The sequence below is a fragment of the Hymenobacter rubripertinctus genome (assembly GCF_003583925.1).
Lineage (GTDB): Bacteria > Bacteroidota > Bacteroidia > Cytophagales > Hymenobacteraceae > Hymenobacter > Hymenobacter rubripertinctus.
On sequence record NZ_QYCN01000020.1, the window covers coordinates 1 to 93,122 of the forward strand.

Sequence of the window (93,122 nt, forward strand, 5' to 3'; positions counted from 1 at the left end):
ACTCCTCACTCCTCACTCCTCACTCCTCACTCCTCACTCCTCACTCCTCACTCCTCACTCCTCACTCCTCAACTTTTTCCCTCACAGCAGCCGGAAGCCCAGGCGGTGGTGCTCGGTGGGGCCGTGCTCCCGGATGGCGGCGCGGTGGCGGGCAGTAGGGTAGCCCGCGTTCTGCTCCCAGCCGTAGGGCGGATACTGCGCGGCCAGCGCCCGCATCCGGTCGTCGCGGAAGGTTTTGGCCAGCACCGAGGCCGCCGCGATACTGCGGTAGAGGCCGTCGCCGCCGATAATGCAGGTGTGGGGCAGCGTGGGGTGGGCCTTGAACCGGTTGCCATCGACGAGCAGGTGGGTAGGCTGGGGCCGTAGCTGGGCCACCGCCCGGTGCATGGCCAGGTAGCTGGCCTGGGCGATGTTGAGGGCCGTGATTTCCTGGGTGGAGGCCTCGCCCACGGCCCAGGCCACGGCCTCCCGGCAGATGGCTTCGCGCACCAGCTCACGGCGGCGGGCCGTCATCTGCTTGGAATCGTTGAGAAACTGGGGCGCGAAATCGGGGGGCAGCATAACGGCGGCGGCGAAAACCGGGCCGGCCAGGCAGCCCCGGCCGGCTTCATCGAGGCCCGCTTCCAGGGGTTGGCCGGTATGAGTGACGAGTAGCATGGGGAGTTCGGCGTTGGGTAGTCGGGGGAAGTAGCGGGCCGCAAAGCTGGCACAAAAAAGCCCGTTGCCTAACGCGGGTACGCTCGGGCAACAGGCTTTGCAGGTATGGGGGGGGCGGCAAACATGCGGCCCGACTCAGGCAGTTATTGGTGGGTGCCGGCGTTGGAGCCTTCGCGGCCGGGGTTCTGCTCGCCCCGGCGGGCACCCTGACTGTCGCGGGGGCCTTCGTCGATGTTGGCTTCTTCGGCTTCGGTGGTGTATACGTTGGTCGTGGGTCCCAGACCGCCGTTTTTCTTGGCCAGTTCCGCTTCGGCTTCGGCGTGCTTCAGATTGAATAATGGGTCGCCTTCCTGGGGCGGGATGGACTGGTTTTTCGATTGGTTAGCCATAGCGTACGGAGCGCCAGCCGGAATGTGAACGACTGGTCAGGCTATGGTACGGGCACGTTTCCCCGGGGGTTGGCCCGATGCGCTTACAGGATTTGGGCGGGCCACTGCCGGGGCCTGGCGGGCAGCGGGTTAGCGGCGGCGCGGGCCTCCGCCACCGTGGCGGGCAAAATAAAAAGGCCGCTGCCAGGGGCAGCGGCCTTTTCCTTCGCATTGGCTGGCAAAATATCATTCATCCACCCTACTCCTTTTGCCAGGAACCAACACTACGCGGGAAGCGCCTTCCTTTCCATAAACCCTACCCGCGCTGAATAATTAGTAAGTCAAAAGTATACGGTGGCGGGGTGGCGTTTGGATTTATTGGACCAATGCCCGGCCCGACCCGGTCAATGGAGCCTTCCGCCCGGCGAGAGAAAGTGCGGGGGCCGCCAACCCGGGTTCCCGCCGTACCTTCGCCCCGTTCTTCGCTCCGCTTCACTTGCTGCTTATGGCTTCTTCCGCCCCCGACTTCGACCCGAACCACAACCCCTGGCAGACCCGGGGCTCGGCAACGGTGTACCAGAACCCCTGGATCCGGGTGCGGGAGGATCAGATCATCAACCCCGCCGGCAACCCGGGCATCTACGGGGTGGTGTCGATGAAAAACAAGGCCCTGGGCATTGTGCCCGTGGATGCCCAGGGCAACACCTGGCTGGTGGGCCAGTACCGCTACCCGCTCAGCGAGTACAGCTGGGAAATTCCGATGGGCGGCGGCCCCGTGGCGCTCGACGTGCTCGAATCGGCCCGGCGGGAGCTGCGCGAGGAAACCGGCCTGCACGCCGCCCGCTGGACCAACATCATGCGCCTGCACACCTCCAACTCCGTGACCGACGAGGAAGGCTTCGTGTTTCTGGCCCAGGACCTGGAGCAGGGCGATACGGAGCCGGAGGAAACCGAGGACCTGCGCCTCTGGAAGCTGCCCCTCGCCGAGGCCGTGCAGCTGGTGATGGATAACCGCATTACCGATGCCATCAGCGTGGCCGGTTTGCTTAAGGCGGCCCGGCTGCTGGGCGTGTAGGCCCGGCCCGGTGGGGGCAGGCCCGGAACAGCCGGGCAGTTCCAGCCTTCATCTGTTCTTTAGCAACGGACGCCGAAGTTGCGGCCCTTCTCCTGGAAATTATTTTTCCTGATCCGCGTTTCGCCCCCTCACCCGATACCTTATGGCGCGTCTGTTTCGATATATCGGTCACCGGCTCTACACCACCTGGGCCACGTTCTGGTTTGTGCTGCCCTTCGTGCTGACGTATCCGGTGCAGTGGGCGCTGAGCAAGTGGCCGGCCGGGCATCGGTACCTGCACGCGCTCAACCGGGGCTGGTCGCACTTCTTTATCCTGATGTGGGGGATGCCGGTGGAAACCATCGGGCGCGCAAACGTGCTGCCCGCCGGCCGGCCCGCCGTGTACGTGGCCAACCACAGTTCCCTGATTGATATTCCGCTCCTGTTCCGCACCCTGCCGGGCTGGCTGAATGTGCTGGGCAAAAGCTCCCTGGCCAAAGTTCCGCTCTGGGGGCCGATTTTCGGGCGCGCCTACCTCACCGTCGACCGCAACAGCGCCGTGAGCCGGGGCCGGGCGCTGGTACTGGCCCGCCGGGTGCTGGCGGAAGGCCGGGCAGTCATCATCTTCCCCGAGGGCCAGATTTCCCGCCAGGCCGGCCGCGAGTTGGAGGAGTTCAAGGATGGCGCATTCCAGCTCGCCATTGCGGCCGGCGTACCCATCGTGCCCATCACAATGCCCCTCAACCACCGCTTCCTGCCCGATGTGGGTGGCCTGCGCGTGCGCTACTCCCCGCTGGCCATCATCGTGCACGCCCCCATTGCCACCACCGGCCTCACCGCCGCCGATGCGCCCGCCCTGCGCCGGCAGGCCCAGGCCACCATTGCCAGCGCCCTGCGCCCCGAAGCCGGCGGCCTGCCCGAAGCCAGCACCTGGCGGGCCACGCCCCCCAGCCCACCGGAGCCAGCCCCGCACCCGGCCAGCCGGCAGAAAAGCCCGGCCTAGTAGCCGTCGGCGGCCGTTTTCAATATGTTGGCCCGGTGTCGGGACGCAAAAATGCGTCTCTGCATCGGGCCAATAGCGTCTGCTGCTTTCTTATGGGCAGCTACCAACCGTTTGCCCAACCAGGTAACGGCCGTTACGCGGTAGCCCCAGCGGGGCGGCACGACTCGCTCACCCGTCGGTGTCGCCCCGCTGGAGCTACCGCCTAACAGCAGCAGGTAGGCAGGCAACCACTTTTTTCTGAACTTGCCTACCTGACAGGTAGGCAGGCAACCACTTTTTTCTGAACTTGCCTACCTGATAGGTAGGCAGACTACCACGTTTTTCTGAGCCTGCCTACCTGGTGCTCGTGGCCTTTGGCCTGGGCGGGCCAGCTCCCCGGGGCGGATGCTTCGGCACCGTGCGACGGGGCAGAATGCCCGTACGGGGGCGCATGGCCGCAGACGGGTGGTGGGCGGAAAGTAAAAAGGCGGCACCCGACGCCGAACGCCGTATCTTGCGGCTCTTTCACCCGTATTTTCTTTCTATCCGTGAGCACCGACCTGGCTACCCTGCGCGGCCTGGCCCATCTGGCCCGCCTCGAATTCGACGACACCAAAGAGCAGCAGATGCTCGGCGACCTGAACAAAATCCTCGACTGGGTAGACCAGCTCCGCCAGCTCGACACGACCGACGTGGAGCCGCTCGTGCACCTGTCGCAGGAAATCAACGTGCTGCGCCCCGATGAGGCCCGCAACAGCGTGAGCCACCAGGCCGGCCTAAGCAACGCCCCGCGCAAGGATTCCGACTATTTCCGCGTACCCAAAGTCCTCGACTAACGCTTGACGCCCCTTCCTTCCACCTCCGTTGTTGGGGCCGGTGCGGCCCCTGTGCCGGGCCGGGCCGGCCGTTGGTCGGTGCCGCTGCTGGTGCTGGCCGTGTGCGCGGCCCTGGCCATAGGGCTGGCGGGCTGGCACTTTTTTACGGCTGAAGACGCGGTGCTGCCCCTGCACCCGGTGGTCCAGCTCACGCCCGTGCCCACCACCGTGGCCCGCGTGATGGTGGGTCTGGCCCAACTGCCGGTGCAGGCCAACAGCTACCTCATCACCCAGACCTACGACGTGGCCGGCCCCTTCCTGCGGCCGGGCGCGGCCCTGGGCCTGGTGCTGCTGCTGGGCGTGGCGTTGGCCTACTTTCTGGCCGCTATTACCAGCCTTCCCCGGCTGGTTTTCGTGGCCGGTATGGCCCTGGTGATTTTCCTGCTGATGTCGCTGAACGCGGATTTGCTGGCGGTATTCGCGGTGGGCAAGCGGTATTTTCTGCTCCTGGCCCTGGGGGCGCTGGGCGGCCCGGCCTACTATTTCCACGCCTTCCGGCCGGAAACCTCTTTCCCGACTCGACTGGCCACGTTTGCGGTCCTGGTGGCAGTTCTGGGCGGGGTGCTGTTTCTGAAAAACCCCAACCCGGCCGACCTCACGGCCCTGCACCTGAGCGCCTTTTTCACGGTGGGCGGGGCGGTGGCCTTCGGGCTGCTGGTGCTGTGGGTGTGCTTTGAGAACGTGCACGGTTTGCTCTGGCTGAACACCCAGGCCGAAACGCCCGCCGGCCGCTACGGCCTGCTGCCCTTGCTGCTGGCCGGCGGCCTCTACCTGGGGGCGCTGCTGCTCTACTACCTCAACCAGAGCGAGCTGGTGCTGGTGCCCGGCCTCTACCTCGACCCCTACCTGCTGCTGGTGCCGGCCGTGGCAGTGGGCTGGCTGGGCCTGGAGCGCCGGGCCGCCACGTTCGGCGAGTGGGTGCCGCTGCCGGCCGCCCGCCTGCTGTTTCTGGTGCTGGTGCTGCTGGCCGCCGCCGTGCTGGGCTACGCCCTGGCCACCGCTAACGACCCGCTCCTGCAAGCCGGCCGCGACTTCACGGCCCTGGCCTTTTTGTGCGGGGGCACGGCGTTTCTGCTCTACGTACTGCTGAACTTCGGGCCGCTGCTGCGCCAGAAGAAGGCCGTGTACCGGGTGGTGTTCCAGCCCCGCCGCCTGCCGTTCTACGCCCTGTACGCCCTCACGCTGGTGGCCCTGGTGGCCGTCACGATGCGCAACAATTTTTTCCTCATTGATCAGGTGCAGGCGGCCTCGTTCAACAACCTGGGCGACCTCTCACGCCTCGAAAGCGAGCTGCTGCCCGACGACCTGTCCCGGGCGTTGCTGGCCGAGCGCTACTACGCCGAAAGCGACGCCCTCGACCAGCACAACCACAAGGCCAGCCTGGGCCGGGCCGCCCTCTACCGCTTCCGCCTCCAGCGCCAGAACGAAATCAACATCCTGCGCCGGGCCCTCGACCGCCGCCCTTCGCCCCGGATTTCGTTGCGGCTGGCGGCCCTCTACAACGAGCCCAAGGACTTCTTCGACCACCTGGACGTGCTGCGCGCGGGCCTGCGGGCCAACCCGGCCAATGCGGCCCTCAACGCCGATCTGGCCCAGCTCTACTCCCGCTCCGCCCTGCGCGACTCGGTGGCCTTCTACCGCGACCGGGCCCGGGCCGCCAACCCCGACGACGCCACGCTGCCCGCCAACGAGCTGGCCTACCGCATCAGGCAGCAGCAGTGGAACGAGGCCCGGGCGCTGGTAACGAGCACCGGCCCCGCTGCGTCGGCAGCTTTCCGCAGCAATGCCCTGCTGCTGGCCCAGCTCACCGGTCAGCCCGCCCCCGCCACCGCCCTGCCCGACTCCACCGCCGCCCTCACCAGCATCCGCTTCGCGCTGCTCTACCACGACGGCCTGAACCGCGCCGTGCGGGGCGACACCGCGCTGCTGCCGCTGCTGCCCGCGTTGGCCGCCCAGCCCGCCAACGCGCCTTACCTCGATCAGCTGAGGTTTCTGCGGGCCTTCACCCAGCACTACGGGGGCCGGCCGGTAGCCGCCCAGACGACCATCCTGCCCCTGGCCACCGGTTCCGGCCCGGCCACGGCCTACTACCAGCAGCTCCAGGGCCTCTGGCTGCTCGACCAGCACCTGCCCGCCCCGGCCGCCCTGCGCCTCCAGGAAGCCCGCGAAAACGGCTCCGCCCCGGCCGCCCTGCCTGAAGCCTACGCCCTGGCCCTCACCAACCAGCCCGACTCCGCCCGCCAGGTGGCCCGCCGCGCTCCCGCTTCGCCGGCCGGCCGCCTGCTGCTGGCGGCGCTGGCTCCTGATCTGCGCACGAGCTACGGCCAGGCTCCCGACTCGGTGCGGGTGCAGTACCTGGTGCTGCGCGGCGACGAATTGCCCACTGCGGCCCTGCTGCCCGCCGCCGCCGGCGTGGCCGACCCCGCGTTGCGGGCGGTGGCCCTGCGGGCTCAGCTGCCCCGGGTCCTGGAAGCCGGCCAGTTGGCGGCCGTACGTCAGGCCCTGGCTTCGGCGCCGAAACCAGCCGACGCTACGGCTTCGCCCTGGAACGTGCTGCGGGGGGAGCTGTACGTGCGCGGCCGGCAGTGGCCGGAGCTGCGCCAGTTGGTGCAGCAGGGCACTTTCCGGGGCTTCCATGCGTTCCAGCGCCTCTACTTCCGCGCTGCGCTGGCCGAAGCCGACAAGCAGCCCGAGCAGGCGGCCCGCCTGTATGCCGAGCTGGTGCGGGAAGCGCCCTTCGGGGAGAACGGCCTGGTAGCCGCCGCCGCCTTCCACACCCGCCGCCAGGATTTTGCGGCCGCCTACAACGTACTGCTGCGCGGCATCGACTACAACCCGCAGTCGGTGCCCCTGCTCAGGGCCTACGTGCTGGCGGCCGTGCCGGTGGGCCTCACGGAGTACGCCGAGTCGCCGCTTTACCGCCTGGGCACGTTGCTTTCCCCCGCGGATTATGGTACCTTTCGTACAGAGTATGCGGCCCGCCGCGCGGCCCACGCCGCCGCCGCCGCCCCCTGGAACTAACCCTGGACCCTTCGGTTATGCTGCCTCCCGTTATCGAAACCACTGATATTTCCAAGGTCTACCGCATGGGAGCCGAGGAAATTCACGCCCTGCAATCGGTGACCATCACCATTCAGCGCGGCGAGTACGTTGCCTTCATGGGGCCGTCCGGCTCGGGCAAATCGACGCTCATGAACATCGTGGGCTGCCTCGATACGCCCTCCGGCGGCCAGTACATCCTCAACGGCAAGGACGTCAGCAACATGAGCGACAACCAGCTGGCCGACGTGCGCAACCGCGAAATCGGGTTCGTTTTCCAGTCGTTCAACCTGCTGCCCCGCGCCACCTCCCTCGACAATGTGGCCCTGCCCCTCATCTACGCCGGTTACGGCAAGAGTGAGCGCCACGATATGGCCCGCGAGGCCCTGCGCAGCGTGGGGCTGGCCGACCGGGCCCTGCACCGGCCCAACGAGCTTAGCGGTGGCCAGCGCCAACGCGTGGCCATTGCCCGCGCCCTGGTCAACAACCCCAGCATCATCCTGGCCGACGAACCGACCGGCGCCCTCGACACCCGCACCAGCCACGAGATTATGGAGCTGTTCGAGGCCCTCTACGCCCGTGGCAACACCATTATTATGGTGACTCACGAGGAGGATATTGCCCTCCACGCCCACCGCATCGTGCGCCTGCGCGACGGACTGGTGGAGTCGGACGAGGTAAACCACAACACCCCGGCCAGTCAGCTCGCCAACCATTAGGCCCCGCCGCCCAACATTTCCGGGGGGTTGGAGGTACTAGGTTTCTATTCCACCTTTTTTCGCCTTCCCCGCTTGAAAATCTATACCAAAACCGGCGACCAGGGCCTGACCTCGCTCATCGGCGGCACCCGCGTGCCCAAATCCAGCCTCCGCATCGACTGCTACGGCACCGTGGACGAGCTCAACTCCTACATCGGTCTGCTGCGCGACCAGCCCGTGAATGCCGGGCGCCGCGCTTTGCTCAAGGAAATCCAGGACCGGCTGTTCACCATCGGCGCTTCCCTGGCTTCCGACCCGGAGAAGTCGAAGATGAAGATTCCGGACCTGCACGCCGAGGACGTGGCGTTGCTGGAGCAGGAAATGGACCGCATGAACGAGACGCTGCCCGAGCTGCGCGTGTTCGTGCTGCCCGGCGGCCATCAGTCTGTGTCGTTTGCCCACCTGGCCCGCTGCGTGTGCCGCCGCACCGAGCGCCTCGTCATTCATTTGCGCGAGGATTCCTTCGTGGCCGATCTGGTGGTGATGTACCTCAACCGGCTGTCGGATTATCTGTTCGTGCTCAGCCGCCAGATGGCCTACGAGCTGGACGCGGAAGAGGTGAAATGGGAGCCCCGGATGTAAGCCAGGCCCCTGCTCAACCTAACGAGTGTTCGGAAGAAATTCTGCATCTTTAGGTTTCCGTCCTTTTCCCACCCTCCCCCGCCCACCGGGCAGGTCGTTGCCAGTTGGTGGCAAGGTTTTCCCGGTAATTTTTCACCCCGCCCCACCCTTTTTCTATGCTTGACACCCTGACTATCCCGACGCAGCGCACCACCAACTCCCGCCTGCCCGGGGTGGATTTCGCTAGCTTGGACTTCGGCAAAACGTTTTCCGACCACATGCTGGTGGTGGATTACCACGACGGCGAGTGGCAGGAGCCCCAGATTCTGCCCTACGGCCCGATGACCGTGAGCCCCGCCAACTCGGCCATTCACTACGGCCAGTCGATTTTCGAGGGCATGAAGGCCTATAAGAACAAGGCCGGCGAGGTATCCGTTTTCCGCCCGCTGGATAACTTCCACCGCCTCAACGCTTCGGCCGAGCGCATGTGCATGCCCGCCCTGCCGGAGGAAATATTTATGCAGGGCCTCTTGCAGCTCGTGCGCCTGGACACGGGCTGGGTGCCGGATTTTGCGGGCAGCGCCCTCTACATTCGCCCCTTCATGTTTGCCACCGACGCCATGCTGGGCGTGCGCCCTTCGGAATCGTACCGCTTCATGATTATCACCTGCCCGGTGGGCCTGTACTACCCTAAGCCGCTGCGCGTGCGCTTCGAGGAGCGCTACGTGCGCTCGGCCGAGGGCGGGGCCGGTTTTGCCAAGAACGCCGGTAACTACGGCGCGGCCATGTACCCCACCAAGCTGGGTCAGCAGGAAGGCTACAACCAGCTCATCTGGACCGATGCCTCGGAGCATAAGTACGTGGAGGAGTCGGGCACGATGAACGCCGTTTTCATCATCGATGGCCGCCTCGTAACGCCCGCCCTGAGCACCTCCATCCTCGACGGCATCACCCGCCGCAGCGTTCTCCAACTGGCCCGCGACTGGGGTATGGACGTGGAGGAGCGGAAAGTGTCAGCCCTGGAAATTCTCGACGCCCAGGCCAACGGAACCCTCCAGGAAGCCTTCGGTGTGGGCACGGCCGCTACCATTGCCTCCATTGCCGTCATCGGCTACCAGGGCGAAGACTATACCCTGCCCGTGCCCCCGACTGATGCTTTCTCGCGCCGTGCGGCGGCAGCCCTCACGGCCATCCGCAGCGGCGAAGCCCCCGATACCCACGGCTGGATGGTGCGCGTGTAACGCCTTCCTCGTGCGCGTAACTGCCCGGCAGATGAGTCGGAGCCCGTGGCTTCGCTTCGTTTGCCGGGTATTTTTTTGCCACCTTTGACCTTTCTCGTTCCCGGCCCCCCGGAGTTATCCGGATGGCGGAACGTCATTTTTCATTCACACTTTTTTTCCATGACCTACGACCAGGTGAAGGAGTTGAAGGGCCGCGCTGAGGCCCTGAGGAGGTATCTTTGACTACGATACCCGCAAAGAACAGGTAGAAGAAATTGAGGCCCAGACCACCGCGCCCGGCTTCTGGGACGACTCGAAACAGGCCGAAGCCACCATGCGCGAGCTAAAGGGCATCAAGGTCTGGACCGACGACTACGAGGGCGTATCCAAGCAGGTCGACGACGTGGAGGTGCTCTACGAGTTTCACCGCGAAGGCGACGTGCCCGAGGAGGAGATGCAGCGCGAATTCAAAGTCGCCGAGCAGTCGGTGGAGCGCCTGGAATTCAAGCGCATGCTCTCCGACGAGGAGGACCAGCTTTCCGCCGTCATCGACATCAACCCCGGGGCCGGTGGTACCGAAAGCCAGGACTGGGCCGAGATGCTCATGCGCATGTACATCATGTGGGGCGAGAAGCAGGGCTTCACCGTGCGCCAGCTCAGCTACCAGCCCGGGGAAGGGGCCGGCATCAAATCTGCCTCCCTGGAAATCGACGGCCAGTTTGCCTACGGCTACCTGAAAAGCGAAATCGGGGTGCACCGGCTGGTGCGCATGTCACCCTTCGACAGCAGCGGCCGGCGGCATACCTCCTTCGCCTCCGTGTTTGCCTACCCGGTGATTGATGACACCATCAACATTGAAATCAACCCGGCCGACATCAGCTGGGACACGTTCCGGGCGGGTGGGGCCGGCGGCCAGAACGTGAACAAGGTGGAAACGGCCGTCCGCCTGACCCACGCCCCGTCCGGCATCATCATCGCCGTCCAGATTGAGCGCAGCCAGCTCATGAACAAGGAACACGCGCTACGCATGCTCAAGTCCCGTCTCTACCAGATCGAGATGGACAAGCGCAACGCCGCCCGCGACGTGGTGGAAGCCGGCAAGAAGCGCATCGACTTCGGCTCCCAGATCCGCAACTACGTGCTCCACCCCTACAAGCTCATCAAGGACCTGCGCACCGGCATTGAGCGCACCGACGTGCAGAACGTGCTGGACGGAGACCTGGAGGAGTATATCAAGGGGTATCTGATGCAGAGCTAGTGTTAGCTTATAGCCACAAAAAAAGCCCTCCGCATCTGCGGAGGGCTTTTTTTGTGGGCTTGTAATACAGCTTACGGATTAGCTACGTCCCACTGAACTTCAGCAAAAGGAAGCGGCATTTGCTCCAAAATACTCGTCTTTTTGCCATCGGAAGTCGTTTCCGGGGTGATGTCACCCAAACGGTTCAGACGACGCAAATCAACCCAGCGCTGGCCTTCATAGAAGAGCGAGTAGCGGCGATGATAGAGAATCTCGTTCAGCAACTTTGCATCCGAATCAGCAACGGTAACGGGAGCTACTTTGTAGAAGTTCGCCAGTACGTTGATGGCAGCTACGGCATCGGCTTTTTTACCGGTATTGAGGTAGGCCTCGGCCGCAATCAGGATGAGCTCCTCGTTCTTGATAACCGGAATCGGAGCAGTGTTGTTGGCGTAGAGCGCTGGCTCATACTCCGAGCTCAAGCCCGTAGTGGAACGCAGGTCGCGCTTGCGCACTTTGCTGATCCGGGTATCGCCGGGGCGGATATCGGTTACGAAAGAAGGATGTGCTACCACGACCGTAGAACCTTTGCTGTTCACTACCTGGAACAGGGAGTTGAACACATCTGGACTCGCTCCGCCGTAGTTGAACGACGGACCAGCCGTAGGCGCAGCCGTTAAGCTGAAGAAGCTGGCCTGTACTGCCGTCAGTGCTTCTGCATAGCTATTGGAGCGAATTGCCGTGCGAGCTGCCAACGCCCGGTTGAACTGCAACATGGTGGCCGGCGTCTTGAAATTGGTGAAGCCGGATGGTACCGGAAACGGCAGCGTAGCCCCCGCATTGGCAAACTGGCTGGCACCCAGGTCCAGCTTTGCCTTGATAGCAGCTAGTACTTCCGGATACGGCTTGATTTTGCCCGGCTTCAAAGGATCAGTCACGTCAATCCGCAAACCATTCTTGTATTGCAGATCCGACAGAATCAGCATAGCGTACGCTTCAGCCGTATTGGCGAAGCCCAGGTAGCCATTACGCTGCTCGTCGGAAATCTGCGGGCTCTTAGCAGCTGCATCCGCCAGGGTACGGGCCGTGCGGCGGGCAGAGGAGTACGAACCGAAATAACCACTCAGGTAGTTGGCATTGTCGATGGGCTGAATGCCCAGCAACTCCGTCACGTAACGGTTGTCCGAGGTCGACAACACATAAATTTCCCGGCCAATTACGCCCGGCACCTGGTAAGCCAGCAGAATACCCTGTCCGGTACCGCTACCATTGGTACGGATGTCGGAAAAAGTACCCGTGGCCAGAAAGTCCAGCTGCGATTTGGTTGGGTTATCCAGGAAGGAGGTGCGGTCCGGAAAGTTGGGGTCCGTCACATCGTCCAGTTCAAAGAAACTGCACGACCCTAAGGACAGCACCATACCACCCAGGCACAATGCTTTGGTTAAATTTTTATACATCTGCTTCAGCGAAGTTAAGAGAGGAAGGAATGACCAGGGTTGGCTTAAAAATCGACGGCCAAGTGGAAGAACATGCGCCGGGAGCTAGGGAAAGCGGCCAGGTCAATGTTTCCTCCTACCGGGCGGCTACCGAAAGTAGAAACTTCCGGATCATAGCCTCCTTTATAAGGTGTGATCAGCAGTAAGTTGTTCCCGGAAACCCCGATTTTTACGCGCTCTACTGCTCGGCCCAAAGTGCCGCCCAACGCTTCCTTCTTGAAGGTGTAGTACAAGGAAACCTCCCGCAGCTTCATGTAGCTGGCATCCTGAATAAACCCTTCAGTACCCTGATTGTAGCGACGCTCCCCCAGGGTGGTTACTGTACCGTCGGCGGCAGTCTCTGGGGCATTGCTGTAATCCTTGGTCGTACCCCCTTCGTCGTAGAGCAGTTGGGTCAGCGTGCTGTTGTAACCGCCCTCTTTCACGTGAATCAGGAAAGAGAAGTCGATGTTCTTCAGAATGGTGAAGTTGTTAGCAAACGTCATCTGGTATTTCGGCTGCGACTCCTCGTAAGGGGTCAGCTCGCCGTTGACCAGCGGGGCACCGAACCAGCGGGTCGGCGACTCGTTGAGCTTGAGCTGATTCCGCCCGAAGGAGTTCCCGAAGCCTGGACCTACGATCTGCGTTCCAACGTCCAGCTTGGTTACCTCCGTACGGTTGAACCAGAACTGCGTACGGTTGGTATAGCGGAAGTTGGGCTGATCAACCGCCGTTACTGCCAGGCCCAGTTCGATGCCCTTATTGACCATGTCGCCAATCGGGAAACCAGTTACACTGGTAGCGCCAGTGGAGGGTGCCAGTGGGAAAGTCAGGATAAGACCCTTTACGTTTTTGCGGTAAGCGGTAGCCTCCAGCGTCAGACGATTTTCCAGGAAGCCCAGGTCAATGCCGCCTTCCAGCTCGGTAGCCCGTTCCGGAGCCACTTTATCATAACCGATGAGCGTGGAATTCCGCAGGCCTAAGCGGTTGTCGACGCTAACGCTCAACAGGCGGCTGAAATAGTCGCCGAAACCTGCTGGTCCGCCGGTTTCCCCGTACGCAGCCCGAATCTTGAACTGGCTGATCGGGTCAACCGTCCAGAAATCGAAGTTGGCGATGTTTACGGCCAACGAGGCTTTCGGGAAGTAGTAGAGCTTGTTTTCTTCCGAATTCAAAGTACTCTTATCCGCCCGGATACCTACCGTGGCAACCACTTTGTCATCAAAGTTAGCTTCCTGCTGGAAGTAAGCGCCCACGTCGGTATTGCGCGTGAAAGACTGACCCAGGGTCTGGATTTTAGCCAGCGCCGGGTTGCGCGTGCCGGGAATCAGACCTTCCCCTTGGGTGTAGGAGCCGTCAAAGTTCTGCGTCAAGCGCACGAAACCACCCTGCGACGTGAGGCCTATTTTACCAATCTGATGATTCAATACCAGAATGGTATTCAGGTTGGTGTTGAGCTGCCGGTTTTTGGAATACCGGGAAGCACCCGGGTTAGCATTGGCCCGCTGAGACTGCAAGTCATCCGGCAGATATAGTTCCTGCTCCGTCAGGGTGTAATCGACACCCCCCTGCACGTTGAGCCGCAACGAAGTGCGGTCGTTACGCAGGAAGTAATAGTTGAGCGTTCCGGTCTGGATGAAGCGGTTGGTTTTCTCGTCGTTTACCGCCCGGTCGCGGATGGCCAGCGGGTTTTCGCCGCCGTACTCGTTGTCCGGATACACGCCGTTCACCGGGAATAGGTTGGCGTAGCTCGGCAAGTAGGGCAACGCGTAGCTTACCGAAGCGTCGTTGTTGGCGTTGTTGGTAAAGCCCCGCTGGTTCGACGCGTTGGTGTAGTTGGTTTGCGTGCCGATTTCCAGGTTCTTGGTAATGTCGGCGTTCAGGTTGGCCCGGATAGAACTGCGGCGGAAGCCCAGATTCTTCACGATGCTGCCTTCGTCGGCATTCGAGCCCGAGATGTAGTAGCGAATTTTATCACTACCGCCCGAAACGTTGAGGTTGGTATTGCTCAGGAAACCGACGTTGCCGAAAATCTCGTCTTCGTAGTCGTAGATCTGCCCGGCGGCCTGCGCGGCATTCAGACGCGCTATTTCACCGGCTACGGTACCCGTACCACGGAGGCGGCCGAAGTTACGGATTTTGCTCTCAGTCCAGTCTTCCTGGCCCAACCGGCGCAGAATGGTGGCAACGCCAACATCCTGACGGAAGCCAACCTGAGTGCGGCCGGATTTGCCACGCTTGGTGGTAATGATGATTACGCCGTTGTTGGCCCGCGTACCATAAATAGCGGCGGCCGACGACCCTTTCAGAACTTCGATCGACTCGATGTCGTCCGGGTTGATGTCCGACATCCGGTTGGTGGAACCGTCCTGGCGGTTGCCACCGGCGGCGGTGAAGGCGTTGGAGCCCCGACCCGAATCGTAGGAGGAGTTGTTGGCGTACACTCCATCAATGATGTAGAGGGGTTCCGTGCTGTTGGAAATTGAGGACGGCCCGCGCAGCTGCACCGACAGACCACCACCCGGCGCACCACTGTTCTGGGTGATAACGGCCCCGGACAGCTTGCCATACATGGCCTGGTCCACGGTAGCGGCCCGCGTGTTGCCAACCAGCTCCTTAGCCGAAATAGAGGCAACGTTGTTGGCCAGGTTGGAGCGCTTCACGTTGGAAGCCAGACCACTTACCACCACCTCGCCTAACTGCTTGGAGTCGGTAACCAGCCCGATGTCAATGGAGGAGGAAGTTCCGATAGGACGCTCTATCGGAAGAAATCCAATAGAAGAAAATGTTAGCGTACTGGCGGAGGCCGGTGCGCTAAGCGTGTACGAGCCATCGGAGTTGGTTGACACCCCGATGGTCGTACCCTTCACAAGTACCGTTACCCCCGGCAGTCCCTGACCGGTTTCCCGATCAGTTACCCGGCCGGAGATTTGCCGATCTTGTGCGGCCGCCTGCTGCAACAGGGCGGGCGCGACCAGAGCCGCAGTTAATAAAATTTTCCGCATGTGAGTGAAAAAGTGTTTAGTGAGATTAAACTGGCTTCCAAGGTAAGATTTGTTGTTGGAATTGAAAAAAATCAAACGCTGATCCTACTTGCTGCTAAAAGTAGTCAACTATGGTAACATTTATTGAAAGTCCTGCAAAGAAGCGTCAACTGAACTGTATTCAGGCTGATCTTCCTGAAAAAGAAACATTATTGACTGCCAAAAATCCAAAATTATGCCGCTTTCAGTAACTACAGCCCTCCAACAGTCCGTCGGCTAGGGTCCGGTCATTGCTCAGGCGCGGCACCTTATTCTGCCCACCCAGCTTGCCGTGGCGTTTCATATAATGCCGGAAAGCGCCAGCGGGCAACGGGGTGAGCCGCAACGGAACCAGGATATTACCTGCCAGCAGGTCATTGTAGTAGGTATTGCGCTGCCGCAAACCCGCGTCGAGGGTGGCCGCAAAAGCGGCGGTGTCGTGGGGCGGGCGGGCGAATTCGACGAGCCACTCGTGGCGGGAGGCCACGGCGGGGTCGTCGCTGATCAGGGGAGCGACGGTGAACTCGACTACCTCCACTTCCGGGTGCTGGCGCATAGCGTCGCGCAGAGCCTGCTCCACTTCCTCCCCGATGACATGCTCGCCGAAAGCGGACAGAAAATGCTTGATGCGGCCCGATACCACCACCCGAAACGGATACCGGCTCACGAACCGGACCGTATCGCCGAGACTGTAGCCCCAGAGCCCGGCGTTGCTGGTGAGCACCAGCGCGTACTGCCGGTCCAGTTCTACCTCGGCCAGGGTCAGGCGGGGCGGGTTGGGCTCAAAAAACCGCTCCGCCGGGACAAATTCGTAGAAAATACCGGCGTTCAGCAGCAGCAGCAGACCGGGGTTGCCAGGCTCATCCTGGAAGGCCAGGAAGCCCTCGGAGGCCGGAAACAGCTCCACGCTGTCAACGGGACGGCCAATGGTGTCGAAGAGTTTTTTGCGGTAAGGCTCGAAATTCACCCCGCCGTACACGAACAGGTCGAACTGCGGAAACACCTCCCCTACCGGCCGGCCGGTGCGGGCCACAATCCGGTCGAAGTACATCTGCACCCAGGGCGGAATCCCCGAAATGAGCGTCATCGGGGCCGGCAGCGTTTCGTCCACGATGCGGTCGAGCTTGGTTTCCCAGTCCTCGATGCAGTTGGTTTCGTGGCCCGGCAACTGGTTGCGGCGCAGATAGGCCGGGACGTGGTGGTTGACGATGCCCGAGAGCCGGCCCACGGGCAGGCCATTGACCCGCTCCAGTTCCGGGGAGCCCGAGAGAAACATCATCTTCCCGTCGAGAAAACGGCTTTTCCCGGTGCGGTGTACGTAGTGGAGCAGCGCGTCGCGGGCTCCGTTGAGGTGGTTGGGAATACTCGCCTGGGTGAGCGGAATGTACTTGGCCCCGGAGGTAGTGCCGCTGGTTTTGGCCAGATACAGCGGTCGGCCCGGCCAGAGCACCTCCGCCTCGCCGGCTTTCACGCGCTCGAAATAGGGCTTTAAGGCCTCATAGTCGCGGATGGGGACGCGGACGGCCAGGTCCTGGGCGGTGCGGGCGGAGGCCAGGTCGTGGTCGTGGCCGAAGGCGGTGCGGGCGCCCTGGGCCAGCAAGTCGCGCAGCACCCGCTGCTGGGTACCGATGGGGTCCTGCTGCCAGCGGCGGTACTGCTGCGCCACGTAAGCGGCCAGGGGTCGGGACAGGGAGGATTTCAGGCCCATCGGCAGTAGCTGAACTAGTAAAGAGTCTAATATGGGGTAGCATCCGGCAGCTTGCTGCTCTGGCAACGACTGGCGCGGGAATCAGGGACAATGAAGCTCTCTTCTCATCTTTCTGTACGCTTCTGCCGTACCCTGTTCGGTAAACTTACCATTTCCTCTCATACTCAAAACAATTCCTTATGACGCATCAACGAGGCAACGCTGTTTGGAACGGCGACATTAAAGGCAGCGGCGAACTTTCGACCCAGAGCGGTACGGTGCAGGCGCCCTATTCGGTTGGGGCCCGCTTTGAAGGCGAGAAGGGCACGAACCCGGAAGAACTCATCGGGGCAGCCCACGCCGGCTGTTTCACCATGTTCCTGACCGGTAACCTGACCAAGGCTGGCAAGCAGGTCCAGCAGATCCGGACCGAATCGAAGGTGACGCTCGACACGTCGGGCGACGTGCCGAAAGTCGTTAAAATCAGCCTCAGCACCGAGGGCGAGGTGGCAGGCCTCTCGCAGGAGGAGTTTCAGCAGCAGGCCGAGTATGCCAAGGAAAACTGCCCCATGTCGGTGCTGTTGAAAGGCGTGCCCGAAATGGAGCTGGCCTCGGCCAAGCTCAAGTAAACGACCGTAGCCGGCGCGGCGGGTGGGCAGTAGCCGGTCCGCCGCGCCGTTTTTTTGCCCGCGGGCATTTCACTTTTTCAAGGAATTACCACATGGCTTATCAACGGGGCAATGCCCTTTGGCACGGCGATATTGCGGCGGGCAGCGGCGAAGTATGGTCGCAGAGCGGGGCCGTGCGGGCCGTTTACGCCGCCGGGGCGCTGGTGGAGGGCCGCAAGGGCACCAACCCCGAGGAGCTGCTGGCCACGGCCCACGCCAGCTGCTTCACCATTTTTCTGGCCCGGCTGCTGAGCCTGGCCGGCACCCCCGCCCAGCGCATCCAGACCGAGTCGAAGGCCGTGGTCGATACGTCGGGCGACGTACCGAAAGTGGTGGGCATCCAGCTGAGCACTGAAGCCGAAGTGGCCGGCCTGACGCCGGAGGAGTTCCGGCAGTACGCCGAAACGGCTAAGGAAAACTGCCCTATCTCGCAGCTGCTCAAGGACAGCCTTGGGCTGCAACTGGTAGCGGCGCGGTTGCAGCAGCAACATAATTCCGGCAACTAAAAACAACTCCTTACTTTTACGCTCTCCCTCGGTTCTTTTTTGCTTTTATGCACCCAGCTTCTACCCGCATTCGTCTCCGGCCCGCCAACACGCAACGCATTCCTTTCTGGGGGCAGATTTTTCTGGGCCTGATGTGGGTGGCCTACACCATTTCGCTTATCGTAACGGGCGCAGGTGCCAGCGACATGCACTTTCTGCACTACGTGTTCCTGGTGTTCAGCCTCGTGTACCTGGGCTACGTGCTGGTGCATAACTCGCCCATTTTCGGCACCCAGAGCTACCTGGAGTTCACCCCCGGCTACATCGTGCACAAAGACGGGCTGTTTCGGGCCAAGCAGGCTTTTCCGGCCGAGGGCATCACCTCGCTCGAACTCGCAGCGCAGCAGCTGCGCGTGCAGCTCCAGGACGGCAATACCCACGCCATGAGCCTGCGCCAGGTGCGCGGCGTCAAGCGCCGCCGCCTCATGCGCGAGCAGGTGCGCGCCTTCGCCACCAAGCACAACATCGCCCTGCGCGACGCCCAGGCGTAAGTTTTTTTCTTGAGCTGTTAGCTGAAAAAACGAATAAGGCCCCGTACTTAACCGAGTACGGGGCCTGGTTTTGTGCGAGGCAAATAGGTTTTCTGAACTTCAGCTAACAGCTGAGTAGAATTACCTGCCGGCGAACTTCTTGCGCAGCTCCACGATGGTGTTGCGGAACGATTTATCCGAATCAATCAGGTCGGAAACCGTCTGGACGGAGTGGATGACCGTGCTGTGGTCGCGGCCGCCGAAGTGGTGCCCAATGCTTTTAAGCGAATGGCTGGTGTGCTCCTTGGCGAAGTACATGGCTACCTGCCGGGCCGTTACGACTTCCTTCTTGCGGGTTTTGGCCTTGAGCAGGTCCAGCGGCACGCTGAAATATTCGGCGCAGGTTTTCTGGATGAAGTCGATGTTCACCTCCGCCTCCACCTCCTCGATAATGTGGCGCAGGGCCTGCTTGGCCATTTCCAGGTCGATTTCGCGGCGGTTGAGGCTGCTTTGGGCCACCAGCGAAATCAGCACGCCTTCCAGCTCCCGCACGTTGGTGTTCACCGAGTGGGCCAGGTACTCCACCACCTGGGGCGGAATATCAATGCCGTCCTGCTGCATCTTGTTCTGGATGATGGCCATCCGCGTCTCAAAGTCGGGGCTCTGCAAATCGGCCGTCAGGCCCCACTTGAAGCGGGAGAGCAGCCGGTCTTCGAGGCCCACCAAATCGCGCGGGGGGCGGTCGGAGGTCATCACGATCTGCTTGCCGGCCTGGTGCAGGTGGTTGAAGATGTGGAAGAACATCTCCTGGGTTTTGTCTTTGCCCGAGAGAAACTGCACGTCGTCGAGAATCAGGATATCAACCAGCAGGTAGAAGTTGGCAAAGTCCTGGACCTGGTTGGAGCGCAGGCTCTCGATGAACTGGTTGGTGAACTTCTCGGCCGACACGTAGAGCACGAACTTATCGGTGTTGGTGGCCTTGATGTGGTTGCCGATGGCCTGCACCAGGTGGGTTTTGCCCAGGCCCACGCCCCCGTAAATCATGAGTGGGTTGAAGCTGGTGGTGCCGGGCTTGTTGGCTACGGCCAACCCAGCCGAGCGCGAAAGGCGGTTGCAGTCGCCCTCGATGTAGTTTTCGAAGGTATAAGTGGTATTGAGCTGGGACTTAAGGTAGTCGCGCTCAATGGTTTTGCTGGCTTCGAAGGGGTTGCGCAGGGTGGCCGGGGTGGGGGCGGGCATTACGGCGGCGGCGGCCACGTTGCGGGCCGAGGCCGTCTGGGCGCTGTACTCCATGGCCCGGGCGGCGGGCGTAGCCGAAGCCGCCGGGCCGGCCGCCCGGCGGGCCGTGGGCAGGTTGAGCGTGCGGGGCTTCTGCTGGGCGTTGCCCTGGTCCACCACAATGCTGTACTCCAGGCGGCCATCAGGACCCAGCTCCTGGTTGATGGCCCGCTTGAGTTCCTCCACGTAGTGCTCTTCGAGAAACTCGTAGAAATACGTGCTCGGCACCTGAATCAGGAGCACATTGTTGTGCAGCTGCACCGGCACGATGGGTTGAAACCACGTGCGGAAGCTCTGCTCACCAATCGTTGATTTGATGACGCGAAGACAGTTGGCCCAGACGGTTTGGCAATCCTTCAGCATCAATCAAATAAGGCAAAAACAATATGGGGGCAGGTGAGGCAGCTAACAGGACAGCAAAGGGCCGGAGCCGGGGCTTTTTTTTGGAGGGAGACAAAAATGTGGAAAACTAAGGAGACAAAAAATCCCCCCGGTGCTTGTATTTCACCCGGTTTTACCACGTCCCTCCTCTGGCGTGGCGGTTAGGCCGCCGTAATGGGGAGCACGGCCGTAGCGGCCACCGTAGGCCGGCGGTGGCCCCGCTCGAAGGAATAATCGAGGCGGCCGAGGTTGATGCCCGACCAGCCCACCTGGTTGATGAGCGTGGCCTGGCCGTTGGGGCTGGCTACGGAATCGGGCGCTTCCAGGAACGTATGGGTGTGGCCGCCTAGTATAAGGTCGATGCCGCTGACCTGGGCGGCCAGCTTACGGTCGTCGATTTTGGCGCTTTCGTACTTGTAGCCCAGGTGGGAGAGGCAAATGACCAGGTCGCACTTTTCGGCTCCGCGCAGCTTGGCTACCATAGCGTTGGCGGCGGCCACGGGGTCGAGGTACTTGGTGGCCCCGAAGTTCTTGTCGGCCACCAGCCCGGCCATTTCAATGCCCAGCCCGAACACGCCGACGCGGATGCCCTGCTTTTCGAACACCTTATATGGCTGAAATTTACCGGCCAGCAAGGTATCCGTGAAGTCGTAGTTGGCAATCAGGAAGGGGAAGGTGGCGTGGGGCAGCTGCTTTTGCAGGCCTTCCAGGCCGTTGTCGAAATCGTGGTTGCCGAGGGTGCTGGCGTCGTAGGCCATCTGGCTCATCAGCTTGTACTCCAGCTCGCCCTGGAAGAAGTTGAAGTAGGGCGTGCCCTGCCAGATGTCGCCGGAGTCGAGCAGCAGCACGTTGGATTCCTGCCGGCGCACCTGCTCGATGAGGGCCGCGCGCCGGGCCATGCCGCCCATGCCCGCCCACTGGGCCGCATTTTCGGGGAAGGGCTCGATGCGGGAGTGCATGTCGTTGGTGTGCAGGATAGTCAGGCGCACGGGTTTGCTATCGGCGGCCGCGGCCGGCACGGCCCCCGCGCCCAACACCCCCAACGAGGCCACACCCAGGCCGGTATACTTCAGAAATTCGCGCCGATTGATCACAGATGGGGCAGATTTAGGAGATGACACTGACGCAGGCATCAGGCCACGGATAAGAAAAGAGGAAAAAGCAGCGGGGCCGACGAGGCTCCGGTTCGCACCCGGCAACCACATGCCTTTTTCCGGCTGAGTAGCTGGTAGCTGGCCGATGAAGAGGCGGCTGACGACTGAATCAGTGAAACAACGCTGATTCAGTCGTCAGCCGTAGTTTATTTCACCCGGCCCTCTACGCGGGCCTCAATGGGTTTGCCCTGCCGGGTCTGGTCCTTGATGTAGTCGGCAATGGCGTTGCGCAGCAGCACGCCCGTGCCCCGGGGCGGGAGGGCCTTGAAGAACACCATGCCGTCGCCGCCCCCGGCCAGGTAGTCGGAAATGGCAATGGGATAGGTCTGGGCCGGGTTGAAGGGCTGCCCCCCGATCAGGATGTTCTGGGGCTTGGCATCGGGTCCGATGGTGTAGGTAGCCCCCGAAACGGCCATTTTGAGGCGGGCGGAATAGGCAAACAGCTGCTCTACCACGTTGCCGGGGGCATCCAGCACCACCAGCTCGTTCTCGAAGGGCATCAGCTCGAACACGGAGCCCAGCGTAACTGTTCCGGCCGGAATCGGGGCGCGCAGCCCCCCATTCGACATCACGCCCAAGGCCACCGGCTGGCCCAACTCGGCGCTGGCCCGCACCCGCTGGATGTCGCCCACAAAATTGGCCAGCGGCGACTCGCCGGAGTTCTTGGTGATGGCCACCGGCGCGGTGCCCAGTACGGCCGTCATCTGCTCCACCACCCGCTGGCGGTAGGGCGCGATGGTTGCTACCGCCTGCGCGTTATCGGCCAGGACGGCGCTTACGGGTTGGGCCGTAACGGGGGCCAGTTGCGCTTTGGCCTGGTAAGCCCCGCGCTGGCAGGCCGGGGCCAGGGCCACGGTAGCCAGCAGGCCCAGGGCCGGTACCCAGGAACGAAATAGGTGCATCAGATCAGCAGATTTTGGGAAAGCAGAGGCCAAAGATACGGCGGCGCGGCCGGAGTTGGAACCGTATGCTGGCTATTCAGGCCTCCTGAGTAGAAGACGCCAAAGCGGTAGTCGGGCAAATAAAACGCCCTTACACAGTGAGAACGCACATCCCGTCACCGGTAACCCAGGTCAATAACCAACGCTCTTGGAGAGTAAGCGGCAGTGAAAACCGACCCGGAAGCCGCTGTATGCAAGCGATCCTGCGTGCGCCTCACCGTATGGAGCATTTGTTAACGCTCCTTACGCAAGCCGTAGCCCAGCGTAACACCCCAACGGTTCATTCCGGCCTGCACACCCTCTGAATCAATAAAGCCCGTGCTCCAGTCATATCGCAGGGCTACGCTGACCGGGTGCATGCCAATTACCTGCTTACTGAAGCCAATACCCGCCTGGACGCCGCTATCCAATTTCCGAAGATTTGCTTCGGGAATCAGCCGGCGCTCGAGGTAGCCACTGTAAAACGGATAACGCAGCATACCCTCGTGCGACAAGGCTACATTGGCCACGTACCCGACCTGGCTGAATAGCTGCCATTTATCCAGAGGAAGCGTGTAGCGTAGGAGCAAAGGAATGCGCAAATAATCGATTGTCACCTGGATTTCCTGGTTGGGGGTAGCGGCCGTACTGTAGGTGCCACCGTACTGTTCATGGGAATAGTAGGCTTCGAGACGCGCGGAAATCGTGGGTGAGCGACTGGAAGTCAGGGCAATGCCCATCCCCCAGGTAGGTGTTATCTTGCGAAACGTGGCTCCGGCGTAAATCACGTCGCCCGAAAACGCTACTTCCCCGCGCTGTATTCCGGCAAGTGCTTCAAGCTGTAGTTGAAGCTGCGTTTGCCGAACCACCCGCTGCGGAAGCTGCCCCATACACCTGGTGTTGTAGGTACTGATAAGATCAAGCAGCGCTTTTTCTCTGAATGGTGTGGTCGTAATCTGGGGTTGCAGGTGCAGACATTCCTGAAAAGCAGTTGCCAACACTTGCTGATATTCCCGCCCTTCCACGTAGATGTCGACGCCGTCCTGCTGACGCGTCTGCCGGGTATTGGCAAGTTGTTCCAACTTACCAGCCGGTGTTAAGAGATAATACTTTTCCACTCCTTTGCGCGTCACAACCCGGTAGAGAGAGGCCGGCCCACGTACCAGCCGCTCGAGAAAGTACCGGGAAGTCGGCGGCGTGTCTTCTCCGGCAAGTTCAAATGCCTCCCAATCCTGTCGCCCCACTACACCATATGCTTTAATGTCGGCGGGGGTATACACGCTAGCCTGATGCCCGGCCGACCGGAGCTCCACCTGACGGCTATTCAGGTCTTGGCCGCGCAGGTTTATATCACCACGCAATGTGTCGCCGGTAGCCATAACAATATAACCGGGTCGGAAATTGGTTTGCGCTTCAACTGCGCTGGCACTACCTAACAGCAGTGGAAGGAGTAATTTCTTCAGCATCATTCTGCACAAGCAACAAAGAGGGTAACAGGAAATACGTCGGTGGCTGGGTAACTGAACCGGGCAAAGGTACGGCTCAGACCTTCTGCCCGCCAAAAACCGCTTTTCACCCCCGAACCAGTATCTTTAGCCCCGGCCTCCGGGCCGGCTGTTTCCCTACCCCACCCCGCTGCTTTATGGCTGATTCGCCGCAACCCGTGCCCGTTTCCTTTGCTGAGTTCCCCGCCGTTACCACCGCCCAATGGCAGCAGCGCCTGGCCCGCGACCTAAAAGGCCAGGACCCGGCCACGCTCAGCTGGCAGACACCCGACGGCTTTCCGGTAGCGCCCTTCTACCACCAGGAAGCCCTCCAGGAGCTGGGCGGGCTCCCGGCTCCGCAGGTGCGGGCGGGCGCCACCTGGCGCAACGTGCCCACCTACGCGGTGGCCGCCCTCGACCGGGGCCACGCGGCCATCGACCGGGCGGCGGCCGCCCTGGGCCTGGGGGCCGAGGGCGCGCACTTCGTGCTGGCCCACGCCGATGGCTTCGATGTGGAGTACCTGAGCCGGCAGATTCCGCTGGCCGAAACGTACGTGGGCTACTCGGTGCGCGGCGGTGGGGCGGCCCTGGTGGCGCGGCTGGCCGGAGCCGGGGTGGCGCTCAAAGGATTTCTGGTATCCGACCCCCTTACCCGCCACGCTCCGGATCTGGCCGCCCAGCAGCAGGAGCTGCGGGCCATGGTGGCGGCCGGCCGGGCCTGGCCCGAATTCCGTGCGCTGGGCCTCGATGTGGCCTACTACGGCAACCGGGGGGCAACGGCCACCCAGCAGCTGGCCTATGCGCTGAGCACGGCCGCCGCCTACCTGAGCGCGCTGCCCACCGACGAGCTGCCGCTGGCCGACGTAGCGGCGGCCCTGCACCTGCACGTGGCAGTGGCCCCAAACTACTTCTTCGAGATGGCCAAGCTGCGGGCGCTGCGCCGGCTCTGGGCCACCCTGCTCCACGCCTACGAGCTGCCGGCCGGGGTGGCCCAGCGGCTGACCATCTTCGCCAGCACCGCCACCTGGAGCCAGACCACCCTCGACCCGCACACCAACCTGCTGCGCGTGACGACCGAGGCCATGAGCGCCGTGCTGGGCGGCGCCGACGCCGTGAGCGTGGGCACCTTCGACAGCCTGTTTCACGCCCCCAACGAGTTTGCTGAACGCCTGGCCCGCAACCTGCCCATTCTGCTGCGCGAAGAAGCCTACCTGGGCCGCGTGCAGGACCCGGCCGCCGGCTCCTTCTACCTCGAAACGCTCACCGATACGCTGGCCCGGGAGGCCTGGGCGCTGTTTCAGCAGCTGGAAGCGGCCGGCGGACTGCCCGCCGCCACCGGCCTGATCCTGGAGCAGCTGCACTCGGCCGCGCAGGTGCAGTTCCGGCGCATCGCCAGCGGCGAGCAGGTGGTCGTGGGCACCAACCGCTACCAGAACACCCACGAACAGTTCGACTACAACCCCAAGCGCCTCCTGCGCAGCCAGGGCTTCGACAGCACCCGGGCCGCTTATCCTACCGAAGTGCTGCGCCTGGCTACGGCCCTGCACTTCGAGCGCCGCGAAAAAAAGAAGAAGCGCGCGGCCCTGGTCCTCTTAGGCGCGCATACCAACCAGCTCATCCTCGACTCGTTCCTGCTGACGTTGCCGGCCCTGGAAAGACCCGAGCTGCGCCAGTCCCACCCCGAAGGAACGCTTTCGGTCTTGTTTTCCTCGTTCGAGCAGGCCACGCTCATGTACGCCACGCCCGAGCAGTTCGGGCGGGTGGCCCGCGCCATCAGCCAGGTCCCGATTGACGAGCCCAACTTCCTGCCCCCCGCCCTGCTCACCGCCGATCTGGCCACCATGCAGGAAGCCATCCATATTTTCGGACTAAAAGAATTTTCCGTGGAAGGCTACAGCACCGAGGACGTACTGGCCCGGTTGCAGGGGAAGGGAATTAAAAATTAAAAGTGAAACATTAAAAATCCCCTAATCCACCCTTTCACTTTGGCGAATTGAGAAGCCGAATGAGGAAGTGTCCCGCCGCTCAGTACAGCCCCGTACGCCCGCTTGGCTCTCTCATTTTTAATTCTTAATTCTCAATTTTTAATTAAAAAAATGCGCCCCGACTTCTCCCAGATAGCCTACGACGCCGCCCAGCTGCCCGCGCCGGCCGCTGCTCCCACTTCCGATACCACCACCACGCCCGAGGGCATCACGCTCAAGCCGTTCTACACGGCCGCCGATGTGCAGCACCTGAGCCACCTGGGCTTCGGGGCGGGCATCGCGCCTTATCTGCGCGGGCCGTACAGCTCGATGTATGTGCAGAAACCCTGGACGGTGCGCCAGTACGCGGGTTTTAGCACGGCCGAGGAAAGCAACGCCTTCTACCGCCGCAACCTGGCCGGCGGGCAAAAGGGCCTGAGCGTGGCCTTCGATTTGGCCACCCACCGGGGCTACGACTCCGACCACCCCCGGGTGGAGGGCGACGTGGGCAAGGCCGGCGTGGCCATCGATTCGGTGGAGGATATGAAGCTGCTGTTCGATGAGATTCCGCTCGACCAGATGTCGGTGAGCATGACCATGAACGGGGCCGTGCTGCCCATTATGGCCTTTTACATTGTGGCGGCCGAGGAGCAGGGCGTGGGGCCGGAGAAGCTGGCGGGCACCATTCAGAACGATATTCTGAAGGAGTTCATGGTGCGCAACACCTACATCTACCCGCCGCTGCCGAGCATGCGCATCATTGCCGATATTTTCGAATACACGGCCGCCCACATGCCCAAGTTCAACTCCATCAGCATCTCGGGCTACCACATGCAGGAGGCCGGTGCCACCGCCGACCTGGAGCTGGCCTACACGCTGGCCGACGGCCTGGAGTACGTGCGGGCCGGCCTAGCGGCGGGGCTCAAGATTGATGATTTCGCGCCCCGGCTGTCTTTTTTCTGGGCCATTGGCATGAACCACTTCATGGAAATAGCCAAGCTCCGGGCCGGCCGCCTGCTGTGGGCCAAGCTCATTCAGCAGTTCAACCCGCAGAACCCGAAAAGCCTGGCCCTGCGCACCCACTGCCAGACCTCGGGCTACTCGCTCACCGAGCAGGACCCGTTCAATAACGTGGCCCGCACGGCCGTGGAGGCCATGGCGGCCGTGCTCGGCGGCACCCAGAGCCTGCACACCAACGCCCTCGACGAAGCCATTGCCCTGCCCACCGACTTCTCGGCCCGCATTGCCCGCAATACCCAGCTGTATTTGCAGCACGAAACCGACGTAACCCGCGTGGTGGACCCCTGGGGCGGCTCCTACTACGTGGAAACCCTCACCCACGAACTGGCCGACAAGGCCTGGGCCCTGATGGCCGAAGTGGAGGAGCTGGGCGGCATGGCCAAGGCCATCGAAACCGGCCTACCCAAAATGCGCATCGAGGAAGCCGCCGCCCGCAAACAGGCCCGCATCGACTCGAACAAGGAAATTGTGGTGGGCGTGAACCGCTACCGCCCCTCCGAGGAGCAGCCAATCGACGTGCTCGACATCGACAACGCGGCCGTCCGCGAGTCGCAGATTGCCCGCTTGCAGCATACCAAAGCCAACCGCGACGAAACCGCCGTGCAGGCGGCGCTAACGGCCCTCACGGATGCGGCCCGTGACGAGAACGGCAACCTGCTGGCCTTGGCCGTGGATGCGGCCCGCTTGCGCGCCACGCTGGGCGAGATTTCGGATGCTTTGGAGAAGGTGTACGGCCGCCACCAGGCTACCATCCGGGCTATTTCGGGCGTTTATTCGCAGGAGATGAGCTACGACGAGCAGTTTGCCAAGGCCCGCGAGGCGGCCGATGCCTTTGCCGTGCGCGAAGGCCGCCGCCCCCGCATGATGGTGGCCAAAATGGGCCAGGACGGCCACGACCGGGGCTCCAAAATCATTGCCACCTCCTTCGCCGACGTGGGGTTCGACGTGGACATTGCGCCCCTGTTCCAGACCCCCGACGAGGTGGCCCGCCAAGCGGCCGAAAACGACGTGCACGTAGTAGGCGTGAGCAGCCTGGCCGCCGGCCACAAAACCCTGATTCCTCAGCTGCTCGCGGAGCTCAAGCAACTCGACCGCGCCGATATCCTCGTTATTGCCGGCGGCGTCATCCCGGCCCAGGACTACCAGTTTCTCTTCGATGCCGGTGTGGCCGGCGTGTACGGCCCCGGCACCGTCATTGCCGTAGCGGCGCAGGAGATTTTGGGGAAGTTGGGGGAGTAGATTCCTTCTGTTAAATCACATATCATTATGGACCCAATTAACGCTGGCTTAGCTATTGCCACAACAGGCACAGCTTTATTAGGAGCAAAAGCAGCTTCCCCAATTATCATCGCTCTCTTAGATAAATTATCGGAAGCCTCAGGTATCATATTCAAACCTTGGCAAATTCGCCGTAATGCTCTCGCCGAAGCTGATGCCGCAACTATAAAAGCTGCCGCTGATATTAGAATCGGTTTAATGAAAAGCAATTTTGATCAAAATGCGCAAGAGCTTATTTTAAGAGCTGAAGCAACGCGTATGATACAAGCTATGCGCGAACAGCAAAACATTGATACTATTGTCTATAATGCTTTAGAAAATATAAACGAGAAGGCACCTATAGATGAGATAGACGCGGATTGGGTAAATAATTTTTTCGATAAAGCCAGGCTTTTTTCTAACGAAGATATACAGAACCTTTGGTCGCAGATTTTAGCAGGCGAGATTAATAGGCCAAGTACATTCTCTCGCAGAACTATTAACACTTTATCGGACCTCGATAAAGAAGATGCAGAATTATTCAGAAATCTTTGTTCATTTACAGTTAAAGACGAAGAAGGAGAAAATATAGCCATAATTCTTAATGTAAACGGCGATATATATAAAGAACAAAAAATAAATTATACGGCTATTTCTCATTTAGATAGCATAGGCTTGATAAACCTTGAACACGGAAGAGGTGTTGCTATTCCATTCAATGAAAACAAACGCAAATTCACATATTTTGAAAATGAAATAAATATTTCATTGCGTGATGATAGTGAAAACAAACGAATTAATTTAAATATAGGATTTGTAGTTTTGACCAAAGTTGGACAAGAGTTATCTAAGATATCTCAACCTGTTGAGAATATTAATTTTATAGATTATTTAGCAAACAATTGGAGTGACATGATATTTAATGCAAGCAAAAAGGACTTGCCGCAATAATTATTATAAAAACCATGCTCATCCCCACCCACGACCAACTCGACGCCGACATTGACTACTTCGCTACCGACCCCAACGGCCACATCCTGCACTTAGCTTCGGGCGGCGGGGTGCTGCCGGGCTCGGTAGCCGCCTCGCATACCGATTTGCTGGCGCTGCACCAGCATTTCCTGACGCGGCCGGAAACCGGGGCGGCGCAGCTGGCGGAAGGCGTCGATACGGCCGAAGCATCCGGCGCGGCCCGCTACGTGCCCCTATTGACGGCCAGTTATCTGTCGTTCACCATTCCGGCGACACCAAAACACCTGCGCCAGCAATACCTGACTTACTGTTCGGGGGCATCAAGCGGTAAGCGATAGGTAGGCATCAAGTGTATATGTATTAGCTAATAGCTCCCTCAATGGCCGCATACAGGGCCTTTTCGGCGTTGCCGCGTGTATATGTAGTGCATATGTATTAGCACATCTGCCGAGCCAACTGTAACTTGAGCCGTTGCTGCTCCAACCGCGAAGATATCCTCGTTATTGCCGGCGGCGTCATCCCGGCCCAGGACTACCAGTTTCTCTTCGATGCCGGCGTGGCCGGCGTGTACGGCCCCGGCACCGTGATTGCCATTGCCGCCCAGGAGATTCTGACGAAGCTGGAGGAATCGTAATATCTTTCATTATGACTGAACGCCTCATCATCCGCAACTTTGCCGGGCTCGATAATATTGATATCGAGCTTGGGCGAATCAATATTTTCATCGGCCCGCAGGCTAGTGGAAAGAGCGTGTGCGTGAAGTGTCTGTATTTCTTTAAAGGCTGCATTAATAGTTTGCTTCGCCAAGCTATCCAGCCGCAGTTTGTAGTTGAAGACCTAGCAACCCTCTTCGCGGCAGGGTTTAGGGTCATGTTCGAGCCCACGGCTTTTCAGTCAGACTCCCTGTTACGCTATTCGAATGGCGACAATTTTATTCAGTTGTCGGGTAATGCCGCGCAGCTGAATGTCACCTATTCTCATTTCTATGCGGACCTTTTCAGCAGAGCAAAACAGGCAGTAGCGTCGCGCCCGAACTCCTCCCCTGAGGAGGCGGCTTTTGCCGACACCGCCTTATACATGCGGTTCAAACAGTCGGCCGCCCAAACGCTGGGGCTTTTTGGGACCAGTACGCTGCTTTTCGTGCCGGCTAGCCGGGCGGCTTATACTGTTGTCGACGAGCCCCGTTTGGATACTCCTTTCTCATCAGATCATTTCATCAACTATTTCCGCCCCTTCTATAATGCGTTTCGGCGCAACGAACCTACGACTGGCCAGGAGCTGGGCAATTCGTTAATAAACAAGCTTACCAACGACGTGTTAGGGGCCGAATTCAGACGGGAGGAGGAAGAGGAGTTTCTTGTGCAGGCTCGCGGAAACAGAACGCCTCTCCACATTACCTCATCCGGCCAACAGGAGGTCTTGCCGGTAGTTCTTACCCTCCGTTACCTGTCCCTAGCGGCCCGCCGCGAACCAGAGGTTGCTATTATAGAAGAGCCCGAGGCCCACTTGCACCCTACAGCCCAAAATGCCTTAGCTCAACTAATGGCGGCTGTCTACAATACGCGGAAGGCACCCCTACAATTATTCCTCACTACGCACACACCCTATCTGTTAACGGCTTTCAATAATCTGATTTATGCAGGCCAATTGGCTCAGTCTCTTCCTGAAGGCTCCCCCAATCTGGCTCAATTAGAGGCGACTGTACCTGCTGCGTTGCGGTTACAGATCGGGGATTTTCGAGTATACGCCTTGGAAAATGGGCAAGCTTCTCTACTGATCGACAACGAATTAGGATTGCTCAGAGCTGACACGCTTGATAAAGTATCTGATATAACGGCTGAGCAATTCGGGGACCTTATGGCGCTAGACCCTTCTACTTACGCAGAATGAATATTCCGCCAATCACTCCTGTTAAGCACCCCATTATCTCCGTCAAAACACCCCGCGCAACCAGCACCTTCACTCTGCTCAATCCGCGACGTTTGGCCGTAACCGTATTGGAGCCGGAACAGTTTTTTCCGATTGGGGAGTTGAATTGCGACTTTGTTTTTCAGGCTCCCGAAGCGCCGGCTGAAATTTACGTGGAACTGAAAGGCAGCAACTTCCCGCACGCCCTCGACCAACTGGCTCATACCATGCGGTTGTTAAAATCGTCTTTACGCCCGAAGCATTGCTTCGTAGTGATTCGTCGCTCACCAAGCATGGATGCCAAAATGCAACGGCTTCTGTTGGACTTTGGTCGGCGGAACAACTGTACTATCCGGACCAAAACGCAACACTGCGAGCATTACATTTAAGATATGTGCATCTCCGACATCGACCAAGAAATTTCTGATATTGATTGGTTTGCTGCCGACAAGGATGGGCGCATTCTGCATTTGGCTTCGGCTGGGGGAGTATTGCCGGAATCAGTAGCGGCTTCGCAACAGAATCTGCTTTTGTTGCATCAGTACTTCCTGGAACTTCCAGAGGCAGGAACAGCTATTATGGCCATTGAACCTAAATCTGGAATCAGGTATGACAGCTTCCTGCGCTACGCAAGGCGGGGCTTATACTCCTTCGACAAGGTCGATCTACATAACCGCTTGGATTCGCGCTACCAGCTGGTGGCCCGCCCGGCGGTGCCGCTGCTGCTAACCGAACTGCCCCCGGAGCTGGCGCAGCTGCTGCACCGCACCCAACTGCCCGGCTCGGTAGCGAACCTCGCCGGCCTCCAGGTGGCGGATATTACCTGAGGACTGGGCTACGGCCGTCCGGTACACGCCAACGCCCCGCCTCCCGGCAAACCGGAGGGCGGGGCGTTGGGCGTTTCGGGAGGAGCGGGTTGGGGCTACTCGGGCAGTACCGTCAGGGCGTGGTCGTTGCCTTTTTGGCGGGCCAGGTCGCGGGCCGATTGGCCTTTGTTGTCGCGCAGGGTCGCGTCGGCCCCGGCGGCGAGGAGCAGATCCAGGAACTCGTGGCGGCCGAACAGCACGGCGAACATGAGGGCCGTGCTGCCCTCGCCGTTGCGGGCGTTGAGCGCGGCCCCGTGGTCGAGCAGCAGCTGGGCCATGCCGGTATGGCCCTTGAACGCGACGCCCATCAGCACGGTATTGCCGCCGCCAACGGGCTGGTTGGGGTTGGCCCCGCCGGCGAGCAGGGCGCGGGTGGCGTCGAGGTGGGCATCGTAGGTGGCCAGCACGAGGGGCGTGAAGCCGCGGCCGTCGGGGGCGTTGGCATCGGCCCCTTCGGCCAGCAGGCGTTCAATGGCAGGCACATCGCCGGAGCGGGCGGCGGTAATTAACTGGTCGTGGAGGGCCGTGGCAGACATAAGCGGGTTGGACTGATTGAGGGCGGCCGGTTGAAAGCAACGTGCCGCCGGAAAGCGCGAAGGGACACCGTATCGGATTATTCCTTACGGACTACCCAGGCCCCTCATACGGCTGAAGTGCGCCAGGGATTCCGGCCCGGTGCCGTCGGCAAGGTACGCTCCTATGCCCCGGCCAACCCTGCCCCGGCTGGCACCAGCGCCCACCAGCGCCCGGCGGCGGACTCAGCCAGCACAACCAGCAGCCAGAGTAGCCTGACGTGCCGGTAAAGCGGCCCGCAGAGCAAGCCCCGAAAGAGCGATTCTCAAGTCGGGGTACCCTATCCGTTCTGGCGTTGCGCCGCCTGATGCGCCGCCTGATGCGCGGCAGGAAAAGAAGCAAGGGAGCCGGATAACGAGACGTAGACCCCAACCCGGGAACCACTCCAGTTAGCCCGACGTAGGGGTGGGGCTCCGCAACCCGGGGTATCCAGGAAAAAAAACCGATGAACTCCCCCAATCGCCGGTTGAGCTGCCGGCGGGCACGCCCTCCCCCCCCTTCCGCCCGCCCCTCCCTGCCACCACCTGCCAGGGGCTCAGCATCTGGGAGAGTATCGGCGAAAAAAACGTGCTAACCCCACACGTCTGGAGAGTAGCGGCGAAAAAATAGTGGTAACCCCACACATCTGGAGAGTAGCGGCGAAAAAATAGTGCTGACCCCACCAGAATTTTCCGGGCGTGGCCCACTGCTTGGCAGCCGGCACGCGTGCGGCTTTCGGGCTCAGTTGGGCCAGTACCCACCCGGGCGCGCGCGGCGGCCGACCGCCCCAGCAGCACTTGGCGTGTTTGCGTTGCGGGGCCAGCCCGTTTCATCCGGGCGTTGGGCTTCAGGCGACGGCTAGTTGGCCTACTCTTACTACTCCTACGCCATAGCCCGCACCAGCACCCGGCGCAGCGGGGGCCACTGGGCGGCCCGGAACGCACCTTCGACCAGCCAGGGGGCGCGGGCCAGCAGGCGCATGAGGCGGTAGCGGCGGGCCAGGTCGCGGCCCAGGCGGCGCTGCACGGCGGCGGCGTAGGGCGCGAGGGACTCGGGGCCGAAGGTGTTGGCGGCGCAGCAGCGGGCGGCGTGCTCGGCGGCCAGCAGCCCACTGATAACGGCCGTATCGATGCCGTGGCCCTGCAAGGGGTCGATGAGGGCGGCCGCGTCGCCGCAGAGCAGGGCGCGGGGGCCGGTGAGGGGCCGGCTGGAGCCACCCAGCGGCAGGCCGAAGCCCTGGATGGGCGTGAGCTGGCGGGCCTGGGTGAAGCGCGGCACCAGGKGGGGGKGGGTTTCGAGCAGCTCCTGCAACACCCGTTTCAGGTCGAGTTTCTGGCGCGCCACATCCGAGGAGAGCATGCCGAAGCCCACGTTGAAGCGACCCGCGCCCACCGGAAACACCCAGCAGTAGCCGGCCCGGTAGCGGCCCAGAAACAGAAAGTCGCTGGTGGTGGCGGGCACGTCGGCTACTTGCTCAAAATAGGCCCGCACGGCGGCGCAGTGGCGGGCGCGGTCGAGGGGGGCGGGGGCCAGGGCGCGGGCCACGGCCGAGTGCGCCCCGTCGCAGCCGATGAGCAGACGGGCCGTGAGGCGGGTACCGTCGGCGAGCTGCACGGCCGCGCCGGCCGCATCGGCCGAAACGGTTTTGACGGGGCTGTTTTCGCGGATGTCGGTGGCGGTGTGGCGGCGCACGAGCGTGAGCAGGGCGTCATCGAAATGCAGGCGCGGCGAGTTGAAAGCGGGGGCCTGCCAATGCACGCTCACGCCGGTGCCGGCCGGCGACACGAGGCGGCTGGTGCGCATATCGGTGCGGTATCCGGCCGTGAGCGCGCGCAGCTCGGCGGCCCAGGCGGGGTTGAGGCGGGTGAGGGCCTTGAGGGCGGGGCTGGGAATGGCGTCGCCGCACACCTTGTCGCGCGGGAATTGGGCCTTGTCGAGCAGGCCCACCCGCAGGCCGCTGCCGGCCAGCCCCAGGGCGCAGGCCGTGCCCGCCGGCCCCGCGCCCACTATCAGCACATCGTAATTGTAGGGCATTTTCTGGGGTGAGGAGGGAATGGGGTGGAAAGGCAAAGAACGGTCATGCTGAGCGAAGCGGAGCGGAGTCGAAGCATGACCGTTCTTTCTTATCTCGCACCTCCCCTCCTCCCCACTGCTACCCTTCCACTGCCTCCCGCAAAAAGTCAGCGAACGGGCGCAGGGCGCGGAAGGCGGCGGGGACGTACTCGGCCAGGTTGAGCTGGCGGGCCGTGGCATCGGGCACACTGTGCGACACGACGAAGCTTTTGTGTTTGAGGTACCCGATGTCGGGGTGGTCGGCGGGGTAGCCGGCGGGCGGGCGCTTGAGCTGCTCGCCTTCGAGGCCCGGGAAAAACTGCCGGAACGCGGGGGCCTCCAGAATGCGGTGCAGGGCGGGGCCGTTGTAGTCGATTTCCTGGCGGATGCGGGCCAGCTGCTCCTTTTCGGGCTGGTAGATACCGCCGGCCAGCATCGTCTGGCCGTTGGGGCCGAGCTGGAAGTAGTAGCCGGGGCCGGCGCTCTGCTTGCCGCCCGCCGCGAAATAGGCGCTGAAGTGGGTTTTGTAGGGGTCTTTGCGCTTGGCAAACCGCACGTCGCGGTAGATGCGGAAGATGCACTTTTTGGGCTCCAGCGTAGCCAGGGCCGGCTCCTCGGCGGCCAGGGCGGCCAGTATCTGCCCCACCAGCACCTCAAATTCGCGCCGGAGCTGGTCGTAGGTCGGCTTGCGGGCCTGGAACCACTCCCGCTCGTTGTGCTGGGCAAGGTCGGCGAGAAAGTTGAAAAGGGCAGACTGGTTCATAGACGGCAAAGGTAGCGGCAGCAGTGGGTAGTTGTCACTGCTGTTACGCAGCCGAAGAACGATGTAGGGTGCGGCGGCAGTCAACCCAAACCCAATGGTGCGTAACAGCAGGTTGTCAGTTATCAGAAAGCACGTCATGCTTCGCTGCGCTCTGCATGACGTGCTTTCTGACAGCCGCTCTACCTGACCCGCTTCATTTCCTGGCGGCGCATAAACATGCCGTCGATGGTGGCAAAGAGGGCGGCGGGGGCAACCGGCGCGGTATCGCGCCGCTTCACGCCCCCGTCTTTACCAAGGAGCAGCACCCGGAACGCATCCGGCGAGCCGCCCAGCTGGCGCAGGTAGTTGCGGTCGGCGGCCGGCAGGCTGGCCCAGGGCAGCTCCCGCACCAGCAGGTCGCGCTCGGTGAGGCCGGCGCGGGCGGGTTGCAGCAATGCGCGCTGCTTGAGCAGCCGGGCATCGGTGGCCGTGGGCGCGCAGATAAGCAGCACCCGCTGCCGCCAACGGGCCGCTTTTACCCTGCTGGCCAGGGAGGCCGCAGGCGCGGTTTGGGCCTGAGCAGGGCCGGCGGGCAACACTGGTAGAGTCAGCAGCAACAGAACAGCTATCCGGATCAGCATGTGCCCTTAACGCCGGCGGGGCCGGAGTGGTGCCCGGCTTGTTCGGCGGGCGCAAGGGGGGGCGTCCTGGCTTCGGCTTTCTTTATTGGGGCGAAGCAGTTGCTTGCCCAACCTGGTCGGCCAGCCACCGAAACAGTGCGGCGTAGGCAGCGGCCCGTACTTCGGGCACAGACAGAAAAACGTCGTGGATGGCCTCGGGAACGGCTTGCAGCGTAACGTGCGGCCCCAGGCGCGGGGCGAGGCGGCGGATGTCGGCCACGTTGAGCACGATGTCGGCGCGGCGGAACGCTTCCCGCCACTGCCGGCCGCCGGTGCTCCGTTCGGCGTGCAGCACCAGCACCGGCAGCGGCAGTGCCAACCCCTGCCCCACCTGCCGCTGCCCCCGCCGGATGGCTCCCAGCCAACCCGCATTCACCCCAAACACCTGGTTGGGCTTCCAGGCTAAGTCGTACTCCCACTCGCCCCGGTAGGCCTGGTGCAGGCTCTGGCCGTAGGTATCGGGCAGGCCGGCGGGCAGGGGCAGGTTGGGCAGCACCCGGCCCAGGCCGCCGGCCAGGGGTGCGGCCACCTTGCGCCGCAGCCAGGGCTGGTTGAGGGCCAGAAACGGACTATTGAGCACCAGCGCCGCGAGGCCGGCCGGGTGGCGCGCCGCGTACAGGGCCGTAATCAGCCCGCCGGTAGAGTGGCCGCTGAGCACGGGGCGGGTGTGGCCGGCGGCCCGGATCTGGTGCAGGGCCGCATCGAGGTCGGGGAAGTATTCGGCCAGGTCGCGCACGTTGTTGGGGCGCTGGTGGGGCAGCAGAGCCCGGCCGTACTTGCGCAGGTCGAGGGCGAAGAAGTGGTAGCCGTGGGCGGCGTACTGCTCGGCCATTTCGCGCTGGAAGAAGTAGTCGTTGAAGCCGTGCACGTAGAGCACGGCCCCGGCGGCGGGCGCGGTGGGCGGGGGCAGGTAGCGCACCAGCACGGCCTGCACGGGGCCTTCGTAGTCGGGGGGTTGGGGCAGCACCAGCGGTTGAAAGGCCGGGCCAAGGGGGTCGGGAGAAGCAGCTTCCTTCATAAGAGCGAGTCTACGCAGAAATAGCGAATCCAACAATTTGGCCCTCGCGCTATATACTACCGCACCGGTTGGCGTCGTTAGGGCTGCGCGGACCGACCTAACCGGCCACGCCTCCTTCCTTCCTTCCTTCCTTCCTTCCTTCCTTCCTTCCTTCGATGCGCATTCTCCTGTTTCTGGCCCTGGCCCTGGCGGCGGCCCTGGTGGCCCGCTCGGCCACCCAGCAGCCCGAACCCGACCCGGCCTTCCGCGCCGGGCAGCTCCGCTACCCCCGGGTACGCGACGCTTATGCCCGGTATCAGGCGCCGGTGCAGGTGCTGCTGCGCCGCAACGGGCTGATGCCCGAGCGGCTGGAGCTGTTCGTGCGGGCCTTTAAGCTGGGGCGACGGGTGGAAGTGTGGGGGCGCAACCAGGGCACGGGGCCGTTTGTGCTGCTGCGCACCTTGCCGCTGGCCGGCACCTCGGGCACGCTCGGACCCAAGCGCCAGGCCGGCGACGGCCAGATTCCGGAGGGCTTCTACGCCGTCAACCGCTTCAACGCTCACAGCGAGTACCTGCTTTCCCTGGGCCTCGACTACCCCAACGCCGCCGACCAGCTGCGCACCGCCCCCGGCCTCGACCCCGGCGACAATATTTTCGTGCATGGCTCGACCGAAACCATCGGCTGCCTGCCCATCACCGACGCGGGCATCCGGGAGCTGTACGTGCTGGCCGTGGAGGCCCGCGCCGCCGGGCAGCTCAGCATTCCGGTGCACATTTTTCCGTTCGAGTTGACGCCCGACCAGCTGACCCGGCGCCTGCAAAGCCCCCACCTGGCGTTCTGGCGGGAGCTGGCCCCGGGCTACCAGTACTTCGAAACCCACCACGAGCTGCCCACCGTGACGGTGGCGGCCACCGGCACCTACGTGGTGCGCTGAACCAGGCCGGCCCCGCCGGCGTACCTTGCAGCTATGTCCCAGCTGCTGTCCATTCACGATTTTCCCCTGCCCCACACCCTGCGCGACTCGGCCGTACTCGTGCCCGTATTCCGCGACGCGGCCGGGGAAGTGCAGGTAGTCATGGTTCGCCGCACAGCCTTTGGCGTCCACGGCGGGCAGCTGGCCTTCCCCGGCGGCAAGCCCGAGCCAGCTGATGCCGATTTGCGCGCTACGGCCCTGCGCGAAGCGTTCGAGGAAGTACACCTGCCGCCCGCGCACGTGCAGGTGCTGGCCGCCCTGCCCACCGTGCCCGTGCCCAGCGGCTACCGCATCAGCCCGTTTCTGGGCCGGATTGAGCGGCCCGCCCGCTGGCAGTGGCAGGCCCGGGAGGTGGACGAGGTGCTGGAAATCCCGCTCCGCCACCTCGCCGATGAGCTGAACCACGTGGAAGAAACCTGGGAGCTATCCGGCTGGCCCGGCCCGCGCCGGGTACCCTTCTACCGCGTCGGGGCCGATTACCCGCTCTGGGGGGCCAGCTACCGCATCATCCAGCCCCTGATTCCGCGCCTGCTGGCCGGGGAGTGGCAGGTTTAGGGGAGCAGTGAGTAGTGAGTAGTGAGTAGTGAGTAGTGAGTATCGGTACGGAACCAAGTATAAACAGAACGTCATTCTGAGCATGTGGCGCATCAAGCCAGTGTGCGGAGCCGTAGTCGAAGAATCTCGCGTGCTGACGTTGGGTGACGAATCAACAAAGCGGTAGAGATTCTTCGACTACGGCTCCGCACACTGGCTTGATGCGCCACATGCTCAGAATGACGCTCCTCTTTGCCCTGCTCACCTCATCACCCCCTTACCCCAAACTGGCACGATATTGCCTTTCCATCCAGCATGACTACTTTTTCCGCCATGAAACGACTTCCTATTCTCGCCCTGCTGCTGGCGTTGCTGTTGCCCGGTGTGGTACTGGCCCAGCGGGAGCAGTCCGTGTGGCTGTTCGGGCAGCAGGCGGGGCTGAGCTTCCCGGCCGACGGGGGCACCCCGACTCCGCTGCTCACCAGCAAGATGACCACCTACGAGGGCTCGGCCGTGGCCACCAACCAGCAGGGCCAGCTGCTGTTCTACACCAACGGCGAGTTCATCTTCAACCGCCAGCACCAGGTGATGCCCAACGGCCGCAAGCTGATGGGCTCCAACTCCAGCACCCAGAGCGCCCTGATTGTGCCCGACCCAGGCAGCGGCAACGTGTTCTACGTCTTCACGGTGGGAGCCCAGGGCGGCTCCAACGGCCTGCGCTATTCCACCCTCGACATGACCCGCGACCAGGGCCTGGGCGACGTGGTGCGCATGAACGCCCTGCTCGTGTCGCCGGTGGCCGAGAAGCTGGCCGCCGTGCGCCACCAGAACGGCCGCGACGTGTGGGTGGTGGCCCACCGCTGGAATTCCAACGCCTTCGTGAGCTTCCTGGTAACGGCCGACGGGGTGCAGAGTAAGCCCGTGATGAGCAACGTGGGCAGCATGCACGCCGGTCCCGGCCGCAACGCCATCGGGGCCATGAAATTCTCGCCCGACGGCCGCCAGCTGGCCGTGGCCCTCTGGCGCGAGGCCAACAAGTACGAAGTGTTCGACTTCGACCGCAGCACTGGTAAAGTGGGCAACGTGAAGAGCTTCGCCCCCTACCCCGAAGCCTACGGCGTGGAGTTTTCGGCCGATGGCAGCAAGCTCTACGGCTCCAGCAACGGCGAAGGCGGCGGCGAGGCCCAGATCTACCAGTTCGACCTGAAAACGGGCAAGGCGGTGGTTATCGGCAAATCGGCCAACCGTAAAGTGGGCTCCCTCCAGCGCGGCCCCGACGGCAACATCTACGTGGCCCGCGAAGACAACCAGTTCCTGGGCCTCATTCAGAACCCCAACTCCGAGGCCGCCAAGTACGTGGACGACGGCCTCAAGCTCGGCGGCCGCCGCAGCAAGCTCGGCCTGCCCAACTTCATCACCGAACCGAAGTAAGTAAGTAAGTAAGTGAAAGAGTGAGGCAGTAAAAGAACGGTCATCCTGAGCGAAGGATCCTGTTACGCATGAACGATTATCGGTTCAACGACCCGTTCCCACGTGATAGGATCCTTCGCTCCGCTCAGGATGACCGTTCTTTTGTTACTTCCTCCCTCAACGCTATTGGCTCTTGCCGCCCAGCTTAAACCGCAGAAACCCACCGGCTACCGACAGATACGGGTTTTGGGAAGTCAGGGCGCCTACCACGTCGCGGGTGCTGAGGCCGGCTTCGTAGAACGAAGTGGTGAACGTGATGCCCAGCGGGATGCTCAGGCCGTAGCCCGCGCCGCCGGTCAGGCCACTGCTCAGGCGCACCCAGCGCACGGGTTTGTAGTCGAGACCGGCACCGATGAAGGGGGAGGTCAGGTTGCCGGCCACGCTGTTCAGGGGCAGGGTCACGTCGAGGCCGGCTTCAAAATACTCACTGATGCGCAGGCCCGCCCCGGCCCGCAGCTTGGTGGGCAAGTCGGCGCGACGCTCCTGGCCGGCCTGGTACTGAAACAGGCTGTCGGTGCCCGAGGCGAAGATTTCGGCGGCCTCTTTGATGAAATTGTAGCTCCCGATACCGCTGGAGTTGAGGCGCTTGAGCTTCTGGTCGTTGGCCGTGAGCAGGTTGCCGGTCCAGGTCAGGTGGCCCAGATCGGTGAGGGCCAGGCCCAGGCGCAGGGCCTTGCCCACCTCGGCGGCCAGGCCCAGATCAAAGCCGTGCCCCTCCCCGACCGGCTGGAGGCCCGAGCCGGTTTTGAGGTTGAAGCTGGGGTTGCTCCCCAGGCTACCGTAGTCGATAGCAAACACCGGCGACATGGAGCTGTAGGCCTGAATATTGCCCGGCTGCACCCGGATATCGATGATGCCCACGCCCTGAATGTAGCGGTAGCCCGCCCCGCCCGAGAGCTTGAACAGGGGCTGGTCGATGAGGCGGGTGCCCCAGGCCAGGTTGAACTCGTTGAGGGCCGCGAACTGTATTTCGGTCCCGGCCAGCGCCTCGGATACCAGCGGAATGTTGCCGGTTGCCGCCGCCGTATAAACCGGGGCATCGCGGCCCAGGAAGGCAATTTCGGCCGCGTTCTGGTTCAGCCCCACATGCCCGGCCGTGCGGATACGGTTGCTGATGGCCACGCCCCCGATAACGGGCAGCTGCACGGCCAGCCCAAACGTGGTGATGTCGGCGTTGAAGTTGGCCGCGTTGTCGGACGTAAATGCCCGGGCCAGGTCCTGCTTCTGAGCCAGCGGGAGGCTTTCGTTGGTGTTATACACGAATTTGCGCAGCTGCTGGCGCGTGAGCGAGCGGGAGCTGAAGCCGGCCCCCACCTCGCCAATAGTGAAGGCGACCGTGGCCCCGCCCACCCGCCCCAGGTTGGCCGGGTTGATGCCGATAGCCTGGTAGTCGGAGGCAAACGTGGTGGCCACTCCACCCCGGCCAGTGGCCGTGAAGTTGCTCAGCTCATTCTGGGCCAGCCCGGCAACGGGCAGCGCCAGCAGGCCGGTGGCGGTCAGGAGCAACGGCAAAAAACGGTTCATAGGCAGAAATTGAGGCGCAGGCCGTAGCTTGCGCAGCTAGCGGCGCCAAAGATAACGCCCCATTCCGCTTCCCCCGTGCCCAGACGCTTTTCCGCTTCCGAATACATTGATGGCATCCTGGCCGGCAACCGCGTGCTGCTGAGCCGGGCCATTACGCTGGTCGAGAGCACGCTGCCTTCGGATCAGGCGCTGGCCCAGCAGGTGCTGGATGCGGTGCTGCCCCACGCGGGCCGCTCGGTGCGGGTGGGCATTACGGGGGTACCGGGCGTGGGCAAAAGCACGTTTATTGAGGCCCTGGGCCTGCATCTGGTGCGCGAGCGGGGCCACCATCTGGCCGTGCTGGCCGTGGACCCCACCAGCCAGCGCAGCGGCGGCAGCATCCTGGGCGACAAAACCCGCATGAACGAGCTGGCCGCCCACCCCCGGGCCTTCATCCGCCCCTCGCCGGCCGGCCGGAGCCTGGGCGGCGTCACGCGCAGCACCCGCGAGGCCCTGGTACTCTGCGAAGCGGCGGGCCACGACGTGATTTTCGTGGAAACCGTGGGCGTGGGCCAGAGCGAAACCGCCGTGCACGGCATGGTCGATTTCTTCCTGCTGCTGATGCTGGCCGGAGCCGGCGACGAGCTCCAGGGCATCAAAAAAGGCATCATGGAAATGGCCGATGCCATCACCATCACCAAGGCCGACGGCGGCAACGAGCTGGCCGCCCGCCGGGCCCGGGCCGAGTACCAGAATGCGCTGCACCTGTTTCCGCTGGCTCCCTCGCAATGGAGCCCCGAGGTCACCATCAGCTCGGCCCTCACGGGCCAGGGCGTGCCCGAGGTGTGGCAGGTGCTGGAAAAATACGTGGCCCAAACCCAGGAAAACGGCTACTTCGCCCAGCGTCGCCAGGAGCAGAACCTGCACTGGCTCCACGAAACCATCCGCCAGAGCCTGGAAGCGCAGTTTTACGCCCGCCCCGCCGTGCGCGAACGGCTGGCCGCCGTGGAACAGGCCGTGCGCGAGGGGCGCCAGTCGGCCTTCGGGGCGGCCGGGGAATTGCTGGAGTTGTAAGGGTTGTAAGGGTTGTAGCGCGAACGTCCGTTTCGCGACGAGCAAAGCGGGTATCCGAGACCGGACCAGACGAATCCGACGCGGGGGAACTCGCTTTGCTCGTCGCGAAACGGACGTTCGCGCTACGTGCCCTCTACCCCCGCTTCGGGCGCAGCATCAGGTAATCGAGATAGTAGAGGATTTTGATGGACACGTTGTTGTTGTGGGGCGTGTTGATGGTGTTGCTCAGGTTGCTGAAGTAGAGCGGCGTGGCTTCGTTGGCTTCCAGGAACGAGGAGCCCGCGTTTTTCCAGACGATGCTCACCTGGGAGCCCGGCGCGAACCACCACGCGTACACTGCGTCCACGTTGAAGGCGTTGAACGTGTTGTCGCGGTTGCGGCGGTAGTCCACCAGGGTTTCCTCCCCGTTCGGGCTCAGGCGGGCAAAGTCGCGGTAGTTCACGGTGCTGGTGTAGTGGCGGGTGCGAATGGTGAGCGACATGCGGTTATTGAACGTGTAGCCCCCCGACAGCGTGTTGATGACCGTGACCACCCGGCGGCGGCCCAATAGCACATCGTCGGGGTACTGGCGGCGGAAGCCGGCATCGGCGACATATTCGTTGTCGAGGCCGCCATTCACGTAGCCGATCTGGTTTTCGCGCAGGCTCCAGCTGAGGTTGTAGCGGAAGTTGAGCTGGTTGCTGACGCGGTAGCGGGGCGAAATGCCCCAGTTGTAGCTCATGCGGCGCGGGCGCGGCAGGCGCTCGTCCTGGGCGGACCCGCGCACGCCCGCGTTCAGGTCCAGGGCCAGCTTTTTGCGGTAATCCGAGTACAGAAAGCCGCCCAGACCAGCGTTGGCCGGCACCCGCACGTAGTAGTTGCCCAGCGGGTACTGACGGGGCTCGTAGTAGTCGTGGGTCACCGGGTTGAGGTCGAAGTTGACGCCCGTCGTGAGGAAGCTTTTGGTGAAGGTAGTGCTGGCCTCCCCGGAGATATTCGCGTTCTGGTAGCGGGTAGGCTTGTAGAGCAACGAGTGGCTCAGCCCGACCCAGGATCTGAAATTGTTCACCTTCCAGAACGGATTGTACTTGTTGTAGCTCAGGCTGGCGTACTGGGAGATGTTGTTGTTGCCGAACAGGATGCCCAGGTCGTTGGGATTGTAGGTATCCGACTCGATGCCCTGGCCCACGTTCCAGGTGAGGTTGCCGCTGATTTTGCTGACACCGATCTGGTACTTATAGCCGTTCTGGTCATCGATGGGCGTTTCGGAGCCGAAGGTGGTGCCCCGGCGGCGCGAGTACACCACCCGCCCGTCCACGGCGTAGGAGTTCTGCTTGTTGGCAAAGCGGAACAGGCCGCCCGTCACGTTGGCATCGTAGGTGCTGCCCCAGCGCGTGACGTTGGTGTTGATGAGCGAGACGTAGGAGTTGTTTTTCAGGCTCTGATCCAGCACCATAATGTTGTAGTTGCTGAAAGGCTGAGTGAGCACCTCCCGCTCGCGCCCGTCCACCGAGTCACGCACGGTGGCGTACACGTCGTTGCTCAGGGCGTTGAACACCCCGATGCCCAGCCCTTTGCTGGTACGGCCCGATATTTTGGTGGCGTTGAGCAGGCGCGTCACGCCGGGGTTGCTCACCACTGCTTCGCCCGGCCGCCGCTGGCCGTCGGGGGCCATTTTGCCGGCCCGCAGCTGGCCCCGCACGCCCCCGAACCCGATGGGCTGGGCGCCCACGCGCCGCGAGTAAAACAGGTCGCCTTTGTTGAACAGCTCAGTGCCTTCGGTGAAGAACTGCCGGTTCTCCTGAAACTGCACCTCGAAGGGCGAGAGGTTGAGTACCTGGTTGTCGCTCTGCACCTGCCCAAAATCGGGCACCAGCGTGGCATCCAGGGTAAAGCTCTCATTGATGCCCCACTTCACGTCGGCCCCGCCGTTGAAGCTGGTGCTGCTGTTGCGGGTGCCCTGCTCGTTGTAGGGGTAGTGGTTCACGTAGCCCGACACGTAGGGCGTGAGCGAGAGGCGCAGCGGGGGCTTGATGTCGCGCAGGCCCTTGAGTTCCCCCCACTGGTTGACGAACCCATCCACGGCAGGCTTCACCTCGTTCCAGAAGAAGGCCTGGTTGTCGCGCTTGCGCTGGCGCATAAAGTTCAGGCCCCAGAGCTGCTCGGCCGCTTTGCTGAAGCGGATGGCCGAGTACGGAATCCGCATTTCGGCCACCCAGTCGGTGCCGCGCAGGGCCGTGCGCGATTCCCACACGGCGTTCCAGTTGAAATCCTCGCCCCCGGCCGGCGAGTAGCGCGCGTCGCTCTGCACGCCGCCGGTGCTCACGAAGAAGCCGTAGCCGTTGATTTTATCGTGGTAGGTATCGAGGAAAATCCCGAAGAAATCGGTGTTGCCGAAGTCGTCGCGGGCCGTGAGCTCGCGCATGATGGAGTCCGGCGACACGTCGTGCATGATGGCCCCGATGTAGAGGTTGGCATCGTCGTAGAGCACGCGCACTTCGGTGGGGTGCTTCTCGTGGGGACCGGGGTTGGGCCGGTTCTGAATGAAGTCGGTGGCCAGCGGGGCCTGCTGCCAGATGGCCTCGTCGAGCTGTCCATCGAGCTTGATGCTTTCCGTGATGCGCAGGGCCTGGAGCTGGCGCTTGGGAGCCGGCACGGCCGCCGCCGCCGCCGTAGCTGCCGTCGTCGTCGACTGGGCACGGGCCGGACCAGCCAGCAGCGCACTCATCAGGACTAAGAGAATCCAATAATACTTCACAACACAACGGGTAAAATGATCTAACAAATGGATGGGGCAAGTGCAGGAGGCAGCGCGCCGGGCCGTGAAGAGGAGCACGGACCGGCCGGAAAAACGGGCATTATGCCGCCATAGATGCGGTCGAAACCGCAACCGTTGCCTCACTTCACAGAATCTTCCCAACTAAAGCCGGCCGCCGTTGCAGCGGCGGCCGGCTTTAGTTGGGCATACTCACTCGCTCACGGAAATCTGGATGTTGCGCTGCGTTTTGCCGCTGCTATCGGACTCCACGTCCAGCATCTGCCGGTACTTGGCGGCCAGAGTGGCCGACTGCTTTTTGCCGTTTACCACCAAGCCCTGCTCGTCGAGCTGAAATTGGAAGGCTTTGTCCTTGGCTCCCAGCACCCCATCGCGGCGCAGCTCACTCCGGATGGCGTCGGAGTCGACGCGGGGGGGCATGGGGGGCGCGGGTAGGGCGGCGGGCGTGGGCGGTACCGGGGGCACGCCCGGAGTACGCGGAGCGCGGGGAGCCGGCGGCAGGGGCGGCACCGGCGGCATTACCCGGCCGCTGCTGCTGGTAGTCGTACCTGCGGTTTGGTAACTCAGGTTGTAGTTTCCCTTGAGCGACCGGCCCTGCTGCTGCTCCACCAGGCGCAGATACTTCTGCTGGGCGGCGGCGGACTGCTTAGCGCCGTTTACCGTCAAATCCGTTCTGGACAGCGCGAACTGGAGGTTGTTGGCGCTCTTGATAATACCATCCTGGCGCAGCTCCCGCAGCAACACTTCGATGGTTTTGTCGTGGCGGACCTGCTCCTCATCGCGCCGGGCCTGGTCGGCGTCGCGGCGCATCTGGTCGGCGTCGCGACGGGCCTGCTGCTGGTCGCGGCGGGCCTGGTCGGCATCCCGGCGCGCCTGGTCGGCGTCGCGGCGGGCCTGTTGCTGGGCTTCGCGAACATCCTGCTCGATATCGCGGCGGCGCTCTTCCGCGTCCTCGCGCTGCTCCTGCTGCTGCTGGCGCAGATCCTGGAGCGCCTCCTGAATCCGCTCCCGCTCCTCGTCGGTTTTGGCGGTTTTAGCTTCTTCGCGCAGTTGCGCCTCCGCCTGCTCAAGGGCTTTTTGGGTGATGCCATTGATGTCGATGCCGCCCACGGCGTTGCGGGCTTCCGCCTGGGCCAGGGCCGAAAGTTCCTGGGCATCGGCCGCGCTGGAGTGGCGGCCGCTCAGGGCCGCCCGGCTCAGGCGCAACGCCAGCTCTTCCATGCGCTGCTCAGGGTCGGCGGCAGCTTTTGGGCTCAACCCGGCCGGGCCGGCCAGCTGCACCACCTCTACCTGCTCGCCCTTTTTGCGGGCCGGCGCTATTTCAATCTGCTCGCCGTTCACGTATAGTTCCGTCAGACGGCCTTTTTTGTCGCGCTTGATGATGACCGTGCCCGGTTCCCCCGCAGCCCCGTTGTGGCCCCGGCGGCCGGCCCTCGACCAGCGCATGAGCTGGGGCGCCCGGCTCGTGTCGAAGCTCACCGGAGTGGCTCCAATGCGGCCCTGGGCCTGTCCATCAGCCGAAATACTGAGGATGCTCAACGGCTCCTGAGCCCAGGGGCGGGCGGCCAACTCGTCTTCCGTTGTCAGCACTGCGGGCGCAAATTCCGGGTTTTCGGTTGTGTCGGGGAAAGCGTCGGCGGCTTCCAGCTGCCGCACGCGGGCCTCCGGGGCCGATGCCTGCGGCCGGGCCAGGGCCACGGCCGTGCTCAGCACTACCAGGCCCACCAGTACCACGCAGGCGGCCATGAAGCCTTCGGCGAACGTGGGCATCTGCCGGCCCTGCACCAGTCGCCGGATGCGGCCCAGCACGGAGCCATCGGGTCCGAGGGCCGACAGGGCCAGCCCCACGCCCGTGGGTTCGGGAGCCGCGCTCAGCTCGGCCAGAGCTGCCAGGGCGCGGGCCACCGTGAGCGGGTTGCCCCCGATCAGGGCCGTGGCCGCGTCGTCGCAGCAGTTTTCGCGCTCGGTCCGCAGGCAGGCCGACATAAACCACACGCCCGGATGGTAAAAGAGGACGGTTTCGGCAACTGCCTGCAACAGGTTCAGCAGGTAGTCGCGGCGCTGCACGTGGGCCAGCTCGTGGGCCAGAATGGCTTCCAGATACGCCGTACCCAGGCCCGTAACGGTACCCAGCGGCAGCAGCACTACCGGCCGCAAGTGGCCTACTACTACCGGCACCTTCACCAGGGCCGATTCGAGTAGCTCGACCTTCTGGCGCAGACCAGCGCGGTCGGCCAGCACGGCCAGCCGCTGCTGCCACTCCTGGGCCAGGGGCTGCACCCGGTAGCGCCGCAGGCGCTGCACGTAGGCTAGTCCGCCCAGCAGGCGCAGCACCATCACCAGCAAGCCCATCAGCCAGACCGTAACCAGCAGGGGCAGGTTGGCATCGAAGTAGCGCGTCCAGGCCTGCTGCCAGGAAGCCGCCGCCGAAGCTGGCTCCGCCGGATTAGCCGCCCAGATGGCTTCTGGTTCGCCAATGGGGGTAGCCGGGGCCGGCGCGTCAGCGGCCTGGTAGGCCGTGAGCGTGGTGGTAGCGGGGGCCAGCGGCTGGTAGTAGTAGCGCACGAAGGTGACCCCGGTTAGTACCAGCAGCACCAGCAGCGCGGCCGAAGCGGTGCGGTAGCGCACCTGGGCCGAATGCTGGCGCAGTAGCAGCAGCAAACCGGCCAGCAGCAGCGCCACCACGGCCCCCTGCCAGAGCGAGTGGACCAGTGTCCAGCCCAGGGCCCGGATCAGGGCCGGCGGAAGTAGTTGTTCGAGCCAGTTCATCGCGTGGGGTCGGTTGAGGGTGGAGTGGTATCGTTCTGAATCTCGATGTCGTTAAGCAGGCGGCGAATCTGGGCCAGTTCCTCGCGGGAGGTGCGGCGGTTGCCCAGCGCCTGCATCACCAGCTTCATGGCCGAGCCGCCGAAGGCCGCATCCACGAACTTATCGAGCAGCAGCCCCTGGGTTTCTTCCTCGCGCACTCCTGCCCGGTACACATGGGTGCGGGCGTCGTCCTCGCGCAGGGCCAGGCCTTTATCGAGCATGAGCTGGAGCAGCTTGAGGGTGGTGGTGTAGCCGACGTCGCGCTTGCGGCTCAGCTCGTCGTTCACGAACCGGACGGTGCTCGGGCCGTGCTGCCAGAGAACCTGGAGAATTTCCAGCTCCGATTCGGTGGGCTTGGGCAGGGGTTTCTTAGTCATTGTGGGTCAGCCAATAAAAGGTACGACAATGTTCGTACTTCAAACATATACGAAATATGTCGTAGATCAAAATATATCGTACGAAACAATTCGTATAAACTAAAAAAACCTCTTTCACTCTCTCGAACGGCCCTTCCTCCTGGCTCGCCTTCTTCCCCTTGCAGTTCCGAATTCCGGCCAGCCTTATCGGGTGCCCTTGCGGAAAAACACGCTGCCACTGACTGACTCCAGCCGCACCGCCGGCCCGCTGTTGCCCAGCGTGCCCTTCAGTTGATAGCCCACGATGGGGTTCGGCTGCTGATTGACGAAGGCAATATCCTGATCCGTGTACACTTCCCCCGAGACGGACTTGAATGCCACCTCCGCCCCGTGGGCGGTGGGCCAGGTTACATCCACGAAGCCGCTGATGGTGCGCAGGGTCAGCGGGCCGGTGAGGCCGGCCACGTCCACGTTGCCACTGATGGTGTTGAGGCGCACCGTGGCGTTGGCGGGCAGGGTAATTTCGTAGTCGATGGTGGCGCACACGCCGGCGCGGCTGCCGGCTCCGTCGCGGCCGTCGGTCCAGGAGCCGTAGTACGTGATGCCAGGGCCGCTGGCCGGGCAGTCGTTGGGGCGGGCCTGGGCCAGGGCCTGCTTATCGAGCGTAGCCATTACCGTTACCGCGGCCGGCGTTTCGCGCAGGTCCAGCTCAAGCGCGTCGTTGAGCTTATTCTGGTTGATGCTCACCGTTGCCCGCAGCCGCAACTGGTTGTCGGTAGCCGGCCGCAACCGGATGGTAGTGCCGTATTTTAGGTCGAGCACCACCGTTTGCCCCGCCCCAACGGGAGCAGTTTTGGTAATAACCCTCTGGGCAGCCGCACCCGGGGCGGCCAGCAGCCGGAAACAAATCAGGGCGCATAAGGCCAGCAAAAAGCGAGACATAAAGCGTGAGGTTTGGGGTTGAAGAAAGAAGGGTGGCGGCCGAACAGTCGTCGTCGTCCGGCTTATCGTTCAAATTTTCTTATTCCGGTTTTGGCGGGCAGCTCTTTCAGATAGAAGGAAGCAATGGCGCGGGCAAAACCCGGCAGCAATTCCCCGTCGTTGGCTAGCACGATAAAAGTGTAGCCCCGGGCCGGAAAGCGCCAGACATCTCCCAGCCCCGGCCCGCCGCTATGCCCGGCGTAAGTGATGCCGTTTTCGGTTTCCAGCGCCCAGCCAGCCCGGCTAAACTCCGATTTTTTGGCCCCAATACTATCTTGTCCATAGATGAGAGGCTGGGCGAAACCGGCCGGAAACAGTACGTCCCGATCCAGTCCGACGGCCCAGCTGGCCATGTCGTCAATCGAGGCAAAATAGCCCCCGGCCGTGTAGGTGTATTGCGGATATATAAATTTATAGGCCATCATTCTTCCGTTCAGATCATAATAGGTAGTTGCTTTTTCAAGAATACACTCCGTGCGCATAAAGCCCCCCGTTTTGATTTCCATATCGAATGCCCCATCGCGCATTCCCAACGGGGCCGTTACTTCGTCGTGTACTAGTTGAGGAAAAGGTTTTTGGTATATTTTTTCCAGAATATAGCCCAGCAGCATAAAATCGAACTGCGCATAATGCTGCCCCTGCCCGGGCTCATATTCGAGCGTTGAGTCTTTCAGGGCCGTTACTACGGCGGCCGTGGCAGCATACGGGTCACCATCGAAATTTCTGATGCCGCTGGAATGACTGATCAGGTGCTTTATGCGCAGTTTCTGCCAGATGGCCGGACTGTCGTTGAGGTAGGTGCTGACTGCGTCATCCAGCTTTATTTTTCCTTCATAAACTGCCTTCAGCAGTAAAGTGGACGTGAGAAGTTTTGTAGAGGACGCGAGTTGAAAATTAGTATGTCTGGTTACTTTCGTATTCCACTCAATATTAGCAACTCCATAAGTGGCTACTTTTATTGTTTGCCCGTTTCTCACGACGGCTACAGCCATGCCAGGAATAGCTAATTCCTTCATTTTTCTCTTCACAAATTCATCCACGTCCGCATTGCATTTTTTATCATTTTTTTGCGCGTGGCAGACCAGGACATTCAACGTACTAATCAGGATCAGAAGCAGGTATTTCATAGCTATTTAGTAAATCAATCAACTGGTGGCAGCAGGCCACGATACAGTCCGCCGGATATTTCACGGGCCGAGCAGACTGGTGCGGGGTGCCTGGCTTATTTGGCCTTGCGCACGTACACGTTGCCGCTGATATTTTTCAGGGAGATGGAGGTGCCGCCGCCGTTGAGGAGGCCGCCGGTAGCCTGACCGCCCACCCGGGTGAGGCCGCCGGCGTCGGCGGCTTTGGGCGGCGTCAGGTCGAAGTCGGTGTACACCTCGCCCGAGATGGTGCGCATGGTGAGGGTGGCTTTGGTGGTGGCAGGCAGCGCTACATCAATGGCCCCGCTGATGTTGCTGATGGCGCTGGGGCCGGGATTGAGCACGGCATACCGGACCACAATATCGCCGCTGGTACTGCTGGCTACTACCGGGCCGGTCACGTTGAGCAGCTTCACGTCGGCGCTTTTCATGGTCACCTCCAAACGGCCGCGCAGGTTTTGCAGCAGCACATCGTCGTCGCCCCAGGTCATGGAGCGGTACACTACGTCGGCCGCGCGGGGCACCAGAATTGTGTAGCTCGCGTCGCGCCGGGAGGCTTTCACGATGCGTACCGTATTGCCCTCCCGGGTCAGAGCCAGGCCCAGTCTGGTGTTATCGACGGCCGAGTTATACAGCGGCCGCAGGCCTTCGGCCCGCTTGTCGGGCTCCTCGTAGCCGTTGCCCCGGATGATGAGGTCGGTGCCGTCGTGGCCTTCCACGGTCACCTGACCGTCGCGCATCTCGATGATAACTTTCGCGTTGCCGCCGCTGAGCTGGGTTTTGTACTCCTGAGCCCGGAGGCGGGCCGTGGTCAGCGGCAGGAGTAAGAGCAGTAAAAGAAGCTTTTTCATGGACAGAGGCGTTGCGTTCAGGTTGAAGTGAAAAATCGGAATCACTGGCGGGCATGAGCACCCCGGGCTCCGGGCTCCTACCCGCCGCCAGATCGGGGGCCAACAGCTGCCAGCCGTCAGCCAGTTACAGCAGCACGCCAATGCCCTGGGTAGCCTGCTGCCGCACCACGGGCAGGGCATCGGGGCGTTGGGCGAGGCGCTGGAGCTGGGGCACGGCCTGTTTCTGGCGCAGGCTCACCAGCATATCGATGAGCGTAACCTGCACGTTGGGGTTGGTTTGCACGGCCAGCGACTGGGCCAGCGCCGGCCCCACCAGCGAATCGGCGCGGAGGCGGTAGAGCGCCTCGGCGGCGGCCAGGCGCACGTTGGGGTTGGGGTCGGCATTGAGCGTGTTGATGAGCACGAGCACGGTGGGGTCGCCGGGCGGCACGGCGGCCACCGAGGCTTCGTGCACCAGCTGAATGCGGCTACTGGCCATGGCAGGCTGCCCGTTGGCCGTAGTCAGCTGCCGGGCCAGCTGCTGGCCCGCCGTATGGGCTTGGGCGGTTTGTTGGGGCGGGGCCGGACGGGCCAGCAGCCACCCCAGCCCCGCTCCTATCAGCAGCAGTGCCACGCTGGCCGCCACGCGCAGCCAGGCCCCGGGAGCCGCAACGGGCACCGGCCGGAGCTGCCGCACCACGGGCGCCGCTACCGAAGGTGCCGCCGCCCGCACCTGTTGCTTTTCGGCAGCCAGCAGCGCCAGAAACTCATCCCGCAGGGCCAGGGGCGGTAACTCGGGCGGCATTTCCGAAAGCAGGGGCAGCAGCGTCTGGTACTGCGCCAGCTGGGCCTGGCAGCCGGGGCAGCCGGGCAAGTGGGCCGTTAGCCGGGCCATTTCGGCCGGGGGCAGTTCCCGGGCCGCGTAGTCGGCCAGCAGCGGCCGCAGGGCAGCACAAGCCGGGGGCAATGGGGCGGACGAACTATTGATTTGCTCAGACAACATGGGGAAGGACTTTAGGGGCGTATTCGGTTTTACTGGCGCAGCGCTTTATCCTCATAGCTCAAAATAGACTTGCCGCAGGGCCTCCAGGGCCCGGTGGGCTCTTACCCGGGCGGCCCCTTCGGAGCAGGCCAGCAGCTCCCCTATTTCGCCGTAGCTGAAGCCTTGAAACCGGTGCAGCACCAGAATTTCGCGCTGGGCCACGGGCAGCAGGCTCAGCGCCTCCTGCAAGGCCGCCTGCTCCTGGGTGGCGGCCATCCCGGCCAGCGCGGCCCGCCGGTGGGTGGTGGTGCGCTCAAAGTCGTTCACATCGGTGGCCGGTACGCGGTTTTTCTGCCAATGGTCGTGGTGCACATGGCGGGCCAGCTGGTACAGCCAGGCCCGGAAGGGCTGCCCGGGCTGGTAGCTGGCCCGATACCGGAGCACGCGCAGAAACACGTTCTGCACTAAATCCTGGCTGGTTTCGCGGCTCCCGGTCAGGCGCAGCAAAAAGTTGAACAAGGGTCCGTGGTAGCGTTCGAACAGGGGCGTGAGCTGATCCAGGTCGTCGTGGCGGACTCGCTCCATCAAGGTTTCGTCGCTGACGTGGGACACGGCTACGGGCAGATTTAGCGGGGAAGTTGCCAGGGATACTGGCCCGATGGCCATTCGTTACGGCGGGTCACATCTTTTTTTCTTCTGACGACAAACCCCGCCCCTTCCAACGCACTACTCCCCCACAAAGCAGCACAAGAAAGGCTGTTTCGGGGGGGAGTGCTGATTGGCAGCCGGCTCTTCCGCAAAGAGGCGCGGCGGAAAGCGCGGCGGTGGGCCGCGTTCTGACGGCCGTCCGGGATGGGAGGACTTACGCCTTATTCGCGGCGGCGCTCCAGCATTACGCGGGCGCGGTAGCAGATGCCGCCCAGGGGCGGATTGAACTTCGACACGCTGACGCGCACGCTCTTCACGTAAGGAAATTCCTCCAGCACCCGGTCCAGCACGCGGTGGCCCAGATGTTCGAGCAGACGGGCCGGGGCCTGCATCTCCTCGCGCACTACCCGGTAGAGCACCTCATAGTTCACGGTTTCGCGCAACTGGTCCGAAGCGCCCGCCGCGTGCAGGTCGGTATCGATGTAAAGGTCTACGCCGTACTTATTACCGATTTTCTGCTCCTCGTCGTAGTATCCGTGAAAGGCGAAAAACTCCATGCCTTCCAGTGCAATCTGGCCCATGTGGTGCGGTAGTGAGTAGTGAGTAGTGAGTAGTGAGTAGTGAGTAGTGAGTAGTGAGTAAAGTATGGACGTCATTCCGAGCTTGCCGAGGAATCTCGCGTGCTGATGTTGCCAAAGTAATCAGACACCTCCACGCCCGGCTTTCCGTCGCTACCGGCAGCGCGCGGTACTGCTACGCCATACTCTTCAGTCCCCAACCAACGAAGCCTGCCCCGAAAGGCAGGCTTCAACTTGACAAGCAAACTAAACCGAGGGCAAAAAATCAGCGGAATCAGTCCAATCAGCGGTAATCCATGAATTAGATTTCGTCGAAAAACGACTTTTCGCCCAGTGCAGCCGGCGCAGCAGCGGCCATGCCCGGCTGGCCGGGATGAATGGAGGGAGACGGCTGGTTGATTTCGGGGTGGCCGGGGCCGACGGGCTGAATATCCGGGGCCGGGGGCTCCACGCGAGGCGGTGCCGGATCCGGCACCCGCATGGGGCCAGGCGGGTCGATGTGGGGAGCGGGCGAGATGCCGGGGTTTTCGGCCGGGGCACCGGGGCGCTCTATTTCGGGGCCGGGCTGCTGGGCCGGCGCACCCCGGTCGGGCTCCCGGCTAGGCTCGGGCTGCTGGCCGGGCTTGGGGTTGTAGCCGGTGGTGGTGGCGGGCTGAACAGCGCGGGTTTCGGTGGGGGCGGCCGCCGGAGCCGCAACGAAACGGGCCGCCGGGGCCGCAATGGCCGCCGCAGGAGCAGTGGAAGCAGTGGAAGCAGTGGAAACGTGCATGGCAGGAGCATCAGGAGTGGGGGAATCGTCCGCCACGTGCGGACGGTTCACCTTTACGCTGGCGGCCCGCGAAAGGATGGCCGCCGTGCTGTTTTTGGGTCGGTTGCGCGCTTTTTCCACTTTGTCCAGCGCATCGGAGGCCAGGTGGTGCAGGTCGCGGGTAAGGCCGTCGAGCAAGGTTTCGAGGCGCTGGCACTCCTGGCCCAGGCCGCTTACTTCCTTCTTCATTTCGGCCACCGTGCGCTCGGCCTGCTGATAGGCGTCATCTACCACGGTGCGGGCCTTCTGGCGGGCGGTGGCCAGCAGGTGCTCGGCCTGGAGCTGGGCTTCGCGGATGCGTAAATCGGCATCGCGCTGGGCCTGCTCCGTAATGCTGTTGCCGGTATCCTCGGCCGTTTTGAGGGTGCGGTAGAGGCTGGTTTCCACCTCCCGCATCTTGCTTACGTCCTGGGTGGCGTGGTCCAGCTTGAGGCGCAGCTCCCGGTTTTCGTCGCCCATCCGCTCCCACTGCTGGGAAACGGTCTGCAAAAAGGCCTGCACTTCGTCCTTGTCGAGGCCGCGGAAGGCTTTTTCAAAAGTTTTCTGCCGGATATCGAGGGCGGTGATTTTCATTTTTGAGCTGTTGGCTTATAGCTGATAGCTATAAGCGCTGGGCCGATAGCTTTTTTGGGCGACGCACTTTAGTAAGCCGAACAAACCCCGGCACGAAAGCTAACAGCTGTCAGCTAATGGCTAACAGCTAAATTACCCCACCTGCCAAACGGCCAGCGTACGGTCGTCGCTACACGAAACTAGCCTATTCCGGCTTCCCGGCCAAAACAACTTGTTCACCGAGGTGCCGTGCCCGGCGTGGCGGGCTCGGTCGACCACGCGCAGCAGTTGCCAGGTTTGGGCGTCCCAGAGCTTGATGCTCTTGTCCATGCTGCCCGTGGCCAGCAGGCGGCCATCGGGCGAGAAGGTGAGGTGGTTGATGGTAAACAAATGGGCCACAATGCTGCGGTGCTCCCGGTAGCCGGCGGCCACGTCCCAGATGCGCAGGTGGGCGTCGCGGCCGGCCGTGAGCAGGTAGCGACCATCGGGCGAGTAAGCGGCCGTGAATACGGAGTTGGTGGCCCCTTCAATAGTATGCTGCACGGCCAGCGTATCGGCGTCGAGGATGCGCACCCGCCAGTCGGAGCCGCCCACGGCCAGCTCGCCGCGCTCCTCGTGCAGGCTCAGGCAGCGCAGGCTTTTATCGGAGAGCCGCAGCAGGGTTTCGAGGCGGAAGTCGGAGGCCCGCAGTACGGCCAAGGTCCCGTCGGCCAGGGCCACGTACAGGCGCTGCCGGGTTTCGGAATACAGCAAATCGAAGATGGCTACCGGCGGCAGGGCCGTGGCGTGCAGCAGCGTGCGGCTGGCCAGATCAATCACCTGCACGCCCTGGAAGTTGTGGCCCAGCACCAGCAGGTTACGCGCCGGCAGGTGGCACAAAGCGTACACTGAGTTCTCCACCCGGGCCACCAGCTCGCCGTCCTGCTCCGGCGTATCGGCCCGCCAGCTCACCACCAGCCCGTCGGCCCCGGCCGAATACACCTGCTCCTCCCCCGCCGTGCCGGTGATGGTATACACGCAGTCGCGGTGGCCGGCCAGGGTCGCCAGTTTCTGAACGGTCGGGCGGGAAGTAGTCAAAGGATTGTGAGGTGAGGAGGTTGAGGAAGCAGGCAAAGGTACCGCTTGTCCTTCTGAGCGGAGCGAAGAATCCTCTCCCGTTAAAACGAAAACCGTTCCGACAGTCCGGACCGATGGTACAAGGGCCTTGGTGGCGCTCAGGATGACAGTATCTTTACTCCCCGCCCCTCATCACCCCGCTTATGCCGCTGCATTCCCTTACGTCCGTCGGCCCGAATGCGCTGCTCGGCCTCTGGCACCTGACCGAGTCGGCCGGGGAGTTATGGCCCCGCTTGCCGGCCCCGGCTCACTACCTGGCCCACTTCCCCAACGGCCGCGACGAGTTGCGGGCCCGGCAGTGGCTGGCCGCCCGGGTGCTCGCCCACCAACTGCTGCGCGAATTCACCGACGCCCCCGCCACCCTGCACAACGACGCCAACGGGCGACCGTTTCTGGCCGGCCTACCCGCGTACGGCATTTCCCTATCCCATTCGGGCGAGTGGGTGGCAGCACTGCTTTCCACTACGGCGGCGGTTGGCACAGATATTGAACAAGTGCGGCCCAAAGCCCAACAGCTGGCCCGGCGGTTTCTATCGGAAGCCGAACGGGCCGATGCCGGCCAGGACGCAGCCAAATACAGTCTCTATTGGAGTGCCAAGGAAACGCTGTACAAACTGCTGAACCGCCGGGGCGTGGTGTTCAAAGAGCAATTGCAGCTCGTTCCGTTTGAGCTGCGGGAGGCCGGTGTTTTGACGGGGCACCTGCTCCTCGAAAACTCCCGCAGCCAACACCACATTCAGTACCAGATGCCCGCCCCCGGCTACGTGCTCACGTATTGCGTAGACGAACGGTGAAATAGGGAGGTAGTGAAATAGGGAGTTCTCGTTCAGCCTTCCCACTGCCTGAATACTCCGCTTTCACTATCAGAACCTAAACTCATCACTTCACCACTTCACCTCTACTCATGTCTCTTCGCCGAATTTCTCTTGTTGCCGCTGCCGCCCTGCTGTTTTGCGCCGTGGGCATCAGCACGGCCCGGGCGCAGGGCCGGTCGGTGACCGATTTCAGCCTCAAAAACGCCACGAATACGGAAGTAACGCTTAAAGGCTTCTCCTCCGATCAGGCCATCGTGGTCGTCTTCGTGAATCCGAACTGCGCCTTCTCCAAGCTCTACCAGAACCGGCTGGCCGCCACCAGCGCCGCCTACGGGGCCAAAGGCGTGCGGTTTCTGTTCGTGAACACACCCATTAACCTCGAAGCCAGTGCCGAATCGGCCGAGGCGGAAAAAATAAAAATCAAGGTGACCGGCGGGGCCGACCTGCCCCTGCTCACCGACGAGGGGCAGCTGGTGAGCAGCCTGCTGGGCGCGACCAAAACGCCCGAAGTGGTGGTGCTGCAACCGGCCAACGGCGGTTTCGCGGTGCGCTACAAAGGGGCCATCGACGATAATCCGCAGATTGAGAACTATGTCAAGGAAAAATACCTGGAGCAGGTTCTCGACAACCTGTTGGCCGGCCGCCCCGCCGGCGTAACCGACAAACGCGCCGCCGGCTGCCTGATCAAGCGGTTTTAAGTTAAGCTATCAGCTACAAGCTACAAGCCCCGGGCGGCCAGTGGCTGTTCGACTTATTGGGACAAGCTCCCTGTAAGTCGAACAGCCACTGGCCGCCCGGGGCTTGTAGCTTGTAGCTGGCAGCTTAACTTAAAACCGCTCGTTGGGGTCCGTGTCGGTATCGTTGGATTGGGGGTCGTCGGTGAGGATGGCTAGTAGTTGGGCGACTTCCTGGGCTTTGGCGGGCTCCTGGAGCTTCTCGAAGCTTACTTGCAGGTTGCGCAGGGCCCGGCGCACAATATCGAGGTGGGAACAGGGCTCGAAGAAGATGTCGTTGGGCGTGAGGTTGAGCTGGCGCACGTAGTGCTCGATGTCGGTGCGCGAAAGCACCAGACCGCGGTTGTAGCAGTTGATGTAGAAAGGCTCCAGCGGCGGCTCCAGCTGATAAGTGAGCACAAACAGGTTGGGCAGATTCACGCCGAATACCGGCAGCTTGAGGCGCTGGGCCACCAGCAGGTAAATCACGCAGAGCGTGAGCGGGTTGCCGCGCCGGGTTTCCAGTACCCGGTGCAGCATAGAGTTGGCCGGCGAGTGGAAATTCTGGGTGTTGGCCGCGAACTTGTGCGCCCGAAAGAACACGTGGTTGAGGGTCTGCACCTGGTCGGCGGGGTGCATCTCGGGTTGCAGCAGCGTCCAGACCTCGAAGCGCAGTTGCTCCACGGCCCGGTTCAGGCTCTGGAAATCGGCATCGGGATACTGATACGAATTCAGCAGCCACATGCCTTCGAGCAGGTTTTCGGCCCCCGACTCGCGCCACACGCGCAAGCGTTGTTGCAGGCCCTCGAATTGCAGATGATGAATCAGGTCTTCCAGGCGCTGCTGCTGGCTCGGGTCGAGGCTTTCCTCCCAGCTTTCTTCCAGAAACGGAATGATGGTTTCGCCCAGGGTCTGGATTTTGTCCTGAATCTGGGGAGCAATTTCCGGATCGTCGAGCAGGGAAATGAGGGCTTTGATTTCGCGGTTGGTCATGAAGCGGCGGGCGGTGGCGGGCACCGGGGAAGGCAGATAGCGCAAATAAACACAACCGACGCGGGTTTTCCGCTGCCGGCTGCCGGCTAAGAACCGCCGGAGTGGGCCGGATTGTTCACTTTTGCCACTCCCACCGCAAGGACTGCCGCTAAAACCGCATCAGCAGCGGCCCGGCCCCGGCTTTCGGAATTTTGTACGCCTTCAGAAACTCCTTGAGCGCCGCCGGGTCCTGCCCGCAACGCTCCACATCGGTGGCCAGACGCTGCACTTTGGCCGTCAGGCCCGCCTTCATGTGCTGGAAATCCAGTTCCATGGCAATGGGCGAGATGATGTAGTAATACGGCTTACCAGTGAAGGCCGACAGCTCCTGCTGCTCCAGGGCCTGCTGCTGCTCCAACTCGCGCACCTGCTGCCGCAAAAGGGTGTTGTAGTGGCGCAATTGGGCCTCGGCCAGGTTTTCGAGGTGCTGCTGGTCGATGCGGTTTAGCTCCAGTTGCAGGCGCAGCAGCGTGAGCAGCTCGTTGGCTTTGTAGGCCGTGGTTACGCGCTTGAGCAGCTCGGTTTTGCGGAGCTTTTCGGCTTCGTCGGGCTCCCGGTCGGGGTGCAGGTGCTTCACCAGGTCCATGTACAGGGTGCGCACCGACTGGGTGATGTTCTGCTCCTCAGCCTTTTTCTTATCGGCGGCGGCCTGCTGCTTGGGGGTTTTCTTGCGCTTGGCACGGCGCTCCTCAGCCACCGCCTCCTGCTGCTCGTACACTTCCTGCTGCTCGGCCAGCTGCTGGTGCACATATTCCTGCAGCTTCTCGGGCGTACTCAGATCGGCTTCGGGGTCGAACTCGATGCCGAACTGAGCCCGGAAGAAGCCCTTCATCAGCTCGGCTTCCTGCGCATCGGCGGCGGCGTTGGCAGCTTCGGCGGCGGCGGCTTCCTCCCCGGTCAGGGGCGGGTCGTACTTATCAAAAATGGCTTCCAGATCCGTGTAGCCCCGGTTGGGCAGGTCGAAGAAGCCGTTGAGCAGCAGGTCCACGAGTTTCTTGCGCTCGGGTTTGGTGAGCTTGTAGGTGTCGTGGGCGCGGTCGAGCAGGCGGGCGAATTCGGCGCGCAGGTCGTTGTGCTGCTGCTGAAGCGGGCGGTACTCCTGCTGCACCCGCTGGCGGAGCTTATCGGCGGCGGTGCGGAAGTCCCCGATTTCCGTTTCCAGCTTCCCAATGCGCTTACTGAGCCGGTTAAACGCTTTCTGCTCCTTGGAAAGCATATCGGAGCCGGAGCCGGTAGTCGGGATATGAACAAGGGCCGGGGGGGCCGCAGTCGGTTTCTTCTTGGCCATGAGCGGAAGCAGTCAGGATGAGCGGCGAAATTACGGCGGTTTTCGGGTTTACTATCTGACTACCAAACTTAGCGTACGCCTCCCCAGTATTCATTGTATTTCAACAAAACGCCAACGGCCCGCCGCCCCGGGTGGAGCAAGCGGGCCGGAGCATAATGGGCAAGTACGGGAAAACTCAGGCCGCTTTCGATGCAACGGGCGGTAGCTCATCCGGGTAGTGCCGCGTGGCCAGCGTGGTTTCCAGCGCGAAAGTTTCGCCGGCCGGCCTGCACGCTCACCGTTTCCGGCTGGAACGGCGAGAGGCCCCGCGCAATTTCATCCGCATTCACGAACTCCCGACAGCCCAGCAGATTCGGCAGCAGCGCGTAGGCAACCGTAGTTTTGCCTGCTCCGTTGCAGCCCGCCAAGCTGTATAGGGTTTTCATGACTTGTCAAACGGCTTTCAACATAGCCAGACCAGCTTTTGCAAGCCCGCTATCTGGGTACTCTTGTAATGCCTGTTCATAATAATAAACAGCCTGCTGCCTGTCGCCAATCTGTCCGTAGCAGAAAGCAGTATTGCATAACGCCATTTCACTGTAACTCATGAGTGACGAGCTAAGCAGTGCCAAATACCGATAGTTGTCTATCCATTTATGCTGGCTGAAGAAATCATAACTGTTCTTAAAGTGCGGAATAGCATCATTGAAATTGCCCTGCCGTACGAGCTTCATACCCCGTCGATGCTGAATAGCAAGCGTACCTCTCAAGACAAACGATGTTGCCAGATAGGTCAAGGCTCCGAACAGGATATACTCTTTGATACCCATTGCATAATAAATGGCTATCAATGATGCCATAACCATGATCTGTGGCACAAGTGATAACCACTTACGCTGCCTGATTATTGGTACAGAATTCATTCGGCTTAAAACAGGCTTATAAACAAGGACATTTTTTTCACTTCTCACACCTGAATCACGCCCACGTTGTACGCCTTCTCAATCGGGGCGTGGTTGGCCATGCTGATGCCTTGGGAAATGACTTTGCGGGTTTCCAGCGGATCGATGATGGCGTCGACCCAGAGGCGGGCCGCGGCGTAGTAGGGCGAGAGTTGCTCGTCGTAGCGGGCCTTGATGGTATCGAGCAACTTCTTCTCGGCTTCGGGCGTGATTTCCTGGCCTTTGGCTTTGAGGGAGGCCACCTGAATCTGGAGCAGGGTGTTGGCGGCCGCCGCACCGCTCATCACGGCCAGTTGGGCGGTGGGCCAGGCCACGATCAGGCGCGGGTCGTAGGCTTTGCCGCACATGGCGTAATTGCCGGCTCCGTAGCTGTTGCCGATGATAACCGAGAACTTGGGCACTACCGAGTTAGCCATGGCATTCACCATCTTCGCCCCGTCCTTGATGATGCCGCCGTGCTCACTCTGGGAGCCCACCATGAAGCCCGACACGTCGTGCAGGAACACCAGCGGAATCTTTTTCTGGTTGCAGTTCATGATGAAGCGCGCCGCCTTGTCGGCCGAGTCGGAGTAAATCACCCCGCCCATCTGCATGGCGCCCTTCTTGGTCTTCACGATTTTGCGCTGGTTGGCCACGATGCCCACGGCCCAGCCCTCAATGCGCGCTAGTCCGCAAATCAGCGTCCGGCCGTAGAGGTCTTTGTAGGGCTCGAACTCCGAGTTATCGACCAGCCGGTTGATGATGTCCATCATGTCGTAGGGTTTGGCGCGGTCGGCGGGCAGCAGGCCCAGCATTTCGGCGGGGTTCTCCCGGGGCGCGGCGGCTTCCTTGCGCGAGAAGCCGGCCGTGGCCTGACCGCCCATCTTGTCGAAGATGTTGCGGATGTGGTCGAGGCACTGCTCGTCGTTTTCGAACTTGTAGTCCGTGACGCCCGAAATTTCGGAGTGCGTGGAGGCTCCGCCCAGCGTTTCGTTGTCGATGGATTCGCCGATGGCCGATTTCACCAGGTAGGAGCCCGCCAGAAACACCGAACCGGTGCCGTCCACAATCATGGCCTCATCGCTCATGATGGGCAAATAGGCGCCTCCAGCTACGCAAGGCCCCATAATGGCGGCCAGCTGCACGATGCCCATGGAGCTCATCACGGCGTTGTTGCGGAAGATGCGGCCGAAGTGCTCCTTGTCGGGGAAAATCTCGTCCTGCATGGGCAGGTACACGCCCGCCGAATCGACGAGGTAGATGATGGGCAGCTTGTTTTCGATGCTGATTTCCTGGGCCCGCAGGTTCTTTTTGGCCGTAATCGGGAACCAGGCCCCGGCCTTCACGGTGGCGTCGTTGGCGACTACCACGCACTGGCGGCCCTGCACCCAGCCAATCACCACCACCACGCCGCCGCCGGGGCAGCCGCCTTCGTCCTGGTACATGCCCTCGCCCGCGAAGGCCCCGATTTCCACGGTTTCCGCGTCCTTGTCGAGCAGGTAGGTTATCCGCTCGCGGGCCGTGAGCTTGCCTTTTTCCTTGTGCTTGGCAATGCGTTTCTCGCCGCCGCCCAGGGCCGCACGCTTCAGGCGCTGGCTGAGCTGGAAAGTGAGTTGCTTGATGCTGTCTTCGTTCTTGTTGAATTCGAGGTTCATGGGGTGGGGATGGGTGGGTGGGCAGGTTTGTCATCCTGAGCGGAGCGAAGGATGACAGCAGATCAGACCAGATAAAACCAAAGAAATCCGCCTGGGTGGGGCGGATTTCAAAGGTAAGCAGATTGGCGAATAGCCCGCCGGGCTATTTCACGGTTGTTTTGGTTTCGGTTTCGAGCACCGCGCCGTTGGGCTTGGTCAGCGTCGTTTCCACCTCCTTCTTGGTCTTGCCGCCCCCGAATACCGAGAAGTGCACGTACTTCTTGGGGTTGGCCTGCAAGTCCGAAATCAGGGCGTTGGAGCTGGCGGCCGTGGCGTTGAGGTTTTTGTAGAGCGTGGAGTCGTTGAGCAGCTTGCCCAGGGAGCTGCTCTGGTCGGAGAGGGAGCTGTTGAGCGCGGTCATGGCGCTTTGGGCTTCCGTCATGGTGGCGTTGAGCTTGCGCATGGCCGGCCCCACGGGGGCGCGCTTGAGCGAGTCGCTGAGCACGGCGAAGTTGCTGGCAATGCGGTCGAACTTGGCGCTGGTCTTGTTCAGGTCGCTGGTGAGCTGGGCCATGTTGCTGGTAATCTGGTTGATGTTGCGCTGGTTGAGCAACAGCAGATTTTTGAGGGCCTCGGTGCCGGCCTGGGCATTGAGCAACGTGGCCTGGAGGCTCACGCGGGCATCCTTGTTGAGGAAGCTGTTCACCTTCATCAGCGTCGAATCGACGGTGCCGAGTACGGGCAGGGCCTTGGCCTGGAAGGCGTCGGTGATGCTGGCTACGGTGTAGGACTTGAGCTCCTCGCCCCCGTCGTACACTTTCGAGTTACGGCCCAAAAACAGGGTAATGGTTTTGGAGCCCAGCAACGAGCCGCTCAGACTGGCTACCGTGGAGTCGCCCACCGTGACATCTTTCTGGATTTCGATGCCCACTTTCACGCGGTTGCCTTCTTCGGGCACGAGCGTCATTTCCTTCACCTGGCCCACCTTGATACCGTTCAGAATGACGGGGTTGCCAATCGTGAGCCCGTCCACGTTGTCATACTTGGCATAGTAGGTATGGTCCGACGAGAGCAGGTTGCTGCCCTTCAGGAACTGAAACCCCACAATCAGCAGAGCAACGGCGACAATACCCAGCAGGGCTACTTTAATTTCTTTTGACACGGGGTCAGCGGTTGGATGGCGGGAGAATCGGATAGGAGAAGCCGGGCGGGGGAGCCGGCGCGGGGTTAGTCGCCCGAGGCCGCTTCCAGCTCGTGCTTGTAGTCGCGGAAGGCCTGGTAAATCCCCGAGGCCATATACGACTGATTGGCTTTATCGTTTAGATACACTTCCTCTGCCCGGTTGGTCAGAAAACCTGACTCGATGAGCACCGAGGGCATGGTGGATTTCCAGAGCACCAGAAAGCCCGCCTGCTTCACCCCGCGCGAGGGCCGCTTGAGCGTGGTGCGAAACTGCCGGTCGACCTTCTGGGCGAACCGGATGCTGTTGACCATGTGCGCGCTCTGAAACAGCGAGAACAGGATATGGCTCTGGGGCGAAGTCGGGTCGAAGCCGTTGTACTGCTCCTTGTAGTTGTCTTCTTGCAGAATAACCGAGTTCTCGCGCTTGGCCACGGCCAGGTTGGCGTCGGTTTTGTGCGGCCCCATCGTCCAGACTTCGGTGCCGTGGGCGGCCGGGCTGCTAGCGTTGCAGTGGATGGAGATGAACAGGTCGGCGTTGTGCTTGTTGGCGATGCCGGCCCGGTCGACCAGCTCCACGAACACGTCGGTTTTGCGGGTGTAAATCACCTTCACATCGGGCATATTCTCCTCGATTTCCTTGCCCAGGGCCAGCACGAGCTTGAGGGCCACATCGGCTTCGCGGGCCGTTACGCCGGTGCAGCCCCGGTCTTTGCCGCCGTGGCCCGCATCGAGCACCACGGTGCGCAGCTTGTAGCGCACGGGCGGCGGCACCACCGACTGGAGGGCCGGGGCGAAGGGAGACGTGAATTCGGCGAAAAAAATCAGGGCCGCCGCGCCCAGTATGACAATATTCCGCACGGAGTTCGTTAGTTGGGACAGCAACCCGCTACCTTTGCAAACGCCACAAAATAAACGATAAATAACTACGTGGCCCATCTTACGCCTGTGTTTCACCATTTACCGCGTGTAATTTGGCTGCCGCGGCAGTTGGCTGGTCTGCTTACGCTGCTGCTGAGCCTGTGGGCGCTGGTGCCTGCCCAGGCCCAGCAACCCCCCGTCAACCAGCAGCAGGTGCCCCACCCCACGCCCCGGCCGGCCACCGAAGTAACGCCCGCTACCCGCGTGCCCGGCGACGTGCGCCCGCTGCCCACCATCGTGAATGCGCCCACGCCCAATGGAACCGTGCGCGACACGGCCGGGCTGGCCCTGAGTGGCACCGCCGACTCGCTGCGCCTCGGGGCCGGTGCCCGCAAGGGGGCCATCGAAACCACCGTCAGCTACAAGGCCCAGGACTCCATCCGGTTTGAGGTGCAGAACAAGCGCGCCATCCTCTACGACAAAGCCGTAGTAGACTACGGCGACATGAACCTGCAAGCGGCCCTGATTACGGTGGACTACAGCCGCAACCTGGTTACGGCCGAAGGCGCGGTCGACTCCACCGGAAAGGCCCGGGACCGGCCCGTGTTCACGCAAGGGGGCGCTACTTACCAGGCCGGGCGCATCGATTACAACATCAAGAGCCGGCGGGGCCGCATCACCGACGTTGTCACTCAGCAGGGCGAGGGCTACATCCACGCCGAAACCATCAAAAAAAACAGCAGCAACGAACTGTTCGGCGTGAACGGGCGCTACACCACCTGCAACCTGGAAGACCCCCACTTCTACATCCAGGCAACTAAAATGAAGGTGATGCCCGGCGAGCAGGTCGTGACCGGCCCCTTCAACCTCGTGATTGGGGATATTCCTACGCCGCTGGGCTTTCTGTTCGGGTATTTCCCGATGCCCAAGAGCAACAAGCGGGCGTCCGGCCTCATCATCCCTACGTTTGGGCAGGGGGCCGACCGGGGCTTTTTCCTGCGCAACGGCGGCTACTACTGGGCCGCCAACGACCACATCGGGGTCCGGCTGACGGGCGACATCTACTCGGGCAACGCCGAGCGGTTCGGGGGCTGGCGCGGCGCGGCCGAAATGCAGTACATCACGCGCTACAAGTTCCAGGGCCTGTTCACGTTCAACTACAGCTCCACGCCCACTTCCCCCCTGCTGGGCACCACCGACGCGAATACGAATCCCCGCTACAACATCCCCCGCACCCCGCGCACATTCCAGCTGGCCTGGACGCATACGCCGGTAGCGCGCCCGGGCGGGGGGCGGTTCTCGGCCAACGTAAACATCAGCAGCAGCAGCGGCGACTACTACCGGCAAAACTCCTACAACGTCCGCAACTACCTTACGTCCAAGTTTTCGTCCAACATCAACTACTCCAAGCAGCTGCGCAATGCCCCCATCAACTACGCGCTTCAGCTTACCCAGAGCCAGGATACGCGAACCGGAACGATGGACTTTACCCTGCCCGACCTGACGGTGGGCGTGGCCCGGCAGTATCTCTACGACATTCTGAAAGTGCAGCCCCGCAAGCTCTACGAGCAGTTTGCCTTCTCCTACGATCTGACGTTCCAGAACAAATTCTCCAACAACATCCCGGCCCGGCAGCTGAGCGGGGGCTCCATTCCGCTGCTGGGTGGCTCCACGGCCGCCTTCGTGACGCCCATCAAGCTCGGCAGCCTCGATAAGCTGCTGCGCACCTCCCAGACTGGCATGCGCCACAACTTCGGCATCACGCTCGGCAGCTACAACGTGCTCAACCACCTCAGCCTGAGCCCCAGCGTTACGTACAATGAGGTGTGGTATTTCAAGAAGCTCCGTTACAGCTACAACGATGTTGCCCGGGCCATTGCCGTCGACACCATCACCAGCTTCAACCGCCTGAACAGCTACACGGCGGGCCTGAGCCTGAGCACAAACTTCTACGGCACGATCGTGCGCAAGGGCACCCACAAAATTCAGGCGCTGCGCCACAAGGTAACGCCCAACCTGAGCGTCAGCTACGCCCCCGGCCCGCGCAAAAACGACCCGGCCTTTCAGGCCATACAGCTCGGTGGCCTGCGCGACCCCACTACCGGCCGCCTGTACCGCGAGGGCGACACCTACATTGCCAACAACGGCCTGCTGCTGCCCCGCTACAACGGCTTTATCTACGGCGTGCCCACCACCTCCGAAGTACGCCAGCTGAGTTTCAGCCTCCAGAACGCGCTGGAAATGAAGGTGCGCGACGACAAGGACACCACCGGCACTACGCCCTTCAAAAAGGTCAGCCTCATTGACGGCCTCGATTTCAGTACCGGCTACAATTTCGCCGCCGATTCGTTACAGCTCGCCCCGCTCTCGGCCACGTTCCGCACCCAGGTGGCCCGCAAGCTCAACATCACCATCAACGGCAACTTCGAGTTTTACCAGCAGGATTCGCTGCGCCGCCCGATTGACCGCTTTCTGTGGCAGCAGAAGAACTTCCGCTTGGCCCGTCTGAGCACGGCCAACCTCCAGCTCTCCTACCAGTTCAACCCCAGCCAGGGCAACCGCAAAGCAGTAGTGCGCCGCGACGCCGCCCCCGTGAACGACCCGCAGCTGGGTGCGCCCCAGCAGATCAATCCCTACGAGGATTACGTAAACTTCGAAATTCCCTGGGAGCTGAGCACCAGCTTTACGGCCTCCTACGCCAACCAGGGGCCGCTGTCGGTGCTGCCCAACCGCCCGCGAAAATCGGCCTACACGGCGGCCACGCTCAACCTCAACGGCTCGGTGAAGCTTACCGAAACGCTGCGCTTCGGCTTCAGCACCAACTACGACTTCATCAACCAAACGCCCGCCTTCACCACCCTCGACGTGACCAAGGACCTGCACTGCTGGCAGATTACGGGCAACTGGCGGCCCTTCGGCCCCACCCGCGGCTACTTCGTGACCATTGCCGCCAAATCGGCGCTCCTGCAAAGTCTCAAGCTCAGCCGCAACCGTACCTTCCTCAATTACTAGGCGCTCAACGACCGGCCGGAATCCGCCGGCAGGCCCGTGATTTCAGGAATGTTTTTGGCCGGGCGCTGAGAGGAGGAGACGGGTTTTCTAAAAAAATCCGCAGCTTTGACCCGTGAGCGGGGGTCCGACGGATTATGAGCATCCGGACCTTACGCTTTCCACCCCCTAAGCCCCCCCCCATTCCATGTCCCAGCACAAAGAAGTCAAACTCGTGACCACGCACCAGTTGCTGGCCATGAAAGAGCGCGGCGAGAAAATATCCATGCTCACGGCCTACGACTTCTCCATGGCCCAGATCCTAGACGGGGCCGGCATCGACGTGCTGCTCGTCGGCGACTCGGCTTCCAACGTCATGGCCGGCCACGAAACGACGCTGCCCATCACCCTCGACCAGATGATTTACCACGCCCAGAGTGTGGTACGGGCCGTGAAACGGGCCTTCGTGGTAGTCGATATGCCGTTTGGTTCCTACCAGGGCAATTCGTCGGAGGCCCTGCGCTCGGCCATCCGCATCATGAAGGAATCGGGCGGGCACGGCATCAAGCTCGAAGGCGGGGCCGAAATCAAGGACAGCATCACCCGGATTCTGACGGCCGGCATTCCCGTGATGGGCCACTTGGGGCTTACTCCGCAAAGTATTTATAAATTTGGCACGTACTCGGTGCGGGCCAAGGAGGAAACCGAAGCCCAGAAGCTCATCGAAGACGCCCTGCTGTTGCAGGAAATTGGCTGTTTCGCTTTGGTGCTGGAGAAAATTCCGTCGGGCCTGGCCAAGAAAGTGGCCGAGCAGCTCACGATTCCCGTCATCGGCATCGGGGCCGGCCCCGATGTGGACGGGCAGGTGCTGGTAGTGCACGACATGCTGGGCATCACCAAGGAGTTCAAACCCCGCTTCCTGCGCCGCTACGCCGATTTGGGCGATGCCATGCACGACGCCGTGCAACGCTACATCCAGGACGTGAAGGCCCGCGACTTCCCCACGGCCGACGAAGCGTACTAATTGACGTATGAATGCTGAGTCATGAATGATGAATTAGCCGTATTGTGCCGCATCATCTGCCGAAAGCGGACGACCACAATTCGTAATTCAGCATTCATAGTTCATAATTAACACCCAGTGAATCGTCCGAATTTGTGGTCGGAACAGAAGGAAATTCTGTTCGAAGACAACCATTTGCTCATCATCAACAAGCCCGCCGGCCTGCTCGTGCAGGGCGACGCAACCGGCGACGAGCCCTTGTCGAACAAGGCTGAGGAGTACCTGCGCTTCAAGTACAAGAAGCCCGGGGCCGCCTTTGTGGGCGTGGTGCACCGCCTCGACCGGCCGGTGAGCGGCGTGGTGGTGCTGGCCAAAACCAGCAAGGCCCTGAGCCGCATGAACGAGCTGTTCCGCGACAATAAAATCCACAAAACGTACTGGGCCCTCACCGGCAAGTGCCCCGCCCCCACCGAAGGCCACCTGACGCACTGGCTGGTAAAGGACCCCATCCGTAATGTGACCAAGGCCTATTCCGAGCGCCACGGCCAGGGCCAGAAGTCGGACCTCGACTACCAGGTGCTGGGCCAGGCCGGCAACCGCTACCTGCTTCAGGTGAACCCCATCACGGGCCGCCCCCACCAGATTCGGGTGCAGCTGAGCACCGGCCTGGGCACGCCCATCGTCGGCGACGTGAAGTACGGCTTTCTGGCCCCGCTGCCCGACGTGAGCATCGCCCTGCACGCGCGCCGGCTGGAATTCAAGCACCCCGTCACGAAGGAAGACATGCGCATTCTGGCCCCCCTGCCGGATATCGCCCACTGGGAAGCTGCGGAAGCGTATTATTAGGGATTAGGAAAAGAACGTCATTCCGAACGCAGCCGAAGAATCTCGCGTGCTGACATTGCCCTAGTAATCCTGCTCGCAGGTTACCGCTGTAGCATCAGCCCGCGAGATTCCTCGGCTCCGCTCGGAATGACGTTTTTTCTTTGAGCTGCCCAACAACATTATGGCCTTTTGCGGAGGCAAATTGCACTGAGGCAGCGGCTGGCAGTAGTTTTGCAGAACGGCGGCTGAACTTATATAGGAGTTTCATGCTTTTCAGCTCTGAAACCCGCCTCCCTTTCGGTTTCGACCTCTAAATTTTTCTGCCCACATGGCAATACTCGTTTTCTTCGTCGCGCACTACTACCTGTCGCTGTTCACGCAGACGTTTTATCTGCACCGCTACGCGGCGCATAAAATGTTTACGATGAACAAGTTCTGGGAGAAGTTCTTCTTCCTGTTTACCTACATCTGCCAGGGCTCCTCATTCCTGTCGCCGCGGGCCTACGCGCTGCTCCACCGCATGCACCACGCCTACTCCGACACGGAGCTGGACCCGCACTCGCCCCTGTACTCGTCGAACGCTTTCACGATGATGTGGAAGACCAAGAACATCTACAACGCCGTGCTCAACCGCGACTACGCGGCTGCCGAACGGTTTGAGGGCGATTATCCGGAGTGGAGCCTGATCGAGAACCTGGGCGACAAATGGTATTCACGTCTGGCCTGGGGCACATTCTACGTGCTGTTCTACGTGAACTTCGCCACGGCCTGGTGGCAGTTTCTACTGCTACCCCTGCACTTTCTGATGGGTCCGATTCACGGCGCTATCGTGAACTGGGGCGGCCACAAATACGGCTACCAGAACTTCGACAACCACGACCATTCCAAGAACACGCTGCCCTTCGACTTCCTGGCCTTTGGCGAGCTGTTTCAGAACAACCACCACAAGTTGCCCATGCGCGTCAACTTCGCCGTGCGCAAGTGGGAGCTTGACCCTACGTATGCCTTCATCTGGGTCCTGGACAAGGTGAAAGTGGTCAAGATTAAGCGTAAGTGGCAGGAGCCGGCGCAAATGGCTGCCTAAGGTGGTTACCTGGCCCCAACACTGTTTAATAGCCAAAAGAGCCGTTTCCGTGAGGAAACGGCTCTTTTTTCATTTCTCCCGGAAGGTTATTCTCCAGCACTGGCTAAATAAATCAGCGCAAGCAGCGCAATCCGATAAATCAGTGAGTACCTTTGCACCTCATTTTCAACCAGACGCACGGGATGCGTCGCTTAACCAAACCGGTTTATGGCAGTTAAAATCCGCCTCGCCCGCCGCGGCCGCAAAAAGGCCGCTCAGTTCGATATCGTTGTTGCCGACTCCCGCGCTCCGCGTGATGGCCGCTTCATCGAGAAAATCGGTACCTACAACCCCCAGACCAACCCCGCCACCATCAACTTCGACGGTGAGAAGGCGTTCGACTGGATCATGAAAGGTGCCCAGCCTACCGATACGGTTCGGGCCATGCTCTCGTACCGGGGTGTGCTCTACCGCAAGCACCTGCAACTCGGCGTAATCAAAGGCGCTATTTCGCAGGAAACCGCGGACCAGCGCTACACCGAGTGGAAGGACCAGAAAGACGCCAAGATCGAAGGCAAGCGCACTACCCTCGGCACGGCCAAGGAGGATGCTCGTCAGCAGCGTCTGGCCGCCGAAACCAAAGTAAAAGAAGCCCGCTCCGAGACTCAGCGCGCCAAGCTGGCTGCCATTGAGGCCGCCAATGCTCCGGCTCCTGCTCCCGTTGCAGAAGCGGAGCCTGAAGCCGAAGCAGCCACCACGGAAGCAGAAGCCCCGGCCGACGCTACCACGGAAGAAGCCGGCGCCTAAGGCTAGTTAGTGAGTTGAGAAGTTGGGAAGTTAGAAAGTTGCTGTCGGCTGCCTGATTCTGGCCGTTCATCGCACTCTTTCAACCTCCCAGCTTCTCAACTTTTTAACTTTCTAACTCCCCTACCATGACCCTCGACGACTGCTACCAACTGGGCTCCCTCGGGAAACCCCACGGCCTGAAAGGCTTCGTGGTGGCTTTCTTCGACGTGGACAACTTGGCCGATTACCGCCAGCTGAAAACGGTGCTGCTGGAAATGCCCACGGCCCCGGGGAAGCTGGTGCCGTACGGCGTGGAAAAGTTTCAGCCCCAGACCGGCAACAAGGTGCTGCTCAAACTCCAGGGCATCGACCGGATTGAGGAGGCCGAGCCTTTGCGCAACGCCAAGCTTTGGCGCCCCCTGGCCGAGTTGCCGGCCTTGGCCGATGACCAGTTCTACTTTCACGACGTGGTGGGTTACACCGTAGTGGATGAAGTGCTGGGCCAGCTGGGCGTAGTGGAAACCTTCTACGAACTGCCCAAGCAGGACGTATTAGGCATGCGTTACCAGGGACAGGAAGTTCTGATTCCGGTGGTGGACGAGTTGGTGCGCCGTGCCGACCAGACCACCCGTCAGCTGTTCGTGAAACTGCCCGAGGGCCTGCTCGACGTATACCTGACGCCTTCTTCCCAACAGCAGGAGGAGCCCGACGACGATGACGAGCCGAACCCGGCCGCCCGGTAGGTGACCCAGCCCATGCGGATCGACATTGTGACGTGCCAGCCGGATTTGCTGGTCAGCCCCTTTGCGCATTCCATTGTGAAGCGCGCTCAGGACAAGGGACTGGCCGAAATCCGGGTACACGACCTACGTCGGTACGCCATCAATAAGCACGGTCAGATTGACGATTACGTGTTTGGTGGGGGGGCCGGCATGGTATTGCGCGTAGAGCCGATTGCCGCTTGTTTCGACGAACTGCTGGCCCAACGCGCCTACGAGGCCATCATCTACCTCACGCCCGATGGCGAAACCCTGCGCCAGCCGCTGGTGAACCGGCTTTCATTGGCCGGCAACCTGCTGCTGCTCTGCGGCCACTACAAGGGCGTGGATGAGCGCATCCGCACAGAATATATCACCCACGAAATCAGCGTGGGCGACTATGTACTGAGCGGGGGCGAACTGGGCGCGGCTGTGCTGGTCGACGCCGTGGTGCGGCTGTTGCCCGGCGTGCTGGGCAACGAGGAATCGGCCCTGAGCGACTCGTTTCAGGATAACCTGCTCTCGCCGCCCATTTATACCCGGCCCGCTGAATGGCGCGGCCACCCGGTACCGGACATCCTGCTTTCGGGCAACACCCCGAAAATAGACGTCTGGCGCCACGAGCAAGCCCTGGAACGCACCCAACAGCGCCGCCCGGACTTGTTGCAGTGAAATGGTGAGCTGGTGGAATAGTGAGTTTTATGTTCTGACACGCGCTAATTGCGCAATCAGGACCGATTACATGTAAAAGTCACTATTTCACCTGCTCACTATTTCACAATTTAAAAACAGAGCGCTATATTTGCGCCTCTTTACCCGAAACCCCTTGGGGCGGCGCGACCGTCCTTTACAGTTTTTCCAGCCATGAGCGTACTACTCGATTTTATTCAGCAGGAATCCCAGGAGCGCCGCGCCAGCTTCCCCAAATTTGCCGCCGGCGACACCATCAACGTCCACGTGAAAATTCGCGAGGGCAACAAGGAGCGCATTCAGCAGTTCCAGGGTGTTGTAATTCAGCGCAAGAACCCTAACTCGAACGGCGAAACCTTCACCGTACGGAAAATCTCCAACCAGATTGGTACGGAGCGTATTTTCCCCCTGCTCTCGCCTAACATCGAGAAAGTAGAGGTTCTGCGTCGCGGTAAAGTACGTCGTGCCCGTCTGTTCTACCTGCGTGGCCTGTCGGGCAAGGCCGCTCGGATCAAGGAGCGCCGCTTGAACGCCCCCAAAGTAGTAGCCGCTTAGGCTTTTACTGCTTCGTTTATAAAGAAAGCCGGTTTTCCATGCGGAAAACCGGCTTTCTCGTGCGTTCAGTGGGCAGAAAAAAGGGCCGGCCGTTGGGAAGAGTCTTCCCAACGGCCGGCCCTTTTTTACCAGCAGTTAAGCTGGCATTACTTGTTCTGGGCCGAATCCTGCTTGAGGTGTTTTCGTTGGAATGCACCTGCTTGCTGGCGGCGCTCAGGGCTTCGCCCAGCTTGGTGATGCGCTCGGCCGTATTCGGATTGTCGGCGAAGATGGCGGCTTTGCTGGTATTGGTGCCGAGGCGGCCCATGAGGCGGCTTACGACGTCCTTGTCGATGTTGCCGCTACCGAAGTGCGCTTTCAGGTCCTGCATGTCCACCACAATCTGGTGCAGCTCGGGATTATCCACGTCTTTCAGGTCTTCGATCCAGCGCTGGAAGTGGTTGTCGAGGCCGGCGCGGTTGGCCTCCTCCTGGAGGTCGTTGCCGAGCAGGTTGGCGGCGGCGTCGAGGTGAACCTGGTGCTGGGTATCGTCTTTGGGAATCTTATGAAAGGACATCAGAAAGAATATTAGGGCCGCGCCAAGGCGGCGGAATGAAAGAAACTATCCGTGCAAACGCGGGCTGCCGGGAAAGGTTGTAGCCCAAATTCCGGCCCGAAAGGCTACTTTCGTTCAGTTTATCTCCCCTACTCCCTGATCCGCCCAGATTCTTTATGAAGAAAATTCTTTATCTGTTCAGCCTGCTCACGCTGCCCGCCCTGGCCCAGAAGCCCGCCGCCGGCTGGCAGCAGCAGACCAACTATTCCATCGACGTGGCCCTGGACGACCAGCGGCACCAGCTGACGGGCCGCGAGCAAATCGTGTACACCAACAACTCGCCCGACGCGCTGCCTTACCTCTGGTTCCACCTCTGGCCCAACGCCTACCGCGACAACCACACGGCTTTTGCCCGCCAGCAGCTGCGCAACAATCACCGGGAGTTCCAGTTCGCTACGCCGGCCCAGCGCGGCTTCATTGATGGGCTGGAGTTTCAGGTGAACGGCCAGCCTGCCCGCCTCGACTACGACGCCACCCACCCCGACATGGCCCGGCTGATGCTGCCCCAGCCCCTGGCCGCCGGGGCCAGCATCACCATCACGACGCCGTTTCGGGTGAAAATTCCGGATTCCTTCTCCCGGTTCGGGCACGTGGGGCAGGGCTACCAGATAACCCAGTGGTACCCCAAGCCGGCCGTGTACGACCATAAGGGCTGGCACCCGATGCCCTACCTCAGTCAGGGCGAGTTCTACTCCGAGTTCGGCTCGTTTGACGTGCGCATTACCCTGCCCGCCAACTACGTGGTGGGCGCGACCGGCGTGCTCCAGAACCCCGAGGAGCAGCAGCGCCTGGAGGCGCTGGCGGCGGTCGGGGCCGCCAAGAAAACGGCCGAAGACTTCGGCTCCGACCTCAGCTACCCGGCTTCGGCCAGTGAAACCAAAACCCTACGCTACGTCCAGGACCGCATCCACGACTTCGCCTGGTTTGCCGACAAGCGCTACAACGTGCTGAAAAGCGGTGTGACGCTGCCCTCGGGCCGCACGGTGACCTCCTGGGTTATGTTTACGAACAAGGACGCCTTGGATTGGATCCAAGGGCTCCAGGACGTGAACGATGCCCTCACCTATTACTCCCGCTGGGTGGGCGAGTACCCGTATGCCTCCGCTATGGCCGTGGAGGGGGCGTTGAGCGCCGGCTCGGGCATGGAGTACCCCATGGTAACCGTAACCCAGCCCGCCGCCATCGTGCACGAGGTAGGCCACAACTGGTTTTACGGTATTCTGGGCTCCAACGAGCGGGACTTCGCCTGGCTGGACGAGGGGGTGAACACCTACATGGCCAACCGCGTGGCCGAGCGCGACACGGCCGCAGGCGGTAGCCTGGGCCTGGGCCTACTGCTCAGGTCGCCGAGGCTGGCAGCTGCCGTGGGCATCGACGGCCTGCCGACCGCCGCCCTGGAGCAGTTGCCCATTGCCGCCTCAACCGCCCGCGGCCTCGACCAGCCCGTGGGCGGGTTTGCCTCGGCCGATTACAGTAGCCTCAACTACGAGCTGATCGTGTACGGGAAGGCACCGATGCTGCTGAAATACCTGGCTGGCTACCTTGGGCAGGAGCAGTTTGATGCCGCCATGCACGCCTACTACGCGCAGTGGCAGTTCCGCCACCCCTACCCCGACGACATGCAGGCCGTGTTTGAGCGGGTGAGCGGGCAGAAGCTGGGCTGGTTCTTCCAGCAGATGCTCACGACCCAAAACCACTACGAAGCCGCCCTCTCGGATTTGCAGGTGAAGGGCGAAACCCTGAAAGTGCTGGTCCGCAACGACTCGCCCGCCCCGTTTGCCGTTCCTGTTTCCACGCTCGATGCCCGGGGCCAAGTGCTGGAAACCAAGTGGACTACTGCCTTCGGCGGCACCGACGACGACACCAAGGATGAAACCCAGCTCAACTTCCGCGCCGCCAACGTGGCGGCCGTGGTGGTAGACGCGGGTTACCTCACGCCCCAGCTCAACCGCCGCGACGACCGCATGAAGCTGACCGGCTCGTTGCGCACCTGGGAGCCGCTGCAACTGCGGCCCCTGGCCAGCGTGGAGCGTTGGGACCGGCAGTTCATCAACTGGGTACCGGTAGTGGGGGCCAACACCTCCGACAAGTTCATGCTTGGGGCCGCGTTCTACAACAACCTGCTCGTGCCGAAACGGCTGAACTATTTGGCCATGCCCCTGTACAGCTTCAGCCGCCGCGAGCTGAACGGCATTGGGAGCCTGACGCTCAACGTGCTGCCCCACGCCCGGGTCCGCCAGCTGCTGACCAGCGTGCAGATTAGCCGCTTCGAGCGCTACCGCAAAATTGAACCCAGCCTGACGCTGCTGCTCCCCCACTCGGCCTACAATCAGGCCCAGCACCTGGTGAGGTTCGCCAATACCAACGTCCGCGACCAGGACCTGCGGCAGACCAGCAGCATCCAGACCCTGGAATACCGGGTGAGCGACGAGAATGCCCTCCAGAACTGGTCGGGCCACGTGGAGCTCAACCAGCTCACCCCCAATGCGGAAACCGACAACACCCGCCAGAATGCCACGCTGCTCCGGGCCACGGCCACCTACGGCCGCTACTACAACGCCAGAAAGCAGGTGCGGGCCCGCCTCTTCGGGGGCGCTTTCCTGAACTCGGGCAACGAGAGTCCGTTTGCCATGGGCCTGAGCGGCAGCTTCGATTACCGCCGCCAGACGATGTTCCTGGATCGCCAGCAGATTTCCTCCACCTACGCCGCCCAGTTGCACCAGACCGACGACCGCGACGGCGGATTCAAGGCGTATCTGCCCGTGGCTACCCGGAAGTGGCTCACTACGGTGGGGTTCGAAGCCGACCTACCCATCACCCCACTGGTGGTTTTTGCTGATTTCGGCCTGGCAAACCGGGCAGGGCAGTCGGGTTCGGACCGTACGGCTGGCTATTACGATGGCGGCCTGGTGCTGCCCGTATCCAGAATCCTGGTTCCCATACCCAACAACGTGCTGCGCCTGTACCTGCCCCTGGCCGGCAGTCAGTACGGCAACGGTCTGCCCGGCAGCCGCAAGGAGTTCACCGACCAGATTCGCTTCGTTTTCCACCTCGAAGAGCTGAGCCCTTTCCGCTTGGTAAACCAGCAGCTGTCCCAGTAAGCCGCAGTATTGCTCCACCCGATGCCCGCCGGCAGGCCGCACCACGCGGCCGGCGGCGGGCGTTGTTTTCTCATGCGCTGCATCGGGCCGCTTCCGGGGCAATGAGCCACTTCGGTTGAGGTGCCGGGTTGCGGTTGCGCCCTTTTGCCAGTATTTTCCCCCATGCGCCCATACCAACTACCTCTGGTTCCGGTTCTGCTGTTGCTGTTACTCGGCAGCTGCAAGCAGCACTACGCCGACGTGCCTACGTTTTCGCCGGAGCATAAGCTGCTGCAAGTGGTGGTGGAAATGCCGGCCGGTACCAACCACGACCAACGCTACAACCCAGCCACCAACGCGTTCGAGCCGCAGCAGACGGCCGGACTGGAGGCCGTGGTGGAGTTTCTGCCCGCCCCGGGCAACCTGGGCTTCGTGGCCGGCACCCGCGCCGGGGCTGCGGAGGCCGCACCCGGTAGCCCCTTGCCCGTGCTGGTGCTGGCTGAGGCCGCGCCGGCCGGCACTGTGCTCGAGGTGCTGCCCGTAGCCCTGCTCACGCTCGATATCGGGGGGGAGCTGCAGCCCGTAGTGGTGGCCGTACCGGCCCGGCCCGCCCAACGCATCCTGCCCCTGGCCTCCGACTGGGCCACGCTCACCCGCCACTACCCCGGCGTCCGGGACTTCCTCAACCTGTGGTTTCGCAACCGCCGCCACCCCGCCAAAACCCGCATTGTGGGCTGGAAAGACGAAAAATCCGCCAGTCAGCTGATCCGTCGCTGGATGAAGTGAGCAAGCCCTTCAGGTCTTGCTTGAAGACGCCCAATTGCTCCGCGCAGGGATACTTTTTTTTCGGCCCGCGCCACCAAACAAAACGCCCCACTGGTGGAAACCAGCAGGGCATTTTGTTTGGKGGCGCGGGCCGAAAAAAACCGGCTACTCGATTTTGTTGAGGCGCTCTTTTACGGCTTCCAGGGCAACGCGCATGTTCACGATGTCGGCGCGGGCGGCTTCCTGCTCCTTCAGGTTCAGGTCTACCTGGTTGTTGTACTGCTGGAGCTCAGCCGCGTTCTGGGCCAGCTGCTGCTGGATTTCCATTTTCTTCTGCTTGTTCTTCTCGATGTCCTTCTTGATGGCATCCGCCTTAGCAATGACGGACATGTGCTGATCCTGGGACTGCACGAGCGACTTTTCGGCCGTAGCCACCTGAATGGCCAAGTCTTCGCGGTAGAGCTTGCGGGCGAAATCCTTGAGGTAGCCCTCGGCCGCTTTCCACTGCACGGGTGTAGCCTCCTTGCTCAGGTAAGCGTTGCCCAGGTCAATCGACCACCATACGGTGGTGCCGGTAGGCACGGCGTCAACCTTGGTGATTACGCGAACCGGCGTTTTGGCAATCGATTCGATAACCACGCCTTCCATCGAGTAAACGCCTTTATCAGACTTTACTTTATTACCGAACTGCTCGTCCAGCTGCTTTTTCCAGGATTCTTCTACACGCTTGCTATCCAGCTGCATGGACACCCGCTGGCCTTTGCGCGGAATGCCTTTGATGGCCATGTCCGTTTCGTCAACGGGCGACTTTTGCGCAAGGCTGGTCACCGAGGTTGCCACCACCAGCAGCAGAGAAAAAAGTAGGCCTCGTTTCATAGGGTGATGAAATAGGGGTGAAAAAAAGGTATGTGCAGGGTTGAATCTTTCGGATTGGAGACTTTCCGACTGACCAAATTTAACCAGAGTCTGTATATGTTGCTAGATCACAGATTGTTTTTTTTGAAGAAACCTGCCTTTTACCAGAATAACTATATCCCTCCTGTCTTATATACCAAACTCCGTTACTTGTTGGAAAGAACTATCCGAACATATTTGGCCGCATGGCAGTTAAACGCGAACTATGATCGTTACTATTTGCCGCAAAGAGCACTTTAACGCCGCCCACCGCCTTCACAATCCGGCCTGGAGTGCGGAGCGGAACCAGGCCACGTTTGGCAAGTGCAACAACCCTAATTATCACGGCCATAACTACGAGCTGATCGTGCGGCTGACGGGGGCCATTGACCCGGAAACCGGCTACGTGTACGACATGAAACGGCTCAGCGACCTGATGAAACGAGAGATTCTGGATACCTTTGACCACCGGAATCTGAACCTGGATACGGCCGATTTTCGCCACCTCAATCCCACGGCCGAAAACATGACCGTAGTGATCTGGAACCGGCTCCGGCCCCACCTCGATAACCGGCTGGCTTTATCGGTTACCTTATATGAGACCGAACGCAATTTTGTAGAATACCATGGATAACCCTATGTCTGCGGCAACAGCCGCAGTTGACTGCAGCGGCGCTGCGGCCGTTGATGCTCAACTTGCTGCCGACCTACGTACGCCCCTGCGCCCCGATGCCTTCGCCTTGAGTGATGAAGCGAAAATTGACGCCATTGCCGGTCACTTCCGCGAAATCATGCACGTGCTCGGCCTCGACCTGACCGATGACAGTCTGAACGGTACTCCCCGTCGGGTGGCCAAAATGTACGTGCAGGAATGGTTCCGGGGCCTCAACCCGCAGCACCGCCCCGATGTGCGTCTGTTCGAGAACCGCTACCAGTACCAGCAAATGCTGGTAGAGCGCGACATTACCCTGTTTTCGTGCTGCGAGCACCATTTCGTGCCCATCATTGGCAAGGCCCACGTGGCCTACCTGCCCGGCGAGCACGTGGTGGGCCTGAGCAAACTCAACCGGGTGGTGCAGTATTACGCCCGCCGCCCCCAGGTGCAGGAACGCCTCACCCGCCAGATTGCCGAGGAGCTCAAAAATGCCCTGCACACCGATAACGTGGCCGTCCTCATCGAAGCCGACCATTTGTGCGTGATGAGCCGGGGCGTGAACGACACAAGCAGCAGCACCCTCACGGCCGAATACGGCGGCGTATTCGGCCAGGATCAGGCGCTGCGCCAGGAGTTTCTGCGCCTGATCGGGAAATGAGCTGTTAGCTGTTAGCTGTTAGCTGTTAGCTGATGATACGGAACTCCGTAGTAGCTTGCGGTCCTGGTTCCTCTTGATTCCACTCAAAAACATCAGCTAATAGCTATCAGCTACCCGCTTTTTCGAAAACCATGTCTCGTAAAGTTCTGATTACCGGCGGCACCGGCATGATTGGTACCCGTCTGGCCGAAATGCTCATTGATGGGGGCTACGAAGTGGCCCTGCTGAGCCGCACGCCCGGTAACAACCGCTACCCCAGCTTCCGCTGGGAGCCCTTGGCCGGCACCATCGACGAGGCCGCCATTCCCTACGCCGACTACATCATCAATCTGGCGGGCAGCAGCGTTTCGGACGGCAAATGGACCCAGGAGCGCAAGCGTGAAATCCTGTCGAGCCGGCTGGCCGGTACCCAGCTGCTGGCCCAGGAGCTGCGGAAGGGTGCCCACCACGTGCGGGCCTTCGTGTCGGCCTCAGCCATCGGCATTTATGGCGACCGGGACGACCAGGTGTTAACCGAGGATACCCTGCCGGCCGCCGACGACTTTCTGGCCAACGTGTGCAAGCAATGGGAAAGCGCGGCCGAGTACGTGCGTCAGGATGGCATCCGGACGGCCATCATGCGCATCGGCATCGTGCTTAGCCCCGAGGGCGGCGCGCTGGTGCCGCTGGCCCGCACCGTGAAGCTGATGGCCGGCGCGCCCCTGGGCTCGGGCAAGCAGTTTATGTCCTGGATTCACCTCGACGACCTCTGCCGCCTGTTTATTCACGCCCTCGAAGATGACCAGTGGAACGGCCTCTACAACGCCGTAGCCCCGAACCCGGTCACGAACAAGGAGTTCACCGAAACTCTGGCCGAGGTGCTGCACCGTCCGCTGGTACTACCCAAGGTACCCGAATTCGGCCTCAAGCTGATGATGGGCGAGATGAGTGAAATCGTGCTGGCCTCCCAACGCGTGAGTGCGGCAAAAGTGCTCGGAAAGGGCTTCCAGTTTGAATATCCGAAGCTGAAGCCGGCCCTGGAGTCGTTTTACGGGCAGGAGAAGTAACCCCCGGCCCTGATGCGGCGGTTACTCCGGCTTTTCCTGGTGGCGGGCCTGCTGCTGGTGGGCTACCTGAACGCGCGTCTGTTTTACCAGCCCGACTTCACCCCTGCCAACGGCCAGCCCATCAACCAGGATGTGGTGGCCCAGCTGCGGTTTCTGCGGGGGCCGATGCACCACGGGGCGGGGACCCAGATGCAGCAGCTCTACCCCGAGGGCTTTGTGTACCTGAACGCGCTGTACGCCCTGGCCTGGATTGAGCTAATGCCGCAATCGTCCCCACTATCCGCACTATATCGGTCGGGGTTAAACGAAGCCGGCTGGGCGTTAGGTGAAATTCAGTCGCCGGCCGGCCTCTCTCAGTTCCAGGACACCGACCTGCCGCTGCCCCGGGGCGCGTTCTACCAGGGCTGGTCGGCCTACGTGCTGGGCCGCTACCTGGCCGTGCAGCCCCCAGATGTGCGCGACACGGCCGCCGTGGGCCGTTTCCGGCGGCAGTGCGCCCTGATTGCCCGCTCCCTGGCGGCCAGTGAGTCCCCCTACCCCGAATCATACGCCGGGGCCGCCTGGCCCGCCGACGGGGTTATGGGCGTGGCCGCCCTGGCCTGGCACGACCGCCTCTACCTGCCCCGTTATCAGCCGCTATTGCGCCAGTGGGTACGGCGCGTGCGAGGCCACCTCGACTCCCGGGGGCTGATTCCGCACCGCGCGGCGGCCGGCAGCGGCCAGAGCGCGGAAGATGCCCGGGGCTCCTCCCAGAGTCAGCTCCTCAACTTCCTCATCGAAATCGACCCCACCTTCGCTCGCCAGCAGTTCCGGCTCTACCGCCGCTATTTCCTGACCTCCCGCCTGGGCCTGCCCGGCATCCGCGAAGCGGCCCGGGGCGCGCCCCCCACCGCCGACGTAGATTCGGGGCCGGTTATCTGGGACGTGGGCGGCGCGGCCTCGCTGGTGGGCCGCCGCACCATGCAGCGCTACGCCGATACCACTACGGCCGTGGGCCTGCGCAACAGCATCGAGGGGTTCGGGGCCGCCCTCAGCATTTCGGGCAACAAGCGCTACCTGTTCGGGCAGCTACCCATTGCCGACGCCTTCATTGCCTGGGCCAACTCAATAGAAGCCGGTCGCGAAATCCGGGCGGCGGCCAACTGGCGCGGGCCGTTTCAGCTACGCTCGGCGCTGGTAGCCGCCGGCCTGCTGGCCGGGTTGGCCGGACTACGACGCCCGCGGCGGCCGGTGAGAGGCAGCAGGTAGGCGCACCCACCGAAAGTTGGTACTGCGCCTACCCGGCCGAACTATTCAGTAGCGCGCCGTGGGCACGAAGGGGCTCCTATAGGGCTTTCGAGTTCGGGTGCAAGCTGTCGAGACGCGACACTTCGCGTCTCGACAGCTTGTACACTCTTCTGAAATTTGCTCTAGCATTAAAGCCAACACGATACGAGCCGCAACAGGGCTCGGGTGGGAAGCCAGGCGGAGGTTCTGACGCGCGAAAAAACCGAACGGCAGCTACAGTTTCAGACTGTCGGGGATGGCGATGAGGCCGCGGTTGAGCTTCTCCAGCAGGTCATCCACCACGATACTATCCACGGGCTCGGGGCGGCGGCGGGGCTCGGCCGTCACGCAGTTGTACTTCTTGCTGATCTTGACGGTGGGCTGCGGAAACGGCCCCATTTTGATGTCCAGCTCGGGGTCCTGGTAGAGTTTCTCCATGTAGGAACCGAAAATAGGCAGGGCCGTGCGGCCGCCTTCGCCCTGCTGGGAGCCCACAAAGTGGATGCTGCGGTCCTCGCCGCCCACCCACACGCCGGTGACCAGGTCCTTGGTGATGCCCATGTACCAGCCGTCGGAGTAGTTGCTGGTGGTACCGGTTTTGCCGCCAATCTGGTTGTTTTTCTTCCACAGCTCATAGTCCCAGAGGGCCTGGGAGGTACCGCCGGGCTCCTCCATGCCGCCGCGCAGCATATAGGTCATCAGCCAGGCTGTTTCGGCCGGAATCACGCGCTTCTGCTGGGGGTCGAACTGCACCAGCACGTTGCCGTTGACGTCCTCGATGCGGGTGATAATCATGGGTTCGGGCCGGAAACCCTGATTGACGAACGTGCTGTAGGCGTTCACCATCTCGTACACACTCACGTCGCCGCCCGAGCCCAGGCCGATGCTGGGCACCGGCAGCAGCTTGCTGCGGATGCCGACTTTGTGGGCGTACTTGGCCACGTTGGCCCAGCCTACTTTTTCGGTGAGCTGGGCCGTCACGGAGTTCACCGAGCGGGCCATGGCGTAGCGCAGGGTCATGTTCATGCCGGTGTACTCGCGGGTCACGTTGTCGGGCTTCCACTCCATGGGCTTGCCGTCCTCCACGTAATTGATGGTCACGCGCTCGTCCCGGATCCGGTCGCAGGGCGCGTAGCCGTTGTCAAGGGCCGTGAGGTAGACGAAGGGCTTGAAGGTGGAGCCCGCCTGGCGCTTGCCCTGGCGCACGTGGTCGTACTGGAAAAAGCGGTGGTTGAGGCCGCCCACCCAGGCCTTGATCTGGCCCGTGAAAGGGTCCATCGTCATCATGCCCACGTGCAGAAAGTGCTTGTAGTAGGCCAATGAATCGAGGGGCGAAAGCAGCAGGGTGGTGTCGCCGTCGCCCTTCCAGGTGAACACCTTCATGGGCCGCTTGCGGTGCAGGGCCGAATCGAGCAGGTCGGGGCGGCCCCGGTACTGGGCGGCTAGGCGCTTGTACTGCTGGGTGCGCTTCATCTGGGTTTCGATGAAGTCGGGAATCACTTTACCGTCCTCGTCCACCCAGGGGTCGGTGCCGCGGTTGCGCCAGAAGCTGTCGAAGGACCGTTGCAGGTTCTTCATCTTCTTCTGCACCGTTTCCTCGGCGTAGCCCTGCATGCGCGAGTCGATGGTGGTGTACACCCGCAGGCCGTCGCGGTAGAGGTCGTAGCCGTTTTGGCGGCACCACTCGTTGGCTTTCTGGCTGATGGCGCTCCGGAAATAGGTTTCGGGGCCGTCCACGTGCTTTTCCACCTGGTAGCGGAGCACGATGGGCGTGGCCTGCTGGGCCTGCACCTGGGCGGCCGTGATTACGCCGGCCTGGCCCATGCGCGTGAGCACCAGGTCGCGGCGGCGCTTGGCGGCTTCGGGGTGAAAGCGGGGGTTGAAGGCGGTGGGGTTGTTGAGCATGCCCACCAGCATGGCTGCCTGCTCGATGGTGAGTGAATCGGGCGAAGCACTGTAGAACGTTTTGGCGGCCACCTTCACGCCGTAGGCCTGGGAGCCATACTCCACGGTGTTGAAGTAGAGGGCCAGGATTTCGTTTTTGGTGTAGCGGCGCTCCAGCTCCACGGCCGTAAGCCACTCTTTGGTTTTGCTGATGATGGTACCCACCAGCGGCAGGTGGCCCAGGCCGCCGATGTTTTCCTTACGGCGGGTTTTATACAGGTTTTTGGCCAGCTGCTGGGTGATGGTGGAACCCCCGCCCCCGCTGCCGCCGGTGGCCACCCCGGCCACGGCCCGGGCAATGGCAATGGGGTCGATGCCGGCGTGGTCCTCGAAGCGCACGTCCTCGGTGGCCACCAGGGCCTTGATCAGCCAGGGCGACATGTTGCTGAGCGGCACCGGGCTGCGGTTCTCGCGGAAGTAGCGGCCCAGCAGTACCCCGTCGGCGGTGAACACCTGCGAGGGTTGCTCCACCCGCGGGTTCTCCAGCTCCTCCAGGCTCGGCGACTTGCCGAACAGGAACATAAAGTTCATGCTCACCAGAATCGGGTAGAGCAGAAACAGCGCGCCCCCGAGGATAAAGCCCGCCCACAGCAGCCGGGACAGCCGGTTGGGCCAGCGGCGGGCGGGCTTGGGGGGAGCAGCGGAGTCGGTTTTTTTTGTGGGCTTGAAAGCGGACATGCGGGGCGCAGTGAGGCGGGCGCGGCCGGGCAACCCGGCAGCGGAGCCGCAAATATACCAGTTGCGCGCGGGCCGGGGTCTATGGTGACGTTAGCGGGCCGCGAGCACCGTTTCCGCCGCCCGCCGGGTGGCCCAGGTAGCCAGTACCAGCAACAGGCCTTTCACCGAGTCGAGCATAAGATTATCGAACCGCCCGTACACCAGGTACAGTCCCAACCCGATGCCTATCCACCAGAACCCGAGCAGATAGCACAGGCCCGCGTAGCCCGGGTGGCGCTGCCACACCCAGACCAGCGCCAGCCCGTCGGCCAGGCTCACGAACAACAGCAGCCAGGCCAGGGCGAAGGCCATAAATTGGGTGTCGGGCGAGCTGCCGACGCCAAATTTGGCCAGCAGCATATCGGGGGCCGCGAAACCGCCCACCGTGAGCACGAGTTCGATGAGCAGCGCCAGAACGAGCAGAATCAGGAGTAGCTTACGGGCCATACGGGAGCGGAAACGGCCCGGTGGAGGTGCCGGGCACAGCGGCCGGTAAGCTAGCAAATTCGCGCGCACCGGACCACTACAACCGGTTCAGCAGACCAACCAGCAGGCCCAGAACGAGTAGCCCCGCCGACATACCCGCCACGGCATAGGCCCCGAAAGTAGCCAGTTGCCAAAGCGTGCGCCATCCCCACTGCCTCACCTGCGGCCTTACCCGTTGGGCCGTGTACGCGCCCAACCACGGCACCAGCAGCAGACCAGCCATCAGCGGAACGATGAACCAGGTTTCGGCCTGCGGAAAATGCGGCCATAGCTCCGCCAGAAAAAGCAGGTTCAGCCCGCTAAACATCATCACTCCCAGCACCAGCCACGCCAGGCGCGGCACGGCTGGCAGCAGCACCTCGCGGGTAAATTGCCACAGCTGCCCGGAGTACGATTCGGCGGGCCTCACAGCCAGAGCGGGTCCAGGGTGAGCCCGCCGCTGCCGATGAGCAGCAGCAGCACCAGGCTGGCCAGGTGAAACACCACGCAGAGCCAGAACACGAAATCGGCCAGGTAGCGGGGGCGGTCCAGCAGCGAGGCCGGGTCGGCGGGCAGGGCCAGCGGCAGGGTGGCGCGGTACAAAATCACCACGTTGGCAACGGCCAGCAGCAGGGCCAGCAGCCAGGGCTGTTGCCAGAGTTGCACCAGCGCGCCCAGGCCGGCCGCGTCGTCGGAGCCGAGGCGGTACCAGCCGGGCACCTGCCACCAGGTCCAGAGCAGGGCGCAGGCCGTCAGCAGTACCGCCAGGCAGCGGCCGGGGGAGGTAGTAGGGGGAGGGGAAGTAGTTGGGTTGGCCATTACTCAGCAGCCGCTTGCACGGCGTTACGATGCTCAATACTCATTACAAGCCCGGCCATGCTGACAACTATTCCCAGAGTATACCCATACGCCAGCAGGGTAGCCATACCATGTAGTTCTTGCTGCGTTCCTTCCGACGCGAAAAGGATGACACACAGAAACTCATGCACGAGGCTCCAACCCCAGATCCTGATGGCGGTAGCGGGACTACCGGTGGCGCGCACCAGTTTCCACCGCAGAAAATACAGGATAAGCCCGGGCACGGCAATGCCCATCATGAGGCCGAAAAGCAGCATAAAATTCATTCCCAAAATGGTGACCGTGTCTTTGGCTTGTTGCAGAGCGGCCAGCCAGCGCAGGGTGTTGGTTGCTGGAGTCGTTTTCATCGGAGTAGAGAATATAATTTGACCAGGTTACCGCGCCGCTACGGTAGCCGCGCCCGGCCCCCAGAGCAGCATCACGTGCAGCAGCGTCCAGAGCAGGCTGCCCAGCAGCAGGGCGGCGGCGGGCAACACCACAGCCAGCAGGCGGCGGCGGCGCGCCGGCGCGGTGGCGGCCCGCTCGCGCCAAGTGAGCAGCGTGGCCAGGGCCGTAAGGCTGCCCAGGCACCATGTCAGGCCCAGCAGCGTCAGGGAAAGTTGAAGCAGGTTCATGGTTTTGAGTTGATGGTGAGTAGTCGTTCTGGCAGCGCAGCGCACCCCCCATCCCCCCGCCGCTTGAGGCGCGGAATCCTCCGGGAGAGGGAGTGCGTTCTGAAGAGGGCGCGTTCTACTAGGGCTTGCGTCTGGCACCCCTCTCCCGGAGGATTCCGCGCCTCAAGCGGCGGGGGGCAGGGGGTGGGGTATGCGCAAAAGCCGCCGATTCGGCGCGGGTCCAGCTTTGCCAGTGGGCGGTGCGCGGGTACTGCCGCCGCCACTGGGCGAGGCGGTGCTGGATGGCGGCGCGGGCCTGGGCCGGGGTGGCGGTGGTTTCGTTGTAGCTGCCGGGCGGGCTGATGATGATGCGGCTCATGCCATCGAGCACCGCTTGGCGGGCGGCCAGCTCGGGCAGCACGCGGGCGGGCATTTCGAGCAGGAAACCCAGGTCCAGGGTCTGGAAGCGGGGGTTGAGGTTGTAGCGGGCAATCCAGATTTCCCAGTTGCCCAGGGCCAGCAGCAGCAGCAGTCCGTAGGCGGCCAGCGAGTTGAGGCGCACCAGGGCAAAGGCCGAGCGCCGCTGCCAGATTTTGAGCAGCACCGTAATCAGCCCGAAAAAGGTCAGCAGCAGAAACCCGTACACCCCAATGCGCTTGTAGGCCAGGCCCGTGTGCAGGATGTAATAGTAGTTGCGCAGGCCCACCGACACGGCCAGCACCGCGTTCTGCCCCACCCATACCGTGGCCCCCCAGCGCAGAGCCGCCAGGCCGGGGGCATAGAAATTCAGGTTGCGCCGGAAGAACCACAGCACAATGCCCATGGCCACCAGAATGCTCAGAATCAGCACGTAGGTACCCTCGTGCACAAACTGGGTGAGGTCGAAGCCAGGAGCGGGCACGAAACCGAACCAGATCCAGCGCACGTCGATAATGTTGACCACCAGCAGCAGCCCGTTTACGAGCCCGAACACGGCCAGCGCCGCCAGGTATTCCTTGCGCAAATCGAGCGCGCCCCGGTCGCGGGTCCGGAAATCGGGCCGGCGCACCCCCAGGGACGCCACCCGGTCGCGCTGCCGGCGCACCAGTTCCCCGAAGCGCGACTCCTGGTCCTGAAAAAAGTGGAACGGCACGACGACCAGCGCCCCGGCCGTGAGCACGAGGCCGAGCAGGAAAAACAGCAGGTGCGGGAGCGAGAAGTTCGGCCACAGCGCCGCCAGCCACTTGCCCAGCTGATCGAGCACGGCCCCCACCAGGGCAGAGTAGCGCGGATTCGCCAGCAAGAACAGCACGTGGAACACGCCCAGAATCAGAAGGGGCAGCACCAGCAGGCGCAGGTAGAAGCGGGTGCGCGGCCAGCGGCTGGCCCTATCCTGGGGTAGGCGCAGATAGGGCAGCAACCCCGCCACGGCCTGGGCCGCGCCGCCTACCGCCGTGAGCAGGGCGTAGGCCACCAGCTTCAGGTGGGGCTGATTCACGAAGCCCAGCAGTACAGTAAGCGAAATTACGCAGGCTAGTTGGGCCGCACCCGAACCGTACCAAACCACGCCGCCCGCGCTCAGCAGCGTACCGGCCAGCAGCAGCCGGAAGTAGCCGGAGCGCCACACCGGCGCGTGCCGGGGCAGCCCCGCCAGCGTGGCCCCCAGCACAAACACGGTGTACAGGGCCAGATTGAGGCCCGCGCCCCGGTGCCAGAACAGCCCATCGAAGAGTACCGCCCCGGCCGGAATCAGCAGTTTCTGGAGCACCGTGAGTGGCCGCCGCCGGGCTGGTACGGCCGCCGGAGCGGCGGCGGCAAGGGAAGCAGTGAAAGTCGTCATAGATTATTTTTTAAAAGAACTTTGCAATTCAAAGTTTAAAGGCAAAAAAAGAGTTTTTACCCGCGCAGCAGCTTTTCCAGCGTCGCCAGATGTTCCTGGAAAGCCATTTTCCCTTCCTTTGAGGCCGAGTACGTGGTGTTGGGCTTCTTGCCCACAAACTGCTTGCTCACGCTCACGTAGCCCGCCTTTTCGAGGGCGGCCACGTGGCTGGCCAGGTTGCCGTCGGTCAGGTCCAGGGCTTCCTTGAGCTCGGTGAAGCTGACCACCTCGTTGGCCATGAGCACCGCCATCACGCCCAGCCGCACCCGGTTGTCGAAAGCTTTGTTGAGCGTGTGAATGAGATGCTTCAAGCGGTGAAATAGTGAGGTGGTGAATTGGTGAAGTAGTGGGTTTGATGTTCGGGGACCCTGACGGCGTGAATCAGGCAGGTGGCGCAAATGGCGCAAGCCGGACCGTTGAACGTCAAACTCACCATTTCACCACCTCACCACCTCACCTTTCGTGGCGGCTGTACATCAGCAGGCCGTAGCCGATGTGGCCCAGGCCGAAACCAACCGCAAAGAACGCCAGTCCGAAGCCGGGGAACAACATAGCGACCAATCCGAGCCCGATTTCGGTGAGGCCCAGCCAGCGGATTTCCTCCAAGGTATACTTGCTGCCATTGAGCAGGGCCAGGCCGTAGAAGAGCAGCAGCCCGGGCACCACCAGCCCCACCGCACCCTGCATAAACAGGGCAATGCAGAACAGGCCGCCCGCCACCAGCGGAATAGCCAGGCTCAGGGCCAGCCGCCGGCCCAGCGCGCTCCATAGGGGCTGGCCGGCACGGCGGGCGCGGCGCAGGGTGAAGTAGGTGGCCACCACCAGCGCCGCCACCACAATGGCGCTGGCCAGCAGCAGCAAAAACGGCAGCACCAGCCGGCGCTCGGCGGGCGTGCTTTGCAGCAGCCGCATATACCCGGCGTACGGGTACTGGCGGTTCAGGTACCAGTGCCCCACGCCGGCCCCGAGCAGCGCCACCACCCCCGCCCCTACCCCGGACAACCCGCTGAGCGAAATGAAACGCGACGACCGCTCCATAATGGCGCGGATTTCGGTGAGTTGGGCGAGGGGGTCGGTCGGGGGCTTGGCCATGCTTAAAAAGAACTTTGTGTTGCAAAGCACGCCAAACGGAGGCGGCTTTCCAAACAGTTGCGCGCTTTTTTTCTGCCCGCCGCCCTGCTTGTCTGAAGCCGACAACCGGAGGTCGGTTTCCCATTTTGGGTTCCACGTTGGACGACAGGGAACCCAAAATGGCCTGGCGGCAGGCCAGACGCCCTGTTTCAGAGCCCGGGAACAGTTCATTATGACACCGGTGACTTCCCAATAAAAAATACAATAAATACAATCCGCCAGGAACTTAGCTCCCGTAGGTTGAATGATATTTCCCCCTCAATCGGCCACCTTGCCGAACTTTCTTTCCGATTCCCATTTCTATTTTCTTTCATCACAGCCCTCCTCCACCATGGAAATATCCTACTCGCCCGCCAACTACTCCACCATCACCCGCACCCTCATTCTGTGGCTGCTGAGCAATTTGGGCGGCACCTTGTGGCTGACTCTGGATTTCGCTTCCGAACGGCTGGAGGACTACTCCATTGCCCTGATGGCCGGCCTCATGGCGGCCCTGGTTTCACTGGCTATTGTGCCCCTTACTGTACCCTACTTCACGCTGATGGGCACCCTGCGCACCGGCTGGTCGCGGCGGTCGGTGGCCTTGCTGGGCGTCACGCTGTTCTTCCTGCTCGCCAATCAGCTGCTGTTACGCTTCGTGCCTGTCGAGTCGCTGCTGGGGCTGCTGCCGCTGTCGGCACCCTACTGGGCAGCAGCAGTCGCAACGGTGCTCTGGCTCTACGGACCCGCCTGGCAGGGAACTACCCGCCCGGTGGCTGGCGGGGTGGAGGGTGCGTGCTAACCGGCGGTGCGGGCGTAGCCATTGCCCCGGTAGTTGCGTAAGCGCAGGGCATGAAGCGTCGCTGGCAGTTATTTGAGTTTGAGGATTTGCCTTGGTTCCCGAAAGTCATTCGGGCGGGCATGATGGATTACCTGCGGTTCATGATTTCAGCGTTGGGCACCTACCAGCCCATTGTGCCGCTGCTGGCCCGGGCCCTGCACCAAACCCGGCAAACCCGCATGCTGGAACTCTGCGCGGGGGCCGGGGGCGGCACGGCGGGCGTACTGCGGAGCCTGCGCACCACCGCCCAGCCCGAAGCCCGCATCTGCCTCACCGACCTCTACCCCCAGCCCGCCGCCTGGCAGGCCCTACAAGCCGCCGCTCCGGGCCTGGAGTTCGAACCCGCCCCGGTCGACGCCACGGCCGTACCAGCGGCGCTGAGCGGTTTTCGCACGGTGTTCTCCGCGTTTCACCATTTCCCGCCCGCCGCCGCCGAGGCCCTGCTGGCCGATGCCGTGCACCGCCGCACCGGTATCGGCGTGTTTGAGGGCGCGGGCAAGCACTGGCTGGAACTACTGCTGGCCGTTACGGTGCTGCCGGTGGCCCAGCTGCTCATCACACCCTTCATCCGGCCATTCCGCCTCAGCCGGCTATTCTTCACCTACGGGCTGCCCCTGATTCCACTCTTCACCATCTGGGACGGCTGCGTGAGCATTCTGCGCATGTACCCGCCCGACCAGCTCCTGGCCCTGGCCCGCCGGGCCGATCCGCAGGGCCGGTTTCAGTGGAAGGCCGGCATTGTCCGGCACTGGTGGGGGCCGCAGGTTACCTACCTGATCGGGGTACCCTCGCGGGAGAGTCAGGAAGTTTCTACGTTAGAAAGCTAAAAAGTCAGGGCCTGCTCTTACGCAGCGCCTTCGTTTCAGTGACGTATCGGGCAGCGGCGGTTACTCCATGGTCAGCCATACACCCCGACCTACGTGCCCCCGGTAAGCGCGAACCAAGCAGCTTCGCCCTACATTCGCTTTCGGCTTGCTTCACTTGCTGACTTTTTAACTTACCAACTTTCTACCTTCATTTTGCCCCTCGCGTCCTACAAAAAAGCCCTGCCCCTGCTGCGGATTCCGTTTTCGGTGTACCTGATGCCCGTGTTCTGGTTTGGCCTGAGCGCTTTGCGGGAGCCGTTCAGTGCCGGGCGGGCAGTGGGCGTGTTCGTGGTGCTGCACCTGCTGGCCTACCCGGCCTCCAACGGCTACAACAGCTACTACGACCGCGACGAAGGCAGCATCGGGGGGCTGCGGCAGCCGCCCAAAGTGTCGCGGGAGCTGCTGCACCTGGTGTGGGGGTTTGATGCGCTGGCGGKGGTGGGGGGCTGGCTGCTGAGTCCGGCCTTTGCGGGGCTGGTGGCGGTGTATCTGCTGGTGTCGAAGGCCTACAGCTACGAGGGTATCCGCCTGAAAAAATACCCGCTGCTGAGTACGGCCGTGGTAGTGGTGTTTCAGGGCGCGTATACTTTTCTGATGACCCAGGTGGGCGTGGGAGCCGGAGCCGGGCAACTGCTGGCCCCCGACAACCTGCTGCTGGCCCTGGTGAGCAGCCTGTTTCTGTGCGGCTCTTACCCCCTCACGCAGGTGTACCAGCACGCCGAGGATGCCCGCCGCGGCGACCGGACCCTGAGCCTGCGGCTGGGCATCCGGGGCACGTTCGTGTTTGCCGGGCTGGCGCTGGCCGCCGGGGCCGGGCTGCTGGCCTTCGCCTACCTGCGCCGCCACGAGCCAACCCACGTTCTGATTTTCCTGGTCGCCACCGGGCCGGTTGTCGGGGTGTTCGGGCGCTGGGCCTGGGCCGTGTGGCAGCACGAAGCCGCCGCCGACTTCGACCACACCATGCGCATGAACCAGATATCGTCCCTCTGCATGAGCCTGGCGTTTGCCCTGATGCTGATCTGGTGAGCAGTGAGCAGTGAGCAGTGAGCAGTGAGCAGTGAGCAGATACGGCGAATTAAGGGATACACACAACTGACCGGTCGGGCCTTCAACTGCGGCCCGGTAGGCTGCGTAAACCGCATTCACCAACTGCTGCCGTATGCGTCGTTCCGTTTTGCTGGCCTTGCTCCCGCTGGCCGTAGCCTGTTCGCCCTCCCCCACCGACCAGCCCGCCACAACCAGGGCAAACGCATGAAGCCGGGTGGGGGCTAGCTTTGGGTCATGAGCCACCCGATTCGCGACTACTTTCTACAAGTTGAAGATTTCCGTCAGACCGCCAAATGCCGCTACCGATTGGCTGACATCCTGCTTATTGGCTTGTGCACCTACCTGAGCAACGGCCACGATTACGAGGACATGGTCTTGTTTGCCCAAACCCATGCCCGGCACCTAACCGACTTGGTGGACCTGCCCAGTGTTCCGTCGCACGATACGTTTAATCGCGTATTTCAACTGCTCTCTCCCGACTTGCTGCGGGGCTGTCTGGCCCAGCACGGCCACGCGCTACTCGATACGCTGGCCGAGAAACAACTCTGCCTCGATGGCAAAAAGCTGCGGGGCGTGAGTCCGCGCAGTGCTGGCAACGCCGGCCTGTACCTGGTTAATGCCTGGGTGAGCGAGAACCGCTTGTGCGTGGGCCAGCAGCGGGTGGCCGATAAAAGCAATGAAATCACGGCCTTACCTGAACTGCTGGCCCAACTGGACCTGCGCCAGGCGGTGGTCACCACCGACGCCATGGGCTGCCAGGCCGCCATTGCCGGCCAGATTCGCCAGCAGCAGGG

86 protein-coding genes are annotated in these 93,122 nt (G+C 62.1%); 43 read left to right on the forward strand and 43 right to left on the reverse strand.

All coding sequences use genetic code 11. From position 1 onward, the window contains the following. Positions 1-81 precede the first annotated feature (81 nt). Positions 82-657 (reverse strand): ribonuclease HII, encoded by a 576-nt coding sequence (locus D0T11_RS13470; RefSeq protein WP_119656320.1) that lies wholly within the window; start codon positions 655-657, stop codon positions 82-84. Between the two features lie 143 nt (positions 658-800). Beyond that, the gene (locus D0T11_RS13475; protein ID WP_119656321.1) at positions 801-1,046 is read right to left on the reverse strand and encodes a hypothetical protein; all 246 of its coding nucleotides are present in this window, start codon (positions 1,044-1,046) and stop codon (positions 801-803) included. Positions 1,047-1,530: 484 nt separating this feature from the next. On the opposite strand from D0T11_RS13475, the gene D0T11_RS13480 reads away from it, so the two are divergent. From D0T11_RS13480 to prfB, 8 genes are all read left to right on the forward strand, one after another. Further along, a complete protein-coding gene (locus tag D0T11_RS13480; RefSeq protein ID WP_119656322.1) occupies positions 1,531-2,100 on the forward strand; it encodes an NUDIX domain-containing protein in 570 nt (189 codons plus the stop codon). 142 nt (positions 2,101-2,242) lie between these two features. After that, entirely contained in the window at positions 2,243-3,082 is an 840-nt protein-coding gene (locus tag D0T11_RS13485; protein WP_119656323.1) for a lysophospholipid acyltransferase family protein, read from the forward strand. Positions 3,083-3,609: 527 nt separating this feature from the next. Beyond that, positions 3,610-3,897: an Asp-tRNA(Asn)/Glu-tRNA(Gln) amidotransferase subunit GatC gene (gene gatC, locus D0T11_RS13490; RefSeq protein WP_119656324.1), complete on the forward strand. Its 288-nt coding sequence runs from the start codon at positions 3,610-3,612 to the stop codon at positions 3,895-3,897. A gap of 3 nt (positions 3,898-3,900) precedes the next feature. Beyond that, positions 3,901-6,957, forward strand: coding sequence for a tetratricopeptide repeat protein (locus D0T11_RS13495; protein WP_147374651.1), 3,057 nt, complete (start codon positions 3,901-3,903; stop codon positions 6,955-6,957). A 17-nt stretch (positions 6,958-6,974) separates the two neighbouring features. Continuing rightward, on the forward strand, positions 6,975-7,694 hold the full coding sequence (locus D0T11_RS13500; RefSeq protein WP_119656326.1) for an ABC transporter ATP-binding protein: 720 nt from the start codon (positions 6,975-6,977) through the stop codon (positions 7,692-7,694). Between the two features lie 72 nt (positions 7,695-7,766). After that, on the forward strand, positions 7,767-8,315 hold the full coding sequence (locus D0T11_RS13505) for a cob(I)yrinic acid a,c-diamide adenosyltransferase (RefSeq protein ID WP_119656396.1): 549 nt from the start codon (positions 7,767-7,769) through the stop codon (positions 8,313-8,315). 155 nt (positions 8,316-8,470) lie between these two features. Beyond that, positions 8,471-9,535, forward strand: coding sequence for a branched-chain amino acid aminotransferase (locus D0T11_RS13510; protein ID WP_119656327.1), 1,065 nt, complete (start codon positions 8,471-8,473; stop codon positions 9,533-9,535). Positions 9,536-9,694: 159 nt separating this feature from the next. Further along, a protein-coding gene (gene prfB / locus D0T11_RS13515) for a peptide chain release factor 2 (RefSeq protein ID WP_119656328.1) occupies positions 9,695-10,772 on the forward strand; the annotation gives its coding sequence in 2 pieces (ribosomal slippage) (positions 9,695-9,754 and positions 9,756-10,772; 1,077 coding nt in all). Positions 10,773-10,843: 71 nt separating this feature from the next. Here prfB and D0T11_RS13520 read toward each other — a convergent pair. From D0T11_RS13520 to D0T11_RS13530, 3 genes are all read right to left on the reverse strand, one after another. After that, on the reverse strand, positions 10,844-12,208 hold the full coding sequence (locus D0T11_RS13520) for a RagB/SusD family nutrient uptake outer membrane protein (RefSeq protein WP_119656329.1): 1,365 nt from the start codon (positions 12,206-12,208) through the stop codon (positions 10,844-10,846). Positions 12,209-12,252: 44 nt separating this feature from the next. After that, complete coding sequence (locus D0T11_RS13525) at positions 12,253-15,231, reverse strand: SusC/RagA family TonB-linked outer membrane protein (RefSeq protein ID WP_147374652.1); 2,979 nt, start codon at positions 15,229-15,231, stop codon at positions 12,253-12,255. A gap of 223 nt (positions 15,232-15,454) precedes the next feature. Next, the gene (locus tag D0T11_RS13530) at positions 15,455-16,957 is read right to left on the reverse strand and encodes a GH3 family domain-containing protein (RefSeq protein ID WP_119656331.1); all 1,503 of its coding nucleotides are present in this window, start codon (positions 16,955-16,957) and stop codon (positions 15,455-15,457) included. Positions 16,958-17,136: 179 nt separating this feature from the next. Here D0T11_RS13530 and D0T11_RS13535 point away from each other — a divergent pair, with 179 nt between their 5' ends. The 3 genes from D0T11_RS13535 to D0T11_RS13545 all read left to right on the forward strand — a co-directional run bounded on the left by D0T11_RS13535 (position 17,137) and on the right by D0T11_RS13545 (position 18,640). After that, positions 17,137-17,565, forward strand: a complete 429-nt coding sequence (locus D0T11_RS13535; RefSeq protein ID WP_119656332.1) for an OsmC family peroxiredoxin — start codon at positions 17,137-17,139, stop codon at positions 17,563-17,565. A 92-nt stretch (positions 17,566-17,657) separates the two neighbouring features. Continuing rightward, complete coding sequence (locus tag D0T11_RS13540; RefSeq protein ID WP_119656333.1) at positions 17,658-18,110, forward strand: OsmC family peroxiredoxin; 453 nt, start codon at positions 17,658-17,660, stop codon at positions 18,108-18,110. 47 nt (positions 18,111-18,157) lie between these two features. Beyond that, positions 18,158-18,640 (forward strand): hypothetical protein, encoded by a 483-nt coding sequence (locus tag D0T11_RS13545; protein ID WP_119656334.1) that lies wholly within the window; start codon positions 18,158-18,160, stop codon positions 18,638-18,640. Positions 18,641-18,760: 120 nt separating this feature from the next. Here D0T11_RS13545 and dnaA read toward each other — a convergent pair whose 3' ends face one another. The 4 genes from dnaA to D0T11_RS13565 form a co-directional block, all read right to left on the reverse strand. Further along, positions 18,761-20,260: a chromosomal replication initiator protein DnaA gene (gene dnaA / locus D0T11_RS13550; RefSeq protein ID WP_119656335.1), complete on the reverse strand. Its 1,500-nt coding sequence runs from the start codon at positions 20,258-20,260 to the stop codon at positions 18,761-18,763. A gap of 179 nt (positions 20,261-20,439) precedes the next feature. After that, a complete protein-coding gene (locus D0T11_RS13555; protein ID WP_119656397.1) occupies positions 20,440-21,369 on the reverse strand; it encodes a bifunctional metallophosphatase/5'-nucleotidase in 930 nt (309 codons plus the stop codon). Positions 21,370-21,578: 209 nt separating this feature from the next. After that, the gene (locus D0T11_RS13560; protein WP_119656336.1) at positions 21,579-22,334 is read right to left on the reverse strand and encodes a 5'-nucleotidase C-terminal domain-containing protein; all 756 of its coding nucleotides are present in this window, start codon (positions 22,332-22,334) and stop codon (positions 21,579-21,581) included. 272 nt (positions 22,335-22,606) lie between these two features. Further along, on the reverse strand, positions 22,607-23,821 hold the full coding sequence (locus D0T11_RS13565) for an outer membrane beta-barrel protein (protein ID WP_119656337.1): 1,215 nt from the start codon (positions 23,819-23,821) through the stop codon (positions 22,607-22,609). A 173-nt stretch (positions 23,822-23,994) separates the two neighbouring features. Here D0T11_RS13565 and D0T11_RS13570 point away from each other — a divergent pair, with 173 nt between their 5' ends. The 8 genes from D0T11_RS13570 (at position 23,995) to D0T11_RS22135 (ending at position 31,784) form a co-directional block, all read left to right on the forward strand. Then, on the forward strand, positions 23,995-25,782 hold the full coding sequence (locus D0T11_RS13570) for a methylmalonyl-CoA mutase family protein (protein WP_119656338.1): 1,788 nt from the start codon (positions 23,995-23,997) through the stop codon (positions 25,780-25,782). Positions 25,783-25,932: 150 nt separating this feature from the next. Next, complete coding sequence (gene scpA / locus D0T11_RS13575) at positions 25,933-28,059, forward strand: methylmalonyl-CoA mutase (RefSeq protein ID WP_119656339.1); 2,127 nt, start codon at positions 25,933-25,935, stop codon at positions 28,057-28,059. A 27-nt stretch (positions 28,060-28,086) separates the two neighbouring features. Further along, complete coding sequence (locus tag D0T11_RS13580; RefSeq protein ID WP_119656340.1) at positions 28,087-29,028, forward strand: DUF2806 domain-containing protein; 942 nt, start codon at positions 28,087-28,089, stop codon at positions 29,026-29,028. 14 nt (positions 29,029-29,042) lie between these two features. Further along, positions 29,043-29,387, forward strand: a complete 345-nt coding sequence (locus D0T11_RS13585; RefSeq protein ID WP_119656341.1) for a hypothetical protein — start codon at positions 29,043-29,045, stop codon at positions 29,385-29,387. Between the two features lie 125 nt (positions 29,388-29,512). Beyond that, entirely contained in the window at positions 29,513-29,683 is a 171-nt protein-coding gene (locus D0T11_RS22570; protein ID WP_182888407.1) for a hypothetical protein, read from the forward strand. A gap of 11 nt (positions 29,684-29,694) precedes the next feature. Next, positions 29,695-30,939: an AAA family ATPase gene (locus D0T11_RS13590; protein WP_119656342.1), complete on the forward strand. Its 1,245-nt coding sequence runs from the start codon at positions 29,695-29,697 to the stop codon at positions 30,937-30,939. Beyond that, on the forward strand, positions 30,936-31,346 hold the full coding sequence (locus D0T11_RS13595; RefSeq protein WP_119656343.1) for a hypothetical protein: 411 nt from the start codon (positions 30,936-30,938) through the stop codon (positions 31,344-31,346). Before D0T11_RS13590 ends, D0T11_RS13595 begins: the two co-directional genes overlap by 4 nt. Before the next feature lie 3 nt (positions 31,347-31,349). Then, the gene (locus D0T11_RS22135; RefSeq protein ID WP_147374653.1) at positions 31,350-31,784 is read left to right on the forward strand and encodes a hypothetical protein; all 435 of its coding nucleotides are present in this window, start codon (positions 31,350-31,352) and stop codon (positions 31,782-31,784) included. A 95-nt stretch (positions 31,785-31,879) separates the two neighbouring features. Here the strand turns inward: D0T11_RS22135 and D0T11_RS13600 are convergent, their stop codons facing one another. From D0T11_RS13600 to D0T11_RS13620, 5 genes are all read right to left on the reverse strand, one after another. Beyond that, the gene (locus tag D0T11_RS13600; RefSeq protein ID WP_119656344.1) at positions 31,880-32,359 is read right to left on the reverse strand and encodes an ankyrin repeat domain-containing protein; all 480 of its coding nucleotides are present in this window, start codon (positions 32,357-32,359) and stop codon (positions 31,880-31,882) included. Positions 32,360-33,257: 898 nt separating this feature from the next. Further along, entirely contained in the window at positions 33,258-34,409 is a 1,152-nt protein-coding gene (locus tag D0T11_RS13605) for an NAD(P)/FAD-dependent oxidoreductase (RefSeq protein ID WP_182888401.1), read from the reverse strand. A 118-nt stretch (positions 34,410-34,527) separates the two neighbouring features. Continuing rightward, entirely contained in the window at positions 34,528-35,190 is a 663-nt protein-coding gene (locus D0T11_RS13610) for a DUF2461 domain-containing protein (protein WP_182888402.1), read from the reverse strand. 179 nt (positions 35,191-35,369) lie between these two features. Beyond that, on the reverse strand, positions 35,370-35,786 hold the full coding sequence (locus D0T11_RS13615; RefSeq protein ID WP_182888403.1) for a DUF4174 domain-containing protein: 417 nt from the start codon (positions 35,784-35,786) through the stop codon (positions 35,370-35,372). A 106-nt stretch (positions 35,787-35,892) separates the two neighbouring features. After that, complete coding sequence (locus D0T11_RS13620; RefSeq protein ID WP_119656348.1) at positions 35,893-36,867, reverse strand: alpha/beta hydrolase; 975 nt, start codon at positions 36,865-36,867, stop codon at positions 35,893-35,895. Positions 36,868-37,022: 155 nt separating this feature from the next. Here D0T11_RS13620 and D0T11_RS13625 point away from each other — a divergent pair, with 155 nt between their 5' ends. The 3 genes from D0T11_RS13625 (at position 37,023) to D0T11_RS13635 (ending at position 39,785) form a co-directional block, all read left to right on the forward strand. Beyond that, a complete protein-coding gene (locus D0T11_RS13625) occupies positions 37,023-37,781 on the forward strand; it encodes a L,D-transpeptidase family protein (RefSeq protein WP_119656349.1) in 759 nt (252 codons plus the stop codon). 33 nt (positions 37,782-37,814) lie between these two features. Next, positions 37,815-38,375: an NUDIX hydrolase gene (locus tag D0T11_RS13630; protein ID WP_119656350.1), complete on the forward strand. Its 561-nt coding sequence runs from the start codon at positions 37,815-37,817 to the stop codon at positions 38,373-38,375. A 312-nt stretch (positions 38,376-38,687) separates the two neighbouring features. Further along, positions 38,688-39,785 carry a YncE family protein gene (locus D0T11_RS13635; protein WP_119656351.1) on the forward strand — a complete coding sequence of 366 codons (1,098 nt, stop codon included), beginning with the start codon at positions 38,688-38,690 and terminating at the stop codon, positions 39,783-39,785. A 162-nt stretch (positions 39,786-39,947) separates the two neighbouring features. On the opposite strand, the gene D0T11_RS13640 is transcribed toward D0T11_RS13635, so the two are convergent. Next, positions 39,948-41,348 carry a DUF5723 family protein gene (locus D0T11_RS13640; RefSeq protein ID WP_119656352.1) on the reverse strand — a complete coding sequence of 467 codons (1,401 nt, stop codon included), beginning with the start codon at positions 41,346-41,348 and terminating at the stop codon, positions 39,948-39,950. A 75-nt stretch (positions 41,349-41,423) separates the two neighbouring features. Between D0T11_RS13640 and meaB the strand changes: the two genes are divergently transcribed. Beyond that, complete coding sequence (gene meaB / locus D0T11_RS13645) at positions 41,424-42,401, forward strand: methylmalonyl Co-A mutase-associated GTPase MeaB (RefSeq protein WP_119656353.1); 978 nt, start codon at positions 41,424-41,426, stop codon at positions 42,399-42,401. A gap of 133 nt (positions 42,402-42,534) precedes the next feature. Here meaB and D0T11_RS13650 read toward each other — a convergent pair whose 3' ends face one another. From D0T11_RS13650 to D0T11_RS13700, 11 genes are all read right to left on the reverse strand, one after another. Further along, positions 42,535-45,138 carry a DUF5916 domain-containing protein gene (locus D0T11_RS13650; RefSeq protein WP_147374654.1) on the reverse strand — a complete coding sequence of 868 codons (2,604 nt, stop codon included), beginning with the start codon at positions 45,136-45,138 and terminating at the stop codon, positions 42,535-42,537. Between the two features lie 210 nt (positions 45,139-45,348). Next, positions 45,349-47,925: a M56 family metallopeptidase gene (locus tag D0T11_RS13655; RefSeq protein ID WP_119656355.1), complete on the reverse strand. Its 2,577-nt coding sequence runs from the start codon at positions 47,923-47,925 to the stop codon at positions 45,349-45,351. Beyond that, positions 47,922-48,341 carry a BlaI/MecI/CopY family transcriptional regulator gene (locus D0T11_RS13660; RefSeq protein WP_119656356.1) on the reverse strand — a complete coding sequence of 140 codons (420 nt, stop codon included), beginning with the start codon at positions 48,339-48,341 and terminating at the stop codon, positions 47,922-47,924. Before D0T11_RS13660 ends, D0T11_RS13655 begins: the two co-directional genes overlap by 4 nt. A gap of 183 nt (positions 48,342-48,524) precedes the next feature. Then, complete coding sequence (locus tag D0T11_RS13665; RefSeq protein ID WP_147374655.1) at positions 48,525-49,262, reverse strand: DUF4097 family beta strand repeat-containing protein; 738 nt, start codon at positions 49,260-49,262, stop codon at positions 48,525-48,527. A 62-nt stretch (positions 49,263-49,324) separates the two neighbouring features. Continuing rightward, entirely contained in the window at positions 49,325-50,428 is a 1,104-nt protein-coding gene (locus D0T11_RS13670) for a serine hydrolase domain-containing protein (protein WP_220473733.1), read from the reverse strand. Positions 50,429-50,523: 95 nt separating this feature from the next. After that, positions 50,524-51,297 carry a DUF4097 family beta strand repeat-containing protein gene (locus D0T11_RS13675; protein ID WP_119656358.1) on the reverse strand — a complete coding sequence of 258 codons (774 nt, stop codon included), beginning with the start codon at positions 51,295-51,297 and terminating at the stop codon, positions 50,524-50,526. Positions 51,298-51,421: 124 nt separating this feature from the next. Further along, on the reverse strand, positions 51,422-52,279 hold the full coding sequence (locus tag D0T11_RS13680) for a HEAT repeat domain-containing protein (protein ID WP_119656359.1): 858 nt from the start codon (positions 52,277-52,279) through the stop codon (positions 51,422-51,424). 51 nt (positions 52,280-52,330) lie between these two features. After that, complete coding sequence (locus tag D0T11_RS13685; RefSeq protein ID WP_182888404.1) at positions 52,331-52,870, reverse strand: RNA polymerase sigma factor; 540 nt, start codon at positions 52,868-52,870, stop codon at positions 52,331-52,333. A gap of 257 nt (positions 52,871-53,127) precedes the next feature. Beyond that, a complete protein-coding gene (gene folB, locus D0T11_RS13690; RefSeq protein ID WP_119656361.1) occupies positions 53,128-53,487 on the reverse strand; it encodes a dihydroneopterin aldolase in 360 nt (119 codons plus the stop codon). Positions 53,488-53,785: 298 nt separating this feature from the next. After that, entirely contained in the window at positions 53,786-54,865 is a 1,080-nt protein-coding gene (locus D0T11_RS23365; RefSeq protein WP_119656362.1) for a DivIVA domain-containing protein, read from the reverse strand. A 132-nt stretch (positions 54,866-54,997) separates the two neighbouring features. Continuing rightward, entirely contained in the window at positions 54,998-55,921 is a 924-nt protein-coding gene (locus D0T11_RS13700) for a WD40 repeat domain-containing protein (RefSeq protein WP_119656363.1), read from the reverse strand. Positions 55,922-56,103: 182 nt separating this feature from the next. On the opposite strand from D0T11_RS13700, the gene D0T11_RS13705 reads away from it, so the two are divergent. After that, positions 56,104-56,754 (forward strand): 4'-phosphopantetheinyl transferase family protein, encoded by a 651-nt coding sequence (locus D0T11_RS13705; protein WP_119656364.1) that lies wholly within the window; start codon positions 56,104-56,106, stop codon positions 56,752-56,754. 110 nt (positions 56,755-56,864) lie between these two features. After that, positions 56,865-57,473 carry a redoxin domain-containing protein gene (locus tag D0T11_RS13710; RefSeq protein WP_119656365.1) on the forward strand — a complete coding sequence of 203 codons (609 nt, stop codon included), beginning with the start codon at positions 56,865-56,867 and terminating at the stop codon, positions 57,471-57,473. Positions 57,474-57,602: 129 nt separating this feature from the next. Here the strand turns inward: D0T11_RS13710 and D0T11_RS13715 are convergent, their stop codons facing one another. The 6 genes from D0T11_RS13715 to D0T11_RS13745 all read right to left on the reverse strand — a co-directional run bounded on the left by D0T11_RS13715 (position 57,603) and on the right by D0T11_RS13745 (position 64,402). Next, entirely contained in the window at positions 57,603-58,481 is an 879-nt protein-coding gene (locus D0T11_RS13715; protein ID WP_119656399.1) for a transglutaminase-like domain-containing protein, read from the reverse strand. Between the two features lie 148 nt (positions 58,482-58,629). Next, positions 58,630-59,808: a hypothetical protein gene (locus D0T11_RS13720; protein WP_147374656.1), complete on the reverse strand. Its 1,179-nt coding sequence runs from the start codon at positions 59,806-59,808 to the stop codon at positions 58,630-58,632. A 431-nt stretch (positions 59,809-60,239) separates the two neighbouring features. After that, positions 60,240-60,710 (reverse strand): tetratricopeptide repeat protein, encoded by a 471-nt coding sequence (locus D0T11_RS13730; protein WP_147374657.1) that lies wholly within the window; start codon positions 60,708-60,710, stop codon positions 60,240-60,242. A 44-nt stretch (positions 60,711-60,754) separates the two neighbouring features. Then, positions 60,755-62,383 carry an acyl-CoA carboxylase subunit beta gene (locus D0T11_RS13735; protein ID WP_119656368.1) on the reverse strand — a complete coding sequence of 543 codons (1,629 nt, stop codon included), beginning with the start codon at positions 62,381-62,383 and terminating at the stop codon, positions 60,755-60,757. Positions 62,384-62,525: 142 nt separating this feature from the next. Then, positions 62,526-63,524, reverse strand: a complete 999-nt coding sequence (locus D0T11_RS13740) for an MlaD family protein (RefSeq protein WP_182888405.1) — start codon at positions 63,522-63,524, stop codon at positions 62,526-62,528. 65 nt (positions 63,525-63,589) lie between these two features. Then, a complete protein-coding gene (locus tag D0T11_RS13745; RefSeq protein ID WP_380283973.1) occupies positions 63,590-64,402 on the reverse strand; it encodes an N-acetylmuramoyl-L-alanine amidase family protein in 813 nt (270 codons plus the stop codon). Positions 64,403-64,531: 129 nt separating this feature from the next. Between D0T11_RS13745 and D0T11_RS13750 the strand changes: the two genes are divergently transcribed. The 8 genes from D0T11_RS13750 (at position 64,532) to rplS (ending at position 73,070) form a co-directional block, all read left to right on the forward strand. Then, positions 64,532-67,414, forward strand: coding sequence for a putative LPS assembly protein LptD (locus tag D0T11_RS13750; RefSeq protein ID WP_119656370.1), 2,883 nt, complete (start codon positions 64,532-64,534; stop codon positions 67,412-67,414). Between the two features lie 184 nt (positions 67,415-67,598). Continuing rightward, positions 67,599-68,414 (forward strand): 3-methyl-2-oxobutanoate hydroxymethyltransferase, encoded by an 816-nt coding sequence (gene panB, locus D0T11_RS13755; RefSeq protein WP_088463671.1) that lies wholly within the window; start codon positions 67,599-67,601, stop codon positions 68,412-68,414. A 117-nt stretch (positions 68,415-68,531) separates the two neighbouring features. Beyond that, positions 68,532-69,239 carry an RluA family pseudouridine synthase gene (locus tag D0T11_RS13760; RefSeq protein WP_119656371.1) on the forward strand — a complete coding sequence of 236 codons (708 nt, stop codon included), beginning with the start codon at positions 68,532-68,534 and terminating at the stop codon, positions 69,237-69,239. A 307-nt stretch (positions 69,240-69,546) separates the two neighbouring features. Continuing rightward, positions 69,547-70,302 carry an acyl-CoA desaturase gene (locus D0T11_RS13765; RefSeq protein WP_119656372.1) on the forward strand — a complete coding sequence of 252 codons (756 nt, stop codon included), beginning with the start codon at positions 69,547-69,549 and terminating at the stop codon, positions 70,300-70,302. 207 nt (positions 70,303-70,509) lie between these two features. Further along, positions 70,510-71,088 carry a 30S ribosomal protein S16 gene (locus tag D0T11_RS13770; RefSeq protein WP_119656373.1) on the forward strand — a complete coding sequence of 193 codons (579 nt, stop codon included), beginning with the start codon at positions 70,510-70,512 and terminating at the stop codon, positions 71,086-71,088. Positions 71,089-71,213: 125 nt separating this feature from the next. Further along, positions 71,214-71,810, forward strand: coding sequence for a ribosome maturation factor RimM (gene rimM, locus D0T11_RS13775; protein WP_119656374.1), 597 nt, complete (start codon positions 71,214-71,216; stop codon positions 71,808-71,810). A 12-nt stretch (positions 71,811-71,822) separates the two neighbouring features. After that, positions 71,823-72,497 (forward strand): tRNA (guanosine(37)-N1)-methyltransferase TrmD, encoded by a 675-nt coding sequence (trmD, locus tag D0T11_RS13780; RefSeq protein WP_119656375.1) that lies wholly within the window; start codon positions 71,823-71,825, stop codon positions 72,495-72,497. 192 nt (positions 72,498-72,689) lie between these two features. Further along, a complete protein-coding gene (gene rplS, locus D0T11_RS13785; RefSeq protein ID WP_119656376.1) occupies positions 72,690-73,070 on the forward strand; it encodes a 50S ribosomal protein L19 in 381 nt (126 codons plus the stop codon). Positions 73,071-73,086: 16 nt separating this feature from the next. Here the strand turns inward: rplS and D0T11_RS22575 are convergent, their stop codons facing one another. Beyond that, the gene (locus tag D0T11_RS22575; protein ID WP_182888406.1) at positions 73,087-73,626 is read right to left on the reverse strand and encodes a hypothetical protein; all 540 of its coding nucleotides are present in this window, start codon (positions 73,624-73,626) and stop codon (positions 73,087-73,089) included. A gap of 155 nt (positions 73,627-73,781) precedes the next feature. Between D0T11_RS22575 and D0T11_RS13795 the strand changes: the two genes are divergently transcribed. Together D0T11_RS13795 and D0T11_RS13800 are read left to right on the forward strand one after the other, a co-directional pair. Beyond that, complete coding sequence (locus tag D0T11_RS13795) at positions 73,782-76,766, forward strand: M1 family metallopeptidase (RefSeq protein ID WP_119656377.1); 2,985 nt, start codon at positions 73,782-73,784, stop codon at positions 76,764-76,766. Between the two features lie 162 nt (positions 76,767-76,928). Continuing rightward, a complete protein-coding gene (locus tag D0T11_RS13800) occupies positions 76,929-77,531 on the forward strand; it encodes an inorganic diphosphatase (RefSeq protein WP_119656378.1) in 603 nt (200 codons plus the stop codon). Between the two features lie 144 nt (positions 77,532-77,675). On the opposite strand, the gene D0T11_RS13805 is transcribed toward D0T11_RS13800, so the two are convergent. Further along, the gene (locus D0T11_RS13805) at positions 77,676-78,386 is read right to left on the reverse strand and encodes a DNA repair ATPase (RefSeq protein ID WP_119656379.1); all 711 of its coding nucleotides are present in this window, start codon (positions 78,384-78,386) and stop codon (positions 77,676-77,678) included. 244 nt (positions 78,387-78,630) lie between these two features. Between D0T11_RS13805 and D0T11_RS13810 the strand changes: the two genes are divergently transcribed. The 4 genes from D0T11_RS13810 (at position 78,631) to D0T11_RS13825 (ending at position 82,011) form a co-directional block, all read left to right on the forward strand. After that, positions 78,631-79,038: a 6-pyruvoyl trahydropterin synthase family protein gene (locus D0T11_RS13810; protein WP_119656380.1), complete on the forward strand. Its 408-nt coding sequence runs from the start codon at positions 78,631-78,633 to the stop codon at positions 79,036-79,038. Positions 79,039-79,042: 4 nt separating this feature from the next. Then, a complete protein-coding gene (gene folE / locus D0T11_RS13815; protein ID WP_245990872.1) occupies positions 79,043-79,717 on the forward strand; it encodes a GTP cyclohydrolase I FolE in 675 nt (224 codons plus the stop codon). A gap of 131 nt (positions 79,718-79,848) precedes the next feature. Next, a complete protein-coding gene (locus D0T11_RS13820) occupies positions 79,849-80,763 on the forward strand; it encodes a TIGR01777 family oxidoreductase (RefSeq protein ID WP_119656382.1) in 915 nt (304 codons plus the stop codon). Between the two features lie 12 nt (positions 80,764-80,775). After that, positions 80,776-82,011 carry a hypothetical protein gene (locus D0T11_RS13825; RefSeq protein WP_119656383.1) on the forward strand — a complete coding sequence of 412 codons (1,236 nt, stop codon included), beginning with the start codon at positions 80,776-80,778 and terminating at the stop codon, positions 82,009-82,011. Between the two features lie 252 nt (positions 82,012-82,263). Here D0T11_RS13825 and D0T11_RS13830 read toward each other — a convergent pair whose 3' ends face one another. The 9 genes from D0T11_RS13830 to D0T11_RS13870 form a co-directional block, all read right to left on the reverse strand. Beyond that, entirely contained in the window at positions 82,264-84,651 is a 2,388-nt protein-coding gene (locus D0T11_RS13830) for a transglycosylase domain-containing protein (RefSeq protein ID WP_245990875.1), read from the reverse strand. A gap of 90 nt (positions 84,652-84,741) precedes the next feature. Then, on the reverse strand, positions 84,742-85,137 hold the full coding sequence (locus tag D0T11_RS13835) for a hypothetical protein (RefSeq protein WP_119656384.1): 396 nt from the start codon (positions 85,135-85,137) through the stop codon (positions 84,742-84,744). A 76-nt stretch (positions 85,138-85,213) separates the two neighbouring features. Further along, positions 85,214-85,585 (reverse strand): hypothetical protein, encoded by a 372-nt coding sequence (locus tag D0T11_RS13840; RefSeq protein WP_119656385.1) that lies wholly within the window; start codon positions 85,583-85,585, stop codon positions 85,214-85,216. After that, positions 85,582-85,974: a hypothetical protein gene (locus D0T11_RS13845; protein WP_119656386.1), complete on the reverse strand. Its 393-nt coding sequence runs from the start codon at positions 85,972-85,974 to the stop codon at positions 85,582-85,584. The genes D0T11_RS13840 and D0T11_RS13845 overlap by 4 nt, the downstream gene beginning before the upstream one ends. Further along, positions 85,974-86,360, reverse strand: a complete 387-nt coding sequence (locus D0T11_RS13850) for a hypothetical protein (RefSeq protein ID WP_119656387.1) — start codon at positions 86,358-86,360, stop codon at positions 85,974-85,976. The genes D0T11_RS13845 and D0T11_RS13850 overlap by 1 nt, the downstream gene beginning before the upstream one ends. A 27-nt stretch (positions 86,361-86,387) precedes the next feature. Then, complete coding sequence (locus D0T11_RS13855; protein WP_119656388.1) at positions 86,388-86,627, reverse strand: hypothetical protein; 240 nt, start codon at positions 86,625-86,627, stop codon at positions 86,388-86,390. 118 nt (positions 86,628-86,745) lie between these two features. After that, positions 86,746-88,425, reverse strand: coding sequence for a DUF4153 domain-containing protein (locus D0T11_RS13860; protein WP_119656389.1), 1,680 nt, complete (start codon positions 88,423-88,425; stop codon positions 86,746-86,748). A 56-nt stretch (positions 88,426-88,481) separates the two neighbouring features. Further along, positions 88,482-88,775, reverse strand: a complete 294-nt coding sequence (locus tag D0T11_RS13865) for a winged helix-turn-helix domain-containing protein (RefSeq protein WP_119656390.1) — start codon at positions 88,773-88,775, stop codon at positions 88,482-88,484. Positions 88,776-88,917: 142 nt separating this feature from the next. After that, complete coding sequence (locus tag D0T11_RS13870) at positions 88,918-89,556, reverse strand: hypothetical protein (protein WP_119656391.1); 639 nt, start codon at positions 89,554-89,556, stop codon at positions 88,918-88,920. A 370-nt stretch (positions 89,557-89,926) separates the two neighbouring features. Between D0T11_RS13870 and D0T11_RS13875 the strand changes: the two genes are divergently transcribed. The 4 genes from D0T11_RS13875 to D0T11_RS13890 all read left to right on the forward strand — a co-directional run. Continuing rightward, entirely contained in the window at positions 89,927-90,376 is a 450-nt protein-coding gene (locus D0T11_RS13875; protein WP_119656392.1) for a hypothetical protein, read from the forward strand. A 50-nt stretch (positions 90,377-90,426) separates the two neighbouring features. Beyond that, positions 90,427-91,242 carry a class I SAM-dependent methyltransferase gene (locus D0T11_RS13880; protein ID WP_147374658.1) on the forward strand — a complete coding sequence of 272 codons (816 nt, stop codon included), beginning with the start codon at positions 90,427-90,429 and terminating at the stop codon, positions 91,240-91,242. Positions 91,243-91,434: 192 nt separating this feature from the next. Further along, entirely contained in the window at positions 91,435-92,307 is an 873-nt protein-coding gene (locus tag D0T11_RS13885) for a UbiA family prenyltransferase (RefSeq protein WP_119656394.1), read from the forward strand. Positions 92,308-92,562: 255 nt separating this feature from the next. Further along, a partial coding sequence (locus D0T11_RS13890; protein ID WP_147374659.1) for an ISAs1 family transposase occupies positions 92,563-93,122 on the forward strand: 560 nt, incomplete at its 3' end.

What these genes read in the sequence shown, in the direction of transcription:
- D0T11_RS13810 (WP_119656380.1), top strand. Translation starts at nt 78,631, where the DNA reads ATGATCGTTACTATTTGCCGCAAAGAGCACTTTAACGCCGCCCACCGC.
- D0T11_RS13855 (WP_119656388.1), bottom strand. Translation starts at nt 86,627, where the DNA reads ATGAACCTGCTTCAACTTTCCCTGACGCTGCTGGGCCTGACATGGTGC.
- D0T11_RS13585 (WP_119656341.1), top strand. Translation starts at nt 29,043, where the DNA reads ATGCTCATCCCCACCCACGACCAACTCGACGCCGACATTGACTACTTC.
- D0T11_RS13770 (WP_119656373.1), top strand. Translation starts at nt 70,510, where the DNA reads ATGGCAGTTAAAATCCGCCTCGCCCGCCGCGGCCGCAAAAAGGCCGCT.
- D0T11_RS13595 (WP_119656343.1), top strand. Translation starts at nt 30,936, where the DNA reads ATGAATATTCCGCCAATCACTCCTGTTAAGCACCCCATTATCTCCGTC.
- D0T11_RS13520 (WP_119656329.1), bottom strand. Translation starts at nt 12,208, where the DNA reads ATGTATAAAAATTTAACCAAAGCATTGTGCCTGGGTGGTATGGTGCTG.
- D0T11_RS13875 (WP_119656392.1), top strand. Translation starts at nt 89,927, where the DNA reads ATGGAAATATCCTACTCGCCCGCCAACTACTCCACCATCACCCGCACC.
- D0T11_RS13825 (WP_119656383.1), top strand. Translation starts at nt 80,776, where the DNA reads ATGCGGCGGTTACTCCGGCTTTTCCTGGTGGCGGGCCTGCTGCTGGTG.
- D0T11_RS13665 (WP_147374655.1), bottom strand. Translation starts at nt 49,262, where the DNA reads ATGTCTCGCTTTTTGCTGGCCTTATGCGCCCTGATTTGTTTCCGGCTG.
- rplS (WP_119656376.1), top strand. Translation starts at nt 72,690, where the DNA reads ATGAGCGTACTACTCGATTTTATTCAGCAGGAATCCCAGGAGCGCCGC.
- D0T11_RS13715 (WP_119656399.1), bottom strand. Translation starts at nt 58,481, where the DNA reads ATGACCAACCGCGAAATCAAAGCCCTCATTTCCCTGCTCGACGATCCG.
- D0T11_RS13510 (WP_119656327.1), top strand. Translation starts at nt 8,471, where the DNA reads ATGCTTGACACCCTGACTATCCCGACGCAGCGCACCACCAACTCCCGC.
- folE (WP_245990872.1), top strand. Translation starts at nt 79,043, where the DNA reads ATGTCTGCGGCAACAGCCGCAGTTGACTGCAGCGGCGCTGCGGCCGTT.
- scpA (WP_119656339.1), top strand. Translation starts at nt 25,933, where the DNA reads ATGCGCCCCGACTTCTCCCAGATAGCCTACGACGCCGCCCAGCTGCCC.
- D0T11_RS13680 (WP_119656359.1), bottom strand. Translation starts at nt 52,279, where the DNA reads ATGTTGTCTGAGCAAATCAATAGTTCGTCCGCCCCATTGCCCCCGGCT.
- D0T11_RS13540 (WP_119656333.1), top strand. Translation starts at nt 17,658, where the DNA reads ATGGCTTATCAACGGGGCAATGCCCTTTGGCACGGCGATATTGCGGCG.
- D0T11_RS22575 (WP_182888406.1), bottom strand. Translation starts at nt 73,626, where the DNA reads ATGTCCTTTCATAAGATTCCCAAAGACGATACCCAGCACCAGGTTCAC.
- D0T11_RS22135 (WP_147374653.1), top strand. Translation starts at nt 31,350, where the DNA reads ATGTGCATCTCCGACATCGACCAAGAAATTTCTGATATTGATTGGTTT.
- D0T11_RS13670 (WP_220473733.1), bottom strand. Translation starts at nt 50,428, where the DNA reads ATGAAATACCTGCTTCTGATCCTGATTAGTACGTTGAATGTCCTGGTC.
- D0T11_RS13590 (WP_119656342.1), top strand. Translation starts at nt 29,695, where the DNA reads ATGACTGAACGCCTCATCATCCGCAACTTTGCCGGGCTCGATAATATT.
- D0T11_RS13850 (WP_119656387.1), bottom strand. Translation starts at nt 86,360, where the DNA reads ATGAAAACGACTCCAGCAACCAACACCCTGCGCTGGCTGGCCGCTCTG.
- D0T11_RS13820 (WP_119656382.1), top strand. Translation starts at nt 79,849, where the DNA reads ATGTCTCGTAAAGTTCTGATTACCGGCGGCACCGGCATGATTGGTACC.
- D0T11_RS13835 (WP_119656384.1), bottom strand. Translation starts at nt 85,137, where the DNA reads ATGGCCCGTAAGCTACTCCTGATTCTGCTCGTTCTGGCGCTGCTCATC.
- D0T11_RS13730 (WP_147374657.1), bottom strand. Translation starts at nt 60,710, where the DNA reads ATGAATTCTGTACCAATAATCAGGCAGCGTAAGTGGTTATCACTTGTG.
- D0T11_RS13880 (WP_147374658.1), top strand. Translation starts at nt 90,427, where the DNA reads ATGAAGCGTCGCTGGCAGTTATTTGAGTTTGAGGATTTGCCTTGGTTC.
- D0T11_RS13470 (WP_119656320.1), bottom strand. Translation starts at nt 657, where the DNA reads ATGCTACTCGTCACTCATACCGGCCAACCCCTGGAAGCGGGCCTCGAT.
- D0T11_RS13705 (WP_119656364.1), top strand. Translation starts at nt 56,104, where the DNA reads ATGCCGCTGCATTCCCTTACGTCCGTCGGCCCGAATGCGCTGCTCGGC.
- rimM (WP_119656374.1), top strand. Translation starts at nt 71,214, where the DNA reads ATGACCCTCGACGACTGCTACCAACTGGGCTCCCTCGGGAAACCCCAC.
- D0T11_RS23365 (WP_119656362.1), bottom strand. Translation starts at nt 54,865, where the DNA reads ATGAAAATCACCGCCCTCGATATCCGGCAGAAAACTTTTGAAAAAGCC.
- D0T11_RS13870 (WP_119656391.1), bottom strand. Translation starts at nt 89,556, where the DNA reads ATGGCCAAGCCCCCGACCGACCCCCTCGCCCAACTCACCGAAATCCGC.
- D0T11_RS13845 (WP_119656386.1), bottom strand. Translation starts at nt 85,974, where the DNA reads ATGGCCAACCCAACTACTTCCCCTCCCCCTACTACCTCCCCCGGCCGC.
- D0T11_RS13580 (WP_119656340.1), top strand. Translation starts at nt 28,087, where the DNA reads ATGGACCCAATTAACGCTGGCTTAGCTATTGCCACAACAGGCACAGCT.
- D0T11_RS13545 (WP_119656334.1), top strand. Translation starts at nt 18,158, where the DNA reads ATGCACCCAGCTTCTACCCGCATTCGTCTCCGGCCCGCCAACACGCAA.
- D0T11_RS13565 (WP_119656337.1), bottom strand. Translation starts at nt 23,821, where the DNA reads ATGATGCTGAAGAAATTACTCCTTCCACTGCTGTTAGGTAGTGCCAGC.
- D0T11_RS13560 (WP_119656336.1), bottom strand. Translation starts at nt 22,334, where the DNA reads ATGCACCTATTTCGTTCCTGGGTACCGGCCCTGGGCCTGCTGGCTACC.
- D0T11_RS13610 (WP_182888402.1), bottom strand. Translation starts at nt 35,190, where the DNA reads ATGAACCAGTCTGCCCTTTTCAACTTTCTCGCCGACCTTGCCCAGCAC.
- D0T11_RS13530 (WP_119656331.1), bottom strand. Translation starts at nt 16,957, where the DNA reads ATGGGCCTGAAATCCTCCCTGTCCCGACCCCTGGCCGCTTACGTGGCG.
- panB (WP_088463671.1), top strand. Translation starts at nt 67,599, where the DNA reads ATGTCCCAGCACAAAGAAGTCAAACTCGTGACCACGCACCAGTTGCTG.
- D0T11_RS13675 (WP_119656358.1), bottom strand. Translation starts at nt 51,297, where the DNA reads ATGAAAAAGCTTCTTTTACTGCTCTTACTCCTGCCGCTGACCACGGCC.
- D0T11_RS13535 (WP_119656332.1), top strand. Translation starts at nt 17,137, where the DNA reads ATGACGCATCAACGAGGCAACGCTGTTTGGAACGGCGACATTAAAGGC.
- D0T11_RS13500 (WP_119656326.1), top strand. Translation starts at nt 6,975, where the DNA reads ATGCTGCCTCCCGTTATCGAAACCACTGATATTTCCAAGGTCTACCGC.
- D0T11_RS13655 (WP_119656355.1), bottom strand. Translation starts at nt 47,925, where the DNA reads ATGAACTGGCTCGAACAACTACTTCCGCCGGCCCTGATCCGGGCCCTG.
- trmD (WP_119656375.1), top strand. Translation starts at nt 71,823, where the DNA reads ATGCGGATCGACATTGTGACGTGCCAGCCGGATTTGCTGGTCAGCCCC.
- D0T11_RS13525 (WP_147374652.1), bottom strand. Translation starts at nt 15,231, where the DNA reads ATGCGGAAAATTTTATTAACTGCGGCTCTGGTCGCGCCCGCCCTGTTG.
- D0T11_RS13485 (WP_119656323.1), top strand. Translation starts at nt 2,243, where the DNA reads ATGGCGCGTCTGTTTCGATATATCGGTCACCGGCTCTACACCACCTGG.
- D0T11_RS13475 (WP_119656321.1), bottom strand. Translation starts at nt 1,046, where the DNA reads ATGGCTAACCAATCGAAAAACCAGTCCATCCCGCCCCAGGAAGGCGAC.
- D0T11_RS13830 (WP_245990875.1), bottom strand. Translation starts at nt 84,651, where the DNA reads ATGTCCGCTTTCAAGCCCACAAAAAAAACCGACTCCGCTGCTCCCCCC.
- D0T11_RS13765 (WP_119656372.1), top strand. Translation starts at nt 69,547, where the DNA reads ATGGCAATACTCGTTTTCTTCGTCGCGCACTACTACCTGTCGCTGTTC.
- folB (WP_119656361.1), bottom strand. Translation starts at nt 53,487, where the DNA reads ATGGGCCAGATTGCACTGGAAGGCATGGAGTTTTTCGCCTTTCACGGA.
- D0T11_RS13620 (WP_119656348.1), bottom strand. Translation starts at nt 36,867, where the DNA reads ATGAAGGAAGCTGCTTCTCCCGACCCCCTTGGCCCGGCCTTTCAACCG.
- D0T11_RS13635 (WP_119656351.1), top strand. Translation starts at nt 38,688, where the DNA reads ATGAAACGACTTCCTATTCTCGCCCTGCTGCTGGCGTTGCTGTTGCCC.
- D0T11_RS13860 (WP_119656389.1), bottom strand. Translation starts at nt 88,425, where the DNA reads ATGACGACTTTCACTGCTTCCCTTGCCGCCGCCGCTCCGGCGGCCGTA.
- D0T11_RS13600 (WP_119656344.1), bottom strand. Translation starts at nt 32,359, where the DNA reads ATGTCTGCCACGGCCCTCCACGACCAGTTAATTACCGCCGCCCGCTCC.
- D0T11_RS13710 (WP_119656365.1), top strand. Translation starts at nt 56,865, where the DNA reads ATGTCTCTTCGCCGAATTTCTCTTGTTGCCGCTGCCGCCCTGCTGTTT.
- D0T11_RS13570 (WP_119656338.1), top strand. Translation starts at nt 23,995, where the DNA reads ATGGCTGATTCGCCGCAACCCGTGCCCGTTTCCTTTGCTGAGTTCCCC.
- D0T11_RS13735 (WP_119656368.1), bottom strand. Translation starts at nt 62,383, where the DNA reads ATGAACCTCGAATTCAACAAGAACGAAGACAGCATCAAGCAACTCACT.
- D0T11_RS13795 (WP_119656377.1), top strand. Translation starts at nt 73,782, where the DNA reads ATGAAGAAAATTCTTTATCTGTTCAGCCTGCTCACGCTGCCCGCCCTG.
- dnaA (WP_119656335.1), bottom strand. Translation starts at nt 20,260, where the DNA reads ATGCTGAAGGATTGCCAAACCGTCTGGGCCAACTGTCTTCGCGTCATC.
- D0T11_RS13800 (WP_119656378.1), top strand. Translation starts at nt 76,929, where the DNA reads ATGCGCCCATACCAACTACCTCTGGTTCCGGTTCTGCTGTTGCTGTTA.
- D0T11_RS13480 (WP_119656322.1), top strand. Translation starts at nt 1,531, where the DNA reads ATGGCTTCTTCCGCCCCCGACTTCGACCCGAACCACAACCCCTGGCAG.
- D0T11_RS13720 (WP_147374656.1), bottom strand. Translation starts at nt 59,808, where the DNA reads ATGGCCAAGAAGAAACCGACTGCGGCCCCCCCGGCCCTTGTTCATATC.
- D0T11_RS13625 (WP_119656349.1), top strand. Translation starts at nt 37,023, where the DNA reads ATGCGCATTCTCCTGTTTCTGGCCCTGGCCCTGGCGGCGGCCCTGGTG.
- D0T11_RS13630 (WP_119656350.1), top strand. Translation starts at nt 37,815, where the DNA reads ATGTCCCAGCTGCTGTCCATTCACGATTTTCCCCTGCCCCACACCCTG.
- D0T11_RS13640 (WP_119656352.1), bottom strand. Translation starts at nt 41,348, where the DNA reads ATGAACCGTTTTTTGCCGTTGCTCCTGACCGCCACCGGCCTGCTGGCG.
- D0T11_RS13805 (WP_119656379.1), bottom strand. Translation starts at nt 78,386, where the DNA reads ATGAAACGAGGCCTACTTTTTTCTCTGCTGCTGGTGGTGGCAACCTCG.
- D0T11_RS13660 (WP_119656356.1), bottom strand. Translation starts at nt 48,341, where the DNA reads ATGACTAAGAAACCCCTGCCCAAGCCCACCGAATCGGAGCTGGAAATT.